This window comes from Variovorax sp. YR634, assembly GCF_900106655.1.
Classification (GTDB): domain Bacteria; phylum Pseudomonadota; class Gammaproteobacteria; order Burkholderiales; family Burkholderiaceae_C; genus Variovorax.
The window spans coordinates 1-112986 of record NZ_FNOL01000016.1; the positions used below are offsets into that span (position 1 = coordinate 1).

Genomic DNA, 112986 nt, shown 5'->3' on the forward strand with positions numbered 1-112986 from the left:
AAACGCCCGATGAGGTCCATCGGGCGTCTCTGGCCGGCTTGAACAGGCCGGCTCTGTGTCCCTCATAGGTGTCAACCTATGGCAGGACGGGTCAGTACGCAGCAGCTCAGCGCGAGGTAATCGCCGACACCGCCGAGTTGCCCGTGGCCGATGCCGTGATCTGGTTGCCCGTGGTGCGCAGCGTGCTATTGCCCACCGCGCCCGACACGCCGACCCCGAAGTTCACGCTCGTCACCGTGGCCGTCACTGCGCCGGTGTTGACCTGGTAGTTGCCGATGGCCGCGCTCGGCGCGCCGGTGTTCAGCGCCGTCTGCGTCAAGCGGTTGGTCGCGCTGTTGCCGACGGCCTGCGCCGCCAGTGCGTTGCCAGTGACGCCGACCGAGCCGCTCGACACGCCAGCCCCGGTGCTGTTGAGCGCCACCTGGTAGCTCGTGCCCACGCTGGTTGCCGACACCGCGCCCGAGTTGCTTTGGCTGTTGAGGATGGCCGCGCTCGCACCGACGTTGAGCGCCAGCGGCGTGCCGACCAGGCTCGACGAACCCACTGTCGCCGCACCGCCGTAGCTGCTGCCGCCGCTGGACTCGAGCACGTTGGTCGCCGCATTGCCGCGCGCCAGGGCAACGGTGGTGTTGCCGTCGAGCGAGACGCTGCTGCCGTTGAGCGGCACCGCGCCCGCCAGCGTCGCATTCGCCACCGTGCTGGCCGTCGCCGTCACTCCGGCCGTGCTGCCCTGCACATTGACGATGCCGACGCTGGCCCCCTGCGTCGCGCTGCTCGCCACCGTGGCGGTGTTGGCCGCGCGGTTGGCCGTGGCCTCGGCGAAGGTGCTGTTGCCCGAGATGGTGAGCGCGCCGTTGATCAGCCCCGGCGTGGGTGCGGCGTTGTCGTCGTTGTGGATCGACGTATTGGCCGTGCTGCTGACGGTCGATGCGGCCGACTGGCGGTTCGACAGCACGTGGTCGCCGGTGGCCACCACGTTATCGGCGCTGCCGGTCTCGTTCAGCGTGGCCGAACCTGTCGCGCCCGGCGGCAGGGTGTTGACCGCGCTCACGCTCAGCGTGTTGGTCGCATCGTTCATCACGCCCAGCGCCGTATTGCTGTTGCCCGAGAGGCGCACTGTCGAGGCGGTGGATGCGGCCGGTGCAAACAGCTCCTGCGTGGACGTTGCCGTCACCGCGGCGGTGCCCGACTGCGTCGACTGCAGCGCCGAGCGCGCGCCAACGTTGGAGCCTGCGAGCGTCACGCTGTTGAGCACCGTGTTGGCCACGGCCTTCGCGCTCTGGCCGTTGTTCGTCACGCCCAGCGTCGAGGTGCCGACGATGGATGCCGGTGCCGTGTCGATGCCCACGATGCCCGTCGCGGTGGCCGACACGGGCCCGGTGCCCATCTGCACGTTGGCCAGTGCGTGGTCTGCCGTCACTGTCACCAACAGCGCCGGGCCGGCTGCGGCCACGGCCGGCAGCGGCGTGCTGCCGGCGATGGTGCTGCTCTTCACGTCGATGCTGTTGGTGGCAGCGCTGCCGGTGGCGGCTGCGCTGGTGATGTTGCCGTCGAGCGTGGCGCTGCTGCCGGTGAGCGCGTTGGGGCCGGTCAACGTGAGCCTGGTCACGTTGTTGGCGTTGGCTGCCACGGTTGCGTTGCTGTCCTGCGCATTCAGCACCGCAGTCTTGGCCGACTGCGATGCGCCGCCGGTCAGCGAGGCCGCGTTGGTCGCGCGGTTGGCCGCTGCTTCCGAGTACGTCGAGTTGCCCGAGGCGGTGAAGCTGCCGTTGACCAGGCCTGCGTTGGCGGGCACCAGGCTGTCTTCGTTGTAGATCGCGGTGTCGGCGGTGCTGGTGGCCGAGGTTCCGGCCGACTGGCGGTTCACCAGCACCTGGTCGCCCAGCGCCGCGGTGTTGCCGGGCAGCGCCCCCTGAAGAATGATCGCGGGAACGAAGGATGCGACAGGCGAGCCGCCCGCAACGGCGACCTTGTTGTCCACGTCGTTGATCACGCTCAGCGCCGAGTTGCCGTTGTTCGAGAGCTTCACCGACGAGCCCGTCACCGAGGCCGGCGCAAAGGCCTGCATGAACGAGCGCGACTCCACCGCCGCCGTGCTGCCCTGTGCAGACAGCAGCGCGGAGCGGGCCGACACATCGGTGGCCGCGAGCGTGATGGCGTTGCTGCCCGTGTTGGCCACGGCCTTCGCGCTTTGCGTGTTGCCGGAGGCACTCAGCGTCGAGCCGGAGATCACCGCGCCGACCGCCGTGTCGACACCGAAGGCGGCTGCCACCTTGGAAGAGATCGTCGGGCTCGTCACCAGCTGGATGCTCGACAGCGCATGGTCGCCGACCGCACCTGCCAGGCCCGCGAGGCTGGTCGCACCGGCAAGCGGCAAGCCGTCGCCCACGGCGATGGTGTTGCCCTTCACGTCGATGCGATTGACGGCAGCGTTGCCCGTGGCCGAGCCGCCGGCGGCGTTGCCGTCGACAGCGACCTGCGAGTTCTGGATGCTCGCGCCGCCCAGCACCACCTGCACGCCGTCTTTGTTGTTGAGCAGCGCGCCTTCCTGCCCGGTCAGCGAGCTGACCGCCGCACTGGTGAGCTGCAGGTTCTGCACTGCGGTGGTGGTCGAGACGCCGACTGCATCCACGCTCACGCCGTTGACGGCGCTGTTGCTGGTCGCGCCGGCCAGCGTGGTGTTGCCGCTGGCGTCCACCTTCGAGTTGCTGATGGCACCGGTGACGGTGGTCTGCACTTCAGGCCCGCCGCTGCGTTGCGCCGACACCGTGCCCTGGCCCGACTGCGCGTTCTGCACGCTGAAGGCGGCGGTGGTGGCGAGCACGTTGCCCGTCAGCGTCGCACCCGCCAGCGAGAGGCCGGAGGTGTCGATGTTGTTGCCCGTCACCTTCACCGTGTTGCCGGTGGCGCGGCTGCCGTAGGCCAGTGCCTGCGCCGCGTTGTCCGAGCTGGACACCGAGCTGTTGCTCAGCGTGCCCGTGACCGTGGTGCGCGCCACGATGCCGCCGGCCGCGATGGCCGAGATGACGGTGTTGGTGCCCGCCACAGCCTGCGTGTTGGTGACGTTGGCGATCGAGGCATTCGAGCCGCTCACGTTGTTCAGGCCCAGCGTCACGCCGCTGGCGGCGTCGTTGCCGTAGGTGGCTGCGACGAAGGCGTTGTCGCTGTTCGCGACGCTGGCGCCCGAGACATTGCCGTTGACGTTCGCCGCAAAGGTGTTGGAGCCGGTCGCCGAGCTGCCGATGTTCCCCTGCACCGACTGGTCGTTCAGGATGCCGTAGGCCGCAGTCACCGTCGGCAGGGCGCCGGCCGCGTTGCTGAACGGCAGTCCGCTGAGCACATCGACCGTGACGGTCGAGGCCGGTGCGCCCAGGAACGGGCCTGGCGCCGCGGCCAGGTTGCCCGCGCTCACGCCCAGCGTGTTCGTCGCCGAGTTGCCGTAGGCAATGGCGCGCTGCAGGTTGTCGGTGAGCGCGACCGAGCCGCCCGTGAGGTTGCCGTTCACCGTGATGCGCGCTTCAGGAGCGAACAGCGCCGCGCCGGCACCGGAGGTTGCATCCGACATCTGCACGCTCGCGATGCCCGCGCCCGTGCCGACCGAGTTGCCGCTGAGCGTGAGCGTGTTGGTGGCCCCGCTGCCGAGCGCCACGGCTTCCTGCCGGTTGTCGGTCAGCGCCAGCGTGTTGTTCGCGACCGGTGCGCCGCCGCCGCTGGCGGTCAGCAGGATCTGCGAGCCGAAGTTGAGCGCCGCGGGGCCGCTGCCGTTGTAGTTGCCCTGCAGGTTGGTGAGCGTCGCCGCGCCGCTGGCGGACACGCGCCCGTCGGAGTTGGTGCCGCCCGTGAGCACGGCGTTGCCGTTGCCCAGCGCTACCGTGGCTGCCTGGATCGCCAGGCTCTGCGTGATCTGGTTGCCCTGCGCGGTGGCCGCCGATGTGTTGCCGGACACGGTGACCGAACTGCCGCTGGTCTGCCCCGTGCCGGGCGACTCGCCCGTCTGCGCCGAGATGACCGACGGGAGCAGGAACGCCGTCAGCGGTGCCGCCGAGTTGGCCTGCTGGTTCGACACCGCCGCCGTGCCGGTGAACGAAGCCGCGTTCTTGCCGCTGGCGATCGCGCTCGACGCCGTGTTGCCGGTGGCGTCCGCCGTGATGCTGTTGTCCGCGAGCGTGACCTGGCTGTTCTTGCTCGACTGCACGCCGGCCAGGATTTGTGCGCCCGCGGTCTGGGCGAAGGTGGTCACGCCGATGTTGCCCTGGCTGTTGACGATGGCCAGGTCGCTGTTGACGTTGCTGGTCACGCCCACGCCGTTGTGGATGCTGTTGTTGGCCGCGGTGGCTGCCGTGCCGGTGCCCGCGATGGTCACGTCGTCGATCAGGATGCGGTTGCCCGCCGTGCCGGCGGTGGTGCCCAGCGCCTCGTTGCCCGTGGCCGCGCTGGAGATCGCATTGCCCTGCACCGACAGCGAGCCCTGCAGCACGTTGGAGCCGCCGGCAGGCACGCCGCTCACGAGACCCGTGATCACCGAGCCCGTATTGGTTGCGCTGTGCGTGGCGGCGAGGATGCCGTTGCCGTTCGCCTGCAGGTTCGCGACCACCGCCGAGCCCGCGAAGGCCGGCGCGCCGCCCGACTGGATTTCGGCCGTGCTGGTGGCGCTGTTGGCCTTGAGCACCGCGGAGATCGAATTGCGTTCGAGCACGGCTGCCGTCGTCAGCGTGATGCCCGGGCTCGCCGTCAGCATCAGGTCGACCGTGTTGCCCAGCACCTGCGCACTGGAGCTCGCGCCCGTGGCCGACTGCAGCGAGGTCACCACGATGTTGCCCTTGGCATCGAACAGCGGTGCGCCCGCCGGATAGGTCAGCACCGAGGTGCCGGCCTGCGGCGAGGCGCCGACCGCGGCGGCGCCCGAGACCGCCGAGCTGCCGCTGTTGAGCGTGGTGGTGGCCGAGATGGTGTTGTCCGCGTTGACCACGCTGCCGGTCTGCAGCGTGCTCGATTCCACTGCCAGCTTGCTGCTGCTCACTGCGCTGTTGATCACGCCGGTGTTGGTCGCCACGCCCAGCGTCGCGGCGTTGTTCACCGGCGTGCCGGGCGCCGGCTGGATGCTGTTGGCAAAGCTGTTGCCGGTGGCGCTCGCACCGACCAGGTTGCCGCTGGTGCTCATCGCCACCGGGTTGGGATTCAGCGGCGTGCCGGTGGAGGTCGTGCCTACGGTGGCGCTGGTGATGGTGGCGTTGACGGCCCCGGTGTTGTTGATGTCCGAGTTCACCGTCGGCGTGCCGGTGGCGGTGCCGTTGTAGGCAGCGTCGACCGAGGTCTCCGCGGCTTGTGCGCCGGAGGCTGCTGCAATCAGCGCCATCGCGACGGCCGTGCCGATGCTGCTGCGGCTGAACATGGGCGCGCGTACGGCCCGGCTCTGGATCTTGCGTGCTTTCATGGCGTGACTCCTCGGATGTTGTGGAAGCGGTCTGGGTCGGAAAGTGGATGCGCGATGCGCGCGGAACGGCAGGTCAGTCGCCCTTGACTGCGCCGTCGGAAGAAGAGGTTGGCGCGGCGCCGCCGACCACCGCGCTGCCGATGCGCAGCTTGGCGATCTCCTGCAGGCCCGGGCCGTCGCGGTGGATCGACGTGTCGGCGGCATCGGGCCGCCATGTGAGGCTGATGGCGCCCGGTGCCACGCCGCGGTTGGCAAGGGCCGAGGTGACGGCAGCGATGCGCTGGTCGGTGAGCTCGTCGCGCTTGCGGGCGTCCCAGTTCTCGGTGTCGCGCGCCACCAGCACGATGTCGGTCGAGCCCTTCTTGGCCAGGCCCGCGATCTGGTCAATCAGCGCAAGCGAGCTGCCGCCGAGCGTGGTCGCGCCGAAGTCGAAGGACACCTGCGTCGCCGTGCCCGTGAGGCGCGCGCCGCCCTGCCCCGCGGCATTGACGGCCACGCCGCTCTGCACCACGGGCGAAGTCACGGCTGCGCCGCCCACGGTGGCATCGCCCGGGTTGTCGACCTTGCGCAGGTCGGCCGCGGGCACGACCGGAATCTGCTCGCCGGCGCCCGGGCGCATCGTCATGCAAGGCCGGTGGTCGACCTGCGTGACGGCCGCCATGAGCCGCACCACTCCCTCTTCCAGCGCCGCGCGCACGCCCATCTGCACAGGCTCCTGGCCCTTGGCGCCGATGTCCACGTCGTACAGCTTGCTTCCGAAAAAGCGGAACACGTTCAGGCCCACTTCGTAGCCATTGAACTGCTTGGTGAGGCTCACCGTGCGCACCACCATCAGCGACTTGGTGTCGACGATGCGCAGGTCCACGCTCACCGACTGGCTGAAGGTGCGCGCCTTCACGCCCACCTGGTTCACCGCGAACTCCGCGCCGCCCGAGTTGATGTTGTAGTTGAGCTCGGTGATGCCGCCGACGATGAAGTAGTCGGACTTGTTGATCGTGCCGCCGAAGTACGGCAACCACGGCACCGCCTGCCCGCCGTTGGGTCCGCCGACCTGGTGCGTGCGGCCGTCACCGAGCTGGCGGCGGTCGGCGTACGCGAGCTCACGCTCGGCGATCACCGGGTCGAAGCGCTCGGCGATGCTCACCGCGCCGCCGAGCTTGCCGAGTGCCGAATACACCATCAGCGCGCCGCCCTGCGTGATCGCGTTGCCTTCGTTGATGCTGTACTTGCCGGTGTAGTCCTTCACGTCGCCCACGCCGATGACGATGGGCGGACGCCGCGTGGCCGCGATATGGTCGGCGTAGCAGGCGAGCACCGCCTCCATCGGCGTGATGTTGTCGCGCACCGAGGGGCCGAGCACCACGGGTGCCTCGTTGGGCGCAAAGCGTTGCTGCGGAGCGGAGACGCAACCGGCGAGCGCCACCGTGGCGATGGCTGCGAGCGCGAAGGTGCGGGTGATGGGGTATTGCATGTCGCGTGCCCCGTTCAATTGAGCACGCCGAACGCGCATGCCGAGCTGCCGCCGACGCTCGCGGTCTGCGCACCCGAGTTGCTCTGATTCGAGTTCAGAGCCTGGTTGGCCGCGCCCTGCACCTGCGTGCTGGTGCCGCCCACGATGGCCGAGCCGACCGCGCCGGAGTTGGCTTGCGTGGTGCCTACCGTCGCGCCGCCGAGGGTGCCTACCGCGGTGCGGCTGTCATTGCCCGAGGCATTCGAAGTCGCGCCCGAAGTGGACGGCGAATTCGCGACCGTGCTGTTGTTGCCGTCGTTGCCCGTGGAGGTCGCGGAGACGTTGCAGTTGTACTGGCGACCGATGTTGTTGGTCGTGTTGTAGACCGGCGCCGAGTAGTAGCCGCTCTTCTGCTTGCGGATCATGTCCTGGATCGCGGCCTGGTTCACCTTGTCGGTGCTGGTCTGGAACTGCCATGCGGCGTTCTCGCCGACGTTGTTGGCGAGCGCAGCCAAAGGCGCACACACCAGTGCCATAAGAAATACGCGTTGCATGACGGTCCCTCTCTGGAAGACGCACTTGATGAACTCATAAGTGCTACGTTTCGGGAGGGGATGCTAGGGATCGACGGCCACGGCCGGTATCCCGGGAACCGGTAGGAGGTATCCCGGGAACCGGTAGAAATGAGGAGGGCAACCCAAGGGCTCGCGCAAGCGCGCAGGGGTCGCAGCCGCGCACGCAGGTGTGCGCGTCAGCAGGTCAGGCTAGTCGCCGAACCAGAACAACAACCAGGCGGTGACAGAGCCGAGCGTCACCATCACGAGAGCGACCTGGCGACCCGCAGGAAGCGGCCGGCTCATCCATCGCTCGATGTTTTTCGACATCTTCGTCCCCCGTTCTTCTAGTGAGGACCGAAGCGTGAAGCGCTCGCCGAGTTCTGTCAAAGCAGAAGAAATGCTTCACCGACTTTCCCGACCGCAGCCGGCAGCGCGCCTTCGTGCTGCAGCAAGTGCCGCTTGCGGAAGACACCGCCGGCGTAGCCCTTGAGGTCTGCGTTCTTGCCGATCACACGGTGGCACGGCACGACGATGCTGATCGGATTCGACCCGTTGGCGGCACCGACATCGATGGCCGCGCGCGGATCGTCGAAGCCGAGCTGCCTCGCCAGTTCACCATAGCTGGTCGTGCGGCCTGCAGGAATGCGGCGAAGCGCCTCCCAGACCTGCTGCTGCAACGCGTTGCCCAGCCTTGCGACGGGCAGCGTTTCGATGGCCGTGAGATCGCCGTTGAAGTAGCGATCGAGGGCATCGGCCACCGTTTGCGGCGCGGCGCCTTCGGTCAGCTCCACCTTGTCGTGAAGTTCCCGCAGGAGGCGATGCAGGCGGGCGCGATGGTCCGCGAAATCCAGCGCATGAATGGCACCGGCAGCGTCGGTGACCAGCAGAAGTTCGCCCATCGGCGAAGCCAGATGGCTCAGTTGCAGCTTCATGATCGTGTCCTCACAAAAGAGAAGGCGGCAGGGCCGCGAACATTCACATGTTGCGCGTTCCCTGCCGCCTTCACTCGCCGTATCCGGACATCGATCTCCGGCTCACGCCGGCGCTGCCTTCCCGCTCAGGCGTGTGCCTTGATCGAATCCGCCAGCGTGTTCACCAGCGTGTCGATGTGCGACTTCTCCACGATGTACGGCGGCGCAATCACCAGCACGTCGCCCGCTGGCCGCACCAGCGCGCCCTTGTGGAAGCAGTCGAGAAAGATTTCATAAGCGCGCTTGCCCGGCGTGCCCGCGATGGGCGCGAGCTCCACCGCCGCGGCAAGGCCGAGGCTGCGGATGCTGATGACGTTGGGCAGGCCCTTGAAGGTGCTGTGGAAGGCATCGCCCAGCACCTTGCCCATTTCACCGGCACGTGCGAACAGGTTTTCTTCCTTGAAGAGATCGAGCGTGGCAATGGCCGCTGCGCAGGCCACCGGGTGGCCCGAGTAGGTGTAGCCGTGGAAGAACTCGACCACGTGCTCGGGCGCGTCGGTCTTCATCATCGCGTCGTAGAGCTTGTCACGGCAGATCACGCCGCCCAGCGGAATGACGCCGTTGGTCACGCACTTGGCGAAGTTCAGCATGTCGGGCACCACGCCGAAGTAGTCGGACGCGAAGTTGGTGCCCATGCGGCCGAAGCCCGTGATGACCTCGTCGAAGATCAGCAGGATGCCGTGCTTGTCGCAGATCTCGCGCAGTCGCTTCAGGTAGCCCTTGGGCGGCAGGTACCAGCCGGCCGAACCGGCCACGGGCTCCACGATGATCGCGGCGATGTTGCTCGGGTCGTGCAGCGGCAGGATGCGGGTTTCGAGCTCGACCAGCGGGTCTTCGGCCCACACCGGCTCCTCGTTGTGGATGTAGGCGTGGTTCACCGGGTCATGGATGAAGCGCATGTGGTCCACGCGCGGCAAAAAGGCCGAGCCGAACACCTTGCGGTTGCCCGGAATGCCGCCCACCGACATGCCGCCGAAGCCCACGCCGTGGTAGCCCTTCTCGCGGCCGATGAACACGTTGCGGTGGCCTTCGCCGCGCGCGCGGTGATAGGCCAGAGCCACCTTCATCGAAGTGTCGGCAGCCTCGGAGCCCGAGTTGCAGAACAGCACCTTGTTGAGGTCACCGGGCGCAAGCGAGGCGATCATCTCGGCCGCCTTGAAGGCCTTGTCGTTGCTGACCTGGAAGGCGGTGGCGTAGTCGAGCGTGTCGAGCTGCTTCTTGATCGCCTCGTTGATGGGCTTGCGGTTATGGCCCGCACCCACGCACCACAGCGACGAGATGCCGTCGATCACCTTCTTGCCGTCGTGCGTGGTGAACTCCATGCCGTCGGCCGCGACGAACACCCGCGGGTCTTTCTTGAAGTGACGGTTGGGGGTGAAGGGCAACCACTGGTTGTCCATGTTGAAGTCCTGGAAGGCCATGCGTGTCTCCTGCGGTTATGTGGTCGAGGAAAATCGCGATTCTGGCACCCCTGCGACAATCACGCCCTGATGACGACCTCTACGCCTACCTCGCCCGCCTACATCCTGAACCTCTCCTGCCCCGACCGGACAGGCATCGTGCACGCCGTGTCGGGCTTCCTGCTCGAGCGCGGCGCCAACATCGAAGAGGCCGCCCAGTACAACGACCACGACACGGGTCTTTTCTTCATGCGGGTGCGCTTCGCCTGCGGTGACCACAGCGAAGCCACGCTGCGCGAAGAGCTGAAGACCTTCGCCGCCGGCTTCGGCATGACGCTGCAACTGCACGCCGCCGCCGAGCCGATGAAGACGGTCATCCTGGTCAGCAAGGAAGGCCACTGCCTCAACGACCTGCTGTTCCGCTGGAAGAGCGGCCTGCTCGCCATCGACGTGCGCGCCATCATCTCGAACCACCGCGACTTCTACCAGCTGGCCGCCAGCTATAACGTGCCCTTCCACCACATCCCGATGACGGCCGCGACCAAGGCACAGGCCGAGGCGAAGGAGCTTGAAATCATCGAGGCCGAAGGCGCCGAACTCGTGGTGCTCGCGCGCTACATGCAGATCCTGAGCGACAACCTGTGCCGCAACCTGGCCGGCCGCGCGATCAACATCCACCACTCGTTCCTGCCCAGCTTCAAGGGCGCCAAGCCCTACTACCAGGCACACGACCGCGGCGTGAAGCTGATCGGTGCCACCGCCCACTACGTGACGGCCGACCTCGACGAAGGCCCGATCATCGAGCAGGACGTGGCCCGCGCCGACCACACCGACACCGTGGAAGACCTCACGGCCCGCGGCCGCGACACCGAGAGCCAGGTGCTGGCGCGCGCGGTGAAGTGGCACAGCGAGCACCGGGTGCTTTTGAACGGGCACCGCACGGTGGTGTTCCGCTAGGCCTCCGAAAAAAGCATGCCTCCACTTCGGAGGCATGCATCCCGCTCAGCGTCAGTTGCGATTAGGGTTGTTCGGCCGACGGTCGTAGCGATTCGGCACGCCATCGCCGTCACGGTCCCAGCGGCCTGCGTTGTACTGCCAGCGTCCGCCTTCCTCGCGCCACTCCGGCGCACGGTAGGCATAGCCCGGACGGGCACGCACCCAGACGCCGCGGGTCCATACATGGCGCCCACCGCGCCACTCATAGTGCCCCGGCGCCCACACATAGCCGCGGCGCGGCGGGGGCACGCGTTCGGAGCGCGGAGGGGGCGGCGCCACCTGTATGACCACGGGTTGCGCCTGCGCGGCCGTGGGAACAGTCAATGCGCCCACCGACAGAAGCGATGCAGCGCCGACGGAAAGAGCCAATGCGAGTTTTTTCATGAAGGACTCCTCATGAGTTGTTGGAGGAGCCTTCATGCTGCCCAGTCCATGTGAACCGCCTGTAAGCAATGCACGAAGTCTTGTGTAAAGCTGTGACTCGCCTTTGAGCGCCTTCGAGCGCCCCGGCGAGCGCTCACTCCTGCAATTCGCGCAGATCGATGGCCGTGGCCATCGCCGCATGGCCGGCCTTGTTGGGGTGCAGGTGGTCGCCCGAATCGAACAGCGGATTCAGCGCCTTCGGGTCCGCAGGGTCGCGCAATGCCGCATCGAAATCGACGACGCCGTCGATGTCCTGCTGGCCGCGGATCCAGCGGTTGACGGCTTCGCGCATGGCCTCGTTGCCCTCGCTCCAGTAAGGCGTGTTCCTGAATGGCGGCACGGTGCCGAGCAGCACCTTCACGCCCTTGGCGCGGGCCTGCTTGACCAGTTGCTCCAACCCCTCGGTGATGCGCTCGGCCGTCGGCATGTCGCGCGGCTTCAGCTCGGCGCCCGGCACCTTGGCGAACAGGGTGCGGCCGATGTCATTGGTGCCCATAAGGATGATCGCGTGCGTCACGCTGCTCTGCCGCAGCGCATCGAGCTCGAACCGGGAGAGGCCGCTGGGCCCCAGTCCGTTGGCCAGCAGGCGATTGCCGCCAATGCCGGCATTGAGCACCGCAACGTCTTGCCCTTCGCGCTGCGTATCACGCAAGCGAGTGGCCAACATGTCGGGGTAGGCTCCGAAGTTGCCCTCCGAGGTGCCCATCGTGATCGAGTCGCCGAAGGCCACGACGGTGCGCACGGACTTGGTGGTGAGCACGTCGAGCCCGGTCACGATCTGGTTCAGCACCAGTGGCGAGGGGTTCTTCAGCTTCGGTGCCATCACTGCGTTGCCGGGCGCTACCCATGTCGCGCCCGGCTCCAGCATGGAGACAGTGGCAAACGGCGTGGTGCGGTCGAAGAAGGCGCTCACGACCACCGTTTGGCCCGCCTGCACCGGCAGGTCGATGCCATCGCTCCAGGCGTCCGCGCCGGGCGCAACGGTCATGGTGGTGCGGCCGCCGAAGCGCAGCACGCGCAGCGTGGTCGGCGAGAACGCATCGGCGCCGGTGCCGCGTGCCGCGCTTGCGGCGGCAATGCGCAGCGGTGTCTTGCCGAAGCGGTTCGAGAAGCGGATGCGGATGCGCTCGCCATCCAGCGACAGTTCAACCTTCTGGCGCAGTGTCTGCCCGCGCAGGTCATTGCCGGCAGGCGACGAATAGTTCGCACCACCGGGGGCTGCGGCCATCTCCGTGAAATCGACCGGCGCCACGGCCCAGCTCGCAACCCAATGCGCCTCGGCGGGCTGCCGTGGATGGTCGTCGGGCGTCACAGCCTGCACGCCGACGGCCAGCACTGCGAGGCAAAGGGCTGCCACCCAGTGCGCGACGGTCACGTCGCGCAGGCGCTCTGCCCAAATGGAAACCAGTTTCATGCGCGCAAAGCGTCGCAGTGTACGGAGCCACTGTTCCCCCGCGCGTGACGAGGTCTAAGGCCGGGTTACCAAGTGTCTACGTAGGGAGCAGCAACACTCGAGCCCTTCGTGGCAGAAGACAAGCCACGCACCAACCAGGTGCGCGTCTCGGCCGGATCGATCACCGCGTCGATTTCCAGCGTCTGCGCCATGTGGATCGCTTCGCCGTTCGCATACTGCTGCGCGACGAGTTTCTTGAACAGCGCATCGCGCTCCGCACCCTCGGGTGCAGCGGCCAGTTCCTTGCGAAAACCCAACCGCACAGCACCCTCCAGCCCCATCGCGCCGAATTCGCCGGTGGGCCAGGCCACGGTGAAAACCGGTGCGTCGAAGCCGCCCGCAGTCATCGCCTGCGCGCCCAGTCCGTAGCCCTTGCGAAGCACCACGGCGAAGAACGGCACGCGCAGATGCGAAGCCACCATGAACATGCGGCACACATGACGCACCTGTGCCTGCGCCTCGATTTCGGGCCCGACCATGAAGCCGGGCGTGTCGCACAACGAAACAATTGGAAGGCCGTGCGCATTGCAAAGCTGCATGAATCGCGCGGATTTGTCGGCCGCTTCCACATCGATCGCGCCGCCGAGGTGGTGCGGGTTGTTGGCCATCAGTCCGACCGGCCTGCCCTCGATGCGCGCAAGCGCAGTGACGATGCCCGCGCCGAAACCCGCGCGCAGTTCGAGCAGCGAGCCGGTGTCGGCCACGCCGCGCATCGCGGCGCGCACGTCGTACACGCGCAGGCGGTTCTCGGGCACCACATGGCGCAGCGTACGCGGGTCGGCGCATTGCCAGTCGGCGGTCGCGCCCTGGAAGTACGACAGGTATTGCTTCGCAGCAGCGACAGCAGCAGCTTCGTCTTCCACCAGGATGTCGATCACGCCGTTGCGCGACTGCACGCTGCTGGGCCCGATCTGCTCGGGCGCGAAGGTGCCGAGCCCGCCGCCCTCGATCATCGCGGGGCCGCTCATGCCGATGTTGCTGCCCTTGGTGGCGATGATCACGTCGGCACACCCCAGCAGCGCCGCATTGCCCGCGAAGCAGCGCCCATGCACGATGCCCACCACGGGCACCTTGCCCGACAGCGCCGCGAACTGGCTGAAGGTGTGGTTGTTCAAGCCCGCGACGATCGGCATGTCCGTATCGCCGGGACGACCACCGCCGCCCTCGGCGAACAGCACTACAGGCAGCTTGAGCTGATGCGCCACCGCCAGCAGGCGGTCGGTCTTGTGGTGATTGCGCATGCCCTGCGTGCCGGCCAGCACGGTGTAGTCGTAGGCCAGCACGGCGCAGCGCGACACCTCAGGGCCGAACTGCTTCGCGTTGATGCTGCCCAGGCCCGTGACCATGCCGTCCGCGGGCGTGTTGGCGATCAGGTCTTCGAGCGTGCGTCGCCGCGTCTGCGCAGCGATGGCGAGCGCGCCGTATTCGATGAAGTTGCCGGGGTCGGACTCGGTGTCGCACAGGTCGGCGATGTTCTCGCGCGCGGTGCGGCCGCCTTGTGCGTGCCGCTTGTCGACGGCAGCCTTGCGGTTGGCATCGAGCGTGGGCGCGTGGCGGTCGATGACCTTCTGCAGATCAGGGCGGATCGCGTCGAGGTCGTGCTCGGCGCGCGCCTCGACCTCGACGGCCTGCGCATCGACGGCTTCCAGCTGCAGCAGCGACTGGCCTTCGACCAGGTAGTCGCCGGGCTCGGCCAGCAGCGCGACCACGCGGCCGGCCACCGGTGCGTGCAGCAGGTGTTCCATCTTCATGGCCTCGAGCACGCCGAGTTGCGCGCCGGCGGGCAGCACGTCGCCGACGGCAACTTCGAACTGCACGAGACGGGCTGGCATCGGGGCCTTGACGGTCAGCTCGTCGGAGTCGTCCTCGGTGACGACCGCTTGCGCTACGGGTGCCACCGCCGTCTTCTTCGCATGCTTTTCAAGCGCTGCCGCAACCGCCAGCAGATCGCCCAGATGCGCCTCCACGAAACGCGTATGCACCGCCTGCGTCGCAAACTCGGGCCGCGCCGCGATGGCGCGCAGCAGCGATAGGTTCGTGGCGATGCCGTCGATATGGCATTCGTCCAGCGCGCGCAGCGATCGGCGCAGCGCGTCTTCGAAACGCGGCGACGGCGAATGCACGATGAGCTTGGCGAGCAGCGTGTCGTAGTGCGGCGAAGGCGCAAGGCCCGCGTAGCCGTGCGTGTCAACGCGCACGCCGGGGCCTGCCGGCAGATCGAAGCGCGCGAGCGTGCCGCCCGAAGGCCGCGCGTTGCCTTGCGCATCCAGCGTCTCCGCGTTGATGCGCCACTGCACAGCAAAGCCGCGCTGCGGTGCGGTGCGATCGGGTTCAACACCAAGTTCGCCCAGCGACTGCCCCGCTGCCACGGCGATCTGCAACTGCACGAGATCCAGCCCCGTCACTGCTTCCGTCACCGTGTGCTCGACCTGCAGGCGTGGGTTCGCCTCGATGAAGACGAAGGGCAGCGTCGTCGATGCCGCATCGACCAGAAATTCGAAGGTGCCGAGGCCGCGATAGCCCACCGTCTTCGCCATGCGCAGCGCAGCCTGCGTGACCTGCGCGCGCAAGGCCTCAGGCAGCGAAGGACTCGGCGCGATCTCCACCAGTTTCTGAAAGCGCCGCTGCAGCGTGCACTCGCGCTCGCCGAGGCTAGCCACGGCGTGGCCGTCGCCCAGCACCTGCACTTCGATGTGCCGCGCATTGCGCATCAGCCGCTCGACATACACGCCTTCGATGCCGAATGCGGCCTTGGCTTCGGACATGCAGCGCGCATGCGCCTCGGGCAGTTCTTCAGCGTTCAGCACCGCGCGCATGCCGCGCCCGCCACCGCCGCCGATGGCCTTGACCATCACGCCCGCGCCCTGCGCATGCTGCTCGGCGAAGAAGGCCTGCGCCTGTGCGAGTGTCACTGCGCCGGCGCTGCCAGGCATCACGGGCACGTCGCATTGCGTGGCCAGTGCGCGTGCGCGGGCCTTGTCGCCGAACAGGCCGAGCTGCTCCGGCGTGGGGCCGATGAAGACAAGGCCGGCGTCCGCGCAGGCCTGTGCGAAATCGGCACGCTCACTGAGAAAACCATAGCCGGGGTGCACCGCATCGCAGCCCTGCGCCTTGGCCACCGCGATGAGCGCCGCGACATCGAGATACGCCGAAGGCCCGGTCGCATCGAGCGCGACTGCTGTGTCGGCCAGCTGCACATGCAGCGCTGCCGTGTCGTCGCGCGCATGCACCGCCACGCTGGCAATGCCCAGGTCGCGCAGCGCGCGCACCAGGCGCACGGCGATCTCGCCGCGGTTGGCAATCAGAACTTTGGAGAACAGCAAACGGAACCTCTCAGCTTTTGTCTTTGAGCAAGCGGCGCAGCACCTTGCCCGCGCCGGTCGTCGGCAATGCGTCGATGAAACTCACGGCGCGCGGCGCCTTGTAGCTCGCCATGTTGTCGCGCGCCCAGGCGATCAGCGCTTCGGCATCGAGCCCGGCACCTGGCTTGCGCACGATGAATGCCTTCACGACCTCGCCCTTCTCTGCATCGGGCTGCGCGATGACGGCCGCCTGCGCCACCGCCGGGTGCTTGATGAGGATGGTTTCGACCTCTTCGGGGAACACGCTGTAGCCCGAGACCTTGATCATTTCCTTGAAGCGGCCGATGAAGGTGAGATAGCCATCGGCATCGAGCTTGCCCATGTCGCCGGTGTGCACCCAGCCGTTGCGCAGCGTGGCAGCGGTGGCTTCGGGCTTGTTCCAGTAGCCCTTGAAGGTGCCTGGGCTGGTGAGCACGATCTCGCCGACTTCGCCCACCGGCATGTCGGCCTGCGTGTCCGTGTCGATGATGCGGATGGTCACGCCCGGCACCGCGATGCCCTGCGTGCCCCAGCGCGGCGCATGGTGCGGCGTGTAGGTGTCGCAGGTGTGGGTTTCGCTCAGTCCGTAGGCCGCCTCGAACGAAGTGCAGTTCTGTGCGTGCGTGCGCCATTGCTGCGCCAGCGGCTCGGTGAAGGTGATGCCGAAGCTCGTGACAGGATTCATCTTCAGGCTGCGCAGGTCGAAGCTATTGATGTCGCTTACCTGCATGCAGGCCACGTTCATCGGCGCGATGCTGTACCACCAGCTCACCTTGTAGGTGGCAATGGCCTGCAGCACGGCACGAGGGTCGAAGCGATGCAGCAGCACCGATGCCGCACCGGTCAGCACCGGCACGTTGACACCCATCAGCATGCCCGCGATGTGATACAGCGGCGCGATGGACAGCAGCACGTCGCCCGGCCCCACGCCGTTGCAGTCGGCCGCGGCGCGCGTCTTGAAGAGCGCGTTGCCGTAGCTCAGCATCGCGCCCTTGGGCAGGCCCGTGGTGCCCGATGTGTAGGTCATGAGCGCCACGTCGTCCATGTCGATGACCACGGGCTGCGGCTTGGCGTTGCCGCGCATCGCGGCCAGGAAGTCTTCGCAGTCTTCGGGCACGCTGCGTTCGGCCTTGCGCTCTGCGGCCAGTTCGGCCGGCAGGTCGAGCGACGACGGATCGGGCAGCAGGTCGGCGTAGTGCACCACGAACACGTGTTCGAGCGCACTCTCCGGCTGCACCTTGCGCACCACCGGCAGCAGCGGCGCGGCCGCGACGATCACCCGCGCCTTCAGGTCGTTGACCTGGTAGGCCAACTCGTGCTCCTTGTTGAGCGGGCCGCTCGGGCAGACGATGGCACCGATCTTCTGGATGCCGAAGTGCGCGACCAGGTACTGCGGACAGTTGTTGAGAAAGAGCACCACGGGCTCGCCCTTCTTCACGCCCAGCGCCTGCAGGCGCGCCGCGAAGGCGTCGCTGGCGCGGTCGAGTTCGGCCCAGCTCATCGCATGGCCGTACCAGAGGCAGGCGGTGCTGCCGCCACGCTCGCGTGCGTGGGTGCGCAGGTACTCGTGCAGCGGCTGCTGCGGGCGGTCGGGCAATGTCTCCATGGCGTCACTTTCTCAGGGTTATCGATAGCCGCCTGCACCGGGCAGGCGCTTGCCAATGGTGCATGGTGCACGAACAATCCTACCCATGGGTATAACTTCCGCGACACGGCACAAACCCTCTGGAGACCAGAGCGACACGACGGCGCAGCCGCACATGCCCCAGGGCACTGGCCGCCAACGCGCGGCCACGCAGGGCACCGACCTGCAGCGCGAGCGCATCCTGCAGGCGGCCGCGCAGCTCTTCGCCGCGCAGGGCTACGCCAACACGACCATGGCGCAGATCGTGCGCGCGCTGGGCGTGACCAAGCCCTTCGTGTACTACTACTTCCGCGACAAGCAGGAGATCTTCGAGACGCTGTCGTGGCGCCCGGCGGTCGACTGCTTCACCGCGCTCGACTTCGCGGCCACCGACCCGCGCCGCGCGAGCGAGAAGGTGCTCGAAGGCATCGAGCGGCTGATTCGCGCGACCATCACGCACCACCCCGTCGCCTTCTTCCCGTATCGCGAGCCGCAGGTGTACCGGCCGGAGTACATCGCCGCGCAGAAGAAGCTCGCGCACCACTTCTACGACCTGCTGTGCCCGCTGCTCGAAGAAGCGCGGCGCGACGGCGACCTCGACTTTGCGGAAACCAAGATCACCGCGCTTGCGGCCTGCAGCCTGCCCGGCTTCCTGTACAGCTGGTACCGCCCGGGTGGACGCCTGTCGCCCGACGAGGTGGTTGCCGAGCTCACGAAGCTCGCGAGCCGCGTGATCGGTCTGCAAGCGAAGAACTGACAAGACAACCACCCGGAGACAAACCATGAAGTTCAAGAAGGCGCCATTGGCGCGGATCGCCCTTGCCTGCCTGCTGGCCGCTGCCGGCGCCGCGCACGCGCAAGCACAGCAGACCTACAAGATCGCCTACATCGATCCGCTCTCCGGCCCCTTTGCCAACGTCGGCGAACTGATGCTGATGCACACGCAGTACGCCATCGAGGACATCAACGCCAAGGGCGGCGTGCTCGGCGGCACGAAACTGCAGCTGCTGCAGTTCGACAGCAAGCTCTCGGCGCAGGAGAGCCAGAGCGCGCTGCAGGCGGCCATCGACCAGGGCGCGAAGGCGATCGTCACGGGCGGTTCGGGCTCGTCGGTGGTCACGGCGCTGGTGCAATCGGTGGCGCGCTGGAACCAGCGCAACCCGGGCAAGGAGCTGATCGTTCTGAATCACTCTTCCATCGACCCCGAGATGACGGGCAAGGGCTGCAGCTTCTGGCACTTCCAGACCGAGGCCAACACGGCGATGAAGATGAAGGCGCTGGCCAACTACATCAAGAAGACGCCCGATGTGAAGAAGGTCTACCTGCTGAACCAGGACTACGCGCACGGCAAGCAGTGGGCCAGCTACGGCCGCCAGCTGGTGGGCCTGGCGCGGCCCGACATCCAGTTCGTGGGCGAGGCGCTGCACCCCATCGGCCGCGTGAAAGACTTTGCGCCGTACATCGCCAACGTGAAGCAGAGCGGCGCCGACTCGGTCATCACCGGCAACTGGGGCCAGGACATGACGCTGCTGCTGAAGGCCGCGGGCGACGCAGGCTACAACCTGCGCTACTTCAATCACAGCGCGGGCTCGGTGCCGGGCACGGTCACTGCCGTGTCGCAGGCGAAGCTGGGGCAGTTGACCTGGGTGGCCGAATGGCACCCTGGCGAGGCCGACACGCCGAAGGTCGACGCTCTGGCCAAGGCCTACAAGGCCAAGACGGGCAAGGACTTTCTCGCGCCGCGCATCGACATGACGCCTCGCCTGCTGGCCGCGGCCATCAACAAGGCCGGCAGCGCCGACACCGTCAAGGTGGCGCGGGCGCTCGAAGACCTGACGTTCGACTCTGTGGTGGGGCCGGTGCGCATGCGTGCCGAAGACCACCAGTTGTTGCTGCCGCAGGTGGTCAACACCATCGTGCCGGTGGACGGCAAGACCGTGAAGGCGGGTTGGGAAGGTACTAACTACGGCTTTCGTACTGACGCGGTCTATACCGGGAACGAGCTGGCGCAGGGGACTGAGTGCAAGATGGTTCGGCCCTGACTCTCTGAGTCCTGAGTTCCGGGGGCGTGCGAATGACACCGGGTACTCCCCTTCGCGAATGTCCCCCGTCGGCGTGATCGCGCCCTGAATGAACTCCCCTGCCTAAGGGAAACCCCGTCCTGCCTGCCCCCCATGCCGTCGGGATACTCCGGTTGTTACATCCCGGATATCCGAAGCGGGTCCATTCCAAAGGCACAACAACCCATGGCAGGCAAAAACTCGCTCTACCCGATCCCGCATCCGGCGAAGAAACCCTTCGTCGGGAACCTGCTGTCGATCGGGTCCGACTCTCCCGTGCTCGACATGTGGAAGATCGCGCAAGACCTCGGTGGTATCTATTGGCTGGACATGCCGGGCATGCCGGTGATCGTGGTGTCGTCGCCCGCGCTGGTCGACGAGCTCTGCGAGGAGCCGCGCTTCGACAAAAGTACGCGTGGCGCATTGCGTAGGCTGCGCGCCGCGTCGCACGGGCTCTTCACCTCCGACACGCACGAGGAGACCTGGTCGAAGCCGCACAACATCCTGTTGGCCAACTTCAGCCAGCGCGCGATGCAGGCCTATCACCCGATGATGCTGGACATCGCGGGGCAGCTTGTCACCAAGTGGGAGCGCCTGAACTTCGACGAAGAGGTGGACGTGGTGCGCGACATGACAGCGCTCACGCTCGACACCATCGGCCTGTGCGGCTTCGGCTATCGCTTCAACTCGTTCTACCGCGAGGGCTTTCATCCCTTCGTCGATGCGATGGTGCGCACGCTGGAGACGGTGCAGAACCGCCGCGGCCTGCCGCTCGAAGAGCTGATGCTGAAGAAGGAGCTGGCCCAGCAGCGCAAGGACATCCGCTACATGCACAAGATGGTGGAAGACATCATCGAGGAGCGGCGCACGAGCGGAGCCGACATCGCCACCAAGCCCGACCTGCTGAGCTACATGATCGCGGGCGTGGACAAGAAAAGCGGCGAGCAGCTCACCGACAAGATGATCCGCGACGAGTGCATCGAATTTCTCATCGCGGGGCATGAAACCACCAGCGGCCTGCTGTCCTTTGCCATCTACTTCCTGCTGAACAACCCCGAGGCCATGGCCAAGGCGCAGGCAGAGGTCGACAACGTGTTCGGCCCCGACACCACGCAGAAGCCCACTTACGCGCAGGTCAACCGCCTGCAGTACGTGATGCAGGTGCTGAAAGAGTCGCTGCGCCTGTACCCGACCGCGCCCGCGATCTCGATGCGCGCCAAGGAAGACACGAAGATCGGCGGCCAGTACACGATCAAGAAGAACAACATGATCATCATGCATGCGCTGGCGCTGCATCGTGACAAGGGCATCTGGGGCGAGGATGCCGACCAGTTCAACCCGGACAACTTCACGCGCGAAGCCGAGCGCGAGCGGCCAGTGAACGCATTCAAGCCCTTCGGCAACGGGCAGCGCGCCTGCATCGGGCGGCAGTTCGCCCTGCAGGAGGCGGTGCTCACGCTGGGCATGATCCTGCAGCGCTTCAACCTCGTGGACCACACGGGCTACAAGCTGAAGATCAAGGAAGCGCTGACGATCAAGCCGGAGAACTTCAAGATCAAGGCGCTGCTGCGCGACCCGGCCACGCGTCCGCGCGGCAACATGACCGACGCAGCCGCAGCCCCCGTGCAGCCCGTGCAAGCTGCCGCGCGCAAACCCCAGGCTGCACGCCACGGCACCTCGCTGCTGGTGCTGCAGGGCTCCAACCTCGGCACGGCCGAAGACCTTGCGCGCCAACTAGCCGAGGCCGGCGAAATGCGTGGCTTCTCCACGCAGCTGGCCTCGCTCGACGACTATGCCGAGCGGCTGCCGGCCAACGGCGCGGTGGCCATCGTCTGCGCCTCGTACAACGGCGTGGCTCCCGACAACGCGGCCGAGTTCCATCGCTGGCTCGACAAGGCCGACGATTCGCTCAACGGCGTGCGCTTCAGCGTGTTCGGCTGCGGCAACACCGACTGGGCCGCCACCTACCAGGCCGTGCCGCGCCGCATCGACGAACGGCTCGAGGCGCTCGGTGCCACGCGCGTGCATTCGCGCGGCGAAGGCGATGCGCGCGAGGACATGGACGGCGCCTTCCAGGACTGGAGCGACGCGCTCTGGCCCGAGCTGGTGAAGGCCTTCGACATCAAGACCGGCGCCGACACGCCCGTGCAGAGCGAACCGCTCTACACGCTCGAAGAGCTGCCGCCGCCGCAGAAGAACGCGATCGTCGATGCGCTGGGCGCAGTGGCGCTGCGGGTGATCGAGAACCGCGAGCTGCAAAGCGGAGGCAACGGAGAAGCCGGCCGCTCCACCCGCCATGTCGAACTGATGCTGCCCGAGGGCCTGATCTACCGCGCCGGCGACCACCTGAGCGTGGTGCCGCGCAACAGCCCGGCGCAGGTCGAACGCGCAATGGCACGCTTCGGCTTCGACCGCACGGCCCATGTGCGCCTGCATGCAGGCGCGGGCCGCAAGGCAGCGCTGCCGGTGGAGCAGGTGATCGCGGTCGACCGCCTGCTGGGCGACTACGTCGAGCTGCAGGACGTGGCCACGCGCAAGCAGATCGCCACGCTCGCGGCATATACCGAGTGCCCGTTCACCAAGCCCAGGCTCGCGGCGCTGTCGGGCAGCGACGAGGCTTCGCAGGCGGCATACAAGGCCGACGTGCTCCACAAGCGCAAATCGCTGCTCGACCTGCTGGAAGAGCACCGCGCCTGCCAGGTGCCGTTCGCGGTGTTTCTCGAAATGCTGTCGCCGCTGTCGCCGCGCTACTACTCGATCTCTTCGTCGCCGACGATGACGCCGGGCAAGTGCAGCGTGACGGTGGGTGTGGTGAGCGGCCCGGCCAAGTCGGGCATCGGCACCTTCGAGGGCGTGTGCTCCAACTTCCTGGCGCGCGCGGAGGCCGGCGACACGGTGCACGGCGTGGTGCGCGAGACCACGGCCGAGGGCTTCCGGCTGCCGGACGATGCGAGCCGGCCGATCATCATGGTCGGCCCCGGCACTGGCCTCGCGCCGTTCCGTGGCTTCCTGCAGGAGCGCGCGGCACAGGTCGAGGCGGGCAATGCGCTCGGCGAGGCGCTGCTGTTCTTCGGCTGCCGCCATCCCGAGCAGGACTTCATCTATGCCGACGAACTCCAGGCCTGGGCGCACCGCGGCGTGATGAAGCTGCACACCGCGTTCTCGCGCGCGGGCGAGCGCAAGGTCTATGTGCAGGACCTGATCCGCGAGCAGGCGGCCGAAGTGTGGAAACTGCTGGAGGCCGGCGCGGTGGTCTACGTGTGCGGCGACGGCTCGCGCATGGAGCCCGACGTGCGACGCACGCTGAGCGACCTTGCGCGCGAGCACGGGCACGACAGCACGGCGTGGATGGACAAGATGATTGCCGACCAGCGCTACGTGCTGGACGTGTGGGCCGGCAGCTGAAAGGAAGACTACGCAGGCCTCGTCAGGCCTCCAGTGCCGACGCGTGGTCCTCGAAGGTGCCACGAACGTGCCAGCCGTCCGGGGTCAGCGCCATCACCTTGTCCGAGAGGCCGTGCGGCCCCGCCTCGGCCTTGACCTCGGCGGCAGCCGAGCACATGAGGCCCAGCATGGTCTCGGCCGTGATCGACTTCCCCCGGGCCTCGAAGCTCGCCCCGCTGTCCATGAAGTAGATGACGCTGCGGCTCGGCACCACCGCGATCAGCTCGCCCTTGAACCCCAGCGACAACTGCTCCCAGAGGTCCGGCAGCAGCAGCATGCAGGCCTCGAAGCCGTCGCCCGTCACCAGCGCCTTGTACATGACGAGGTCCTGCGTATCGAGGTTGTGCGCCACCTGCCGGAGCATGTTGTCGATCGCGAGTTCGTACAGCGACTGCGGGTCGAGCCCCGTTTCCTCCATGCCCTCCTGGGTCAGCGTGATGAACTGCGTGGGCGTGTCGAGCGCGAACGTCATCAGCAGATCGGAATCGCCGGCGAAGGGGTAGGCCACGGGCGTCTGCGCCTCGCGGTTGCCGCCCCGCGCCTCGATCTGGTCGAGCATCGGCTGCACGGCCTCGAGGAAGTCGACGTGCTTGATGCGGGGGTAGACGGGCGGCAGGTCGGGGTACATGACGCCGCTATTGTTTTGGGCGGCCCGGCCGCGCCACAAGTGACGGAAGTCATGGGCCGGCAGCAAAAAGCCGGCAATTGCCGGCTTTTTGCTTCGAAACCCGCAACTCAGGCGTCGCGGTCAGGGTCCGGATAAACCAGCGGCCCCAGCACCCCGCGATTGAAGGGCTTCCACTCGCCTTCGGGCTGCGCCAGCCGGTCGGCCACCGCATAGAGCACAGCCGGGTGCGCACCCAGCCCCAGGTGGCTGGCGATGACTTCGATGTTCTCCGACTGCGGGCCGGTCTTCTCGATGCTGCAGCGCCATGCGACGACACCGTCGGTGCGACTGAAGATCGAGGTGGTCGGCACTGGTGGCGTGGGCTGCACGAACTTCATGCGGCGCGGGTCGTGCGAGCTCTGGCCGCTCACGCCTTCGTACACTCGCCATGCGTTGGTGGCGCGCGGGCTGCCGGAGAACGGGCTGCCCAGCGTGATGACGTTGCGGATCATGGGCGCATAGGAAGACGCCAGCAGCCGCGCATACACGCCGCCCAGGCTCCAGCCGATCACGCTGACCTTCTGGCCGCTGTTGTCGTGCAGGGTCTTCAGCAGCTCGACCATGCCGTCTTCCACGCCTTCGCGCGGACCGAAGTTGCGGCCCAGGCCCCAGCCGTGCGCGTCATAGCCTCGGCTGCACAGGTAGCGGCGCAACAGCAGCGTGGAGCCGTCGCCAGCCACCAGGCCCGGCAGCACGAGCACCGGGTGTCCGTCGCCGCGCGGCGTGAGCTGCAGCAGCGGCCACATGGCGATGCCGGCGCCGGTTTCCCAGAGTGCGCGGGCTTCGGCCAGCAGCAGCAGGCGCGACGGCGGCGCGACAGGTTCCTTGGCGTGGGTGGCGGTGGTCATGATGATGGATGGATCCTTTTTGGTTTTTATCTTCTTCAAGACGAACATGAGGCCGAAAGAATCAATGCCCCGTCGGACAACAACGTCATTTATCCGAGGTATTTGCCCCTCAGGTAATCAAGGTAAGCCCTCGATTCGCTGGAAACATACGGGGAAACCAGCGTGAGCGTGTAGAAAGCCGCCAGACCGGGGTCGGCCTGCGCCAGCGCGTCGCGCCCCGGCACAAGCCGTTCGAACGACAGCCAGCAGGTGGTGGTGAAGACCATCTGCAGCGCAAGGATGCGCGCCTGCTCCGCGCTGGTTTCGATCACGCCCGAAGCCACCAGGCCTTCGCACAGCGTCTGCGCGGCCAGCAGGTTCTGCGCGGTGAGGGCCTGCGCACGCTGGCCCAGCGCCGGGTATTCGCTGGCCAGGAAGGCCATGTCGCGGTAGATGAAGCGGTATTCGTCGATGGCCTCGAAGCGCAGGTGCAGCGCGAGCCAGAGGTCGTCGATGGCCGCGATCGATGCCGACGAGCCGTTCAGGGCCTCGAGCCGCTGCTCGAAGCGCCGGAACAGCCATTCGACGATCAGCTGCTTGGCCTTGAAGTGGTAGTGCAGGTTGCCCGGGCTGATGCCGAGCTCGGCTGCGATCTTGTGGGTCGACACGGCCGCGAGGCCTTGCGCGTTGAACAGCGCGAGGCTGGCCTGCAGGATGCGGTCGCGTGTGGTGTTGGAACTGGCCACAACCGGCTTGTCGGGTTGTCGCTCAGCGTTTGGCGCTGCGGCCACGGGAGGTGGCGGCGCCGGTGCCTTCGCCTTCGAGTTGCGCCACGCGTTCTCGCAGTTGCGCGACCTCGTCGCGCAGGGCCTGCACTTCGGCGGGGCCGGGCATGCCCAGGCGTTGCATGGCAGTGGCGACGCGCTGGTCGAACACGTCCTCGAACTTGCGGATGCCGAAGCTGTCGAGGCTGGGGACCTTGCCCTGCCCGATGCCAAGCAGGCCTTCGATCACGTTGGCCTGGCGCTTGGCGACGTCGTTGCGCACGTTGTCCAGCGCCTTGAGGCCGGCGCGCAGCAGGACTTCGGCCTTGCCGGGCTCCGCGGGCTTCCTGGTTGCCGCGGGCGCCTTCTTCGCGGCCGGCGTCTTCTTCTTCGCAGGCGCCGCCCTCTTCTTCAACTTTGCAGTTTCGTCAGGACGGGTCGCCATGCAGTGCTCCAGATACCGGAAAAAAGAAAAGGGGCGCAAAGCGCCCCGGGGGTCAGGCCGCCTTGCGGGCAGCAGCGCGGCGAACCGGCTTCTTGGCGGCGGCGGCCTTGGCCTTCACCGTGCGAACCGGCTTGGCTTCTTCGGCGCCGCTAACGCGGGCTTCGATCTGCTTGGTGCCGGCGACGATCTTGTCGGCGATCTGCACCGAGACGGTGGCGATCGGCTGGTTCAGCGCGCCCAGGGCGTTGATCACCGAGGTGGCGACCGGCGATTCGACGCGAGCCACGCGGCTGGCGACCGATTCGATGCCGCTGGTGGTGCCGGCGGCAACGCGGTCCATCACGTTCACGATGCGGCTGGTGTCGATGTCCAGGCGGTTGGCCAGGAAGCCGTTGATCTTTTCTTGCGCGCCGATCAGGTTGGCCTTGACCTGCTCGCTCACCAGCGGAATCTGGCGGCTGCCGAGGAAGTTGCTGTAGCGCGAAGCGGCGCCGCCCAGGAGGCGATGCACACCGGTGCGGTAAGCGCCGACCAGGGTCTTGCCAGCGTCGTTGTATTGACCGACGACGTGAACAGCTGCGGAAGCGATGGTGGTTTGCGTGGACATGGTGATTTCCTTGAAGTTGAAAGGTTCGCGAAGGAAACGGTATGTCTTTCGCGATGGGCCTATCTTCTTCTGCAGGGCCTAGGCCTGAAAAACTAGAACGGTCGGAAAACTAGTCCAACTGCCCCAATTTTCTTTCTGCGGGCCGGGCCCCGTGCGCCGATCATGCCGCAGCGGCCCTGGGGCTGCCGGAGCGCTTGGCCGGCGCGGCCTTGCGGGCTGGCGGCTTGGGCGTGGCTTTCTTTGCCGCGGTCCTGACCGGTGCCTTTGCAGCTGCTTTCACGGGTGCCTTCTTCGCTGCGACCTTGACTGGAGCCTTCTTGCGCGCGGCAGGTTTCTTCTTTGCAGCGGCGACGGGCGCGTGCCCGGCCTCGTCCGACGGCTCCTCGATCGTCTTCGCAGGCACCGGCGCAGGCGCCGCACCGGCGGCGGCCGGGTGCTTCTGCGTCAGCTCCATCAACAGCTTGTGCTCGGCCAACAGGTAGTCGCCGATCTCGGTGATGTCGGGCACGGCGCGGCGGCAGGCGATCAGGCCGTAGTCCATGCGGCCGTTGTAGCTCTGCACCGTGACGTTGAGCGCCGTGCCGTGGCTGGCGATCGACACCGGGTAGTAGCAGGTGACGAGCGCGCCCGCGAAGTACATCGGGAACGGCGCGCCGGCCACGTTCGAGATAGCCACGTTGGCCGCAGGCGGCAGCAGGTTGACGATGCCAGAGCGCCCCACCATCGACGCGATGCCCGACACCAGCCAGGGCGCGGCGAAGGTCGGGAAGTCGTCGAGGATCACGGCCTTGAAGCGGTTCATGGTCGACTTCGACGAGGTCGACGACGCGTTGATCGCCTTCAGCCGCTGCACCGGGTCGGTGATGTCGGTGGCCAGGCTCACGAGGATCATGCTGGCCTGGTTGTTGGCTGTCTGGTCGCCCGCTTCGCGCAGGCTCACCGGTACGCCGGCCACCAGCGGCTTGGCCGGCAGCTCGTTGTTGTCGGCCAGGTAGTGGCGCAGCGCGCCGGCCACCGTGGCCATGACCACGTCATTGAGCGACACGCCGAAGTGCTTGGCGATGTACTTGGTCTCGGCCAGCGAGATGGTGCGGCCGGCAAAGGTGCGCTGGTTGGTGATCGACACGTTGAGCGAGGTGCGCGGCGCGAAGAGGTTGAACTTCTTCGGTGCGGCGGCCGTGTCCTTCTCGGCCGCCTTCTCGTCGGGCTTGGCGAGGCCGCCGATGGCGCGCGCGATGGCGGGCGCCATCTTGAAGAGCTTCACGTACTGCTGCGCGGTGTTGCGCAGCGCAGCGGTGGCGAGTTCGGCCATGCCCAGCTGGTAGCCGCTGCTGCGCGGACGCGAACGCGGCGGCTTCACCACGCGGCCGGTGGCCTCGAGATCGAAGATGGCCTTGCCCACTTCCACGCCGGCCTGTCCGTCGATGCCCGCATGGTGCACCTTGGTGTAGAGCGCCGCCTGGCCGCTCTTGAGGCCATCGATGATGTAGAACTCCCACATCGGCCGGCTGCGGTCGATCAGCGAGGAATGCAGCCGGGCCACGTATTGCTGCAACTGCCGGTTGGTTCCGGGCTTGGGCAGCGTGATGTGGCGCACGTGATAGTCGAGGTCGATGTCGTCGTCCTCGACCCACACCGGGTTGGTCATGTCGAAGGGCATCAGCGCGAGCTTGCGCGTGAACACGTCGGCCAGGTGGATGCGGCTGGCCATGAAGTTCTTGGCGTCTTCGTAGAAGTCGCCCTTGTAGCCCTTGGGCAGGTCGAGCACGTTCAGGGAGCCCACGTGCATCGGCATTTCCGGCGTTTCCAGGTGCAGGAAGGTGGCATCAAGACCGCTCAGGTGTTTCATGTGTTGTGTCTCCTTGGTGGGGCATGCGCCGCTAGGCAGGATAGCGCGGGCATCGCGTTCGTGGGCCTCTGGTTCTTCAGTGTTTCCACCGGGGGAAGGCACCAGCGCGACAGGGGTTTGCCCGAAGTAGCGAAAAAGTGCCAGGTGCCCGGCGGGCAGGGCGACAACTGCTCACATCGCCCGTTTCACACAGGCTCCGTACACTGCGGCCATGACATCCAGCCCCTCCCCGCAGCAGCATCAGGACGACAACCTCTGGCTCGAGGACATCGACGGCGAGAAGCAGCTCGACTGGGCGCGCGCGCAGAACGCGCTCACCGTGCAGGCCTATGCGCAGTCGCCCGCGTTCGAGGCGCTCCAGCAGGGCATCCTCGAGGTGCTCGACTCGGACGACCGCATTCCGATGGTCCGCAAGATCGGCCCGCGCTTCTATTACAACTTCTGGCGCGACAAGGATCACACCAAGGGCCTGTGGCGCCGCACCACGCTGGATGAATACCGCAAGCCGCAGCCCATGTGGGAGACGGTGATCGACCTCGACGCGCTGGCCGCGGCTGACAAGGAGAACTGGGTCTGGCACGGCGCCGACTGCCTGGAGCCCGACTACAGGCGCTGCCTGATCTCGCTGTCGCGCGGCGGCGCCGATGCCGACGTGGTGCGCGAGTTCGACCTCGAAACCAAGCAGTTCGTCGAAGGCGGCTTCTCGCTGCCCGAGGCCAAGAACCACGTGGGCTGGAAAGACATCGATCACCTCTATGTGGCCACCGACTTCGGCCCCGGCTCGATGACCAGCTCCAGCTACCCGCGCATCGTGAAGGAATGGAAGCGCGGCACGCCGCTGGCCAGCGCGGTGACGGTGTACGAAGGCGCGCACGAGGACATGTCCGTCAGCGCCTACCGCGACAACACGCCCGGCTTCGAACGCGACTTCGTCTCGCGCCAGATCGACTTCTACGAGAGCGAAACCTGGCTGCGCGGCGCCGACGGCAAGCTCGCCAAGATCGACGTGCCCGACGATTCGCTGGCCGAGATCACGCGCGAGTGGATGCTGATCGAGCCGCGCACCGACTGGGCCGTGGGCGGCACCACCTTCAAGTCGGGCTCGCTGCTGGCCGCGAAGTTCGACGACTACATGGCGGGCCGGCGCGAGCTCACCGTGCTGTTCGAGCCCGACGACACGACCGCACTCGACAGCCACTCGTGGACGCGCCACCACCTGATCGTCAACGTGATGCACGACGTGGTGAACCGGCTCGAAGTGCTCACGCCGCCATCGAACGGCAAAGGTGCGTGGACGCGCGAAAGCCTCGGCGGCGCGCCCGCGCTCTCCACCATCGCGGCGGGCGGCATCGACGAGGACGAGAACGACGACTACTTCCTCACCGTGAGCGGCTTCCTGCAGCCGACCACGCTCTACATCGGCACCATCGGCCAGGGCGAACCCAAGGTGCTGAAGGACAGCCCCGCCTTCTTCGACGCCTCGCGCTATCGCGTGAGCCAGCATTTCACGACCTCGAAAGACGGCACACGCGTGCCCTACTTCGAGATCGCCGCCAAAGACCTGCAGGCCAACGGCAAGAACCCCACGCTGCAGTACGCGTATGGCGGCTTCGAGATTTCATTGCAGCCGAGCTACAGCGGCAGCATCGGCCGTGCGTGGCTCGACAAGGGCGGCGTGTACGTCATCGCCAACATCCGCGGCGGCGGCGAGTACGGCCCGCGCTGGCACCAGGCCGCACTGCAGGAGAACCGGCTGCGTACCTGCGAAGACTTCGCGGCCGTGTCCGAAGACCTGTTCGCCCGAAAGATCACTTCGCCCGGGCACCTGGGCGCGATGGGCGGCAGCAACGGCGGCCTGCTGATGGGCAACATGCTCACGCTGTACCCGAAGCTCTACGGCGCCGTCGTGAGCGAGGTGGCGCTGCTCGACATGCGGCGCTACACGCACCTGTCGGCGGGCGCCTCGTGGATCGCGGAATACGGCGACCCCGACCAGCCCGACGAGTGGGAATTCATCCAGACCTTCTCGCCCTACGAGAACGCGAAGCCGGGCCAGGCTTACCCGCCCGCCCTCTTCACCACCTCCACGCGCGACGACCGCGTGGGCCCGGTGCATGCGCGCAAGATGCACGCAAAGATGGTGGCGCTGGGGTACGACAGCAGCTTCTACGAGAACCTGGAAGGCGGCCACAGCGCTGCAACGGACAACAAGGAATCCGCGTTCATGGACGCACTGGGCTACGCGTACCTGTGGCAACACCTGGAGAAGCCGTGATGAGCAATGCCAGCAGCACCCCCGTCACCCTCGAACTGATCGGCGCGCCGACCGACATCGGCGCCAGCGTGCGCGGCGCCGGCATGGGGCCCGACGCGCTGCGCGTTGCGGGCCTGCCCGAGGCACTGGCGCGGCAGGGCTACACAGTCATCGACCGCGGCAACCTCGCGGGCCCGGCCACGCCCTGGGCGCCGCCGACCAACGGGTTGCGCCACCTCGACGAAGTGATCGCCTGGAACCGCTCGGTGTACGCGGCCGTCGACACCGCGCTGGGTGCCAGCAACGTGCCGGTGATGCTGGGCGGTGACCACTGCCTGGCCATCGGCTCGATCAGCGCGGTCGCGTGGCATGCGCGCAAGCGCGGCAAGAAGCTGCGCGTGCTGTGGCTGGACGCGCACTCCGACGTCAACACCGAGACCACGAGCCCCAGCGGCAACCTGCACGGCATGCCGGTGTCATGCCTGCTGGGCCACGGGCCGGCCGTGCTCACGGGCTGGAGCGGCGAGCGCGCGGCGCTGCAGCACGACGCCATCCGCTTCATCGGCATCCGCAGCGTGGACGGCGACGAGAAGGAAGCCATTCGCACGCTGGGCCTGAGCGTGTTCGACATGCGCCACATCGACGAGCACGGCATGCGCACGACCATGACGGAGGCGCTGCAGGACGTGGACGAGGACACGCACCTGCACGTGAGCTTCGACCTCGACTGCCTCGACCCGGCGGACGCGCCCGGCGTGGGCACCGGCGTGCGCGGGGGGCCGACCTACCGCGAGATGCAGCTGTGCATGGAAATGATCGCGGACACCGGGCGGCTGGGCTCGCTCGACGTGGTGGAGCTGAACCCGGCGCTCGATGTGCGCAACCAGACGGCGGAAGTGGCTGTCGAGCTCATCGAGAGCCTCTTCGGCAAGTCGACGCTGGTGCGCTAGGAGTTCTTCAGGTCAGGGACGCTCGACCTGCGCGGCCTTGGCCCGCGTCACGTAGCCCTGGTAGGCCGGCAGCGCGATGGCCGCGACGATGCCGAGCCCCACGATGACGGGCAGCAGCCAGGCACCGATCAGCACGCCAGTGGTGTTGGGCGGCGGCGGCGCGCCGAAGCGGTTGCTGCCCTTGGTGCCCGACTTGAAGATCCAGATCAGCGCGACCAGCGGGATCAGCGCCAGGAACAGCATCCAGCCCGACCAGTCCATGTCGTGCGAGCGCTGGATGCCCGTGAGCACGTAGAAGACGAAGTACGGAATCGCGAGCAGGAAGGTCAGCGCCACGATCAGCCCCTCGGAACGCCCGAGGCCGGCGATGCCGAGAATGAAACCCAGCAAGGTGGCCGCGACGATGAAGATGATGTACGAAAACATCGTGTACGCCAGGAAGCGCGCCCGCCCGATGCGGCCCTTGGCGGACCACAGCTTCACGGGCTGGACGCCCGCATCGCCTTCGTACACATCGGCTACCGTGGCGCGGGGCGCGGCATAGGGATTGGTCATCTCGGTCATGTGCTTTTCTCTCTCCTCTGTTGTGAAGTTCACATTTTGGGCAAAGACCTTTACAAAAGACCAGCCCTTTTGACGGCGTGATAGCGATTCACCAACGCCACCGCGAGGTCGGCCGGCTCCACGTCTACCGAGAGCGGATCGTTGCCGACCACCCGCGCAAAAGCATCGCGGCGCGACTGCTCGAACAGATGCGCCGCCGCAACATCGACGGCGTCGCGCGCATGCACCAGCGGCTGGCTGGCGATGCGCCCGAGCACGCGCTCGCGCAGGCTCGCGACCAGCACGAGGTGCTTGCGGCGCAGCAGCTTGATCGCGGGGCGCAACTCGGCCGCGTCTTCGTCGCGGAAGTTGGTCAGCACGATGACCAGTGCGCGCCGTTTCTGCACGCGCAGCATTTCCTGCGCGGCCAGGAGGTAGTCCGAATGGGTGGCGCCGGGCTGGATGTCGTGCAGCCGGTTCATCAGCGCGTTGAGGGTGGCGGTGCCCTTGCGCGGGGCGAAGTCGCGCCGCTCTTCGGCAGGGCAGCCGAAAGTCATGGCGCCGACCTCGTCGCCTTCCTTCAGCGCCACGTAGCTCAACAGCATCAGCGCATTGAGCGCCTCGTCGAAGTGGCTGTTGGCCTTCAGCGCCAGCGCGCCCTCGTCAGCGCGCATGCGGCGGCCGCAGTCGAGCAGGAACAGCACGCACTGGTCGCGGTCGTCCTGGAACTCGCGCACGATGGGCCGGCGCTGGCGCTGCGTGGCTTTCCAGTCGATGTGGCGCAGCGAGTCGCCGGTCTTGTAGTCAGAAAGTTGACGAAAGTCGGTGCCGAGCCCGCGCTGCGCATAGGTCTTGATGCCGATCTGCGCCAGCCGCCGGTCGCCCGACAGCCACGCGTAGCGCGCCAGCGCGGCGAAGTTGGGATACACGCGCAGCCGGCGCGGTTCGCCCAGCGTCTGCCGCATGTCGAAGCAGCCGAAGCGGGTGCGCCAGCGCAGCTGGGTGGCGCCGAATTGCGCCACGCCGCGCTGCGTTGCGGTAGCGGTGTAGCGCAGCGCGACCTGCGAGAGCGCCGGCACGGCGACGGTCTGCGGCAGCCCCTCGAAGGTGAAGTGGGCATCGAGTTCGTCGAACACCGACACCTGCCAGGCCTGCGCGCCTTCGTTCACCAGCGTGAGCGTGAGCACCGTGGGCACGCCGAGCGAAAACGCGCCGGGCAGGTTGCGCTCGATGCGCAGCGGCGCGGCGCGCCACAAGCGCAGGCTCTGCCAGAGATCGACCGCCGCCAGCACAAGACCCAGCGCCAGCAGCACGGCAGCCGCGATGGCGACGTAGCCCACCGGCACGCCCAGCAGCAGCGCCACGGACGCGGCCACGGTCAGGCCGGCCAGCGCCAGCACGGCCGCACGCGCGGGGATCGGAACAGCAGCGCGCATCCGCGGGCCTAGAGCCTTGGTGCCTCTACGCTGTCGCGGGCGGCGCGCAGCAGGGTGTCGACGCCCAGGCCTTCGAGCTGCGCGTCGGGCGAGATCATCACGCGGTGCCGCAGCGCGGGCAGCGCCTGGCGCGCCACGTCGTCGGGCGTGATGAAGTCGCGCCCGACCATCAGCGCGGCGGCGCGGGCGGCGCGCACCAGGGCCATGGTGCCGCGCGGCCCGGCGCCGGACGAGAGGCCCGGCCAGTCGCGCGTGGCGCGCGCGATGCGCACCGCGTAGTCGATCACGCGCTCGTCGGCCTGCACCAGGCAGGCCAGCCGCTGCAGTTCGAGCACCTGCGCCTCGTCGAGGCAGGGGCGCACGGCCTCGAGCGGAAACTGGTTGCCGGCACGCTGGCGCGTGGTCAGCTGCACGATGGCGTTCTCTTCGCTGTGGCTCGGAAAGCCGATGTCGATCTTCAGCAGGAAGCGGTCGAGCTGTGCCTCCGGAAGCGGGTAGGTGCCTTCGGTGTCTATCGGGTTCTGCGTGGCCATCACCATGAATGGGCGCGGCAGCGGCATGGCCGTGCCTTCGAGCGTGACCTGGTACTCCTGCATGACTTCGAGCAGCGCGCTCTGGGTCTTGGCCGGCGCGCGGTTGATTTCGTCGGCCAACAGCAGGTTGGTGAACACCGGGCCCTGGTGCACGCGCAGCGTGCCGAGGCTGCTCTCGCCGCGCGCGGCGAGGTCGAGCACCGCGTGGCCCGTGATGTCCGAGGGCATCAGGTCGGGGGTGAACTGCACGCGCGCATAGCGCAGCGTCATGGCCTGCGCCAGCGCCCGGGCAAGCAGGGTCTTGCCGAGCCCCGGCACGCCTTCGATCAGCACGTGGCCCGAAGCGACCAGCGCAATCAGCGTCTGGTCGACCGCCTCGAGCTGGCCGACCACGGCCTGGCCGACCTCGGCGCGCAGCGTCTGCAGCCACTGGGCCGCACGCGTCAGTTCTTCGGGTTGGATGGCTTGCATGAGCGTCTCTCGGTTCAGGATGTGGATGAAGAAGAAGGTGAAGGCATGAACGGCCCGTGGGCGTCGAGCCGCCGGCGCGCGGTTTCCAGCACCTCCAGGTCGACCGACATGGCGCCGGCATGGCGGGCCCGCTCGCCCATCGCCCGAACGAGCATGGCCGCCTCCAGCCCGGTGGCCTGCGCGATGGCGGCGGCGCGCGCGGCGGCATCCCGGCGCGCATAGCCGCGCAGCTGGCGGCCGGCGGATTCGTTCAGCGCCCGCAGCTGCGCGGCGTGCAGCGCGTCGGCGCCGTGCATGTGCAGAAAGCCGGCGGTGCCGCGCACCTGCTCGGCCATGGAACGCCGATGCGTGCCGGCCGAGGGCGCCAGCGGCCCGAAGCGCACGGCCGCTCGCCAAAGCGCAACAGCCAGCGCCAGCAGGCCCACGAGCAGGGCCGCCCAGCCCTTGTTCCAGATCCAGCGCAGGAAGGGTTCGCGCGTTTCCTCGGCAACGAACCAGACTTCGGCGCCGCTGCGCGCCTGCACCGCGGCAACGGCGAACAGCGCGTTGTCGCCGCGCGTCAGGCTCGCGTTGTGCCACAGGCCCCAGGGCATCACGGTGACGGTACCGCGCCCGACCTGCACGCGGATCGCTTCGGTGCCTTTCGCGCCGAGCACGGTCCACAGGGGCGGCGGCTGCTTGTCGGCAGGCCGGTAGCGCGCTGGCGACCACCAGGTGCAGATGCGGAAGCTGCGGCCACCGGCGAAGCTCGCTGGCACGGTTTCGGGCTCGGTCACCGCATGGCAATCCGCGTCCTTGGCGGGTTCGGCAAATTGCGACTTGGGCAGTCGCTTCCTGGGTGCGGGTGGCTCCTTCGACTCTTTCTTCTCGTCCCCGGCGGGCGACTTTTCGCGGACCAGCGGGATCCAGCCTTCCAGCAGGTCGCTGTTGACGAGGTGGCTGGGCATCACGAGGTGCCCGCCCTGCTCGACCCACTGGCGCAGGCGCTGTTCGCGCTCGGGGAACATGTCCCAGTGGCTGGAGGCGAGCACCAGCCGTGCCTGCGCGGGGGGCATGGTGTCGAGGCTGTCGTGCTTGACCACCTGGACGCCGAGCTCGCGCAGCATCACCTGCGCGCCGTAGAACGAATTCTTCTTGGCCTCGCCGCTCGCGGGCGTCGGTATTTCGGTGTCGGCCCATTCGGTGGCGGAGACCAGCCAGAAGCCGATTGCCGCCAGCACGAGCACCGAGCCGATGCGAACCAGCCAGGCGTTCATGCGACGGCACCCTTCAGATCGGCGACGGCCGGCACGGCGGCGGAAAGATGCCGATCGAACTCGCCGCAGACCGCCAGCACCTGCGCGGTGGAAGGCAGCCGACCGCCGTACGCCCCCAGTTGCCAGACCCCGACCAGCCGCACGAAGAAGGCCTGCGCATCGGGCGTCAGCCGGGTCGCGGAGAGCAGCATGCATTCGCCCTCGGTGCTCGCGGCTCGCACCGGCACCCCGTGCGCGTGCACGAGGCGCGACAGTGCACCGCGGTACAGCAGCGACAGTGCGGGCCGGTGCTGGCCGCGCTGCCAGAGTGCGGCCGCGGCATTGCCGATGTCGTCGGGCAGGCTTTCGGGCCGGATGTCGAGGCTGCCGACATGGCTGGGCAGCAGTTCCTTGCCGGGCCGGGCACCGCCGGCACGCACCTGCATCCAGCGGCGCAGGCGAACCACCAGCCAGGCCAGCGCCAGCGCGCCCAGCCCCCAGATGAGCCAGCGCGCGCCCTCGGCCACCGACCTGATGAAATCGCGCAGCCAGTCGAGGCTGTCGGTCTTCTTCTCGGGTTCGTCTTCCTCTTCGTCGTCGCGTTCCTTGAAGCGCAGCTTTCTTTCGGTCTTGGTGCCGGGCATGTTCGGATCGGCGCGGACCTTGTCGACTGCGGTCTTCACCTGTTCGCGGGTCGGGGCCTCGGCAGCGACTGCCGGCGGCGTCATCGCGACGATGACGCACACAGCCAACACAGCCGCCGCGATACGAAGTGCGCGAAGCCTGGAGGTGTCAGCGGAACCCACGGCGGAACTCCTGCTCGATGTCCCACGCTTCGAGCTCTACCCGGCGGTTGAGGTACATCGCAAAACCGGCCGCCACGTAGAACGGCTCCAGCACGCCGACAACGAGCGCATAGGCCCCCGCCGTCAGCAGGCTCTGCAGCGGAACGTCCGACTGCGTGAGCCAACCGAACAGATCCTTCGCGCTGCCCTCCGGCGCGAACCAGAACAGCAGCGACAGCAGGCAGATGTCGAGCGCCATCTCCACGTTGGCGAACACCATCTGCATGCCCGTGGCTGCGCCGCGCCGTCCGCGCAGCAACTGGGTGCGCCGCTTGCGCCGGGCGCTTCCGCGCTGGCCTTCGAGCTGGTCGATAGCCTGGGTGAACGAACGCCAGGGCGAAAACCGCCGCCACAGCAGCGTGCGCAGCAGTTGCCCGCCCCACACTGCGCGGCGGTTTTGCCAGAGGTCGGCCCAGCGCGTCTCCTGGCCGAACACCGCGCGCGAATGAACGAACAGCAGGCTGCGGTCGAACCAGGGCTTGAGCCAGAAGATCAGCAGGCTGGGCAGCCAGCCGGCGATCTCGACCGTGCAGAGCGCCAGCAGCACGGTCACGATGTACACCGGCAGGAAGGTGCGCCACACCGAGCGCGCATGGCTGCGCACCAGCTGGGCGCCCAGGTCCGCGGCCTCCGCCATGGGCCGTGGTCGCAGCGCGATGGCGAGGCCGTCAACCTGCACGGTCTTCAGCCTTTGCCGCAGCAGCGGCGCGCGGCCGGCCCTGCCAGCCCAGGTACGCCAGCACCAGCACCCAGCAGGCGCCGCCCACGCCGTACTTCACGGCCGGCGCGATCCAGCGCGCCGACGACCAGAAGGCCTCGATCGCGGCGGCGATCAGCAGCAGCCCGATGACGCCGTAGACGATCACCACGGCATGGCGCGCGGCCAGCCGCAGCGACTCGAGCCGCGTGTAGCGGCCGGGCGCGACCCACGCATAGCCGAGCCGCAGGCCGGCCGCGCCCGCCAGCACGATGGCCGTGAGCTCGAAGGCCGAGTGCGTGATGACGAAGGAGCAGAAGTTCTCGGCATGCCCCGCCGCGATCAGGTAGCCGCCGACCGCGCCGATCTGCACGCCGTTGAACACCACCACCGCGGCACTCCCCACGCCGGCGAAGATGCCGGCCGCGAAGCAGCGAAAGCCGATGCCGATGTTGTGCATGATGTAGAAGCCGAACATCTGCCAGTCGTCGCCCGCGCTGCGCGTGCGGCCCAGCGACTCGGCACTGTCGCTGTACATGGAATCGAACTGCTGCACGGCGCTGGCGTCGAGCAGGTGCAGGATGAAGCCCGGGTCGCGGTAGGCCGCCCAGCCCGCCGCCAGCAAGGGCAGCAAGAACATCAGCGCGGACACCAGCAGGTAGACGCGGTGCGCCCGCACCGCCTCGGGAAAATCGACCAGCGCGAGCCGGGCGAAGCGTGCCAAGCCGTAGTCGTGCTGCCGGTAGATCAACCGGTGCGCGCTCTGGGTCAGGCTTTCGAGCCGCTGGGTGAGGTGAATGGGGTAGGCGCGCGCCTGCGCCAGCGCCAGGTGCTCGCACACGCGGCGGTACAGCGTGGCGAGCCGCGCGCCGTCGAACTTGCGCTTGGTCTCGGCCACGCGGATGACGGCCTCGAGTTCGGTCCACAGCGGCGCGTAGGCCGCTTCGAAATCGAGTGGCGTCATCGCCCGCCTCCTCGCGCATCGGCGCCGGCGCGGCGGCCCAGCACCCACTGCGCCACGCCCAGCAGGCGTTGCGACGCGGAGGCGCCGGAAGTGTCGGGGCCCAGCACCGGTTCGGCGACGCGGGCGAGTTCGTCGAAGCGTTCGGGGGTCAGGCGCGTCGCGCGACCGGCCCACGAGACGATGGCCATCTGCTCGCGCGCCGACAGCGGCCGCGCGGGGGCCTGCGGTTCGGCCGCGGGCACCTCGCCGTGCAGGCTCACATGGTCGCTGAACACCACCAGCGTGCCGGCGGCCAGGTCACCCAGCCGCTTGCTGTCGCGCCGCCACAGCATCGACACGATGCCCGCGCCGTAGAAGGCCGGCACGAAGTCGGCCGCGCGCAGCAGGTTGCGGGTGAGCGCGGCGGCAGGCGTCACGGGCAGGCCCGAGTCCATCACCACGCGCAGCCCCATCACGCGCTTGCCGGGCGTGGCCGCCGCGCGCGTGAGTTCGAAGATCACGGGGTAGAGCCACTCGAGGCAGAAGTAGCTGATGAGCAGGATGCCGAAGCCCATCTTGCCCATCATGCCGACGGCGATGGAGATCACGGTGAAGATGCCGAGCCGGATCGCGAAGTCGATGAGATACGCCAGCCCGCGCGCGACCAGGCCGGCCGGGCGCAGCGAGAGCGCGATGCCTTCCGGGGTCTCGGCGGTGTAGAGCGTGTCGAGGCGCACTGGCGAAGCGCTCGCTCAGGCCTGCAACACGACGGTGTCGGCGATCTGGTCGTGCAGGCAGCGGCGCGACGCACGGAAGATAAAGAGGCTGTCGATCAGCACGTAGATTGGCCCGAGCAACGGCCAGATGGTCGTGAAGAACGCCGGGCCGTCGCGCAGGGCCAGGATGCGTCCGATCTGCGCCCGCGAGCCGTCGGGCCGGGCAATGCGGATCTTGAACAGCGCCTTGCCGATGGTCTGGCCGCGAGTGGCCAGCAGGTAGCCGTGCAGAACGAGGTAGAGAACGATGCCGGAGGCCGCGCTGGAGATGCGGGGTTCCCAGAGTCCGAGGCCGTCGTCCTCCCAGAGGTTGATGGGCGTGAACTTCGCCAGGAGCCATATCACGGCGATGGAGATGCCGGCATCGAGCATCGCGGCCAGAAACCGCGTGCCGCGCGTTGCGAGTTCGCCGGGCTGCGTCTGGCCCGGCTGGAGCACGTCCTCCACATGGGATTGCGGAGGCGCGTAGCGCGCGTCCTGCGACTGATCTTCCATGCCCGTCCCTCTCCGAAACGATTGATTTTCGGAAGATTCTAGTGGGTGGGCTGCTCCGGCAGTGGGCGAACAAGGGCACTCTGCAGGTTGCGCAGGTCGTCCAGCAGCAGGCTCAGGGGTGCGGCCAGGAGTGCATTCGACGGGGAGCCTTGCGACGCCTGCGCGCAGCGGTCGAGCCCATCGAGGTCCGGTGGCGCGCCCTTGCCCGCGAGCGCATCGGCCATGCCGGCGACTGCGGCACCGGCAGCCTGCGCCGCTTCGCGCCATGCGGCGTCGGCCTGCGCGCCCTGCATCTGCCGGAACACGCGATCCAGCACCACGGCGTCCTGGAAGATGCGCGCCGCCAGCCGGGCCTTGTCGCGATAGGCGCTGTGCCCCCCGGCGGTGCCGCGGCGCCACCACCGCGCCTCCAGGTCAGCGCCGCCGGCCAGCACGGCCAGCCGGTCCAGCGACGCGCGCGTGCCCGCGTGAATGCGCTCCGCCTCGGCACCGGCAGGCCTTCGCGCAGCGGCCATGCGTTTCGCGATGCCGTGCAGCAACGCGGCGCAGCCCTCGTCGAAACGCGCGCCCGCGTGGTACTCGGACACGAGCGTCGAAACCGCCAGCGCCACTCCCACGCCGATGCCGATCTGCGCCATGCGCAGCAGCGCAACCTGCAGCGCCGAATGGCCGGGAATACCGCCGGCCGACAGGATGATCAACGCGGCCACCGGTGCGCTGCGCAAGCCCGGCGCGACCGCGCTGGCAAACGCCAGCAACATGACGACGGCAAGCGTGGTCGCCAGCATCGGCGCGCCGTGGTGCTGCAGATAGACACCGGCCAGGCCGCACAGCGCGCCGGCGGCCGTGCCGCTCACGCGGTTCCATCCGGCATCGAGCGTGGAGCCGGCGCTCGGGCGCATGACGATCAGCACGCTCATCACCGCCCAGAAACTTTCGGGCAGGTGCAACGCGGTGGCGACGCCCCAGGCGATGGCCACCGCCGCTGCCAGTTGTACGCCGGGACGCCAGCGGCCGTGGCGCCAAGGGCCAGTCAGGCGTTGCAGTGCCGGGGCGCCGTTCATGCTCCTGGCGCCGGTGGATCGCTGCTTTCCAGCGCGGCGGCGATGCCGTCGATCAGCCCGCAGGCCTGCAGCAGCAAGGCGCGCTGATCGGCATCGAGCGTGGCGCCGATCACCTCGGCCAGTGCCGCCTCGCGCGAACGCATGAGCGCCTTCAGACGGCGTATGCCCTCGGCCGTGAGGGACAGCAGCCATTGGCGCCCATCGGTCGGGTGCGGCGTGCGGCCGATCCAGCCTTCGGCTTCCAGCTCGGCCAGTAGCCTCGTCAGCGACTGGAGCTTGACGCGTTCGAGCCCTGCCAGCGTGGTGGGCGTGCACGGCCCATGCCGATGCAACTGGCCGAGCACGCTGAGCTTGGCCACGCTGGGGCCGTCGGGCGCGGCGCTGCCGCTGCGCAACTGGCGCGTCAGCTGCGACACCGAGGTGCGAAGGCGCGAGGCGCATTGCGCCGGATCCGGGATGGTGGAAGCCATGCCCAGATTGTAAGACGTATCTTGGTACTTTGGAGCCCGGCGTCAGCCCCGGTTCGGCGACGAGTTCACCGGATAGGTGACGGCGGGCTGGGCAGCGGCGGGAGCAGGCGGCGAGGCGACCGGCGTTGTTTCCGTGGGCGTCCCGGCTTCTTCCTCCCCTTCAGGGCCTTCGAGGAAACGGTCGAGCAGCGCGAAGAAGCGGTCGTAGAAGCGCTCGTCGGTCAGCGTCTCGCTCGCGACCTTCACCATCGCGTCGTCGCTGCCCGAGAACGGCAGCGAGAGCGAGCCGATCGCGCCCACGCCCAGGCTGGCCGAGTTGTTCACCTTCTTGATGCCGTAGCGGTCCTGCAGCGCGGTCGCGAAAGCCACGGTGCTCTTGCTGGCCTTGCCGCTTCTTGTGCTCTCGCGAGCGCAAACCACCCGGAACTCGACCTCGACATGCACCTCGGCCGCCGGCTGGAAGCTCTTGCGCCCGGTCACGAGATCGGCGTTGGCCGCCGTGATCATGTAGCCCTGACTCAGCAGCGCGCGGCGCGCGGCCTCGCAGGTCTGGGCCTCGGTGGCCTCGTAATCTCGGGTGTGGGTGGTGGTCGAGCCGAAGGCTTCGGGCTCGTAATTCACGCGGCGCGATGTGCTGCCGCAGCCGGCAAGTACAAGGGCGGACAGCAGGCCGAGTACGAGAACCCGGGCGCGAACAACTGGGAAAGAAGTGAGGTGCATGGACGGCATGGAGCGGCGAATGCTAACCGGCGCCTTGCCGGCAAGGCTTCGAGCGCGCCCGCGCGCCAGCGTTCCCTGCCGCGCGAGATTTTCAGGACCAGGGCAGCACGTGATGCGCGCGCACCCGCGTCGCCGCGATCAGCCGTGCATTGGGCGCATCGGTGCTCGCCACCCAGGCGCGCGCCTCCTCGGCGCTGCGGCCGAACTGCTGGTGGCGCCGCACCAGGCGCTCCTCACGCACCGCATCGTCGATGTCCACGTACCAGACCTCGTCGAACATCGCCGCCGCGCCAGCCCACGGGCCGACGTCGTGCAGCAGGTAGTTGCCTTCGCTGATGACAAGCTGCGTCGTCGGCAGCACCGCAATGGCGCCGGCAATCGGCTCCTCGATCTCGCGGCGGAATTCGGGGGCGTAGACGATGTGGCCATCGGGCCGCTGCTCGCGCAGGCGCTGCAGCAGCGCGACATAGCCGGCGCTGTCGAAGGTGTCGGGCGCGCCCTTGCGGCCGGAGCGGCCGAGCCGTTGCAGCTCGACGTTGGCGAGGTGAAAGCCGTCCATGGGGACGACCTGGGCGCGATCTGCACCCACCGACTGGAGCAGCGCCGCCGCGAGCGTGGACTTGCCCGCACCGGGTGCGCCGACCAGCCCCAGCAGCTTGCGCTGCCCGCCGGCCATCAGGGCCTGCAGGCGGGCGACGCTGTCCGCTGGGAGAGGAGGAAGTTTCTGCGCGGGGATGGTGCTCATCCCCCGAGCGTACCGTCCCCGAGCGTCAAGAAATCATCAGGGGTACAGGCCGCGCTCTTGACGAGCCATCAGGATGCGCTCGCAAGCCACCGCATACGTCGCCGTGCGCAGCGTGATCTTGTGCTTGTCCGCTGTGTCCCAGATCTGGTTCAGCGCGTTCATCATGATGCGGTCGAGGCGCACGTTGATCTCGTCTTCGTCCCAGAAGAAGGACGAGAAGTCCTGCACCCATTCGAAGTAGCTCACCGTCACGCCGCCGGCGTTGCAGATCACGTCGGGCACGACCAGCACGCCGCGCTCGGCGAGGATGTCGTCGGCGGTCGGCACCGTGGGGCCGTTGGCGCCTTCGAGCACCAGCTTGGCGGTAGTCTTCTGTGCGCGCTCGGCGGTGATCTGGCCTTCGAGTGCGGCCGGGATCAGGATGTCGCAGGCGACGTTCCAGAAGTCTTCGTTCGGCACGATGTCGCCGCCGGCCTTGAAGGCGACCACGCCGTCCTTGTTGGCCACCGGGATCAGCTTGGCCAGGTCGAGGCCGTTGGTGTTGACGATGGTGCCGGTGTGGTCCTGCACCGCGACGATCTTGGCGCCGGCTTCCGCGAACAGTTCAGCCGCGACCGAGCCCACGTTGCCGAAGCCCTGCACGGCGATGCGCGCACCGCGCAGGTCCATGCCCAGGCGGCGAGCGGCTTCACGGCCGGTGACGAACACGCCGCGGCCCGTGGCCTTGACGCGGCCCAGCGAGCCGCCCAGGTGCAGCGGCTTGCCGGTAACGACGCCGGTGGCGGTGCCGCCGACGTTCATCGAGTAGGTGTCCATCATCCACGCCATGATCTGGCCGTTGGTGTTGACGTCGGGCGCGGGGATGTCGGTGTGCGGGCCGATGATGATGCCGATCTCGCTGGTGTAGCGGCGGGTGATCTTTTCCAGCTCCTGCAGCGACAGCTTCTTCGGGTCGACGCGGATGCCGCCCTTGGCGCCGCCGTACGGCAGGTTGACGGCCGCGGTCTTGATGGTCATCCAGGCCGACAGCGCCATCACTTCTTCGAGCGTGACGTCGGGGTGGAAGCGCACGCCGCCCTTGCCCGGGCCGCGGCTCATGTTGTGCTGCACGCGGTAGCCCTCGAAGTGGGCGATGGTGCCGTCGTCCATCTCGATCGGCACGTCGACGATCAGCGCGCGCTTGGGGCGCTTCAAGGTTTCGACCCAGCGGGCCAGCGGGCCGAGGTACGGCACGACGCGGTCGACCTGCGAGAGATAGGTGCCCCACGGGCTGTTCGCGGTCGGATTGACGAAGGAGAGTTTTTCGCTCATGAGAGATCCCTTGGTTTAAACGGGTGGCCGCAACGATAGACCTCTCCCGCGCGTCGCGCCATGGCTTATGCGCGCCGCGCTGGCGGTTATGCAAGAGAGGTTTGGTTTCGCAGCCCCGGGCGGCACATCGCATCGATGTACCTGACAGAAACGTCATCTACGGGTTATCGACCCCGCGGATGCGCTTCGTAGAGTTGGCTTCACCAACCAAGGCAACCCAACCACCCTCAAGGAGTCCCGAATGAACAAGCAAGCTTCCGCCACCCGACTGCTCGGCACCGGCACCCTCGCCGCCCTGCTGGGCGCGATCGCAGCGCCGAGCTTCGCCGGCAACTACGCCGAGGGCGATCCGCGTCCCGTGCCGCTGACCTCGTCGACGACGCGCTCAGCGGTGACCGCCGACGCAGTGCAGTGGCTGAAGACCGCGCCCACGCAGGGCTACACCAGCGGCTATCAGCAAGAGGCGGTCGTGGTCTCGGCCAACACCCGCGCCGCGGTGGCGGCCGACACGCGGCTGTGGATCCAGTCGGGCCTGGCGGCCCAGCAGAGCGGCGAAGCCGGTGCCGATATGACGAAGCCCGGCTACCGCCAGGCGGCAGCCGAATACACCAAGCTGCGCGCGAGCCCCGCGTACGGCGCGCTGGTTGACCAACTCAAGGACCAGCAGGCGGCGGCGCAGTCGCAGACCCAGGTTCGCTGAGAGCGCGCGGCGGCGCCCTGGGTAGGCCAGGGTAGACCACCGCCAGCGCCTTGGTTCTATCTCCTATGGTCGGCGGTCATAGGCCGCATCTTCCGCCAGCAATCAGCGTTCGGGCCGGATAATCTTCTGATGCTCGACCTGGACCGCATCGATCTCCGGCTGCTGAAGATCCTTCAGGAGGACGGCCGCATCACCAACCTCAAGCTGGCCGAGGCAGTGGCGCTCTCACCCACTGCGGTGCTGGCGCGGGTGCAGCGGCTCACGCGCGACGGCTTCATCCTGGGCTACGAGGCTCGCCTCGATCCGCACAAGCTGGGCCGCGGTTTCACCGTCTTCGTCGAGGTGCTGCTCGACCGCACCACGCCCAATGTGTTCGACCAGTTCAAGGCCGCCGTGCAGGTGCGCGACGAGATCATGGAATGCCACATGGTCGCGGGCGGCTTCGACTATTTGCTCAAGACCCGCATGGCCGACATGGCCGCCTACCGCGAGTTCGCGGGCACCGTGCTGTGGCAATTGCCCGGCGTGCGCGAAACGCGGACTTATGCGGTGATGGAAGAAGTGAAGAGCAGCGCGCGCCTCCCGCTGGGGGTGTGAGCGCGCCAGCTGACCTCAGGCGGGCTTGCGTGCCCGCCCACCGAAGATCGCCGTGCCGACACGCACCATCGTGCTGCCTGCGCTGATCGCCGCTTCAAGATCAGCGCTCATGCCGAGCGACAGCGTGTCGAGTTCGATGCCCACGTCGCGAATCGACTGGTACGCCGCATGCGCGCGCAGGCACAACGCGCGCTGCGCCTCGAAGTCCGCCGCCGGTTCGGGGATCGCCATGAGCCCGCGCAGCCGCAACTGTGGCAAAGCCGCCACAGTGCGTGCCAGCGCCAGTGCCTCTTCAGGCGGCACGCCGGACTTGTTGGCGCCGCCGTCCACATTAACCTGAAGGCATACATTGAGCGGCGGCAGGTGAGTCGGCCGCTGGGCCGACAGACGCTCGGCAATCTTCAGCCGGTCGATGCTGTGGACCCAGTCGAAGTGCTCGGCCACGGGCCGCGTCTTGTTGCTTTGCAGAGGGCCGATGCAGTGCCATTCGAGGGTGGCGCGCAGATCGGCGAGGGCTTCGATCTTGTCCAGACCCTCCTGCACGTAGTTCTCGCCGAAGGCCGACTGGCCCGCCGCATGCGCCTCGCGCACCGCCTCCGGCCCGAAGGTCTTTGACACCGCCAGCAGCCGCACCTCACCCGGGTCGCGGCCGGCCGTTACACATGCCTTTGCGATCCGGCTGTTTACTTGCTGGAGGTCGTCGCCAATCATCGTCATAATCGTCCAAAATCGTATCAAAACGTCACCGAACTCGAGCCGAGGAGCCCCGTGGACATCACCCAATTGCTGGCGTTCAGCGTCAAGAACAAAGCCTCCGACCTGCACCTTTCCGCAGGCCTGCCGCCCATGATCCGCGTGAACGGCGACGTGCGCCGCATCAACGTCGACGCGCTCGATCACAAGGGCGTGCACGCCATGGTGTACGACATCATGAGCGACACGCACCGCAAGCACTATGAAGAGTTCCTGGAGGTCGACTTCTCGTTCGAGATCGACGGCCTTGCGCGCTTCCGTGTGAATGCCTTCAACCAGGCGCGCGGCGCGGCCGCGGTGTTCCGGACCATTCCCTCGAAGATCCTGACGCTGGAGCAGCTGAACGCGCCAAAGATTTTCGGCGAACTCGCGCTCAAGCCGCGCGGACTGGTGCTGGTGACGGGCCCCACGGGCTCGGGCAAGTCGACCACGCTGGCGGCAATGGTCAACTACCTCAACGAAAACGAGTACGGCCACATCCTCACGGTGGAAGACCCGATCGAGTTCGTGCACGAGTCGAAGAAGTGCCTGATCAACCAGCGCGAAGTGGGCCCGATGACGCTGTCGTTCTCGAACGCGCTGCGCTCCGCCCTGCGCGAAGACCCGGACGCCATCCTGGTGGGCGAGTTGCGCGACCTCGAAACCATCCGCCTCGCAATGACCGCGGCCGAAACGGGCCACTTGGTGTTCGGCACGCTGCACACGTCGTCGGCCGCCAAGACCATCGACCGGATCATCGACGTGTTCCCGGGCGAGGAAAAGGAAATGATCCGCGCGATGCTGTCGGAGTCGCTGCAGGCAGTGATCTCGCAGACGCTGTGCAAGACCAAGGACGGCCAGGGCCGCGTGGCGGCGCACGAGATCATGCTGGGCACGCCAGCCATCCGCAACCTGATCCGCGAGGCCAAGGTTGCGCAGATGTACTCCACCATCCAGACCGGCCAGGGCTCGGGCATGCAGACGCTCGACCAGAACCTGACAGAGCTGGTGCGCCGCAATACCATCTCGGCTGCAGAAGCCCGCGGCAAGGCGAAGATTCCCGAGAATTTCCCCGGCTGATCCACAGCCCTTCGGAGCACAGACATCATGGAACGCGATCAAGCCAGCCAGTTCATCAACGACCTGCTCAAGCTCATGGTGAGCCGCAACGGCAGCGACTTGTTCATCACCGCCGACTTTCCGCCGGCCATCAAGGTCGACGGCAAGGTCACCAAGGTGTCGCAGCAGGCACTGGGCGCGTCGCACACGCTGGCGCTCACGCGCTCGATCATGAACGACCGCCAGACGGCGGAGTTCGAGCGCACCAAGGAATGCAACTTCGCGATCTCGCCGACCGGCATCGGCCGCTTCCGCGTGAACGCCTTCGTGCAGCAGGGCAAGGTCGGCATGGTGCTGCGGACCATTCCCGCCAAGCTGCCGACCATCGACGGCCTGGGCATGCCGCAGATTCTGAAAGACGTGTCAATGACCAAGCGCGGCCTCACCATCATGGTGGGCGCCACGGGCTCGGGCAAGTCGACCACGCTGGCCGCGATGATCGACTGGCGCAACGAAAATTCGTACGGCCACATCGTGACGGTGGAAGACCCGGTCGAATTCGTGCACCCGCACAAGAACTGCGTGGTGACGCAGCGCGAAGTGGGAATCGACACCGACAGCTGGGAAGCCGCGCTCAAGAACACGCTGCGCCAGGCCCCAGACGTGATCCTGATGGGCGAAATCCGCGACCGCGAGACCATGGAGCATGCGGTGGCCTTCGCCGAAACCGGCCACCTGTGCATGGCCACGCTGCACGCCAACAGCGCCAACCAGGCGCTGGACCGGATCATCAACTTCTTCCCCGAAGAGCGCCGCGCACAGCTGCTGATGGACCTGTCGCTGAACCTGCGCTCGCTGGTCTCGCAGCGGCTGGTGCCAACCGAAGACGGCCAGGGCCGGGTGGCCGCGGTTGAAGTGCTGCTGAACACGCCGCTGATTTCCGACCTGATCTTCAAGGGCGAGGTCGGCGAGATCAAGGAGATCATGCGCAAGAGCCGCAACCTGGGCATGCAGACTTTCGACCAGGCGCTGTTCGACCTGTTCGAAAGCCACTCGATCACCTTCGAAGATGCCATCCGCAACGCGGACTCGGCAAACGACCTGCGGCTGCAGATCAAGCTGAACAGCCAGCGTGCGCGCAGCACCGACCTGGCTGCAGGCACGGAGCACTTCGCGATCGTTTGAGCGGCAGTCAATCGATCGTTCGCTGCCACGCAGCGAAGATTCCTGCCGCCAGCGCAACCACCGCCATCGCGGTGAACCCGTCCAGCGAGGCCATGAACGTGGCCTGCTGTTCGAGCGTGCGGTACAGCGTGCCCAGCGCCATCGCATGCGCCTCGCCAGCAGCATGGCCCGCCGCCGCGAACCCACGGGTCAACGAATCCAGCGCCTGCATGAAGCTCGCGTTCGCGGCATTGGCCGATTCGCTCAGCCGCACCTCATGCAGCGCCAGCCGGTGCTGCTGCAGCGCGATCACGCTCGAGGTCGCGAATGAAATCGCCAACTGGCGCACAAGGTTCTTCAGCCGGTAGCCGTGCGCGAACTCTTCCGCCGCGAATGGCTTGAAGGTGAGGTTCGCCACCGGCAGCACGACGAACAGCATCAGCAGCCCGCGCAACAGCAGCGGCACCAGCAAGGCCTCGCGCCCCGCCTGCGGCGTGACCCGCGACAGCCACCACGCCGCCAGCGCCGCAATGCCAAAGCCCGTGACGATGAGCCACTTCTTGCGGGCCAGCCGCGCCGAGTATTTCAGGTAGACGAACACCAGCAACCCGGTCGCGAGCGAGGCCGCGCCCGTGAAATAGCCGGTGTTGCCCACGGTGAAGCCGAGCCCGCCTTCCATCATCCGCGGCAGCAGGTAGCTGAAGCCCGTCGAGAGGTAGTAGTAGACGACGTACAGCGCCAGCCCCACGCGAAACGACGCGTTGCGCAGCGCATGCAGCCGCACCAGCGGCGCGGGGTGTTGCCATTGCTGCCAGCCGAACCACGCGAGCCCCGCCACGCCGGCGATGGTGAGGCCGATCAGCGCTGGCGAGCCAGTGAACAGCTCGAAGTGCGAGCGCGTCAGCACCACCTGCAGCGCAGCCTGCGCGAGTGCGAACACCACGTAGGCGACGTAGTGCGGCTCGGTGCGCTCGTGCGGCTCGACGTCGCCGATGTCGGGCAGCGTCCAGAGCACGAGCAGCCCGATCAGCGCCGCAACCGGCGCGGTGCTCGCGAACAGCCAGCGCCAATCGAAGTTGGTCACGAGAAAGGCGCCCGCGATGGGCGCCAGAGCGCCGCCGAAGACGATCAGCACCATGAACGCCTTCAGCGCCTTGGCGCGGCGTGCGGGCGGAATGCCGATCTGGATCAGGATGCGGCAGGCGCCGAGCATCGGGCCGACGAAGTAGCCCTGCACGGCGCGCGCGAGCGTGAGCTGCATCGAGCTGTCGCACAGCGCCGCGCCCACGCCGCCCAGGGCAAAGGCGAACATGCAGACGGCCAGGTAGCGCCGGTAACCCAACCGCTCGATCCACGCATGCTGATGCAGGATGCCGAGCACCGCGCCCAGCGCATAGGCGCTCGAAGCCCACACCAGTTCGTCGGGCGAGGCGTTGACGCCGCCGGCGATGTAGCTGGCGAAGAAGGCGAACAGCGCGTTGTCGAAATAGTCGATGGCCGTGACGAGGCCGATGGCCCAGGGCAGCAGCGCGGCCGCGGCATTGCCGCGCGAAGGCCACGCCAGAGCCGAAGTGTTCATGACGCCGGCCGTTCCTTGCGGCGCTGTTCGAGCGCCTCTTCCACCGGCTCGCCGGCCAGGCGACGCTCCACATAGTCGAGGTCGCGCCGCAATTGAACCTGTAGCGAAGCCGCCTCCTTGAGCTCCCTGCGGACCTGCGCCACGCGCGCATCGAGCGTGCCCAACTGCTCGGTGAGCGTTTCGCGCAGCGTCTTGAGCGAGGCGTTCGACAGCCGCGGGCGCCCGCCTTCGGCCGGCGCCTCCATCGGCTGCTGCAGCATCGTGGTGATGGCTGTCAGCGAAAAACCCAGCGAGCGCATGCGCAGCACGCGCGCCAGCTTGTCGAGGTCAGCCTGCTCGTAGAGGCGGTAGCCGCCCTCGCTGCGCACCGGCACCACGATGCCCAGCTCCTCGTAGTACTTGAGCGTGCGCGGCGTCACGTCGAGCCGGGCCGCGGCATCGCGCACGGTGATGGTCTTGGCGGGGCTCGGGTCGGTCATGGTGGAGGCATTCTACTCAAACCTGTACGTTCACGTACAGGTTGAGGCCATCGCACCTGTCGCGGAATGGCTTTAAGCTGTCGCCCCATGAGCAGCATCAACACCCGCACCTACGAATCCGTCCCCGCGCAGACAGTGGCTTTCCTCGGCCTCGGCGTCATGGGCGGCCCCATGGCAGGCCACCTGGCCAAGGCCGGCCACAGCGTCACGGTCTACAACCGCACACCCGCCAAAGCACAGGCCTGGGCCGCCGAGTTCGGCCCGCCCGGGCGCCATGCCGCCACCCCGCGCGAAGCAGCCGCCGGCGCCGACATCGTGTTCTGCTGCGTCGGCAACGACGACGACCTGCGCTCAGTGGTACTGGGCGGCGACGGCGCTTTCGCCGGCATGAAGAAAGGCGCCGTGCTGGTCGACCACACGACCGCCTCGGCCGACGTGGCGCGCGAACTCTCCAAGGCCGCGCAGGCGCTGGGCCTGCACTTCATTGACGCGCCGGTCTCGGGCGGCCAGGCCGGCGCGCAGAACGGTGCGCTCACCGTGATGTGCGGCGGCGACGCGGCGGCATTCGAACGCATCAAGCCCGTGGCCATGGCGTTCTCGCGCGCAGTCACGCTGCTGGGCGAAAGCGGTGCCGGCCAGCTCGCGAAGATGGTGAACCAGATCGCCATCGCGGGCCTGGTGCAGGGCCTGTCTGAAGCCATCGCCTTCGGCCAGCGCGCCGGGCTCGACATGGAGGCTGTGCTGGGCGTCATCAGCAAGGGCGCGGCCCAGAGCTGGCAGATGGAAAACCGCGGCAAGACCATGATCGAAGGCAAGTTCGACTACGGCTTCGCGGTCGACTGGATGCGCAAGGACCTGGGCCTGGTGCTCGACGAGGCCAAGCGCAACGGCGCGCGCGTGCCGGTGACGGCGCTGGTCGACCAGTTCTATGCCGACGTTCAGCAGGCCGGCGGGCGACGCTGGGACACGTCGAGCCTCATCATTCGACTCAAATAAAAAAAGCCCGCTGATGCGGGCTCTTTTCATTGCGACGCTGCTGCCTGTTTGTCAGCGCACCGGCGAGGTCGTCGCGTTGCCCGAAGGCTGCGTGGACGTAGAGCCCGACCCAGGCAGCGGCTCCATCGGCGGCAGCGGCACGCGCGAGGTGGAAGAAGAAGACGACGACGAAGGCGTGGACGGCGAGGCCGACGTCACCGGCGCCGGGCCCGTACCGCCGCGCTGCGCCGCAGCCTGGTTCGCCGCCTGGCTGGCTGCCAGGTCTGCCTCGCTCACGATCTCGACCACCCGCACCACCTTCACCACGCCCGAGATGCCGCGCGTGATTTCGGTGGCACGGTCGGTTTCGCGCCGCGTGGCGATGCCCATCAGGTAGACCGTGCCGCGCTCGGTCACCACCTTGAAGGAATTGGCGAAGATGTCCTTGGCATCGAGCAGCGAGGCCTTCACCTTGCCGGTGATGTAGAGGTCGTTCGAGCGGTCCTGGAAAGTGCTCGAGGCGCCGATGGTCAGTTCGTTCACCACCGAGCGCACGTTCACGATGCGGCTCACCTCGTCCTCGACGCGGCGGCGGTCGGCATCGCTGCCCACGGCGCCGGTCAGCAGCACCTGGCGGTTGAAGCTGGTGACGCTCACGTACATCTGGTCGTTGGCAATGTCGCGCACGCGGGCCGCGGCGCGCAGTTCGATGCCCTGGTCGTCCAGTTGCGCACCCGAGCTGCGGCGATCGGTGGCCACCATGCCCACGCCCACCACGGCCGCGCCGCCCACGACGAGCGGCACGCAGGCGGACAGGCCTGCAACCAGTGCGGCGCCCAAGGTGAGGGCAAGGGCGAAACGCTGGGTCGATGTCGTCTTCATGGTCGTCATGGTCATGAGGAAGCTTCCTGTTCTCCGAGTAACTGGGCATCCACGCCGTCGCACAGGCAATGCAGCGCGATCTGGTGGATTTCGTGGATGCGCGCCGCACGCTCGTGCGGCACGCTGATCTGGACGTCGGTTTCGCGCAGCGCGCGGCCAATGGCGCCGCCCGAGCCGCTGCTGCCCGCGCCCGGGGCCGAAGGCACGCCCGAAACGGCGTTGCCCAGCAACGCGACCACGGTCATGTCGCGCTCGTGCGCGGCCGCCACCGCAGCCAGCACCGACGCAGACTGCCCGCTGGCGCTCAGTGCGAGCAGCACGTCGCCGGCCTGGCCGAGCGCACGCACCTGTCGGGCAAAGCGGTCGGAATCCGCAGCACTGGCGCTGTCGGCCTCGGGGTCGGTGGTGTCGCCGGGCAGCGCGATGGCACCGAGCTCGGGCCGCTCGCGTTCGAAGCGGCCCACGAACTGCGCGGCGAACTGGGCCGCCAGCAGACCAGACACGCCGGCGCCGCAAGCCAGCACCTTGCCGCCGCTGGTCACGCAGGCCAGGATGGCCTGCATCGCTTGAGAGATGGGTTTGCTGAGGACCGGTCCGGTCTGGTATTTGAGGTCGGCACTATCGATGAAGTGCTGCTGAATACGTTGCTCAAGCATGAGGCGGGATGATAACTGGGGGTTGTGAAACAAGACGTGTGAGTTGTGGAGCCCTCGGCAGGGCTTCAGTTCCCCATGCGGGGCACTTCAGCCGGCATCGAAGGCGCCTTGAAGCCAGGTGATTTTCTCCTCGACCAGCACCACGTCGAAACGGCATGGCGGCACCACGCGCAGCCGGCTCAGGTAGTGCTGCGCGGCGAACACGATGCGCCGCTGCTTCAGCCCTGTGATGCTGCCGCCCGCGCCGCCGTGCGTGCCGGCGCTGCGCTGACGGACCTCGACGAACACCAGCGTGCCGCCTGAGGAGCCGCGCGGATCGCGCATGATCAGGTCGATCTCGCCGCCGCCGCGCCCGGGCGTCCGATAATTGCGCGCGAGCAGCAACAGGCCGGCGTCCCGCAGGTAGTCGAGCGCGGCGTCTTCCGCCGCATCGCCCCGATGCTTCGTTGTGGTGGTCTTCATGGCTCCCTGCCTGCAATCTTTTTTTGTTCGTTCGTTCCGACGGAGAAACCTCTTGGCTTCACTCGCCCCTGCTTCTTTCGGCGCCGCCCTCGCGGCCGCGCACGACGCCGCGGGTGCGCAGCATTATCCGCAGGGCACGCTCTACGTGGTCGCCACGCCCATCGGCAACCTGGCCGACATCACGCTGCGCGCGCTGCACGTGCTCCAGCTGGTGGACGCCATCGCCTGCGAGGACACGCGCCACACCCAGAGCATGCTGCGCGCCTACGGCATCGACCGCCCCGGCGCGCGGCTGCTGGCGGTGCACCAGCACAACGAAGCCGAGGCCGCGCAGACCGTGGTCGCGCGGCTCGCGCAGGGCGAGCGCATCGCCTATGTCAGCGACGCCGGCACACCCGGCGTAAGCGACCCCGGCGCGCGACTGGCCGCAGCCGTGCGCGCGGCCGGGCAGCGCGTGCTGCCGCTGCCGGGCGCCAGCAGCGTGACCACGCTGATCGGCGCGGCGGGCCTCGTGGCCGATGGCGGCAGCGACGGCAATGCCAGCAGCAGCGCCTTCGTCTTCGCCGGCTTCCTGCCGAGCAAGGCTGGCGAGCGCGACACCGCCGTGCAGGCGCTGTCGCAAGAGCCGCGCGCCGTGGTGCTGCTCGAAGCGCCCCACCGTATCGAGAGCCTGGCGCGTGCACTGGCCACGCTGGGCGAGCGCCGCATCACCGTCGGCCGCGAGCTCACCAAGCAGTTCGAGGAAATCGCCACCGTCGCGGCCAGCGCCCTGCCCGAGTGGTTCAGCGCCGACCGCGACCGCACGCGCGGCGAGTTCGCGCTGGTGCTGCACCCCGTGGCGGTGAGCGGCGACGGCGGCGCGGAAGGTGAACGCGTGTTGCGCCTGTTGCTGGCCGAGCTGCCCGTGAAGACCGCGGTGAAGCTGGCTGCCGAAATCAGCGGCGCGGCGCGCAATACGCTGTACGAGACCGCGCTGCGCATTCGCAATGGCGCGGAAGAAGCCTAGGCGTCCAGCTCGGCGTAGCGCCTGAAGATGCCGTCTTCGTTGAACGCAATGCGGCGCGGGCTCTGCAGGTAGTCATGCACGCGCTGGCGGCGCCTGACGTTGGCATGCAGCTTCTCGACCGCGGGCGTTGCGGCCAGCGCCCTCGCCGTGGCCTTCGGAAATGCGTAGTGCAGGCCGTCCACCAGTTGGAACAGCGACAGGTCCGCATAGGTCAGCACATCACTCACCAGGTGCAGGCTGCCCGCGGGGTTGCGCTGGAGCACCCGCTCGAACCAGTTCAGGAACTTCGGGATGCGCTCGTCACGAAAGGCCCGTGCACGCTGTACGGCTGCGTCGCGCTGGTCTTCGTAGTAAGCGCCAACCGAGATCGGATGGTGCGTGTCGTGCGCCTCGGCCACCACGTCGGCGATGGTGAGCTGCAGCTGGTGCGTCCACAGCCCGTCGGACTCGCCCACGCCAGACAGGCCGAGCCGAGGCCCCAGGTACAGCAGGATCGCGGCGGTCTGCCCAACCACGATGTCGCCATCGACGAGAAAAGGCGGCGCGAACGCGGGGCGCGCACTGTTGGGGTCGTCCAGCCGCTCGCCGAGGGCTGACTCGCCTCCGCCCTTGGCTTCAGGTAGCCGCGCCACGTCGACATAGTCAGCGCCAGCCGCCTCGAGCGCGAGCCGCACGAATTCGCCGCGGCCCTGAATGGTGGGCCAGTAATGGAGTTGGTAGGGCATGCGGCCATGGTGTCACGAGTGCGGGGACCATGGCAACCGTGCGTGCGCTGCGCAGCATCATGCGAAGAACGCCCCGTCACACCGCGCTGTTGAGGATCGTGTCCTCGAACTGCAAGTGCTCGAAGTTGCTGCCCGTGAAGTCGATGCCCTCGCCTCGCAATCCAAGGGCCTTGACCTGCGTGCCGGTGCATTCGAGCAGCTTGACTTCGGACCACCGGCCCTGATCGAAGTTGACTCCGTTCAACCGGCACTGCATCAAGCAACTACCGCTGAGTGTGCTTCGCCCGAATTCGGCGTGATCGAAGACACAGTTGACGAAAGTGCAGCCGGTGATGGAGATGCCGCTGAAATCGCAGGCATCGAAGACACAGTCGGTGAACCGGCAGGCCGTCCATTGCGCTTGGCGAAAAGTCGTGGCTGCGAACCTGCTGCCAACAAACACGGAATCGGTGAACCGGGCCAGATCGAGGTCGAGACCGACATAGGCAGAGGCGTCCGTTTGCCCAGCCAAGCCGGCCGGAGCGCCACCCGCGCCTTTGCGCCAGAGGTCGTGGTTGAGGATGATTTCTTGCGAACTCATTACGGTCTGTTCATTCGTGGCTTTGCTGGCGAGGAGGCCACTCGATGCGCGAGAGCTGAACTGTGGGAGAGCGAGCATTCCAGGCTTCCAGGCAAGCCTCGCTGCAGCACGGCCACCAGCCGAGCGGTCCGTCCGCAATCAACTCGCCACAGCCTGCCCGACACCATCGGGATTTTTGGAGCACCGAGCGTGCCCGCAGGTGGGCGGATTTGGCGTGGTGCGACTTTTGAGTAGGCGGATCTAGCTCCGTCTTGGATTGCTGTGGTTCCTCCGGATATTTCATGTTTTCTTTGCCAAACAACAACTGACCAAGGTTGCCCCACTCACTCCGATCAAATTGCACTCCGTTTTTTAGTGAATTGGCCCAACTTGTAAAAGCCGGGCATTTCATTGACATATCTACGGCGCGCGCGTAACGGGAGGCAAAAGTATGCAAAATGCCTCTTCAACATCCTGAGCCGTCAAAGACGCATTATTAGACGTTAATGGATAGCTTTTTATCTTCTTTTTGCCCGCAACTAAATTCATCATGTGTGGTCCATTTTTATTGGAGTAGATGACTATTCCATCCAGCCCTTCGTCGACTCCGTTCTCAGCATCTCTGAAAGATTTCAAGAGATAATTCAAATGCCGAAGCGCTATCTTGTCTTTTTTTAAGAAAACCTTCCAAGCCAGATCATTGGTGATCCCAACGGGTCTTTTTTTCATGTACAACATTGATCCCCCGTCTTTCCAATCAACGCCACACTCCAAATCAATTCGCCCAGATCTTATGGAATTTACGATCACTCCATCGACATTAAAAGCATCATGATCCTTTTCCAAGTTAACCCAAACCACCAACCGATCACTTCTGTACTCTGCAAACGAACTCGCAGGACACCAAAAAAAAGAAAAAATCACAACAAAAATAATGAATACTTTTTTTAAATCCATATAAATCATCCACCATTCCTCACAAGATATCATTATTTAATTGAGTTCCGCGTTTTCCGGGCTTATCTGGAGGTATTCCCAACATCAAATTCAGCGATGTAACGTCCATTTCCTCCAGCCCTGGAGAGATCAGATCTCTTTTTGCCTGCTCACAATAAGAAACAGGAACGAAGTATTTCAAATAATTTGAGCTGCCCTCGCTTTTAACCTCCATCTTTCCATCTTTTCCCCTGACTCTTACTGGAGCCTTGATTTGCATCGGAAAAGGAGTAAATCTTATTCGACTACTCTGATTTCCTCCAAGAAGGATCAAATCCTCACACCCCTTCTTGGCGTAGACAAATCCAACATGATGCCCGTGACCGGATTTAGACGTAACCATTCCAATGGCCCCATATATCGGCTCATTCAGCTCAACAAATAAAGGATTTCGGACTACAGGCGCCAGTTTTTCAGATTTCTCTTTCGGCCCGTCCACTTCATAAAAACCGTGCGCGCGAGCTTTAGGTATTTTTCGATTTGGAAAGCCTATGTTTTCTATCGGATACTTTGCCTGCAACAGGCACCAATTCACAAAAGCCGCACACCAGGCATTATTCCTTCCAGCCATCGATTTAACGCCATCATCAATTTCAATGTGATAGTTGATCTTGTCCTGCAGCGTGAGCTCAGTTTCTCCACGTCTAAGCTTTGCTTCGGCAATAGCAATGGGCATCCAGGGAGCACGCCCTGGCGCCGAGTTGATCAATGCCAAGACCTTCCCCGTTCCTTCCTTGGATCGCTCTGAATTCGATGGCTCTATGCCAGATGGAATTGGAGGTGCTGGTTGTGGAGGAAGACGTGGGCGCTTTGTTGGAGTTACCGAGGCTATTGGCGTCTCCGCCGTTGTTACTAGTGGAGTCGCCAACTTATCGCTTGGTTTTACCTTGCCACTTCCATTGATCAGCAATACCTCGCCCGGATAAATCCTGTCGCTGCTCAAGCCATTACCATCCTTGATTGCATCAACGCTGGTGCGATATAGCTTCGCAATTTTCCAGAGGCTGTCTCCAGGCTGAACCACATAGCTCATCGGCTTCTTCTTCTCTGACGTGGAACTGTTGATCTTCTCCGAACCCGCAACACCTTTCCATTTTCTGAATTTCGCCAAAAGGTTGAAATCCTTGCCGGCGCTTCCTTGAATCGATCCAACTATCACCGGCTCCTTGGTCTTCGGGTCCATGACCTTGACATGCACGGCTGAGTTGTCTGCAGGATGAATCACGGGCGGGAAGCGCCCTGTTTCATCAGATTTAGCCTTTTCTTCCTTGCCTCCTTTTTGCAAAATGATTTCCGTACCGGGCAGAGATTGACTGCCATTGGTAGCGTTGATTCTGCTTACGACAACCCAGGTTTCTTTTCGAGTCTCGATATTGGCGTGATATCCCTCGATCTCCGAAATGCCGTTCATTATTTTTTCTAGCTCTGCATCGGTGCATTCGCCTATTTTTCTGCGGGCTGGAATGCCGCTCGTCTTGAGTAAATCGCTCGTATATTTTTCTGTATTGTTTTCATTTTTTGGGGCATAGATGGGGATAGCCTCTGAGATGGTCCGCTCGCCGTGCAGCCGCTTCAGGTTTGCTTTCAACTCCTCTCGCCCTGAGTCTTCGTCGGGGAAGATCAGAAATGTTCTGTTCGATCGGGTTGTGGCAAACCCGATGTAGCCCTTTGCCTTCTTTGGGGCTGGCACACCATTTACCATTCGGGCTGTCAAATCTCCAGGATTGTTGATTCGCCATGGCAAGGTTCCGCCAGAGCGCAGCAAATGGCGGCCGTCTTCACAGATGAATTCGGCGACTTCGATATTGGGGTGGTAAGTTGCAGATATCAGCTTTGGCATGATCAGATTTAGCGCTTACGCCTGCCCTTTCAAATGGGCCTCCACCGCAGACTCAGAAAGAAAATGATTGAGGCCGAAATTGCCCGTCGATTTGGCGAATCTTGAGTTTTCGATATCTGACGAGCTATCGCTTTCGCCTTCGTCGTTTTCAGGCTCGAAAGCATCTGCATTGCTCCGTGCCGTACGAATCGTCGGAATAGGGCTCCAGCCCCAGACTTCTTCACCCACGATCAGCGTTGCCTCGTCTGGCGTCTCGAAACTGATTCGCGGTAGCCGCCCATCGTCGGGAATGACTCCCTCAGCCTTGATCTGCTTTCGCTCGTCCAGAATCTTGTAGGGCAGCCCCGCCATTTCCATGTGCTTGAAGACTTCGTCGCTGCCAAGAGGTGCGAAGCGAACGCTGTACTTATCGTCGTGGCCGACACCCTCCATTCGCAGGAGCTTTTCCATGTCCATCGGCCCCGCGTAGCTATGGGTGCTCGCGTGCTCACGCCAAAGGCCTTTCGTCCCATGCACGATCCCCGAGGCGCTCCACTTGGTGAAGCTGCTGCCTCCATTGATCAGGATCTCTTCCTTAGCGGTGATGCTGATCTTGTTGGCCTCCAGCTTGATGTCGAGCTTGGCCAGCAGGTTGATGCTGTTCTGCAGGGCGACGATGTCTATGCCGGCAGTAGCGGCTGTCAGGCGGATGGCCTTGTAGGCGAAGAGGCGTGCGGCCTCCTTCACGCTGACCAGGAAGCCCTTGCCTGCGCTGATGCTGGTATGGCCACCGCTGCTCAATGCGTTGTGGCTGATGCTGGCGATGTGGGTGGCGCCTGCCGCGGTGCTCTGGATGCCGGCCGCGCTGGCGAGCACGAGGTGAGGTTCGCTGAGTTCCGGAAACGCGCCTTGCTGCGAGCCACCATCGCCGCCCTTGCCCTTGATGGCGTCGTTCTGCTCCTTGAGAACCGTCGTGACCGCATCCTGGTCGCCCGCTTCGTGCGCCTTGGCTTCTTGGGCAGTTTGGCTCTGGAGTTCGTGCAGATCGCGTGCGGCCGTCAGGCGCGCCACGGTCTCCCCCAGGTCTGTGATGTGCGCCTGCGCATCGGGTCGTGTCTCGGTGGTGAGCAACAGGCCCCTGGCGGCGCGCACTGCGGCATGGCCATCGGTACGCAGTTCAGCGCCCTCGCCCCGGTCGTCCTTGCGGCCTGCCGTGTCATCGATGCGACCGATGTGGCCAAGGCTCAGGCTGCTGCTGAGGTGGTCGCTCTTGAGTTGCGCCTGGATCTTTCCGGGGTGGTCGTCCAGCGCCAGATGATTGCCGCGTGCTCCGCCCGCACTGCCCGAACCATCGTTTGCACTCAGCTCGCGGCTGCGAATGCCTGAGAGATTCGTCTGTTCGGGCAAACGCCACGCCGGCATGTTCTCTGCATTGAACACGCGTCCGGTGATGATGGGGTAGTCCGGATCGCCACTCAGAAAATCGACGATGACTTCATGGCCGATGCGTGGCAAGGCCGCTGTGCCGAAGGTGTCGCCGGCCCAGGACGTGGACACGCGCACCCAGCAGCTGGAGTTCTCGTTGCGCTGGCCGAGGCGATCCCAGTAGAACTGAACTTTGACGCGGCCGTACTGGTCGGCCCATATTTCTTCATTCTTCGGGCCGACCACGATGGCCGTCTGCGGGCCGCGCGTGCGAGGCTTTGGCGTGGTGCGCATCGGTCGCCATGCGTAGCTGACTGGCTGCGCCTCGAACGCAAAGCGCTGGACGGAGCCCTCGCCGGCATTGGCACCTTCGCTGGCCTGGAGGTTTTCTTGCAGCTCGTATTCGACGCTGGTCAGAAGGTACTTCTGGTTTTGGTCGTCCCTTGGGTGGCTGGCGAGCTCGAATGTGTAGCCTGGCGCGAGCTCGCGCCGGTTGGAGCGCCCACCCGCAACACAGTGCGCACTCAACTGCTCTTCGGTTCGAATGCGCGTATAGGTCTCTCCGTCGTCGTGCTGCTTGTAGCCGCCGGGCCATGCGTACAACTCGAAGTCGTCGAATGCATGACCCGAGTGCGTTTGCAGCTGACTCGAGAGGTCCGCCCTGGGTTTGAGGGGGTCGTATTCATTGGTGAAGTGAAAGCCGGAGCGGACTTCTTCGCCGGTCTTCCATTCGTAGATGCGCTCGTTCGGCCTCGGGCCTCCGCCGGTCATGCCCGCCTTCTCCAGGGGATGGAAGCGCACCGTCTCGCCACCGGGCAGCGGATCGTGCGATGTGGCGATGTCGTCCGCGAACACGAGCACCTGTTGCGAGGCCTCGTGCCTGAAGTAGTAATAGATACCTTCGTGTTCGCACAGGCGCGAGATGAAAGCGAAATCGGTCTCGTCGTATTGAGTGCAGTAATCCCACGTGCGGTAGCTGCGGCTGAGCTTCTGTTCGGAGGGAAAGCCGTAGCGCTCCAGCACTTCCATCACGATTTCGGGAACGCTCCTTGATTGGAATACGCGGAAATCGCTGCGCCTCGTCGCGAGCCACAGCCAAGGCCGCAGCTGAAGGCGATAGAAGGAATGCCGGGCGTCTTCCTGCTGGAACCCGAATGCCGCGGCGATGCCGCCCAGGTAGCGCGTGCCGCCGCTTTCCGTTTGCACCGCCACGGTGGCGGGCTTTCCGAGCAGCAGTTTCGGATCGATGCCGTTGCTGCTGCCCAGCAGGTCGATTTCGAAATCGTAGAGCCGGCTCAGCGCCTCACGACCGGCAAGCCGATGGAATTGCAGCGCCGCTCCCAGCGGCGTTTGAATGGTGACGCGGCGGGTCATTGCACCGCCGAAGACGCAAAGACGCACGCCGGGCGAACATGCCAGCGCGTGCCATCGAAGATGGACATGGATCCTCCCTGAAATCGCTCCGCTCTAACGGCGGTAAGCTTTGTCAGAGTATGTAAGTGCCTGGAGCTTTCCAGCAGGCAGCAATGAGAAGTGCCTGCGAATCCGTGAACGAATACACGCGCCCAAAGTGGCTTGCGCGCCTCGGCAAGAACGTTGGTTCCGAGTGTTTACTAGTCGGTAGTCGGATCGCCCTCGGGCGCATCCGAAAAAAGAGCGTCTCTCAACAAACCCCAAGAGCTCTGATCAGGCGCGCAGATCAACCCGCCAGTGAGATGGTCCGGCTTGTACGGCGACCCGTCGAAATGTGCGCTGTAGCCGCCCGCCTCTTTATGAATGAGCCAGCCCGCGGCGTGGTCCCAAGGCATCAGCTTGTAATAGAGCAGCGCGTGGCAATGGCCCGCGGCCGCCATCCTGTATTCATGTGCAGCACAACGCATCCAGAAGTTCATGGCGACCTTCGGCAAATTCCGGATCACCGTCGAGCGCATAGGCTGCGGAAGGAAGTTGGTGCCAGCCACCACGTGCATCTGGTTGACCGGCACAGGGAGAGCGACCTTTATCTCCTTGTCGATCAGATCGGCCCCTTGCCGCCAGGCACCGCCCCCGCGCACTGCGAATGACGTGTCGTCGCAGACAGGGTCATGGATGACGCCCATGACAACCTCGCCTCGCACCGTGGCCGCGAGCATGACGCCAAAGAGAGGAACACCGGAAGAGAAGTTCTTCGTTCCGTCGATGGGGTCGATGATGAACGCGAGGTCGGCCGTTGCGATCCGCGACAGCACGCCGGGGTCGCGACCAGCCGCCTCCTCGCCAATGACGAGCGCGCCTGGATAGAGCTGAAGCAGCCGCTGCGCAATCTCGCGTTCCGCAGCCTCGTCTGCATCCGTGACCACGTCGAAGGTAGAGGATTTTTCTCTCGTGCTGCTGGCCAGCGAGCCATTGAAGCGCGGCATGATCTCGGCGCGCGCGACTTCGGCCAGGATCTTCCCCGCGATCACCGCGTCATGGCGAGTGAATGTTTTCATGCAGAGGCATTTCTCCGAGGAAAAATGAAAAAGGCCGGAAGCTTCTGAAAGCTTCCGGCCTTGTATCTGGTCCCGCCGCCAGGAATCGAACCTGGATCTCAGCCTTCGGAGGGCCGAATTCTATCCGTTGAAATACAGCGAGGAATTGGGGTCCGGCATGCACCGGAGCCACGCATTATCGCCTATCAGGCGGCGACCGTTTCGGCTTCAGCCGCAACAGCGGTGCCCGGCAGCGGCCGGGCGAACCCGAGCCCCGCCAGATAGACCCGGAAAGTGCGCCTTCCAGTCTGCACCAGGTCAAAGGCCTCGGGGTCGAGCAGCCAGTTCTGGATGAGCCCGCTGATGAGTGCGTGCAACCCCTGCGCCGCCGCGTTGCCCGGCAGCGGCAGCTTGATATGGCCGCGGCGCGCGGCCAGGCGCAGGGCCTTCTCGAAGTCGCCCACGCAGGCGTTGCGGGCGTCGAGGTGGCGCTGCTGCACCGAGGCCATGTCGTGGGTGTATTCGACCTTGTGGGTCGCCACATCGAATACGCGGCGCACCTGGGGGTCGGTGGCCATGAGGGTGAGCGCGTGGATCATGCCTTCCTCGATCTCGGCCAGGGGGTCGTCGGTGACGCCTGCGGTGGCGGGCTTCGGCGCGGCTTCCAGCGGCAGGATGACCCGCTCCATCATCGCGTTGAAGAGGTCGGCCTTGTCCTTGAAATGCCAATAGATGGCGCCGCGCGTCGCGCCGGCCTGCTGCGCGATCTGCTGCAGCGTGGTCTGCGAAACGCCCTGCGCCTGAAACAGCAGCTCCGCGGCATCGAGCAACCGATGCCGCGTGGCCAATGCTTCTTCTTTCGTCCGACGTGCCACCAAGTCTCCTGATTTGTAAAGACAACGCCCTCTATGTATCGTGGGGCCATTCGCGGTTGTCACTATACATCCATGAATGTATGTAAACTCGCCGGTTTCCTCGATGGCCCACCTGGCTACACAGGTTTCCGGTTTGTTCCGCGAACGCGCCATCTCCCGTCTTCGCTTCAAAGGAATCGCATGCCTCTCCTGCATGTTTCGCGTCATTCGTCCTTTTCGCCGCGTCTCGCGACCGTGGCCGCCGTCGTCCTGCTGGTCCTTGCGGGCTGTGGCAAGAGCGATGCGCCCGCCGGTCCGGGCGGCGCCGGCGGTGGTGGCCATCCCCCTGCACCCGAGGTGGGCGTGGTGGTGGCTGCGCCGACCGATGTCGGCCTCGTCACCGAACTGCCCGGCCGCCTCGAGGCCTCCCGCGTCGCCCAGGTCCGCGCCCGTGCCTCGGGCATCCTGCTGAAGCGCGAATTCCGCGAAGGCAGCGACGTGAAGGCCGGCCAGCTGCTGTTCCGCATCGACCCCGCCCCGCTGGTGGCCGCCACGCAGAACGCCCAGGCCACGCTGGCCCGCGCCGAAGCCAATGCCGTGCAGGCCAAGGCCCTCGCCGACCGCTACAAGCCGCTGGTCGAAGCCAATGCGGTCAGCAAGCAGGAATACGCGACCGCCGTGGCTTCTGCCAAGCAGGCCGAAGCCGATGTGGCCTCGGGCCGCGCGGCGCTGCAGACCGCCAAGATCAACCAGGGCTACGCCGACGTGACCTCGCCCATCGCGGGCCGCATCGGCCGCGCCCTCGTCACCGAAGGCGCACTGGTGGGCCAGGGCGACGCCACCGAGCTCGCCGTGGTGCAGCAGATCAACCCGCTGTACGTGAACTTCACGCAGTCGGCCTCCGACGCGATGAAGCTGCGCCGCGCAGTGGCCGCCGGCCAATACAAGCGCGCGAGCGGCGAGGAAGCCGCAACCATCCGCGTGGTGCTGGAGGACGGCACCGACTACCCGCTGGAAGGCAAGCTGCTGTTCTCCGACCTCACGGTCGACTCCACCACCGGCCAGGTCACGCTGCGCGCCGAAGTGCCCAACCCCAAGGGCGAGCTGCTGCCCGGCCTGTACGTTCGCGTGAAGCTCGAACAGGCACAGGCCACCAACGCGATCACGCTGCCGCAGCAGGCCGTCACGCGCACCCAGCAGGGCGACACCGTGTCGGTGGTCGACAAGGACGGCAAGATCAGCAAGCGCACCGTGAAGATCAGCGCCGCCAAGGACAACCAGTGGGTGGTGCTCGATGGCCTGAAGGCCGGCGAGCAGGTGATGGTCGACGGCTTCCAGAAGCTGCAGATGATGCCGCCCGGCACGCCGGTGAAGGCGGTCCCCTGGACCAAGCCGAACCCGAACGCCGCGGCCACGCCGGCCGCAGCGGGGTCCGCACCGGCGGCGCCTGCCGCCCCGGCCGACAAGGCCGCGGCCGAGAAGAAGTAATCAGGAGCGCGCCCGCAAATGGCCAAATTTTTTATCGACCGACCGATCTTCGCCTGGGTGATCGCACTGTTCATCCTGGTGGTGGGCGGCGTGTCAATCACCCAGCTGCCGATCTCGCAGTACCCGCCGGTGGCGCCCCCCGCCATCGTCATCAACGTCGCCTACCCCGGCGCCTCGGCCCAGACGCTCGAGGACAGCGTGCTGTCCGTCATCGAGCGTGAAATGAATGGCTCGCCAGGCCTGATCTACATGGAATCGGTGGCCCAGGCCGACGGCACCGGCTCCATCACGATCAGCTTCGAGGCCGGCACCAACGACGACCTCGCACAGGTGGACGTGCAGAACCGGTTGTCGCGCGCAACGCCGCGCCTGCCGGCTGCCGTGACGCAGCAGGGCGTGCGCGTGGACAAGTCGCGCAACAACTTCCTGATGTTCGTGATGCTGTCCTCGGACAACCCGAACATCGACCCGGTGGCGCTCGGCGACTACACCGCGCGCAACGTCGTGCCCGAGTTGCAGCGCGTGGTCGGCGTGGGCCAGGCCCAGCTGTTCGGCTCCGAGAACGCGATGCGCGTGTGGATCGATCCGGCCAAGCTGCAGGGCTTCAACCTGTCGGCGACCGACGTCAACAACGCCATCCGTGCACAGAACGCCCAGGTGTCCTCGGGCACGCTCGGCGACCTGCCCAACATCCCCGGCCAGGCCATCGCGGCCACAGTGACCGTGAACGGCCAGCTCGTCAACGTTGAGCAGTTCAAGAACATCGTGCTGCGCGCCAACACCGATGGCTCGACCGTGCGGCTGAAGGACGTGGCACGCGTCGAACTCGGCGGCCAGTCGTATGCCACCTCGGCCCGCCTGAACGGCGTGCCCGCGGTCGGTATCGGCGTCCAGCCCACGCCCAACGGCAACGCGCTGCAATCGGCCAAGGCGGTCCGCGCCAAGATGGCCGAACTCGAGCGCTACTTCCCGCAGGGCGTGAAGTGGAACATTCCGTACGACAGCTCGCGCTTCGTGCAGATCTCGATCACCGAAGTGGTCAAGACGCTGCTGGAAGCCGTGGCGCTGGTGTTCGTGGTGATGTTCCTGTTCCTGCAGAACTGGCGCTACACGATCATCCCGACCATCGTGGTGCCGATCGCGCTGCTGGGCACCTTTGCCTCGCTGCTGGCGCTCGGCTTCTCGATCAACGTGCTGACCATGTTCGGCATGGTGCTGGTGATCGGTATCGTGGTGGACGACGCCATCGTGGTGGTGGAGAACGTCGAGCGCATCATGAGCGAGGAGGGGCTGCCGCCTCTCGAAGCCACGCGCAAGGCCATGAAGCAGATCTCCGGCGCCATCATCGGCGTGACGGTGGTGCTGATCTCGGTGTTCGTTCCGCTCGCGTTCTTCGCGGGTTCGACCGGCAACATCTACCGCCAGTTCTCGGCGGTGATGGTGGCCTCGATCGCCTTCTCGGCATTCATGGCTCTGTCGCTCACGCCGGCGCTGTGCGCCACGCTGCTCAAGCCGGTGGAGGCCGGCCACCATCACGAGAAGACCGGCTTCTTCGGCTGGTTCAATCGCGGCTTCGCGCGCACGGCCAAGGGCTATGAGAGCGTGGTCGCTCGCATCCTGCGCCGCGCTGCCCGCTACCTCGTGATCTACCTCGCCATCATCGGCGCGGTGGTGTTCACCTACACCCGGCTGCCGAGCTCGTTCCTGCCGCAGGAAGACCAGGGCAACATCATCGTGAACGTGCAGTTGCCGCCTGGTGCGACACAGGAGCGCGCGCTGTCGGTCATGCAGCAGGTCGAGGGCTTCATCCTGAAGCAGCCCGAAGTGCAGAGCATGGTGGGCGTGATGGGCTTCAGCTTCTCGGGCCAGGGCCAGAACGCGGGCCTCGCCTTCGTGACGCTGAAGGACTGGGACGAGCGCAAGGACCCGGCCCACTCGGCCAGCGCGCTGGCCGGCCGTGCCTTCGGTGCGCTGTCGGGCATCCGCGACGCCTTCATCTACCCGCTGAGCCCGCCGCCCATTCCTGAACTGGGCAATGCCAGCGGCTTCAGCTTCCGTCTGCAGGACCGCTCGGGCGCGGGCCACGAGGCGCTGATCAACGCACGCAACCAGCTGCTGGGCATGGCCTCGCAGAGCAAGGTCCTGGCGCAGGTTCGCCCCGACGGCCTGGAAGACGCGCCGCAGCTGCAGATCGACATCGACCGCGACAAGGCGAATGCGCTTGGCGTGAGCTTCGACGCGATCAACGCAACGCTGTCGACCGGCCTGGGTTCGAGCTACATCAACGACTTCCCGAACCGCGGCCGCCTGCAGCGCGTGGTGGTGCAAGCCGACGCTCCGGCGCGGATGCAGCCCGACGACCTGCTCAAGCTGAACGCCAGCAACACGCAGGGCCAGCCGGTGCCGCTGTCGGCCTTCGCGACCACCAAGTGGGTCACGGGCGCCACGCAGACGGTGCGCTACAACGGCTACCCGGCGATCCGCATCAGCGGCGACGCCGCCGCCGGCTATAGCACGGGCGCCGCAATGGCCGAGATGGAAAAGCTCGCCACGCAGCTGCCGCAAGGCTTCGGCTTCGAGTGGACCGGCCAGTCGCGCGAAGAAAAGCTCGCGGGCTCGCAGGCCATCGTGCTGTACGGCTTCGCGATCCTGGCGGTGTTCCTCTGCCTGGCCGCGCTGTACGAAAGCTGGTCGATCCCGCTGTCGGTGATTCTGGTGGTGCCGCTGGGCGTGCTGGGCGTGCTGGTGGCGACGATGCTGCGCGCCTATTCGAACGACGTGTACTTCCAGGTGGGGCTGATCACCATCATCGGCCTATCCGCGAAGAACGCGATTCTGATCATCGAGTTCGCCAAGGACCTGCAGGCGCAGGGCAAGGGCGTCATCGAATCGGCGCTGGCCGCCGCCCACCTGCGGTTCCGACCGATCATCATGACCTCGCTGGCCTTCGGCCTCGGGGTGGTGCCGCTCGCAATCGCCTCGGGCGCCGGCTCTGCCAGCCAGCGCGCCATCGGCACCGGCGTGCTCGGCGGCATGGTGACGGGCACTGCACTGGCCGTGATCTTCGTGCCGGTGTTCTTCGTGGTGGTGCGCACCCTGTTCAAGGGCAGCGCGCGCCAGCATGAAGCCGACAAGCGACACGCCGAAGCCGCCGGCATCGCGGAGGAAAAACATGACTAAGAAACTGATTCCCACAGCCCTGGCCGCCGCGATGCTGCTGGCCGGCTGCTCGCTGATTCCGACCTACGAGCGCCCGGCGGCGCCGGTGCCCACCACCTACCCGGGCGACCCGGCGCAGCCGCCCGGCCAGGCCGCAGCCAACCTGCCCTGGCAGGACTTCTTCACCGACGCGCGGCTCGCGGGCCTGATCCAGACCGCGCTCGTGAACAACCGCGACCTGCGGGTGTCGGTGCTCAACATCGAGCAGGCGCGCGCGCAGTTCCAGATCCAGCGCTCGGCGCTGTTCCCGGCTGTGGGCCTCACTGGTTCTGGCTCGCGCTCGAGCCCGAACCCCTATCAGGCCTTCGACTCCAGCGTGGGCAGCGTGTCGTCGTCGTACAGCGTCAACCTGGGCTTCAACGCCTGGGAGCTGGACTTCTTCGGCCGCATCCGCGCGCTGAAGGACCAGGCGCTGGCGCAGTACCTCGCCACGGACGAGACGCGCAAGGCAGTGCAGATCAGCCTGATCGCGTCGGTCGCCAACGGCTGGCTCACGCTGCTGGCCGACGATGAGCTGCTCGAGATCACGCGCCAGACGATGGTCACGCGCGAAGAGTCGGTGCGCCTCACGAAGATGCGCTTCGACAACGGCGTGTCGTCGGAGCTCGACTTCCAGGCCGCCAACTCGCTGCTGGAAACGGCGCGCGCATCCTATGCGGAGCAGCAGCGCGCGCGCATGCAGGACGAGAACGCCCTCGCCCTGTTGCTGGGCGCGCCGGTACCGCCCGACGCCACGGCGGGCGGCATCAAGGGCCTGGACGGCATCAAGCCGATGCCCGACGTGCCGGCCGGCCTGCCTTCCGACCTGCTGGCCGAACGGCCCGACATCCGCTCGGCCGAGCAGCAGCTGATTGCGGCCAACGCCAATATCGGCGCGGCGCGCGCGAACTTCTTCCCGCGCGTGTCGCTGACGAGTTCCATCGGCACCGCGAGCAGCGAGTTCTCGGGCCTGTTCGATCGCGGTTCGAAGGCCTGGTCCTTCGCGCCGACGGTGACGCTGCCGATCTTCGACGCCGGCAGCAACATCGCCACGCTCGACTCAGCCAAGGCCGGGCGCGAAATCGCGGTGGCGCAGTACGAGAAGTCGATCCAGACCGCGTTCCGCGAAGTGGCCGATGCCCTCGCGGGCCGCGCCACGCTGGGCGAGCAGGTGCGCGCACAACGTGCGCAGGCCGATGCGGAGGCGGTGCGCTTCAAGCTCTCCGACCTGCGCTATCGCAACGGCATCGCCAGCGCGCTCGACCTGCTCGACGCACAACGCTCGCTGTTCACGGCGCAGCAATCGGCCGTGACCACGCGCCTGCTGCAGCTGCAGAACCAGGTCACGCTGTACCGGACGCTGGGTGGCGGCTGGGCCACACGCGACAAGGGCTGAGACGCCAAGGTGTCCGATAAGGGTGGTCCCTTGTCCGTTCGGGCAAGGGGCCTCTCTATAATCGCCGGTTGGTTAGGACAAGCCCCCCGACGAGCCCCCGATAATTGAGGACGCCAATGAGCGCAGACCCGCATTACCAGGCCACAGAAGAAGCCCACACCGGGCCGATCAAGAACCCGAAGCAACTGCTGCTCGCGGTATTTTTCTCCTTCATAGCCCCGATCCTGATCATCGTGGGTCTTGTCTCCTACGTGGTCTCGGGCACCAAGCCCGCAGGCATCGCGGAGGGCGACAGCATGTCGCTCTATGGCGTGACCAAGGAAGCGCGCGACCGCGAAGTGGCCGAACGCCTCAAGAAGGTCGGCGCCATCGAGATCCGCGACGCCAACCGCCCGCTCGCTGCAGGCGAGGTCGTGTTCAAGGCCCAGTGCGTCGCCTGCCACGGAGCGCCCGGCATTCCCGGCGCCCCGCACTTCCAGGACGCAGCCGCTTGGGGTCCCCGCATCGGCCAAGGCTATGCAACGCTCCTCGAGCATGCCCTGAAGGGCAAGGGCGCCATGCCCCCGCAGGGCGGCGGCGACTTCGAAGACCTCGAAGTGGGTCGTGCAGTGGTCTACATGGCCAACGCCGGCGGCGCCAAGTTCCCGGTGCCGGACCGTCCGGCCGCTGCTGCACCCGCTGAAGGTGCCTCGGGTGCGGCCCCTGCGGCCAGCGCTCCTGCGAAGTAAGCGTTTTCCCTAGTCACGCAAGAAAGCCGGCTCAGCGCCGGCTTTTTTCATGGCTGTGCGACAGGGGCTGGTGTGGCCGAGTCGGCGTGGCGCTCAGCCGGGCTCAGCACGTGTCCGAAGCGGCCGGGCAGCTCGCTGGCCTGCACCGCCTCCGGTATCCACAGCCCGCGTTCGACGGCCTCGGCAGCGATGCCCACGTCCTGCGTGTGCACCAGCCCGAGCCCGAAAGGCGAAACCAGATAGAGCCGGCCGTCCTCATCGAGCAGGCAGTCCGATACCTCGGTCGCCTTGCCCGTATGGGCCGTGACGGTGAAGCCGCCGCCCTCATCTTCGGCGACCCGCCATACCAGCGGCGAAGCCTCCAGCTCCACATACACGCGCTGCGGCCCGTTCTGGAAGAACCACTGGCCCTCGTCGTCGTGCTCGTAGTTGCGATGGATGAAGTCGATCAGCTTGTCGTGCCGCAGCATCGAGCCCTTGGCCGCGCGGAACGGGCCCATGGCCTGTGTGCGGTCATCGCGCATGTACCAGTTGCCGCGCGCGTCGAGGCCGAGCCAGCCGTAGCAGTGCGGCACGTTGGGCCACTTGGCCAATGCTTGTTTGACGATGTCGTCCATCGCGTCATTCTCGTCCTGGCGACAAGCCCCTACCGTCAGCCGAAGCGCCGCCATGCAGCTGCAGCCAGCCGCCCACCTGCTCCGGCATGCCGTGCACATGCCCCGGCGGCAGCCCCATCGGAAAGCCGACATGCCCACCGTGCGCGGGCTGCCACAGCGTGACGTGCGCCCCCACCTCGCCGGGCTTCGGCAGGCTGCGCGCCGGAATGAACGGATCGTTGCGCGCATTCACCACCAGCGCAGGCACGCGGATCGAAGCCAGGTGCGGCTTGGCCGAGCCCCGCGACCAGTAGTCATCGACATCGCGAAAGCCGTGCAGCGGCGCGGTGAAGACGTTGTCGAAGTCGTAGAGGTTGCGCGACGACATCAGCTGCTCGCGGTCGAACAGGCCCGGAAACTGCGCCAGCTTGGCCAGCGCCTTGGGCTTCATGGTCGCGAGGAACATGCGCGTGTAGACCAGCTTGTTGAAGCCCTGGCCAATGGCTTCGCCGCCCGCCGCGAGGTCGAGCGGCGCGCAGACCGAGGCCACCGCGCCCACCACGCCCGAAGCGGTCTCGCCCGCCTCCGAGGCCCATCGCATCAGCGCATTACCGCCAAGCGACACGCCCGCCGCCAGCACCGGCCCGCCGCCCTTTTGCGCATGCTGGTCGCGCATGCGCGCCAGGATCCAGCCGATCTCCTCGAAGTCGCCCGAGTGGTACGCGCGCGGCGCCAGGTTCAGCTCGCCGCTGCAGCCGCGGAAATGCGGCACCGCGAAGGCCATGCCGCGAGACGCTGCATAGGCAGCAAAGGCTTCGGCGTAATGACTGCGCGACGAGCCTTCGAGCCCATGGAACAGCACCAGCAGCGGCCTCGGGCCTGGCGCTGGCGCATCCACGAAGTCGACGTCGATGAAGTCGCCATCTGGCGTAGGCCAGCGTTCGCGCCGGTAGACCGGAGCCGGTCCGTCGAAGCGCCGGGCGTAGAGCGCAGCCCAGATGGTCTGCAGGTTGCCGCCGGGCAGCCAGCGCGGCGCCGCGTAGTCCATCGACTGGAGAACAGTGGGAGAAGCAGCGGAAGAAGAAGCAGCGAAGGAAGGCATCAATGCAGGGTCTGGGGCGGATCGTTCGCGTCGTCCGGCTCGCGCGCGCTACCCGGGCTCGCATGGTGCGCCACCATGCGCCAGCCCTGGGCGGTCTTGTGATAGACGTTGGTGGCCAGCACGAAGGCATGGCGCGGGCCTTCGGCCGTGAGCACCTCGATGCGCTCGAGCACGTTGTGCACGGCGCTGCCGAGCGACTCGATCTTGCGCACCCGCGCCGGCATGGCGTGGATCGCGCCGTTGCCGAACATCTGCTCGAAGGCCGCGCGGATCGCCACGGTCCCCACCAGCCGGGGGCCGCCGGGGTGCACGCAGAACACTTCGTCCTCGTCGGCCCAGCAGGCCATCAGCGCATCGATGTCGCCGCGTTGCAGCGCTTCATAGAAGGCCGCTTCGACGTCGTCGGCAGTACCGCCGATGGCCGCGGCGGCGCGGAGTGGGGTCTTGGGCATTGCGCGATTTTGCCGCGCTGTCCGTGACGGCGGCACTGCACCGCTTTGGTCCGGGTTGCACCGTGCTGCCGCAATCCGGCTGGAACGCCTGCTCCACTTTGGACCAAATGGTCAAAACGCAGATGCCAATTCTCCATAAGTCATTGATTTAAAACAACTTATCCAACTGGCACGGCGCATGCAAGGAGCTTCGCGACCTCGCAACAGGAGCCCCTCCATGAACGTCGGCATCTTCATTCCCATCGGCAACAACGGCTGGCTGCTTTCCGAAAACGCACCGCAGTACAAGCCCAGCTTCGAACTCAACAAGCAGATCACGCTGAAGGCCGAGCGCTACGGCGTCGACTTCGCGCTGTCCATGATCAAGCTGCGCGGCTTCGGCGGCAAGACGGAGTTCTGGGACCACAACCTCGAGTCCTTCACGCTCATGGCCGGGCTCGCTGCCGTCACCAGCAAGATCAAGCTCTTTGCCACCGCTGCCTCGCTGGTCATGCCGCCGGCCATCGTGGCGCGCATGACGTCCACCATCGATTCGATCTCCAACGGCCGCTTCGGCCTGAACCTCGTCACCGGCTGGCAGCGGCCCGAGTATTCGCAGATGGGCATGTGGCCCGGCGACCAGTTCTTCGGCACGCGCTACCAGTACCTGAGCGAATACATCCAGGTGCTGCGCGACCTCTGGGGCACCGGCCAGTCAGACTTCAAGGGCGACCATTTCAAGATGGACGACTGCCGCCTGAGCCCGCAGCCGCAGGCCGACATGAAGGTGATCTGCGCCGGCCAGAGCGACGCGGGCATGGAGTTCTCCGCGAAGTACGCCGACTACAACTTCTGCTTCGGCAAGGGCGTGAACACGCCCAAGGCCTTCGCGCCCGCGGCCGAGAAGCTCATCGAAGCCACCACGAAGACCGGCCGCCACGTCACCACCTACGTGCTGATGATGGTGATCGCCGACGAGACCGACGAGGCCGCGCGCGCCAAGTGGGAGCACTACAAGGCCGGCGCCGACCACGAAGCCATCGCATGGCTGGGCCAGCAGGGCGCGGCCGACACGAAGTCGGGCGCCGACACCAACGTGCGCCAGATGGCCGACCCGACATCGGCCGTGAACATCAACATGGGCACGCTCGTGGGCTCGTATGAAAACGTCGCGCGCATGCTCGACGAAATGGCCGAGGTGCCCGGCACCGAAGGCGTGCTGCTGACCTTCGACGATTTCCTGCAGGGCGTCGAGGCCTTCGGCGAACGCATCCAGCCGCACATGAAGAGCCGCGCGCACGTGCAGAGCCCCGTGCCGTCGCGGGTCGAACCCGAACGCCTCGCGGCCTGAGCAGGAGCGTCACGTGAGCACTCCCGCACGCAACACCACCCTCACATCGAACACCCCCGTTGGCGCACCGCGCCTGCCGGGCGCCCCGGCACCGCTGGTGCTGCCCGCGCGCCCCGAGCCGCTGGCACTGCACGCGAGCGACTCCGCTCTGATCGTCGTCGACATGCAGAACGCCTATGCATCCATCGGCGGATACGTCGACTCGGCCGGCTTCGACATCTCCGGCGCGCAAGGCACCATCGCCAACATCGCGCGCACCATAGCGGCTGCACGCGCGGCCGGCATGCTGGTCGTGTTCCTGCAGAACGGCTGGGACGCGGCATACGTGGAGGCCGGCGGCCCCGGCTCGCCGAACTGGCACAAGTCGAACGCGCTCAAGACCATGCGTGCAAAGCCCGAGCTGCAGGGCAAGTTCCTCGCCAAGGGCGGATGGGACTACGAACTCATCGAAGAGATGAAGCCGCAGCCCGGCGACATCGTCGTGCCGAAGACGCGCTACAGCGGCTTCTTCAACAGCACGCTCGACAGCACGCTGCGCGCGCGCGGCATCCGCCACCTGGTGTTCACCGGCATCGCCACCAACGTGTGCGTCGAATCGACGCTGCGCGACGCCTTCCACCTCGAATACTTCGCCGTGATGCTCGAAGACGCGACGCACGAACTCGGCGGGCCCGCAATCCAGAAGGCATCTGTCTACAACGTCGAGACCTTCTTCGGATGGGTCTCCACGGTGGAGCACTTCTGCAGCACCTTCGCGCCCGCATCCATCACCCAACCCGCACCGGCCGAAGCGGCCACTGTCTGATTCTTTTCAAGGAGCTCTCTTCATGCCCAAGCAAGCCATCATCCCGCCCGGCACCGGCGTGCCACTCGCCCCCTATGTTCCCGGCACGCTCGCCGACGGCGTGCTCTATGTGTCGGGCACGCTGCCCTTCGACAAGGACAACAACGTGGTCCACGTGGGCGACGCGGCCGCGCAGGCTCGTCACGTGCTCACCATCATCCAGGGCGTGGTCGAGGCAGCGGGCGGCACCATGGACGACGTGACCTTCAACCAGATCATGATCAAGGACTGGGCCGACTACGGGAAGATCAACACGGTGTATGCCGAGTTCTTTCCCGGCACCAAGCCCGCGCGCTACTGCATCCAGTGCGGCCTGGTGAAGCCCGATGCCCTGGTCGAGATCGCCTCGATCGCGCACGTCGGCAAGAAGGGCTGAAGCACATGCCGTCGCTGCACTACGAAGTGCACGGGCCGTCCGATGCCGCAGCCACCGTGCTGCTGTCGTCGGGCCTCGGTGGCTCGGCCGGGTTCTGGCAGCCGCAGCTCGGCGCGCTGGTTGCCGCCGGGCACCGCGTCATTGCGTACGACCAGCGCGGCACCGGCCGCAGCCCTGCCGCATTGCCAGCGGCGTATGCCATCGAAGACATGGCGAAGGACGTGCTCGAAATCCTCGACGCCACGAACACTTCGCAGTGCCACTTCGCGGGCCATGCACTCGGCGGCCTCGTGGGTCTGCAGCTAGCGCTCGACGCGCCTTCGCGCATTGCGAGCCTCGTGCTCATCAACGCGTGGTCGAAGCCCAACCCGCATTCGGCGCGCTGCTTCGATGCGCGACTTGCGTTGCTCGGCGCCTGCGGCCCGCGCGCGTACGTGGAAGCGCAGCCGATCTTCCTGTACCCCGCAGCCTGGGCCGCCGAACACGCACAGCGCGTGACCGACGAAGTCGACCACGCCTTCGCGCACTTTCCGGGCGAGGCCAACATGCGTGCGCGCATCGCTGCCCTGCGCGCCTTCGACATCGACGCTCGCCTTGCCGACATCACCGCACCCACACTCATCGCCGCGGCGAAAGACGACACGCTCGTGCCCTGGACCTGCTCGCAGCGCCTGGCCGATGGCCTGAGCGACGTCACGCTCGACTTCATGCCGCACGGCGGCCATGCCCACAGCGTGACCGAGGCCGAAGCCTTCAACCGCAGCCTGCTCGACTTTCTCTCGCGGGTCAGCGCATCCGCCGTTCCAGCATGACCACAACTCTTGCATCCACACTCGACGACGCCGCGCTGTCGCTGCTCTTCACCGGCGCGCGCACCCACAACGGCTGGACCGACGAACCCGTCACCGACGCACAGCTGCAGCAGATCTACGCGCTGGCGAGCCTCGGCCCCACATCGGCCAACTGCACGCCCGCGCGCTTCGTCTTCGTGCGCACGCCCGAAGGCAAGCAGCGCCTCGCACCCTCGCTCTCCAAGGGCAACCTCGACAAGACCATGGCCGCACCGGTCACGGTCATCGCCGCGTGGGACCGCAAGTTCTACGACAAGCTGCCCACGCTGTTCCCGCATGCCGATGCGCGCAGCTGGTTCACCGGCAGCCCCGAGGCCGCGCACGAGACCGCCTTTCGCAATGCCAGCCTGCAGGCGGGCTACCTGCTGCTCGCAGCGCGCGCGGTCGGCCTCGATGCAGGCCCGATGTCGGGCTTCGACAAGGCGAAGGTCGACGCTGCCTTCTTCGAAGGCACCGACTGGACCGTCAACTTCCTCATCAACCTGGGCCACGGCGATGCGTCGAAGGTGTTCGGCCGCCTGCCGCGGCTGCCCTTCGACGAGGCCTGCGTGCTGGCCTGAAGGACTCACCACATGCTGCTGAATGCCATGGCCTCCCACGCTGCTTCATCGTCATCGAACCCCGCCGGCCTGCTGCCGAGCCTGGAGAAGGCCGACTACCGCAACGCGATGGCGCGGCTGGGCGCGGCGGTGAACATCATCACCACCGACGGCCCCGCGGGCCGCGCCGGCTTTACGGCATCGGCCGTGTGCAGCGTGACAGACGAGCCCCCGACGCTGCTGGTGTGCCTGAACCGTTCGGCCTCGGTGTACCCGGCGTTCAAGACCAATGGCGTGCTGTGCGTGAACGTGCTGGCCGCGGGGCACCAGTCGCTGTCCGCATTGTTCGGCGGCAAGACGCCGATGGACGAGCGCTTCGCCGCCGGCAACTGGAGCCGCAAGACCACCGGCTCGCCGATGCTCGACGACGCAGCCGTGTCCTTCGACTGCCGCGTGGTGCATGCGACGAGCGCGGGCACGCACGACGTGCTGTTCTGCGAAGCGGTGGCCATTGTCATCGGTGGTGCGACGCAGGGCTTGATCTACTTCGACCGGCGCTATCACGAGATCGCGGCGCCGCCGCACTGACCTCCTCCCGAATCAGCGCGGCGTGATGCCTTGAAGAAAGATGCGCTGCACGTTCTCGACGGTCTTCTCGAAGAACGCCTCATCGTCCAGCGTATGCCCCGACAGCGCCTGCACCTGCACGCCGAAGTCCGCGTAGTGCTGCGTCACCGCCCACAGCGCGAAGATCAGGTGATGCGGATCGACGGGCGCCAGCTTTCCCGCTTCGACCCACGCGCGAATCACCTCCGACTTTTTCTCCACCAGCGTACGCAGTTCGCGGTCGAGCTCGTCGCGCAGCAGCGGCGCGCCCTGGATCATTTCCAGGCAGAAGAGCCGTGATGCATCGGGCCGGTCGCGCGAGACCACGAGCTTGCGGCGGATGTAGTCGCCGATGGCCTCGCCAGGGTCCTGCTCGGCACTGAAGCCGCGCAGTGGCTCGAGCCACAGCGCGAGCAGATCGCGCAGCACGTTGACGTAGAGCTCTTCCTTGTTCGCGAAGTAATAGAGCAGGTTGCTCTTCGATACATCGGCGCGTGCCGCCACCTGGTCAATCGACGTGCCGTGCAGGCCGAAGCGGGAGAACAGCCCCAGCGCCGCACCGAGGATCGCGCTGCGCTTGTCCTCGATCTGGCGCAGCCGGCGGCTCACCGCGGACGCGCTGCGCACCGCGGGTTTTGCGCGCTTGCGCGCCGGGCTCTTCTCTTTGCTGGCACTGGCGGCCAGCGCTTTGGTCTTCGGCATCTTCCCTCGCTCTTGTTCGTTCGTTGATGAATCGGCAGGCAACACAGCGCACCACTGTAAGGCCGTGGTGCATCGCCTTGCGCCGCAGCCGCCTTCGCAGCGCGTCGTTGCGCACCATGCTGACGCGACGGATGCGTTTTGTCCATTTGGTCCAACTGGCACAGACGTTGCATGGCGAAAGGCATGCCAAGCATGAGGAACCTGCCATGACCCTGCTGTCCGTCCCCATCATCGATCTAGCGCCCTACTTCGCGGGCACCGCCGAAGGCAAGGCCGAGGTCGCGAAGAAGGTCGACGAGGCCTGCCGCAGCATCGGCTTTCTCGTCATCACGAACCACGGCATTGCGCCCGAGCTGATCTCGCGCGTGTCGTCGCTCTCGCGCAAGTTCTTCGACATGCCATTGGGCGAAAAGCGCAAGGTCGACCGCCCGCGCGAAGACGCGGTGCGCGGCTACAGCGCGGTGGGCGAGGAAGGGCTCTCGTACAGCCTCGAAGAAGCAGCCCCCGGCGACCTGAAGGAATCTTTCTCTATCGGCCCGTCGAACGTGCCGCAAGACGACTACCACCGCGGCCCCGCCGCCGGCCCGCACTTCGAGCCCAACAGCTGGCCGCCCATCGAAGGCTTCCGCGAAGCCTACGAAGGCTACTTCGAGGCGATGAGCGATCTCTCGCGCTCGCTGATGCGTGTCTTTGCGCTCGGCCTGTCGCTGCCCGAGACCTTCTTCGACGACAAGATCGACAAGCACATCAGCATGTTCCGCGTGCTGAGCTATCCGCCGCAGCGCGAGCAACCGCTGCCCGGCCAGCTGCGTGCGGGCGCGCACAGCGACTACGGCAGCCTCACCATCGTGCTGCCCGACGACAAGGGCCTGCAGGTGTTCAACAAAGCCGGCCAGTGGGTGGACGTGCCGCAGGTCGAGGGTGGCCTGGTGGTCAACATCGCCGACCTCATGATGCAGTGGACCAACGACCAGTGGGTGTCCACGCTGCACCGCGTGATCAATCCGCCTTTCGAGATCGCGAGCACCAATCGCCGGCAATCGCTGGTGTTCTTCCATCAGCCGAACTACGACGCGATGGTCGAGTGCCTGCCTAGCTGCCTCGCGCCCGGGGAGTCGGCGAAGTACGCGCCGATTTCTTCTGGGGACCACCTAACCTCGAAGTTCGTCAAGCAGACGACCTTTGGTGGCACGAAGGCGATGGCTTGAGATGACTGCCTGCTGTTCTTCGGGGTGCGATCACGCCGACGGGGTACCTTGCTCCGCGAATGTCCCCCGGCCTTCGGCCTCCTCCTTTATTTCGCTGCGCAAGGTACCCCATCGACGTGATCGTCAGGCGCTGCGGTCGAACCGCCAGCATGAGAGCCGCGTCCATGTGCGAATGGCACCGGGTGCTCCCCGCAGCGAAATAAAGGAGGAGCCGAAGGCGGGGGACATTCGCGGAGGGGAGTACCCGGTGTCATTCGCACACGCCCCGAACAAGAACAACAGCAAACGCCCAATGAGCAACTGACATGGCCCGCCTCTCCTACGTCAACGTCTTCGCAAAAGACGTAGTCGCACTCAGCGGCTTCTACCAGCGAGTATTCGGTTTCAAAGAGATCGAAGCGATCCGCTCACCCATCTTCCGAGGCCTGGACACCGGCAAGTCGAGCCTTGGCTTCAACGCACTCGATGCCTACGAACTGCTGCACCTGAGCGAGTTTTCAGACACACGCGGCGTCAAGTTCCTGCTGAACATCGACGTCGACAGCCAGGCCGACGTCGACCGCATGGTGCCGGTCGCGCTCGAAGCCGGCGCCACGCTCGTCAAGCCGCCGTACGTCACCTACTACAACTGGTACCAGTCGGTGCTGCTCGATCCCGAGGGCAATGTGTTCCGCATCAACTTCATGATGTGACGCGCGCTGCGCTCGTTCTCTTTTTTCCGTCCTCCCTTTCTTCAAAGCCTCTCACCAAAGGTAGTCCCATGCAGTTGCGCACACTCACTCCCGGCCTGGGTCTCGCGATGACCATCGCAGCCAGCGGCGCCTTCTTCACCACACTGCCCGCCGCAGCCGCCGACGGCTTCACGCTGAAGGACAAGCCGAAGATCGCGATGCTCTACTTCGGCCCGAAGAACGACGGAGGCTGGACGCAGGCCTTCGACGAGGCCCGCGTGAAGATCGAAAAGGAAATCGGCCAGAAGATCCAGTTCGTCGAGAACGTGCCCGAAGACGCATCGGCCATCAAGCCCGCTGCGGAGAAGTTCATCCAGCGCGGCGCCAACATCGTGATTGGCACGGCCTTCGGTTATTCCGACAGCTTCAAGGACCTGGCCGCCAAGTACCCCGATGTCGCCTTCCTCAACGGCTCGGGCACCACCAACGGCAGCAACCTCGAATCGTTCTACGGCCGCACCTACGAAAGCCAGTACCTCTGCGGCATGGCCGCCGGCGCTGCATCGAAGACCGGCAAGCTCGGCTTCGTCGCGGCCAACCCCTTCGGCGTGGTGAACTGGACCATCAACGCCTTCGCGCTCGGCGCGCAGAAGATGAACCCGAACGCCACGGTCAACGTGATCTACACCGGCGCCTGGAACGACCCGGTGAAGGAACGCGCCGCCGCCGCCGCACTCATCGACCAGGGCGCCGACGTGATCGGCCAGCACGTCGACAGCCCCACGCCGCAGATCGTCGCGCAGGAGCGCGGCGTGTACGGCACCGGCCACCACCGCGACCTGCGCCAGTTCGCGCCCAAGGCCACGCTGTGCTCGTCGGTGTGGGTGTGGGACCGCTTCCTGACGCCTGAGCTGAAGAAGGTGATGGCCGGCAACTGGAAGCCCGCGCAGTACGGCGCCTTCATCGAGATGAAGGACGGCGGCACCGACATCGCAGGCTTCGGCCCCGCCGTGCCCAAGGACAAGGCCGCGGTCATCACCGCCGAGCGCGACGCAATCATGAAGGGCAAGCAGGTCTACGCCGGCCCGCTCGCCGACCGCGACGGCAAGGAGCGCGTTGCCAAGGGCGCGGTGCTGTCCGATGCGGACCTGTGGAAGATGGACTGGTTCGTCAAGGGCGTGGTCACGCAGAAGTAATTTCATGCCCAACAACGCGCTCGAACTCACCGGCATCCGCAAGTCCTTCGACGGCTTCGCGGCGCTGACCGACGCTCACTTTGCCGCGCGCTGGGGCGAGGTGCATGCGCTGCTGGGCGAGAACGGCGCGGGCAAGTCTTCGCTGATGAACATCGCGGCCGGGCTCTATGCGCCCGAGGCCGGGCAGTTGCTGGTGGACGACAACGCGGTGCGCTTCGCCGGTCCGCGTGACGCGGCGAAGCACCGCATCGGCATGGTCCATCAGCATTTCAAGCTGGTGCGACCGTTCACGGTGGCGCAGAACATCTTGCTCACCGCGCCGCCGCCGGCCGAGTTCCAAAGCCATGGCGAGCGGCTGCGCGAGATCGAGCGCGACATTCGCAACAAGGCCTCGGAGCTGGGCTTCGACATCGATCCGTCGAAACGCATCGATGCGCTGTCGATTGCCGAACAGCAGCGCGTCGAGATCCTCAAGGTGCTGCTCGCGGGTGCGCGCATCCTGATCCTCGACGAGCCCACGGCCGTGCTGACCGACCAGGAGGCCGCACGCCTGCTGCAGACGGTGCAGGGCCTGGCGCGCGCCGGTTCCGCCGTGGTGCTGGTCACGCACAAGATGGCCGATGTGAAGACCTATGCCGACCGCGTGACGGTGATGCGCGGCGGGCGCACGGTTGCCACGCTGAAGCCGGGCGAAGCATCGGTCGCCGAGCTGGTGAAGCTCACGGTGGGTGAATCGATTGCCACGCAAGGATTCCAGGCTTCGACCGCATCGCGCGGCCCCGTGCGCCTTTCGGTGCGCGGGTTGCGCACACCCGCCTCGCCCGAAGGCCGGCGCGTGCTCGACGGCGTGGATCTCGAACTGCACGCGGGCGAAATCTACGGCCTGGCCGGTGTAGGCGGCAACGGCCAGGGCGAACTGGCGGGCGCGATCATGGGCCTGCCGGGCGAAGCCACCGAAGGCGAGATACGACTCGAAGGCCACGGCGACCTGAAGACCATGGCCGCATCGGCACGCCGCGGCATCGGCATTGCAGCCATTCCGGCCGACCGATACGGGCTCGCGCTCGCGGGTGGCCTCTCGGTGGCCGAGAACTACGCCATCGGCCGCGTGCACACCGGCCGCTACGGCCCCGTGTGGCGCCTGCGCCGTGGCCGCATCCAGAGCGACACGCAGGAGGCGGTGCGCGCCTTCGACGTGCAGGGCGTGCGCTCGGTCGCGCAGAAGGCCGCGCTGCTCTCGGGCGGCAATGCACAGAAGCTGGTGCTCGCGCGCGAATTCGGCAAGTCGCCCACGCTGGTGCTCGCGCACAGCCCGAGCCGCGGGCTCGACGTGCGCGCCAGCGCCGAGGTGCATGCGCGGCTGCGCGCCGCGCGCGACAGCGGCGCGGCAGTACTGCTGATCAGCGAAGACCTCGACGAAGTGCTGCAGCTGGCCGACCGCGTGGGCGTGATGACGCGCGGGCGCATCGCCGGCGAGTTCGCTCAACCCGCCGACCGGCAGGCCATCGGACAGGCGATGGTGGACCATGGCTGATGCCTCGCTCTCCGTCGACATGGCACAAGCGCCCAGGACCCAGGTGAACTCGCAGCAGCACACACAACCGCTCGCGCGCCGCCGCTACGCGCTCGAAATCCGCCAGCACATGGCCTGGCGCTGGCAGGCGCTGATCCTCGCGGCCGCACTGCTGGTGGGCTTCGCCATCTCCGCCGCGATCCTCGTGGCCGCGGGCGTGCCCGCCGACGAACTCGCCAACGAGTTCGTGATGCAGACCTTCTTCGACGGCCAGAACTTCCGCGCCGTGCTGTTCCAGGCCGCGCCGATGATCCTCGTCGGCCTCGCGGGCTCCATCGCATTCCGCGCGCGCTTCTGGAATCTCGGCCTCGAGGGCCAGATGATCTGGGGCGCCATCGGCGCGACCACCATCTCGATGTGGCAGATCGGCCCCGAGAACCTGCGCCTGCCGCTGATGTTTGCGGCAGCCATCGGCTGCGGCCTGCTGTGGGTGCTGGGCCCCGCGTGGCTCAAGCTGAAGCTCGGCGTGAACGAGATCATCTCGACGCTGATGCTCAACTACATGGCGGCCAACTTCCTGCTGCACCTGGTCTACGGCAGCTGGAAGGACCCGAAGGACAACTTTCCGTACTCGCCGCAGTTCCGCGTGTTCGAGCGGCTGCCCGAGCTGGGTGCGGGCATCGGCAGTTCGATCCTGCTTGCGGGCATCGTCGCGCTGCTGGCGTGGTGGCTGGTGAGCGTGAGCCGCGTGGGGCTCTACCTGCGCTTCGTCGATGCGAACCCGCGCGTCGCGCATGCCAACGGCGTGCCGGTGCGGCGCACCATCTACGGCGCGGTGCTGCTGTCGGGCGCGATGGCCGGACTCGCGGGCTTCGCGGTGGTCGCGGGGCAGGAGGGCCGGCTCACTCAGGCCTTCTATCAGGGCTATGGCTTCTCGGGCATCCTCATCGCCTTTCTCGCGCGCAACAACCCGCTCGCGGCCACGGTGGTGGCGCTGCTGGTGGCGGCGCTGTTCGTCACCGGACGCAGCCTGCAGGTGTTCTACCAGGTGCCGTTCTCGATGGTGCAGCTCATCCAGGCGGTGATCGTGGTGTGCGTGGCGTCGAGCGACTTCTTCATTCGCCACCGGCTGCGCCGCGTGGGCGGGGAGGCTGCGCAATGAGCGGCAGCATCATGCTCAACTGGCTCGCGAGCACGCCTGACTTCGCGGTGCCGTATGCGCTCGCGGCACTCGGCCTCATCATCTGCGAGCGCGCGGGCGTGCTCGCGCTCGGCGCCGAAGGGCTAATGCTGGTCGGCGCACTCGCCGGCATCGGCGCGCAGATCGCCATCGGGCAGCCGGCCGTGTCGCTGATGCTCGCGATGCTCGCGGCCAGCGTGGTGTCGGTGCTGTTCGCGGTAATGGTGATCTGGCTGCGCGTGAACCAGGTAATTGCCGGGCTCGCGCTGGTGTTCTTCTGCCAGGGGCTCACGGCGCTGGTCGGCTCGATGGCCGACTGGACCAACCATGCCACCGAAGGCATCGGCGCGATGGCGCTGTGGCCGTTGTCGCTGCTGCCGGTCGTGGGCAGGCTCTTCGAGCAGAACGCGATGGTGTGGCTCACGCTGCCGATCTTCGGCGCGGTGGCGTGGTTCTTCGCACGCACCTCCACCGGCCTGCGGCTGCGCGCGGTGGGCGAGAACCCGCAGGCGGCCGATGCGGCCGGCATCCGCGTGACGGCATGGCGCTTCGCGGCGGTGCTCGCGGGCTCGGCGCTGGTGGGGCTGGCGGGCGCCTACATCTCGGTTGTCAGCACCAAGCTGTGGATCGCGGGCATGACCGGCGGACGCGGCTGGATCGCGGTGGGCCTGGTGATCTTCGCGCGCTGGTCGCCGTGGAAGGCGCTGGTCGGCGCGCTGCTGTTCGGCTGCATCGAGGCGCTGATTCCGCAGCTGGCCGCAGCCGGCGTGCAGCTGCCGCAGTACTTCGTGATGATGACGCCGTATGCGGTGACGCTCGGCGTGATGGTGTGGGTCGCGCTCTCGCGGCGCGGCGCCGATGAAGAGCCCGGCGCGCTGGGCCAACCCTACGTGAGAGAAGAACGCCGATGAAGGCCTGGGTCTACAACGAAGAGCGCGAGCTCGACGCAGCGCAATTCGCCGACTACCTGAACCCCGCCACCACCGCGGTCGTCTCCATCGACATGCACCGCGGCCACCTCGACGACAGCCCCGACTGCCCCTGCCCCGCGCCGCGCGCACGCGACGTGGTGGCGCCCATCGACAGCTTCCATGACGAAGTGCGCGCGCTGGGCGTGCGCATCGTGCACATCAAGTCGGTGCTCCGGCCCGATGGCGTGGACGACATTCGCGGCATTCCTTCTGCATGGCGGCGCACCTTTCCTTTGCATGTCGGCGAAATTCCGAATGCCGACGCGCACGCCATCGAAGGCTCGAAGTGGACCGAGTGGGTCACGCGCGTCGAGCCCGGTGACATGCGCGTGGACAGCAAGCGCCGGCTGTCGGCCTTCTACCCGACCGACCTCGACTTTCTGCTGCGCAACCAGCGCATCGAGACGGTGGTGCTCAACGGCGGTTTTACCGACTGCTGCGTGCTCAACACGGCCTTCGACGCCAACAATCACAACTACCGCGTGATCGTGCTGCGCGACCTGGTGCGCGGCACCGACCCGCACCTGGAGGGCGCGGCGCTCGCGATGGTGTCGCTGCACCTCGGGCTGGTGGTCGATTCGGCGGAACTGCTGCGCCAGTGGCGCGGATGAATTAACCCGATACGCCAAGCCAGCGTGCGGCCACGCCGGGCATGTCGCCCTGGGCGGCCTGCCACACCATTTCGGGTGCGGCCACATGCACGCCCGGCGGCGCGATGCGCAGCGCCACGTCGACCAGCTCCGCCACCTTCGATGCGCGCACCGGCTGCTCGCTGCTCGGCACCATGAAGCGCACGACGGACAGCATCCACGCGGCCAGCCGCTCGAGCGGGTTGGCGAACTTCGCATTCACCGGCTTGCGCGCCGAGCGCACCAGGATCACGCGCTCGAAGCCGCAGGCCACCACCGCCTGCTCGTCGAGGCTCGCGAGCCCCCGCTTGAGCGCCTCGGGCAGCCGGCCCTGGTCGTGCGGCTGCACGATGGCCAGCGTCTGCACGCCGCAGGCGCGCAGCCATCGGGCCAGTTCGGGCAAATCTGAAGGCTCGGGCACCCACAGCGCGCGTTCGCGGTCGTGGTACAGCCGCGGCGGGTCGAAGGCGACGATGGCCGTGTGGGCCGAAGTCAGCGGCCATTGCGCGATCGGCGGGGCCGGGCTCAGGTAGGTTTCCACGCCGCGCAACCCGTCGCGAATGGGCTCGCGCGCCAGCACGCGGGTATGGGCATGCCGGTGGCTGCCGGCCAGCCGCCGCAGCAGCTCCGCTCCCAGCGCACCGGTCGCGCCCGCGATCAGCAGCGTGCCAAAAGCGTCGGAAGCAACGGGCAGTACCGCACGGTTGGCGGCCTGCAGGGCTTGTAGAGGGTCGAGGGACATGGAGCCATCTATGCTACCTTCCGGCAATTCTGCGGAGGTAATGCAAATGATGATGAAGCGCTGGCTCTTGATTCTCGCGGCGGTCTTGTCCCTGAGCGGATGCGGCTACAACCAGTTCCAGTCCCTCGACGAGGCCAGTAAATCGGCCTGGAGCGAGGTGCTCAACCAGTACCAGCGGCGCGCCGACCTCGTGCCCAACATCGTGGCCACCGTGAAGGGCGAGGCCAGCTTCGAGCAGGACACGCTCACCAAGGTGATCGAGGCGCGCGCCAAGGCCACCTCGATCCAGGTGACGCCCGAGACACTGAACAACCCCGAGGCCTTCAACAAGTTCCAGCAGGCGCAGGGCGAACTTTCTTCGGCGCTGTCGCGGCTGATGGTGGTGTCGGAACGCTACCCCGAGCTCAAGGCCAACCAGGCCTTCCGCGACCTGCGCGTGACGCTGGAAGGCACCGAGAACCGCATCACCGTGGCGCGCAACCGCTACATCGAAAGCGTGCAGGAGTACAACGTGCTCGCTCGCAGCTTCCCGACCAACATCACGGCCAAGATCTTCAGCTACGCGCCGAAGCCCAACTTCTCGGTGCAGAACGAGGCGCAGATTTCCACGCCGCCTACTGTCGACTTCAGCGCTCCGAAGAAGTAAGCCAGCACCAATGGCCATTGCCGCACTGCTCCGTCGCGCACTGGCCGCGCTCGTTCTCGCGACCCTGGCCGGGGTCGCGCTGGCCCAGGGCCTGCTGCCGGTGCCCGCGCTCACCGCGCGGGTGATCGACCAGACCGGCACGCTGGACAGCGCGCAGCGCAACGGCCTGGACGCCAAGCTCGCAGCCTTCGAGCAGCGCAAGGGCTCGCAGATCGTGGTGCTGATGGTGCCGACCACCGCGCCCGAGGACATCGCCAGCTACACGCAGCGCGTGGGCGACGCCTGGAAGATCGGCCGCAAGGATGTCGGCGACGGCCTGCTGGTGGTCGTGGCCAAGGACGATCGCAAGATGCGCATCGCCACCGCCAAGGCGCTCGAAGGCGCGGTGCCCGACCTCGCGGCCGTGCGCATCATCGACGAGGAGATGAAGCCGCGCTTTCGCAACAACGACTTCGCGGGCGGGCTGAACGCGGCGGTGGATCGGCTCATCGGGCTGGTCGACGGCGAGCCGCTGCCGGAGCCTTCGCGCGACACGGGCAGCGGAGGCGGCGGCGGTGGTGGCTTCGACTGGGAGAACCTCGCGATCTTCCTGTTCGTCGGCGTCTTCATCGGTGCGCCGGTCGCGCGCGCCGTCCTCGGCAAGAAGCTGGGCACGATGGTCGTGGGCGGCGGTGTGGGCGTGGTCGTTTTCTTCATCACCACCAGCATCGCCATCGCGGTGATCGCGGCGCTTGTCGCACTCATCGTCTCGCTGGTCGCGGGCGCCGGGCGGACTGGCGGCGGCGGGGGTGGCGGCTGGAGCTCCGGTGGAGGCGGAGGCTGGAGCGGCGGTGGTGGGGGCGGCGGAGGAGGAGGTTTCAGCTCCGGCGGCGGTGGCAATTTCGGCGGCGGCGGCGCGTCGGGGGACTGGTGAACACGATGACGACGACCAATCCAACCGACGCCAGCTTCTTCTCGAAGCTCGGCCGCATCTGGCGCCATCGCTGGATCGACGAGTCCGAGGTTCGCCGTGCACTGCCACCGGCCGCGCTGGAGCGCCTTGCAGGCCGCGTGGCCGCGAGCGAGCGACGCCACAGCGGCGAGATCCGCATCTGCGTCGAGGCCGGCCTGCCGATGTCGTACCTGTGGCGCCATGCGCCGCCGCGCGAACGTGCTGTCACGCTGTTCGGCAAGCTGCGCGTGTGGGACACCGCGCACAACAACGGCGTGCTCATCTACCTGCTGCTGGCCGAACACGCCATCGAGATCGTGGCGGACCGCGGCATCAATGCTCGCGTAGACGATGCCGAATGGGCCGCAATGGCGCAGCGCATGGGCGCGGCCTTTCGCGAAGGCCGTTTCGAGGATGGGCTCACGCAGGCGCTGGAAGAAATCTCGGCCCTGCTGGTGGAACACTTTCCGCTGGGCGAGGGCGAAGTGGACGTGAACGAGCTGCCGGACGAGCCGGTGGTGCTCTAGCCTTCCTGCGGCGGCAAGGCCCACACGGCATCGCCACCCACCGCGTGAAAGCGCCGCCCCGGCGCCGATTCCATCAACCACCCGCCCGTGAACTCGCCAAAAGCCGGCAGCACGGCCTGCTGCGCATCACTCACGAAACACGGCAGTCGCACGCTGTCGCGCCCCGGCCCATGGAGCCTGCAAACGGGATGCAGGTGCCCCGCGAGCACGAAGTGCGTCGCATGCGACTGCGGATGGTGGCAGCAGGCGAACGGCCCGAGCAGAAATGGCTCGTCGACCACCTCGATGCCGAACGTGTCCGGCGGATCGCCCGCGCGGCTGTCGTGGTTGCCGCGCACCAGCGTCATCGGGACGCCCGCATGGCGCGTGCGCCAAGCCTCCACCGTGGCGAGCACGGTGCGCGCCTGCGCCGCGTGCAGGAAGTCGCCGAGAAACACGATGCGCTGCGGTGCATGCCGTTCGATCAGCACATCGAGCCGCGCCAGGTTTTCCCGCGTGGTGCCGCCCGGCACCGGCTGGCCGAGCGCGCGGTAGGTCGCGGCCTTACCCAGATGCAGGTCGGCCACGAACAGCACGCGCGCATCGGGCCACCACAACGCCCGCTCGGGCAGCAGGTGCAGCAGTTCGCCCGCCCAATGGACCGGGAGCGGCGATGCGGAGGAGTCTGGAAAGGTCACGGGCTGCCAGTGTCGCAAAAGACGCTCTGGCAGGCGACCGTCTTGCAATGGGCTCCAGCAGCCCCCAGTTTCTGCAAATGACCGAATCGCCCCCGCTGCACATCGTCTGCCCGCATTGCCACACGACCAACCGCGTGCGCGCGGCGCAGCTGGGCAGTGCGCCCGACTGCGGCAGCTGCCACCGCCCGCTGTTCGCCGGCCATTCGACCGCGCTGCCGGACGAAGCCACCTTCGACCGCCACATCTCGCGCAACGAGATCCCGGTGCTGGTCGACTTCTGGGCGCCCTGGTGCGGCCCGTGCCGCCAGATGGCGCCGGGCTACGAGCAGGCCGCGGCCCAGCTCGAACCGCAAGTGCGGCTGGCCAAGGTCGACACCGAGGCCGTGCCTGCCCTGGGCACGCGCTTCAACATCCGCAGCATCCCGACGCTGGCATTGTTCCGCGGTGGCCGCGAAGTGGCGCGACAGGCCGGTGCGATGAGTGCGGCGGACATCGTGCGATGGGTGAAGGCGCACGGCGCCGGCTGATCTGTTCACAGGGGCGGCAACGGACGCGAAGGCCGCCTGCGCTCGCGCCGAGCGCCTGATGACGACTTCGCCGGCTTGCCCGGCCCCTCCTGACCGAAGGCCAGCGTGCCTTTCACGCGCTCCACGCCACCAGCCGTGACAGCGCCACCTGCAGCCTTCTCCAGCTGCTCGACCATGCGCGCAATGCGGTCGGCCACGTTCTCGTTCGACAGCTTCTCGCGGAACAGCTCGACCATCAGCGGAAACGAGAACGGCGTCGGCCGCGCCAGCGGCTTCAGCACGAGCTGCTGCGTGGCCATGCGCTCGAGGCTGGCGCGCAGGCGGCCGATTTCGAGCTCCTGCGAGAGGAGTTCCTGCTCGGCCTGCTGCAGCAGCCTGTTGCCGGGGTCGTACTTGCGGAACACCTCCCAGAACAACGAGGACGATGCCTGCAACTGCTTGCTGCTGCGCTTCTCACCCGGATAGCCTTGGTAGATGAGCCCCGACACGCGCGCGATCTCGCGAAAGCGCCGCTGCGCGAGTTCGCTCGCATTGAGCGACGCCAGCACTTCGTGCAGCAACGCCGCATGCGCGTCATCGCCCTCCGGCAGCTTCAGCACCTGCGGCAACAGCGCGGCCCAATCGACCTCGGTCGCGCTCAGCAGCTCGAAGCCGTAGTCGTTGACTGCGATCGAGAAGGTACGCGCCTCGTGCTGCGCGACGCGCCAGGCCAGCAGGCTCGCGAGCCCAAGGTGCACATGCCGGCCCGCAAACGGATAGAGGAACAGGTGCGAGCCTTCGCGCGTGCTCAAGGTCTCGGCCAACAGCGTCTGCGGCGTCGGCAGTGCCGACCACTGCTGCTGTATTTCGAGCAACGGGCGCACGCATTGCAGCTCGGGCGAGTCGTAGTGCCCCTCGCCGGCCAGCGCCAGCTGCTGCACCACCGCATCGGCCAGCGTGTTCGACAGCGGCATGCGCCCGCCGCTCCAGCGCGGCACCGCAGGGCGCTTGCCACTGGCGCGCCGCACCCAGGCCGTCATGTCGTGGATGCGCACGAGTTCGAGCAACCGGCCGCCGAACAGGAAGCAGTCACCGGCCTTCATGCGCGCGACGAAGCTCTCTTCGACGTTGCCGATCTTCGAGCCGCCGAGGTACTGCACCGACATGCTCGCGTCGCTCACGATGGTGCCGATGTTCATGCGATGCCGCCGCGCGAGCCGCGCATCTGGCACGCGCCAGACGCCTTCTGCATCGGGCACGGCGCGCTTGTAGTCCGGATAGGCCGCGAGCGAGGGGCCGCCTTGCGAGACGAAGTCGAGGCACCACTGCCAGCTCTCGCGCGAAAGGCCTTCATATGCGGCCGTGCCTCGCACCTCTTCGTACAGGTCGCCGGGCACGAAGCCACCGCCCAGCGCCACCGTCACCAGGTGCTGCACCAGCACGTCGAGCGGCTGGTCGGGCGAATGCCGCGCCTCGATGTGGCCCGCCGCAATGGCCGTGCGCACTGCCGAGCCTTCCACCATCTCGACGCTGTGCGTGGGCACGAGCGTGATGCGCGACGGCCGCCCCGGCGCATGGCCCGAACGGCCCGCGCGCTGCAGCAGCCGCGCCACGCCCTTGGGCGAGCCGATCTGCAGCACGCGCTCGACCGGCAAAAAGTCCACACCCAGGTCGAGGCTCGATGTGCAGACCACTGCCTTCAGCTCGCCGCTTTTCAGGCCCAGCTCGACCCACTCGCGCACTTCGCGGTCGAGCGAACCGTGATGCAGCGCGATGAGGCCGGCCCATTCGGGCTTGGCTTCGAGCATCGCCTGGTACCAGATCTCGGCCTGCGAGCGCGTGTTGGTGAAGACCAGCGCGGTCTTGCTCGCGGCAATCTCGCTGATCACCTGCGGCAGCATCGTGAGGCCCAGGTGTCCGCCCCATGGAAAGCGCTCGGCGGTGCCGGGCAGCAGCGAATCGATGACGAGCTTCTTCGGCACCTGACCCTGCACGAGCACGCCTTCTTCATGCCCCAGCAGCGCATGCATCGCCTCATGCAGATTGCCCAGCGTGGCCGACATGCCCCAGATCGCGAGACCGGGGTTCCGGCGCTTGAGCCGCGCGAGCGCAAGCTGCACCTGCACACCGCGCTTGTTGCCGAGCAGCTCGTGCCATTCGTCGACCACCGCCATCTGCACGTGGCCGAGCACCTCGCGGGCATCGGCACGCGCGAGCAGCAGCGAAAGGCTTTCGGGCGTGGTGACGAGCACCGTGGGCAGGCGCTGGTTCTGCGCGCTGCGTTCGGCAGACGTGGTGTCGCCGCTGCGCGCGCCCGCGCTCCACGGATGCACCTCGGCGCCGAGGGCTTCGAGTGGTTGCTGCAGGGCGCGCAGCGTGTCGGCCGCAAGCGCACGCATCGGAGTAAGCCATAGCACGGTGAGCGGCGGCGCCGCAGGCCGCGCGCTTTCCTTGCGGGCCTGCGAGAAGGCTTGCAGTGCGCCGAGCCACACCGCGTAGGTCTTGCCTGCACCGGTAGTGGCATGCAGCAGGCCGGACTTGCCTTCGCCGATGGCCTTCCAGACCTCGCGCTGGAACTTGAAGGGCTTCCAGCCGCGCGCAGCGAACCACACGTCGAGCGCCTGCTTGACGGCCCTTTTCATAGGGGCAACAACGCCGCCAGCGTCTGCAGGGTGTCCGCTTCTTCCACCGGCTTGTCTTCCCGCCACCGCAGCATCCGCGGAAACCGCACCGCGATGCCGCTCTTGTGCCGCGTACTGCGCGCGATGCCCTAGAAGCCCAACTCGAACACCAGTGTCGGCTTCACGCTCTTCACCGGCCCGAAGCTTTCCACCGTGGTCTTGCGGATGATTGCGTCCACGCGCGCCATCTCTGCGTCTGTGAGGCCCGAGTAGGCCTTGGCGAAGGGCACGAGCTTGCGGTCTTCCTGCCCGGGCGGACCGTCCCACACGGCGAAGGTGTAGTCGCTGAAGAGGCTCGCGCGCCGACCGTGGCCGCGCTGTGCGTAGATCAGCACCGCATCGATGCTGAGCGGGTCGATCTTCCACTTCCACCACACACCGACGTCCTTGGTGCGACCCACACCGTACTGCGCGTCGCGACGCTTGAGCATCATGCCTTCGACGCCCATGGTGCGTGCCGCTTCGCGCTGGCGTGCGAGATCGGGCCAGTCTGAGCCCGTGAGCATCGGGCTCGGCAGCAGCGAGGGATGCTGCATGCGCGTGACCAGGTCGTCGAGCAGCGTGCGGCGCTGCGACTGCGGCAGCACGCGCAGGTCGCGGCCTTCCCATTCGAGGATGTCGTAGGCCAGCAGCACCACGGGAATGTCACGCAGCAGCTTCGCACCCAACGTCTTGCGGCCGATGCGCTTCTGCAGCTCGGCGAAGGGCTGCGCGCGGTCGTCGCGCCACACGGCGATCTCGCCGTCCAGCACGGTGCCGTCGGGCAGGGCTTCACCGAGAGCGGCGAGCTCGGGGAAGCGCTCCGTCACCAGCTCTTCGCCACGCGACCACAGCCACACGACGCCCGCGCGCTTGATGAGCTGCGCACGGATGCCGTCCCATTTCCATTCCACGATCCAGTCGGACGGCGGGCCCAGCGCGGCGTCGAACTGCTCGAGCGGCAGGTTGAACGGATGCGCGAGGAAGAAGGGGTACGGCTGGCCGCTGGTCTTCTGCACCTGCTCGGCGCTCGACTCGGGGGCGATGAGCGTGCGGTAGTCGTCGGCCCTTGGCCGCGCGCCGATGTGCGTGTAGCCCATGAGCCGCTGCGCGACGCGCTTGGCATCGATGCCGCCGACCGCGGCGAGCGCCTGCGTGACCTGCAGCTTCGACACGCCGACACGGAACGCGCCGGTGATGAGCTTGAAGTACACCAGCCGCTCTTCGGCAGCGAGCTGCCGCCATTGCGCGCGCAGGCGGTCGGCAAGCTGCTCGGGCGAGGCCTTTGCGGCTTCGCGCAGCGGCAGCAGATGCTGCTCGACCCAGCCGGCGAGACCGAGGTCGTGTGCCTCGCTCGGTGGCGGCAACAGCAACGCGATGGTTTCGGCGAGGTCGCCCACGGCGTCGTAGCTTTCGTCGAACAGCCATTCGGGCAGGCCCGCCGCGTCCTGTGCAAGCAGGCGCAGCAGCTTGGTGGGCACGAGCTGGCGCGGCTTGCCACCGGCGAGGAAGTAGACGGCCCATGCGGCATCGGCAGCATCTGCGTCGCGCAGGTAGCGCTGCAGTGCCGCCTGCTTGGCGAGGCTCGACGTGCTGGCGTCGAGGTCGCGGTAGAGGGCGGCGAAGGCTTTCATGCCTCTGCCTCCTGATCGTCCTCGTCGCCGTACTCGGTCTTGAAGCCCTTCGCGTCGAGGCCGATCTCGGTGAGCCATCGCACCATCACCTGCACGCTGCCATGCGTGACGAACACGCGCTCCGCGCCGGTGCCTGCAATTGCCTGCTGCAGTCCGGGCCAGTCGGCGTGGTCGGACATCACGAAGCCGCGGTCCACGCCGCGCCGCCGCCGGGTGCCGCGCAGCTGCATCCACCCGCTCGCAAAGGCATCGGCGTAGTTGCCGAAGCGCTTCATCCACGGCGAGCCTTGTGCCGATGGCGGCGCGAGCACCAGCGCGCGCTTCAGCAATGCAGCATCGACGCCTTCATCGCTCACGCGCAAGGTAGGCGGCAATGCCACGCCTGCCGCCCGGTACACGGCGTTGAGCGGCTCCACCGCCCCGTGCACGACGATCGGCCCGATGCTCGCGTCCACCCCATGCAGGATGCGCTGCGCCTTGCCGAAGGCGTAGCAGAACAGCACCGATGCGCGCCCTGCTTCCGCATTGGCGCGCCACCATGCATCGATCTCCGCGAACAGCACGGCCTGCGTGGGCCAGCGGTAGATCGGCAGGCCGAAGGTCGACTCGGTGATGAAAGTGTCGCAAGGCACGGGCTCGAAGGGCGTGCAGGTGCCGTCGGGCTCGGTCTTGTAGTCGCCCGAGGCCACCCACACGCGCCCGCCGTGTTCGAGCCGCACCTGCGCCGAGCCCAGCACATGGCCGGCCGGATGCAGCGAGACGCGCACGCCGTGGTGCTCGATGGCCTCGCCGTAGGCCAGCGTCTGCAGGTCGATGTCAGGGCCGAGCCGCGTGCGCAGCGTGCCGGCGCTGTCGGTGTGGGCCAGGTAGTGCGCATGCCCGGGGCGCGCGTGGTCAGAGTGCGCGTGCGTGATGACGGCGCGCGCCACCGGCCGCCACGGGTCGATGTAGAAATCGCCGGGCGGGCAGTACAGGCCCTCGGGCCGGGCGACAACGAGAAGGTCTTCTTCCTGCTTTGCGGGCATGGCACGCCATGGTAGGCGCAGCCGGGCTTGCGCGACAGGCTACGGCTTCTTGGGCCGGTTGTTCATCATGTCGAGCACGTTCATCTTCATGCCGTTGGACATGACCATGTCGCCCGGCTTCTGGTCGGCCTTGCAGGGGCCGATCCACTTCGCCTCCATGACGCTCGCGCCTTCGGCGCGGCCCATCAGCGGCGGGTTGTAGGTCGACTTGCTTTCCATGCGATAGGCGGTGCTGAAGTCGCCGCTCATCACTGCATGCGAGGTGGCGACGGTGTTGCCGATCTTGCAGACCGAGTCCATCACCAGCTTGCCGCCGTCGGCGCGTAGCTCCTGCTTGGAGCACATGTCCTTGCCCATGCCCTGGCCCATGTCGCGCAAGGCCTTGTCGCTGGCCGCGTCGATGCACTGCTGCATGGTGTGGCCGGCGCCCTTGCCCGTGGGGTCTCCGGACTGGATTTCCCACAGGCCGGGCTTGCGCGAAGGGAAATCGAGCGCGAACGCGGGACACGCGATGGCGCTGGCCGCCATGCAGGCAGCGGCGGCGGACAAACGGATCTTCATGACGGGCTCCCGCATCGGTGGACGACGATCCCCGGGTTGTACCGCGTGCACCGCGGCGGCGGAATAGCGCAATCGGCCTAAGCCGGACGCGCCTGCTGCGCCGGCGCGAGCACCGGGCCGCGCTGCCGCGTGACGACACCGAGCGCCACGCCCAGCGCGAGGCCACCCAGCACGTCGATCAGCACATGCTGGCGCACCGCCATCGTCGAATAGACGATGCCCGCGGCCCAGGCCACGTTCACGACGCGAAGCCAAACCGGCGCACCCACATCGCGCAGTTGCCGCGCCAGCATGACGCAGGCGAACACCGAGAACGAGACGTGCAGCGAGGGAAAGGCGTTGCCGGCCGAATCGACCATCTTGAGGAATTGCAGCGAGGTGCCCGGGGCCGCCTCGACCGCGAAGTTGGGAATCGCCGTGGGCATGAACCAGAACACCAGCAGCGCCAGCGCCGTCATGGCCGCGCAGCCGAAGGAGAAGCCCAGCAGCTCGCGCTTGTCCTTGGCCAGCAGCACCGGCAGCGCGATGTAGCCCCAGAGCGAGAGGTACACCGGCAGCAGCGCCGGCCAGAAGGCGATCAGCCGGTCGATGGGTGTGAGCGGCAGCACCCAGGCCTGGCCGGCGTTCTTCATGATCCAGAAGTACAGCGGGAAGAAGCCGAGGGTGGCGACCGTGTTGCCGACCAGCTTCAGGGGGAACAGCGTGATGCAGCGGCGCCAGAGGGCGGCGAGCCAGGGCTGCGTTGCCGATGAAGTGGAAGAAGCTTCGGATGCGGAAGGTGTCATGGAGGCCTGTGCAGCGCGTCGCGCGCTACCAGGGCGTCCACTTTAATTCGCTTTTCGACGAAGCCACCGTGCGTTCGATGAAGCGCACCCCACGCGCGCCGTCTTCCACGCGCGGGTAGTCGGCATCCAGCGGATCGGCCGGCTGGCCCGCAAGCCGGGCGCGGATGTCCGCAGCAACGCCTGCGTACACGTTGGCGAAGGCCTCGATGAAGCCTTCGGGATGCCCCGCCGGCAGCCGGCTTGCGCGCTGCGCTGATTCGCACAGCCACGGCGCGCCACGCGTCAACACGCGCAGGGGTCCGTCATGCGGCAGGTGCACCAGCCGGCTCGGCTGCTCCTGGCGCCATTCGAGCGTGCCCAGCGTGCCCGACACGCGCAGGCGCAGGTCGTTCTCCAGGCCGGTGTTGATCTGCGAGGCCACGAGCACGCCACGCGCGCCACCCTCGAAGCGCAACAACAGGCTGCCGTCGTCGTCGAGCATGCGGCCCGGCACCAGCGCGCCGAGGTCGGCGCAAAGGCTTTCGATCTGCAGGCCGGTGACGGTAGCCACGAGGTTCTCGGCATGCGAGCCGATGTCGCCGATGGCGCCGGCCGCGCCGCTGCGTGCGGGGTCGGTGCGCCAGTCAGCCTGCTTGTTGGTGCCGCCTTCGACATGGCTCGCGAGCCAGCCCTGGTTGTATTCGACGACGACCTTGCGGACCTCGCCGATCTGGCCCGAGCGCACCATCTCGCGCGCCTGCCGCACCATCGGATAGCCGGTGTAGTTGTAGGTGACGCCGAACACCGTGTCCTGCTTCGCCACGGTCGCGACCAGCGCATCGGCCTGCTCGCGCGTGTGTACCAGCGGCTTGTCGCAGACCACGTGGAAGCCCGCTTCGGCAAAGGCCTGCGCCACCGGAAAGTGCACGTGGTTGGGCGTGACGATCGACACGAAGTCGATGCGCTCGCCCTCCGGGCGCTTCAGCTCGTCGGCCAGCAGCGCCTGCCAGTCGCCGTGGTTGCGGTCGTCGGCCAGGCCGAGGTCGCGGCCCGAGGCGCGCGCCTTGTCCGGGCTCGACGACAGCGCGCCGGCCACGAGCTCGATCTGGCCGTCGAGCGCCATGGCCTTGCGGTGCACGCCGCCGATGAAGGCGTCGCGGCCGCCGCCGACCATGGCGTAGCGGAGCTTGCGTGAAGCGATCTCGGTCACCTTAGAACGGCGAGTTGGGGTGGTAGAAGTCCTTGGCGTTCTCTTTGGTGATCAGCACCGAAGGAATGATCGTGGTGGCCGGCAGCTTCTCGCCCTTCAGGCGCGCCTCGGCCGTCAGCTTGATCGCGTCGTAGATGAACTTCGGCGAGTAGCTCACATCGGCGGTGATGCGCTTGTCCTTGCCGTCCATGATGGTCTTGACCATGCCCTTGGCGCCCGCGCCGCCGAAGATGATCTTGATGTCGTCGCGCTTGGCCTGCTCGATGGCCTTGAGCACGCCCACGGCCATGTCGTCGTCGGCTGCCCAGATGGCGTCGATGCTCTTGAAGCGTGTCAGGTAGTCCTGCGTGACCTTGAAGGCGTCGTCGCGGTTCCAGTTGGCGTACTTGGCGTCGAGCAGCTTGATGTCGGGGCTGCCCTTGAGCACTGCGTTGAAGGCGTCCATGCGTTCGTTGTCGAGCGTGGTCGCAATGCCGCGCAGCGCCACCACGTTGCCCTTGCCGCCCAGCTGCTTCACGATGTACTCGGCCGGGATCTTGCCGAAGGCCGTGTTGTCGCCGGCCACATAGGCATCTTGTGCACTGGTGTCGGTGAGGCCGCGGTCGACCACGGTGACGTAGGCGCCCTTGGCCTTGACCTGCGCAACCGGCTTGGTCAGCGCGGCGGATTCGAAGGGGAACACGACCAGCGCGTTGATCTTGGTGACGGTCGACAGGTCTTGCAGCTGGTTGGCCTGCTCGGGCGCGTTGGCCGCTGTCTTGATCGTGATCTTCAGGTCCTTGTGTTCCTTCTCCAGGTCTTTCTTCGCCTGGTTGGCCCAGTAGTTGATGCCGCCCATGAAGCTGTGCGTGGCCGCGGGAATCGAAACGCCGAGGTTGACCTTTTCCGCGGCAAGCGCGGGCAGGCTGGCGAACGCTGCGGCGGCAACCGCCGTGAGTGCGAGGCGTCGGGTGAAAGTCGTCATGCTGGGTGTCTCCTTGTGGTTGATGGAACGAACGGGAAAGGGATTAGCGGCGGCCTCGCTGGAGGAACGCGACGATGATGATCACGAAGCCCTGCACCGCAGCGTTCAGGTACACGCTGATGATGCTGGTGAGGTTCAGGATGTTGCTGATGACCGAGAGCAGGATCGCGCCCACCACGGTGCCGGTGATGCTGCCCGCGCCGCCCTTGAGCGCGGTGCCGCCGACGATCACCGCGGCAATGGCTTCGAGCTCCCACAGCAGGCCGGTGGTCGGAGAGGCCGAGCCCAGGCGCGGCACGTACAGCAGCGTGGCAATGCCTACGCACACGCCGAGCAGCACGTAGGTGAGGATCTTCACGCGGTCGACGTCGACTGCCGCGTAACGCGCCACCTGTTCGTTCGAGCCGATGGCCTGTACGTAGCGCCCATACGCTGTGCGATTGAGGATGATGCCGCCGATGACCGCGACGATCACGAAAACCCACACCGGCACCGGAATGCCCGCGAGGCTCGCGTAGTACACCGGCGCGTAGAGGTCCGACAGGTCGTTGTCGAGCGTGAGCGCGCCGCCGTCGGCAAAGTACGTGAGGTATGCGCGGAAGATGCCGAGCGTGCCCAGCGTCACGATGAAGGGCTCGATGCGCCCCTTGGTGATGAGCAGGCCATGCGCGAGCCCGAACACCGCACCGAGCACCACCGCCAGTACAGCGCCCATCACCACCGCGAGCAGCGGCGAGCCCGAGGCCGGGCCGGCCCAGTTGATGAACATGATCACGCTGCCCGCGATGAGTGCGGCCATCGAGCCCACCGACAGGTCGATGCCGCCGGAGATGATCACGAAGCACATGCCCACCGCGATGATGCCGATGAAGGCCGTGCGCGTGAGCACGTTCATCGCGTTGTCGAGGGTCGCGAAGTCGCCGTTCAGCAGCGTGCCGGCAATGCACAGCAGCACGAGGCCGATGACCGGGCCGAGCCCGTGCAGGCGCTGCACCCAGCCCGGCTTGGCCTCGCTGCGGTGCTGCTGCTGCGCGGCTTCAAGCGTCTGCGGTGGTGTTGGCTGTTCCGGTGGCATGAGCGATGAGCTCCTCTTCAGTCAGATGGTCCGCGTCGAGCGTGGCAACGAGACGGCCCGCGCGCATCACCGCGACGCGGTGGCACAGGCCGATCAGCTCCATCAGCTCCGACGAGACGACGATCACCGCGAGCCCTTCGCGGGCGAGTCGCTGGATCAGGAAATAGATGTCGCGCTTGGCGCCCACGTCGACGCCGCGCGTGGGCTCGTCAAGCACCACTACCTTGGGCTGCGGCTGAAGCACCTTGGCGAGCGCGAGCTTCTGCTGGTTGCCGCCCGAGAGCGACGATGCCTTGACGTCGAGCGAGCCGGTGCGAATGCCGTAGTCTTTCACCGCCCCGGCCAAGGCGCCGCGTTCGGCCTCGGGCTTGAGCCAGGGCTGGGCATAGCGTTCGAGCGCCATCAGCGTGAGGTTCTGGCGCAGGCCGAAGTTGACGTGCAGGCCCTTGCCCTTGCGGTCTTCGCTGAGGTAGGTGAGGCCGTGCTTGGCGGCATCGCGCGGGTTGCGCCAGCCCTTGTCGTGGGGCACGGGCTTGCCGAGCATCTCTACGCTGCCGCTCGCGGGGCGCAGGCCGAGCAGGCCTTCGAAGAGTTCGGTGCGGCCCGCGCCGACGAGGCCCGCGAAGCCGAGGATCTCGCCGGGGCGCACTTCGAAGCTCGCGTCCTGCGCCCAGCCGGGCACGCAGAAGTTGCGCACGCGCATGGCGGGCGCGTCGGCGGCGACGACCACGTCGCGCGGCGGGTAGAGGTCGGCCAGTTCGCGGCCCACCATGAGGTTGGCCATCTGCTGGCGCGTGACCTCGGACGTCGGCGCACGCGCGACGAAGCGGCCGTCGCGCATGACGATGACTTCGTCCGTCACCTGCTCCACTTCGTCGAGCTTGTGCGAGATATAGACGATGGTGACGCCATCGGCGCGCAGCTGGGCGATGAGCTTGAACAGGCGCTCGGTCTCGCCCGGCGTCAGAGTGGCCGTGGGCTCGTCCATGATGAGCAGGCGTGCGCGGCGAGCGATGGCTTTCGCGATCTCGACGAGCTGCTTCTCGGCGACGATGAGCTTTCGCACCTTGGTGCGGGGATCGATGTTCAGGCCCACTGCTGTAAGTGCGGTGGCGGCGTCGCGTTCCATCGAGGCGTCGTCGAGCAGCCAGCCCTTTTTCTTCTCGTGGCCGAGGAAGATGTTCTGCGCCACGCTCAGGTCTTCGGCGAGATTGAACTCCTGGTGGATCAGCACGATGCCCAGTGCTTCGGCATCGCGCGAGCTCGCGAACTGCTGCGCCTGTCCGTTGACGCGCAGCGCACCACCGCTCAGCGGCTCGTAGCCGGCCAGGATCTTCATCAGCGTGGACTTGCCCGCGCCGTTCTCGCCGAGCAGTCCGTAGACGTGGCCGGGCGCGAGCGCAAAGCTCACGCCGTGCAGCACCTGCACGGGGCCGAATGCCTTGACCACGCCATCGAACTCGACAGCGACGCTGCCCTTGATGTTCTCGGCCGCGTTCATGGCGCCACTCCGCGGGCCTTCAGGGTCTCTTGCATCGCGAGCACGCCGGCGCCGATCAAGCCGCCCTGCATGCCCAGCGGCGTGTACTGGATTTCCAGATGCCGCGTGGAGAGCGCCAGTGAGCGCTGGTACACGCTCTGCCGCACGGCCGCAAGAAACAGCGGGCCGATGCGCGTGATGCCGCCGCCGATGAACACATGCGACGGATTGAAGAAGTTGACGACCGACGCGAGCATCTGCCCGATCAGGCTGCCCGCACGCTGGATGATGGCGTTGGCGGCCGTGTCGCCGCCGCGGCTGGCCTGGCCCACGTCGATGGCGTCGATGCGCCCGTGCACGCGCAGGCACTCGGCCAGCGTCGCGCTCTCGCCGGCTTCCGCAGCCTGCATCGCCATGCGCGTGATCGCGGGGCCGGCGGCCATGGCCTCGACACAGCCGAGGTTGCCACAGTGGCAGCGGGGGCCTTCCTGGTCGACGCAGATGTGGCCCACGTCACCGGCCGAGCCTGCGGCGCCGCGGTATACCTCGCCGTGGCAGACGATGCCGCAGCCGATTCCGGTGCCGATCTTGATAACGAGGAAGTTGGTCAGCGAGCGCTTGAGGCGCCAGAGTTCGCCGAGCGCCATGAGGTTCACGTCGTTGTCGACGAAAACGGGCGCCGCGTAGTCCTCGCGCAGGTAGTCGCGGATGGAGAAGCTGTCCCACGCGGGCATCAGCGGCGGGTTCACGAGCTGGCCGATCTCGAAGTTGACGGGGCCGGGCACGCCGATGCCGATGCCGAGCACGTCCTTGGCGCTCGCGTTGCAGCGGCCCAGCAGTTCGCGCATGAGCGTGCGCACGCGGGCCAGCACCACGGCCGGGCCTTCGCGCACGTCGGCCGGTTCGTCGTGCTGCGCGAGCACGGTGAGATCGGGCCGAAGCACGGCCACGTCGAGGCTGGTGGCGCCGATGTCGATGCCGACGAGCACGCCAAGGCCGGCATGCAGTTGGAGGTTTTCCGCGCGGCGACCGCCTGAGGAACGTTGCAGGCCGGCTTCGGCGAGCAGGCCCTGGTCGACGAGGCCGGCGATCAGCCCGTTGGCTTTGCTCTTGGAAAAGCCGAGTTGCTCGGCCATGGCGTGGCGCGAGCCGCCGGCCGACCAGAAAGTCGTTTCCAGCAGCCGCATCTCGTCCGCAGTGATGCCACTCCAGGGTGCCACGCGCTTTGTCTCCGGTGTTCTTTTGCTTTGCGCCCGCAGCCCGGCTGCTGGACGAAGGCGAATACTAGGCGGCGCTCTTCAGCCAGACAAGGCCGAACTTCGACCATGTTTCAGCCAAAGATGATCGAGCGAAAGCGTACGGACGCAAAAAAGCCGCCCGAAGGCGGCTTCTTGTCGGAGCAATCGGGAAGACCGATTACTTCTTCTGGCGGTACTTGCGCAGGGCCGCGATCTGGGCGGCCATCACGGCCAGCTCGGACTGCGCCATCGCGATGTCGATGTCGCTCTTCGCGTTCTTCAGCGCTTCCTCGGCGGCGGCCTTGGCCTGGTTGGCCTTCTCGTCATCGAGGTCCTTGCCGCGGATCGCGGTGTCGGACAGCACGGTGACGGCGTTGGGCTGCACTTCGAGAATGCCGCCGGCCACGAAGACGAACTCTTCCTTGCCGTCGGCCGTTTCGATACGCACGGCGCCGGGGCGGATGCGCGTGATCAGCGGAGTGTGGCGCGGATAGATGCCGAGCTCACCGGCTTCACCGGGCAGCGCGACGAACCTGGCTTCGCCCGAGAAGATCGACTCTTCCGCGCTGACCACGTCGACGTGAATGGTGTTTGCCATCTGAGTTCCTATGCCGCCTTAAGCGACCTTCTTGGCTTTTTCGAACGCTTCGTCGATGGTGCCCACCATGTAGAACGCTTGTTCCGGCAGGTGGTCGGCTTCGCCGTTCACGATCATCTTGAAACCACGGATGGTTTCGGCCAGCGGCACGTACTTGCCGGGCGAACCCGTGAACACTTCGGCCACGTGGAACGGCTGCGACAGGAAACGCTGGATCTTCCGGGCACGGGCCACGGCCAGCTTGTCGTCGGGAGCCAGTTCGTCCATGCCCAGAATGGCGATGATGTCGCGCAGTTCCTTGTAGCGCTGCAGCGTGCCTTGCACGGCGCGGGCCACGTTGTAGTGCTCTTCGCCGACCACGTTCGGGTCGAGCTGGCGCGAGGTCGAGTCCAGCGGGTCCACGGCGGGGTAGATACCGAGCGAGGCGATGTCGCGCGACAGCACCACGGTCGAGTCCAAGTGAGCGAAGGTCGTGGCGGGCGACGGGTCGGTCAAGTCGTCGGCGGGGACGTACACGGCCTGGATCGAGGTGATCGAGCCGACCTTGGTCGACGTGATCCGCTCTTGCAGGCGGCCCATTTCTTCAGCCAGCGTCGGCTGGTAGCCCACGGCGGAAGGCATGCGGCCCAGCAGAGCCGACACTTCGGTACCGGCCAGCGTGTAGCGGTAGATGTTGTCCACGAAGAAGAGAACGTCACGGCCTTCGTCGCGGAACGACTCGGCGATGGTCAGGCCGGTCAGCGCCACGCGCAGACGGTTGCCCGGGGGTTCGTTCATCTGGCCGTAGACCATGGCCACCTTCGAGTCCTCGAGCTTCTCGAGGTTCACGACGCCGGAGTCGGCCATCTCGTGATAGAAGTCGTTGCCTTCGCGGGTACGTTCACCCACACCGGCGAACACCGACAGACCCGAGTGAGCCTTGGCGATGTTGTTGATGAGTTCCATCATGTTCACGGTCTTGCCCACGCCGGCGCCGCCGAACAGGCCCACCTTGCCGCCCTTGGCGAACGGGCACACCAGGTCGATCACCTTGATGCCGGTTTCCAGCAGGTCTTGCGAGGGCGACAGTTCGTCGTACGCGGGAGCCTTGCGGTGGATGGAAGCGGTGAGCTCCTGGCCCACTTCGCCGCGCTCGTCGATTGGACGGCCGAGCACGTCCATGATGCGGCCGAGCGTGGCCTTGCCGACCGGCACGGTGATGGGTGCACCGGTGTTGGTCACGATCAGGCCGCGGCGCAGGCCGTCGGACGAGCCCAGTGCAATGGTGCGCACCACGCCGTCGCCGAGCAGCTGCTGAACTTCGAGGGTCAGCCCGCCGCCTTCGAATTTCAAGGCGTCGTACACCTTGGGCATCTGGTCACGCGGGAACTCCACGTCGACCACGGCGCCGATACATTGGACAATTTTTCCTTCAGCCATGGCGTTTCCTTCTGGATGGATCTCAATAAATTTGCGACAGGTTCTTGCAGAAGCGTCCTGGTGCCAAAACGGGCCGCTTTTGCAAGAATGCCGGACGGGCCGGCACCCTTGAATCTCTACTTCTTCTCGTCAGTTCATCAGCACTTCATGGCCGTCGCTTGCGCAGCGAAAGCGTCCGAAGCAGCCTTGCAGGCCTGACCCAACGCGGCCTTGTCGGCGCCCATCGAAGCCCAGGTGGCCTTCGTCTGGTCGAGACTGGCCTTCATCGCGTCAGCAGCGGCGCCGCTTTGCGAACCCACGCAGGTCTGCACCTTGGCCAGGTAGTCGTTGCACTCCTGCGGCAGGTCGGCGGCCGATGCCGTCGGGGCTGCAGCGGGAGCAGCCGGCGCTGCTGCGGGAGCGGGGGCAGGAGCCGGAGCGGCGGGTGCAGCAGCGGGAGCCGGTGCAGGCGCGGGCGCCTCTTCCTTCTTGGAGCAAGCAGTCAGAGCGGCAGCAATAGCCACCAGAGCAAGAATCTTCTTCATTTTGCGCAGAGTCCCCTTAAATAAAGGCCTTGGGTTACCGGGCGCGCAGAGCGCATCCGATCAGCAACGCGGCCTGTTGCATTGCTTCAATCAAACGCCTGCGGCCGCGGCCGCGCCGGACACGATTTCGGACAGCTCTTTGGTGATGCCTGCCTGACGGGTCTTGTTGTAGACCAGCTTCAGTTCGCTGATCACGTTACCCGCGTTGTCGGTCGCAGCCTTCATGGCCACCATGCGCGCCGAGTGCTCGGACGCCATGTTTTCGGCCACGGCCTGGTACACCAGCGATTCCACGTAGCGCACCAGCAGCTCGTCGATCACGCTTTGCGCGTCGGGTTCGTAGATGTAGTCCCACGAATGATGGCCCGACTCGGTTTGCAGCGTCTCGGCCTTCAGCGGCAGCAGTTGCTCCACCATCGGCTCTTGCTTGATGGTGTTGATAAACTTCGTGTAGCACAGGTACACCGCCGACAGCTTGCCTTCGGCATAGGCGTCCAGCAGCGTCTTGACCGGCCCGATGAGCTTGTCCAGATGCGGCGTGTCGCCCAGTTGCGTCACATGGGCCACCACGCGGGCGCCGATGCGGTTCAGGAAACCCAGACCCTTGTTGCCGATGGCGACCGACTCGACCACGTTGCCCGCTGCCTGCGCTTCGCGCAGCTTGCCGGTGACGGCACGCAGCAGGTTGGTGTTCAAGCCGCCGCACAGGCCCTTGTCGCTGGTCACGATGATGAAGCCGACGCCCTTGGCATCGGTCGTCTTCATGAACGCGTGGGTGTACTCCGGGTTCGCCTTGCCGAGGTTGGCTGCGATGTTGCGGATCTTTTCGCTGTAGGGGCGAGCGGCGCGCATGCGTTCCTGCGCCTTGCGCATCTTGGAAACCGAGACCATTTCCATGGCCTTGGTGATCTTCTTGGTGTTTTCCACCGATTTGATCTTGCCGCGGATTTCCTTACCAGCTGCCATGAGAGCTCCTTCTTGCGTCGATCAAGGGGTCGATCAGGCGAACGACTTCTTGAACGCGGTGACGGCTGCCAGCAATTCGGCTTCCGCTTCCTTGTCGAGCGCCTTGGCCTTCTCGATCTTGTCGAGCAGCGGGGCGTGGCTGGACTTCAGGAACTGGTGCAGGCCATGTTCGAACGGCAGCACCTTCTTGATTTCGAGGTCGTCCATGAAGCCCTTGTTCACGGCGAACAGCGACGCGCCCATCAGCGAGATCGGCAGCGGGCTGTACTGTGCCTGCTTCAGCAGTTCGGTCACGCGGGCACCGCGGTCGAGCTGCTTGCGGGTGGCTTCGTCCAGGTCGGAAGCGAACTGCGCGAACGCAGCCAGTTCACGGTACTGCGCCAGGTCGGTACGGATACCGCCGGACAGGCCCTTGATGATCTTCGTCTGAGCCGACGAACCCACGCGCGACACCGAGATACCGGCGTTGATGGCGGGGCGGATACCTGCGTTGAACAGGTTGGTTTCCAGGAAGATCTGGCCGTCGGTGATCGAGATCACGTTGGTCGGCACGAAAGCGGACACGTCGCCGGCTTGCGTTTCGATGATCGGCAGTGCGGTCAGCGAACCGGTCTTGCCCTTGACTTCACCCTTGGTGAAGGCTTCGACGTAGTCGGCGTTCACGCGGGCTGCACGCTCGAGCAGACGGCTGTGGAGATAGAACACGTCGCCGGGGTAGGCTTCGCGGCCCGGCGGGCGGCGCAGCAGCAGCGAGACCTGGCGGTAGGCAACGGCCTGCTTGGACAGGTCGTCATAGACGATCAGGGCGTCTTCGCCGCGGTCGCGGAAGTATTCGCCCATCGTGCAGCCCGAGTAGGCCGACACGTACTGCATGGCAGCCGATTCCGAAGCGGAAGCCGCAACCACGATGGTGTAGTCCATGGCACCGGCTTGTTCCAGTGCGCGCACCACGTTCTTGATCGACGAAGCCTTCTGGCCGATCGCAACGTAGACGCAGGTCATGTTCTGACCCTTCTGGTTGATGATCGCGTCGATGGCCACTGCCGTCTTGCCGGTCTGGCGGTCGCCGATGATCAGCTCGCGCTGGCCACGGCCGACGGGCACCATCGAGTCGATGGACTTCAGGCCGGTCTGCATCGGCTGGTCGACCGACTTGCGGGCGATCACGCCCGGTGCGACCTTTTCGATCACGTCGGTCATCTTGGCGTTGATCGGACCCTTGCCGTCGATCGGCTGGCCCAGTGCGTTCACCACGCGGCCGATGAGCTCGGGGCCCACGGGCACTTCCAGGATGCGGCCCGTGCACTTGACGGTGTCGCCTTCTGAGATGTGCTCGTACTCGCCCAGAATCACGGCGCCGACCGAGTCGCGCTCGAGGTTCAGCGCCAGGCCGAACGACGGCGTGCCGTCTGCCGTGGGCGGGAATTCGAGCATTTCGCCCTGCATCGCGTCGGACAGGCCGTGCACGCGCACGATGCCGTCCGTCACCGACACCACGGTGCCTTCGTTACGGATGTTGGCGCTGACCCCGAGGCCCTCGATGCGGCTCTTGATCAGTTCGGAAATTTCTGCGGGATTGAGTTGCATGACTCTTTCCTTCTTTCTTTGAGGCTACAAGTAGAGGGCTGGAAACCGTCAGGCTGCCAGCGCAACTTTCATTTGTTCAAGGCGCGCTTTGACGGAGGTGTCGAGCACCTCGTCGCCGACCACCACACGAATGCCGCCGATCAGTTCCGGCTCTTGCTGGACCGTGACCTGGAGCTTGCGACCGAAACGCTTTTCGAGCGCGGCCGACACATTGGCCAGCGCAGCGCCGTCGATCGGGAAGGCGCTGTAGACCACGGCGTCGGACGAACCGCTCTTCGCGTTGGCCAGTGCCCGGAACTGCTTCGCAATTTCCGGCAGCACCGAAAAGCGCCCGTTCTCGAGGAGCGCACCCAGGAAGTTCTGGGCATGAGCGGCCAACGGTGCACCGAATGCACCTGCGACCACGCCGATCACCTGTTCGGCCGTGGCCTTCGGGTTGTCGGCGAACTGCTGGAGCTCCGGATCGGCCGCGATGGCGGCAATCTTTTCGAGCCAGGCGCTGGTTCCGGCGACGTCGGACGACGACGCCTTGAAGAGCGCCTCGGCGTAGGGGCGTGCAATGGTGGCGAGTTCTGCCATGGCTTCTATCAGAGTTCGGTCTGCAGACGGGCGAGCAAATCGGCGTGAACGCCTGCATTCACTTCCTTGCGCAGAATCTGCTCTGCGCCCTTGACGGCCAGTGCGGCAACCTGCTCGCGCAGTGCTTCACGGGCCTTCAGTGCCTGCTGGTCGGCTTCGACGCGTGCGGCTGCAACGATCTTGTTGCCTTCCTCGGTCGCGCGGGCCTTGGCCTCTTCAACGATGGCCTGGGCGCGACGTTCGGCGTCGGCAAGACGTTGTGCGGACTCGTTGCGTGCCTGACCCAGCTCGGCTTCCACGCGCTTGTTGGCGGCGGACAGCTCGGACTTGGCCTTGTCGGCGGCAGCGAGGCCTTCGGCGATCTTCGCAGCGCGGTCGTCCAGCGCTTTCGCGATCGGCGGCCACACGTACTTCATCGTGAACCCGACCAGGATCAGGAACACGATCATCTGAACGATCAGGGTACCGGTAATGCTCACTTTTCACCCTCTCTTTGGGATTGAATCGAAGCCATTCGCTAGACGCCAGAGGACTAGGGAACGACGACGCAGGTCCGACGAGAAAGACTTACTTCGGCAGGTTGGCGATCTGAGCCAGGAACGGGTTGGCCGTTGCGAACCACAGAGCGATACCGGTGCCGATAATGAAAGCGGCGTCGATCAGACCAGCCAGCAGGAACATCTTGGTTTGAAGTTCACCCATGAGCTCAGGCTGACGTGCGGCCGACTCGAGGTACTTGCTGCCCATGATGCCGATGCCGATACATGCGCCCACAGCGCCCAGACCGATGATCAGGCCGGCGGCCAGTGCAACAAAGCTAATAACTTCCATGATGACTCCTAGAGGACTTTGGTTGAAGAGAAAACAAAAAACAGAAACGAAAACTGATGATCAGTGGTGATCGTGGGCCTGGCCGATGTAGACCAGCGTCAGCATCATGAACACGAAGGCTTGCAGCGTGATGATCAGGATGTGGAAGATGGCCCAGGCCGTGCCCGCGATGATGTGGCCGATGGCCAGGCCGATGCCGGTGGCCGACATGGACCAGGCACCGCCCATCAGGGCGATCAGCAGGAAGATCAGTTCACCGGCGTACATGTTGCCGAACAACCGCATGCCGTGCGAGACCGTCTTGGCGACGAACTCGATCATCTGCATGGCGAAGTTGAAGGGGTACAGCGCCCAGTGGTTGCCGAAGGGTGCGGTGAACAGCTCGTGGATCCAGCCGCCGGCGCCCTTGATCTTGATGTTGTAGTAGATGCAGATCAGCAGCACTGCCACCGACATGCCCATGGTCACCGAGAGGTCGGCGGTGGGCACGACGCGCAGGTAGGCGTGGTGCGGGTCTTCGCCGGCGATGTGGAAGATCTTGGCCCAGATTGCCGGGAACAAATCGACCGGGAACAGGTCCATTGCGTTCAGCAGGAAGATCCACACGAAGATCGTGAGGGCCAGCGGTGCGACGAACTTGCGGCTCGTGGCGTTATGGACGATGCCCTTGGCCTGCTGGTCGACCATTTCGACGAGCAGTTCGACAGCCGCTTGAAAACGGCCGGGAACACCCGAAGTGGCCTTGCGGGCAGCCAGCCAGAGCAGCCAGCAACCCAGGATGCCGAGCGTGATCGAGAAGAAGAGCGAGTCGAAATTGAAAACCGAGAAGTCAGCAACACCTCCGGGCTTGGAGCTTTGCAGGTGCGTCAAGTGGTGAACGATGTATTCACCCGCGGTCTGACCATGTTCCGCAGCGTTTTCAGCAGCCATTCCGTTACTCGTCTCTCTGTTGCCGGCGCCGGGGCGAGAACATCACCGCCAACCAGGCCGCCTTCATTGTCACCACCAGGCCGATCAGCATTGCTGGCCAGCTCAGCGCCGTTATCAGCCTTGGCGCGGCGATCAGCATCGCCACGGACAAGGCCATCTTGACCATTTCCCACAGGAAGAACCCGAACACCGCAGTGCCCGGATTCAAGGAAGAAAACCGACCGGTCAGCCCGCGTGCGAAAACCGCCGATGGAACAACCACCGCGATCGCACCGTAAGCGGCGGACCAACCCAGATTTTGCCTCCCCGTCAGTCCCCAGGCGGCCAGAGCCACCACCAGACCGACAACCAACTGACCCGCGATCACCCGCCATGGGGAGACCGAAGGGTTCTTTGCTCGCAGTTCACGCGCCTCATCGGCGGTCAACGGCTTGAATTCTGCGTCGAGGTCTTCAGCGACCTCCGAGTCTTGACGGGCGATTGTTTTCATTTCGAATGAAGCCCGGATGACGACCCAGAATTTCTACAAAGCCATTGATTATAAGTAAAAACCCAGCCGGTCCCGCCACCCCGCGCTGTCGCGCATGCAAATCGACGCTTCATTCCCTGACGCGAACCCGACGCGGCGCGCACAACCATAATTCCTTCATGCACCCTATCACCGACGCCCTGCCTGCCACGCTTTGTTACCTCGACGGCGAGTACACCACCCTGCGCGACGCGAAGATCAGCGTCCTCGACCGTGGCTTCATTTTCGGCGACGGCATCTACGAATACGTCCCCGTCTACTTCGGCCAGCCCTTCTGCTTCGAGGAGCACATGGCCCGCCTCGACCGCTCGCTCGCCGAGCTGCAAATAGAGAACCCGCTTTCGCTCGAGCAATGGCGCGAGATCGTGATGCGGCTGGTCGAGCCCGGCGGCGACGAACCCCAGTCAGTGTACTTTCAGGTGACGCGCGGCGTTGCTCTGCGCGACCACGCAATGGTGCGCGGCTTGCGCCCGACGGTGTTCGTGATGGTGAACCCGCTGCCGCCGATCTCCGACGCCATCCGCGCCAAGGGCGTGGCCTGCGTCACCGCGGCCGACTTCCGCTGGCAGAAGGCCCACATCAAGAGCACCAGCCTGCTGGGCGCCGTACTCGCGCGACAGATCAGCGTGGAAGCCGGTGCGGCCGAGACCATCATGTTCCGCGACGAATGGCTCAGCGAAGCCTCGTCGAGCAACGTGTGGATCGTGAAGGACGGCAAGCTGATGGGCCCGCCCAAGAACAACCTCGTGCTGACCGGCATCCGCTACAGCCTGTTCGAACGCCTGTGCAAGGCGCATGGCATTCCCTTTGCGCTGCGCCCCATCTCGCGCGAAGAGGTGTTCGCCGCCGACGAGCTGCTGATCTCCTCGGCCAGCAAGGAGTTGCTGCCCGTCGTCACGCTCGACGGACAACCTATTGGCAACGGCCGCCCCGGCCCCATCTACAGGAGCCTGTACGCGGCCTACCAGCAGGCCAAGCAACACAACGCACAGAAGCACGGAGCCCTGGCATGACCGACAACACGAGCCCCCCCACCGACACCAACGCGATCCCCGACCCGCGCAAGGAGTCGCTGATCGAGTACCCCTCGCAGTTTCCGATCAAGGTGATGGGCGCCAAGGTCGACGGCTTCGTGCATGCCGTCACGCAGATCGCCGAGCAATTCGACCCGACCTTCGACGCCACCACCGTCGAGCTGCGCGACAGCAAGGCCGGCAACTACCTCGGCGTGACCATCACCGTCACGGCCACCAGCCGCGAACAGCTCGACGACCTGTATCGCGCGCTGTCCGCGCACCCGATGGTCAAGGTCGTGCTTTGACCCACAAGCGGCCCGCGCGGCGGACCATGCCATGACAGACACCGCCACCGTCCCCGCCATCGAGCTGCACCCTCTGGGCCGCGTCGACTACGCCGATACCTTCGCAGCAATGAAGCAGTTCACGCTGGAACGCACGCCCGACACACCCGATGCGCTATGGATTTGCGAGCACGCTCCGGTGTTCACGCAAGGCATCGCGGGCAAGCAGGACCACATCCTGAACCCTGGCGCGATCCCCATCGTGCAGACCGACCGCGGTGGACAGGTCACCTTCCATGGCCCCGGCCAGGTCGTGGCCTACCCGTTGATCGACCTGCGCCGGGCGGGCTACTTCGTCAAGGAATACGTCTACCGCATCGAGGAATCGGTGCTGCGCACGCTCGCCCACTTCGGCGTCACCGGCCACCGCGTGCCCGGCGCGCCGGGCATCTACGTGCGCCTGGACGACCCGTTCTCGCACGCCGCGCTGACCGGCCCGATGCCCGCCGCCGACCCGTTCCGCGGCCTCGGAAAGATCGCCGCGCTGGGCATCAAGGTGAGCCGCCACGCCACCTACCACGGCGTGGCGCTCAACGTACAGATGGACCTCGAACCCTTCTCCCGCATCAACCCTTGCGGCTATGCAGGGCTGCAAACGGTCGACCTTTCTACAATCGGCATCCAAACCACATGGGAAGAAGCCGCCACGGTGCTGAGCCAGAAGCTCTCCACTTTCCTGGCGCCTTGACACACCAATGAGCACCACAGAAGTCGTCCGCGACGCCCAGAGCGCCGAAAACTACAACCCCCTGGCCAAGCAGAAAGCGGCGGCCAAGCTCTCGCGCATTCCCGTCAAGGTGGTGCAGGCCGGCGAAGTGCTCAAGAAGCCCGAGTGGATCCGCGTCAAGGCCGGCAGCCCCACCACGCGCTTCTACGAAATCAAGCAGATCCTGCGCGAGAGCAACCTGCACACCGTCTGCGAAGAGGCTTCGTGCCCGAACATCGGCGAATGCTTCGGCAACGGCACCGCCACCTTCATGATCATGGGCGACAAGTGCACGCGCCGCTGCCCGTTCTGCGACGTGGGCCACGGCCGCCCCGACCCGCTCGACAAGGACGAGCCGCTCAACCTCGCCAAGACCATCGCCAAGCTGCGCCTGAAGTACGTGGTGATCACCAGTGTCGACCGCGACGACCTGCGCGACGGCGGCAGCCAGCACTTCGTCGACTGCATCAAGAACATCCGCGAGCTCTCGCCGATGACGCAGATCGAGATCCTGGTGCCCGACTTCCGCGGCCGCGACGACCGCGCCCTCGAGATCCTCAAGGCCGCCCCGCCGGACGTGATGAACCACAACCTCGAAACCGCGCCGCGCCTCTACAAGGAAGCGCGCCCCGGCAGCGACTACCAGTTCAGCCTGAACCTGCTGAAGAAGTTCAAGGCGCTGCACCCCAACGTGCCGACCAAGAGCGGCATCATGGTCGGCCTGGGCGAGACCGACGAGGAAATCCTGCAGGTCATGCGCGACATGCGCGCCCACGACATCGACATGCTGACCATCGGCCAGTACCTGTCGCCGTCGGGCTCGCACCTGCCGGTGCGCCGCTACGTGCACCCCGACACCTTCAAGATGTTCGAGGAAGAGGCCTACAAGATGGGCTTCAGCCATGCGGCGGTGGGTGCGATGGTGCGGTCCAGCTATCACGCAGACCAGCAGGCAGGACACGTTCTGGCCGGCGCGCCGTCGCTCGATTGAACAACGACACGGCGACGGCCCCCACAACGGACGCGCCGCAGTCCGGCAAACCCCTGCACATCCTGCTGGCGATGTGCTACCTGCTGCATCGCACAGGCGCCGAAATGTTCACCCGCGACCTGGCGATGTGGCTGCGCCGTCGCGGACACGCCGTCACCATCTTCGCGACGGCCTTCGGCGACATGGCGAACGAATTGCGCTTCGCCTCCATCGCCTGTGTCACCGACCTGGCCGACATGGCTGCGCGGCCAGACGTGATCGTCGGCAACACGCACCACGAGACGGTTCGCGCGCTGCTGCATTTCCACGACGTGCCGGTCCTCACGATATGCCATGACCGCAGCGACGATCACGGGCGCCCGGCGCAGTTCGCACAGGTCGTGTGCCATGTGGCCGTCGACGAGAACTGCGCGCAGCGCCTGGTGCACGAGTTCGGCATCGCGCGCGAGCGCATCGAGCTGATCCAGAACGGTGTCGACCTTTCGCGCTTTCCCCGGCGCGGCGACCTGCCGGCGCAGCCCCGCACGGCGCTGGTCTTCAGCAACTACGCCTCGCACAACGCGCAGCTGGAGGAAATCCGCGCCGCCTGCGTGCAGCGCGGACTGTCGCTGGACGTGATCGGCAGCGGCACCGGCAACCACCTGCCCGACCCGGCGGAGGCGCTCGGCCGCTACGACATCGTCTTCGGCAAGGGCCGCTGCGCCACCGAGGCGCTGTGCACCGGCAACGCGGTGGTGGTGCTCGACCCGGTGTGGGGCATGGCCGAGATGGTGACGGCTGCAACCGTGGCCCATGCACGGCACTGGAATTTCGGCCGGGCGCTGCTGATCC

General features: G+C 66.5%; 105 protein-coding genes, 1 tRNA gene and 1 pseudogene (1 of these 107 only partly in view). 38 read left to right on the forward strand and 69 right to left on the reverse strand.

Features of this window, described 5'->3' with window-relative positions; all coding sequences use genetic code 11:
- Positions 1-106: 106 nt before the first annotated feature.
- From BLV60_RS23205 to BLV60_RS23230, 5 genes are all read right to left on the reverse strand, one after another.
- A complete protein-coding gene (locus BLV60_RS23205) occupies positions 107-5434 on the reverse strand; it encodes a beta strand repeat-containing protein (protein WP_093057650.1) in 5328 nt (1775 codons plus the stop codon).
- Between the two features lie 73 nt (positions 5435-5507).
- Positions 5508-6905 (reverse strand): CsgG/HfaB family protein, encoded by a 1398-nt coding sequence (locus tag BLV60_RS23210; protein WP_093057651.1) that lies wholly within the window; start codon positions 6903-6905, stop codon positions 5508-5510.
- Positions 6906-6919: 14 nt separating this feature from the next.
- On the reverse strand, positions 6920-7438 hold the full coding sequence (locus tag BLV60_RS23215; RefSeq protein ID WP_256216883.1) for a hypothetical protein: 519 nt from the start codon (positions 7436-7438) through the stop codon (positions 6920-6922).
- A 386-nt stretch (positions 7439-7824) separates the two neighbouring features.
- Entirely contained in the window at positions 7825-8373 is a 549-nt protein-coding gene (locus BLV60_RS23225; RefSeq protein WP_093057654.1) for a methylated-DNA--[protein]-cysteine S-methyltransferase, read from the reverse strand.
- Positions 8374-8498: 125 nt separating this feature from the next.
- On the reverse strand, positions 8499-9833 hold the full coding sequence (locus tag BLV60_RS23230; RefSeq protein WP_093057655.1) for an omega-aminotransferase AptA: 1335 nt from the start codon (positions 9831-9833) through the stop codon (positions 8499-8501).
- A gap of 69 nt (positions 9834-9902) precedes the next feature.
- Between BLV60_RS23230 and purU the strand changes: the two genes are divergently transcribed.
- On the forward strand, positions 9903-10769 hold the full coding sequence (gene purU, locus BLV60_RS23235) for a formyltetrahydrofolate deformylase (protein WP_093057656.1): 867 nt from the start codon (positions 9903-9905) through the stop codon (positions 10767-10769).
- Between the two features lie 51 nt (positions 10770-10820).
- Here the strand turns inward: purU and BLV60_RS23240 are convergent, their stop codons facing one another.
- The 4 genes from BLV60_RS23240 to BLV60_RS23255 all read right to left on the reverse strand — a co-directional run bounded on the left by BLV60_RS23240 (position 10821) and on the right by BLV60_RS23255 (position 17631).
- A complete protein-coding gene (locus BLV60_RS23240; RefSeq protein ID WP_093057657.1) occupies positions 10821-11192 on the reverse strand; it encodes a YXWGXW repeat-containing protein in 372 nt (123 codons plus the stop codon).
- Between the two features lie 133 nt (positions 11193-11325).
- On the reverse strand, positions 11326-12645 hold the full coding sequence (locus tag BLV60_RS23245; RefSeq protein WP_093057658.1) for an SGNH/GDSL hydrolase family protein: 1320 nt from the start codon (positions 12643-12645) through the stop codon (positions 11326-11328).
- 65 nt (positions 12646-12710) lie between these two features.
- Positions 12711-16004, reverse strand: coding sequence for a carboxyl transferase domain-containing protein (locus tag BLV60_RS23250; RefSeq protein WP_093057778.1), 3294 nt, complete (start codon positions 16002-16004; stop codon positions 12711-12713).
- 13 nt (positions 16005-16017) lie between these two features.
- A complete protein-coding gene (locus tag BLV60_RS23255) occupies positions 16018-17631 on the reverse strand; it encodes an AMP-binding protein (protein WP_093057659.1) in 1614 nt (537 codons plus the stop codon).
- An 85-nt stretch (positions 17632-17716) separates the two neighbouring features.
- On the opposite strand from BLV60_RS23255, the gene BLV60_RS23260 reads away from it, so the two are divergent.
- From BLV60_RS23260 to BLV60_RS23270, 3 genes are all read left to right on the forward strand, one after another.
- On the forward strand, positions 17717-18406 hold the full coding sequence (locus tag BLV60_RS23260) for a TetR/AcrR family transcriptional regulator (protein ID WP_093057660.1): 690 nt from the start codon (positions 17717-17719) through the stop codon (positions 18404-18406).
- 25 nt (positions 18407-18431) lie between these two features.
- On the forward strand, positions 18432-19691 hold the full coding sequence (locus BLV60_RS23265; protein WP_093057661.1) for a branched-chain amino acid ABC transporter substrate-binding protein: 1260 nt from the start codon (positions 18432-18434) through the stop codon (positions 19689-19691).
- Between the two features lie 204 nt (positions 19692-19895).
- Complete coding sequence (locus tag BLV60_RS23270) at positions 19896-23114, forward strand: bifunctional cytochrome P450/NADPH--P450 reductase (protein WP_093057662.1); 3219 nt, start codon at positions 19896-19898, stop codon at positions 23112-23114.
- Positions 23115-23136: 22 nt separating this feature from the next.
- Here BLV60_RS23270 and BLV60_RS23275 read toward each other — a convergent pair whose 3' ends face one another.
- The 6 genes from BLV60_RS23275 to BLV60_RS23300 all read right to left on the reverse strand — a co-directional run bounded on the left by BLV60_RS23275 (position 23137) and on the right by BLV60_RS23300 (position 28312).
- The gene (locus BLV60_RS23275; protein ID WP_143042631.1) at positions 23137-23781 is read right to left on the reverse strand and encodes a DUF1444 domain-containing protein; all 645 of its coding nucleotides are present in this window, start codon (positions 23779-23781) and stop codon (positions 23137-23139) included.
- A 107-nt stretch (positions 23782-23888) separates the two neighbouring features.
- Complete coding sequence (locus BLV60_RS23280; RefSeq protein ID WP_093057779.1) at positions 23889-24668, reverse strand: esterase/lipase family protein; 780 nt, start codon at positions 24666-24668, stop codon at positions 23889-23891.
- 89 nt (positions 24669-24757) lie between these two features.
- On the reverse strand, positions 24758-25393 hold the full coding sequence (locus BLV60_RS23285) for a TetR/AcrR family transcriptional regulator (RefSeq protein WP_093057664.1): 636 nt from the start codon (positions 25391-25393) through the stop codon (positions 24758-24760).
- 22 nt (positions 25394-25415) lie between these two features.
- Complete coding sequence (locus BLV60_RS23290) at positions 25416-25856, reverse strand: phasin family protein (RefSeq protein ID WP_093057665.1); 441 nt, start codon at positions 25854-25856, stop codon at positions 25416-25418.
- 52 nt (positions 25857-25908) lie between these two features.
- Positions 25909-26463: a hypothetical protein gene (locus BLV60_RS23295; RefSeq protein WP_093057666.1), complete on the reverse strand. Its 555-nt coding sequence runs from the start codon at positions 26461-26463 to the stop codon at positions 25909-25911.
- 160 nt (positions 26464-26623) lie between these two features.
- Complete coding sequence (locus BLV60_RS23300; RefSeq protein WP_093057667.1) at positions 26624-28312, reverse strand: WS/DGAT/MGAT family O-acyltransferase; 1689 nt, start codon at positions 28310-28312, stop codon at positions 26624-26626.
- A gap of 211 nt (positions 28313-28523) precedes the next feature.
- On the opposite strand from BLV60_RS23300, the gene BLV60_RS23305 reads away from it, so the two are divergent.
- Complete coding sequence (locus BLV60_RS23305; RefSeq protein WP_093057668.1) at positions 28524-30587, forward strand: prolyl oligopeptidase family serine peptidase; 2064 nt, start codon at positions 28524-28526, stop codon at positions 30585-30587.
- On the forward strand, positions 30587-31516 hold the full coding sequence (rocF, locus tag BLV60_RS23310) for an arginase (protein WP_093057669.1): 930 nt from the start codon (positions 30587-30589) through the stop codon (positions 31514-31516). The genes BLV60_RS23305 and rocF overlap by 1 nt, the downstream gene beginning before the upstream one ends.
- A 12-nt stretch (positions 31517-31528) precedes the next feature.
- Here the strand turns inward: rocF and BLV60_RS23315 are convergent, their stop codons facing one another.
- From BLV60_RS23315 to BLV60_RS23380, 14 genes are all read right to left on the reverse strand, one after another.
- The gene (locus BLV60_RS23315; protein WP_093057670.1) at positions 31529-32080 is read right to left on the reverse strand and encodes a DUF805 domain-containing protein; all 552 of its coding nucleotides are present in this window, start codon (positions 32078-32080) and stop codon (positions 31529-31531) included.
- A gap of 50 nt (positions 32081-32130) precedes the next feature.
- Positions 32131-33495 carry a DUF58 domain-containing protein gene (locus BLV60_RS23320; protein ID WP_093057671.1) on the reverse strand — a complete coding sequence of 455 codons (1365 nt, stop codon included), beginning with the start codon at positions 33493-33495 and terminating at the stop codon, positions 32131-32133.
- Between the two features lie 8 nt (positions 33496-33503).
- Entirely contained in the window at positions 33504-34499 is a 996-nt protein-coding gene (locus tag BLV60_RS23325; protein ID WP_093057672.1) for an AAA family ATPase, read from the reverse strand.
- 14 nt (positions 34500-34513) lie between these two features.
- Positions 34514-35755: a DUF4350 domain-containing protein gene (locus BLV60_RS23330; protein WP_093057673.1), complete on the reverse strand. Its 1242-nt coding sequence runs from the start codon at positions 35753-35755 to the stop codon at positions 34514-34516.
- Positions 35752-36540, reverse strand: a complete 789-nt coding sequence (locus BLV60_RS23335; RefSeq protein WP_256329520.1) for a DUF4129 domain-containing protein — start codon at positions 36538-36540, stop codon at positions 35752-35754. Before BLV60_RS23335 ends, BLV60_RS23330 begins: the two co-directional genes overlap by 4 nt.
- Entirely contained in the window at positions 36527-37258 is a 732-nt protein-coding gene (locus BLV60_RS23340; protein ID WP_093057674.1) for a hypothetical protein, read from the reverse strand. Before BLV60_RS23340 ends, BLV60_RS23335 begins: the two co-directional genes overlap by 14 nt.
- Positions 37248-38240 carry a stage II sporulation protein M gene (locus BLV60_RS23345; protein ID WP_093057675.1) on the reverse strand — a complete coding sequence of 331 codons (993 nt, stop codon included), beginning with the start codon at positions 38238-38240 and terminating at the stop codon, positions 37248-37250. The genes BLV60_RS23340 and BLV60_RS23345 overlap by 11 nt, the downstream gene beginning before the upstream one ends.
- Positions 38237-38956 (reverse strand): RDD family protein, encoded by a 720-nt coding sequence (locus BLV60_RS23350; protein ID WP_093057676.1) that lies wholly within the window; start codon positions 38954-38956, stop codon positions 38237-38239. The genes BLV60_RS23345 and BLV60_RS23350 overlap by 4 nt, the downstream gene beginning before the upstream one ends.
- A 15-nt stretch (positions 38957-38971) precedes the next feature.
- Positions 38972-39490, reverse strand: coding sequence for an RDD family protein (locus BLV60_RS23355; protein WP_093057677.1), 519 nt, complete (start codon positions 39488-39490; stop codon positions 38972-38974).
- 38 nt (positions 39491-39528) lie between these two features.
- Positions 39529-40554: an FUSC family protein gene (locus tag BLV60_RS23360; RefSeq protein ID WP_093057678.1), complete on the reverse strand. Its 1026-nt coding sequence runs from the start codon at positions 40552-40554 to the stop codon at positions 39529-39531.
- Entirely contained in the window at positions 40551-41024 is a 474-nt protein-coding gene (locus BLV60_RS23365; RefSeq protein WP_093057679.1) for a MarR family winged helix-turn-helix transcriptional regulator, read from the reverse strand. Before BLV60_RS23365 ends, BLV60_RS23360 begins: the two co-directional genes overlap by 4 nt.
- Positions 41025-41066: 42 nt before the next feature.
- Entirely contained in the window at positions 41067-41645 is a 579-nt protein-coding gene (locus BLV60_RS23370; RefSeq protein WP_371127397.1) for a DUF2242 domain-containing protein, read from the reverse strand.
- Between the two features lie 190 nt (positions 41646-41835).
- Positions 41836-42489, reverse strand: a complete 654-nt coding sequence (locus tag BLV60_RS23375; RefSeq protein WP_093057681.1) for a nucleoside/nucleotide kinase family protein — start codon at positions 42487-42489, stop codon at positions 41836-41838.
- Positions 42490-42525: 36 nt separating this feature from the next.
- Entirely contained in the window at positions 42526-43800 is a 1275-nt protein-coding gene (locus BLV60_RS23380; protein WP_093057682.1) for a Glu/Leu/Phe/Val family dehydrogenase, read from the reverse strand.
- A gap of 241 nt (positions 43801-44041) precedes the next feature.
- Between BLV60_RS23380 and BLV60_RS23385 the strand changes: the two genes are divergently transcribed.
- Together BLV60_RS23385 and BLV60_RS23390 are read left to right on the forward strand one after the other, a co-directional pair.
- Positions 44042-44500 (forward strand): hypothetical protein, encoded by a 459-nt coding sequence (locus BLV60_RS23385; protein ID WP_093057683.1) that lies wholly within the window; start codon positions 44042-44044, stop codon positions 44498-44500.
- Positions 44501-44629: 129 nt separating this feature from the next.
- Positions 44630-45097, forward strand: coding sequence for an Lrp/AsnC ligand binding domain-containing protein (locus BLV60_RS23390; RefSeq protein ID WP_093057684.1), 468 nt, complete (start codon positions 44630-44632; stop codon positions 45095-45097).
- Between the two features lie 15 nt (positions 45098-45112).
- On the opposite strand, the gene BLV60_RS23395 is transcribed toward BLV60_RS23390, so the two are convergent.
- Positions 45113-45814, reverse strand: coding sequence for a YggS family pyridoxal phosphate-dependent enzyme (locus BLV60_RS23395; RefSeq protein ID WP_093057685.1), 702 nt, complete (start codon positions 45812-45814; stop codon positions 45113-45115).
- 51 nt (positions 45815-45865) lie between these two features.
- Here BLV60_RS23395 and BLV60_RS23400 point away from each other — a divergent pair, with 51 nt between their 5' ends.
- Together BLV60_RS23400 and BLV60_RS23405 are read left to right on the forward strand one after the other, a co-directional pair.
- The gene (locus BLV60_RS23400; RefSeq protein WP_007833310.1) at positions 45866-46909 is read left to right on the forward strand and encodes a type IV pilus twitching motility protein PilT; all 1044 of its coding nucleotides are present in this window, start codon (positions 45866-45868) and stop codon (positions 46907-46909) included.
- 27 nt (positions 46910-46936) lie between these two features.
- Positions 46937-48073 carry a PilT/PilU family type 4a pilus ATPase gene (locus BLV60_RS23405; RefSeq protein WP_093057686.1) on the forward strand — a complete coding sequence of 379 codons (1137 nt, stop codon included), beginning with the start codon at positions 46937-46939 and terminating at the stop codon, positions 48071-48073.
- Positions 48074-48080: 7 nt separating this feature from the next.
- Here the strand turns inward: BLV60_RS23405 and BLV60_RS23410 are convergent, their stop codons facing one another.
- Both BLV60_RS23410 and BLV60_RS23415 read right to left on the reverse strand, forming a co-directional pair.
- Positions 48081-49631 carry an MFS transporter gene (locus BLV60_RS23410; RefSeq protein WP_093057687.1) on the reverse strand — a complete coding sequence of 517 codons (1551 nt, stop codon included), beginning with the start codon at positions 49629-49631 and terminating at the stop codon, positions 48081-48083.
- Complete coding sequence (locus tag BLV60_RS23415) at positions 49628-50110, reverse strand: MerR family transcriptional regulator (protein ID WP_093057688.1); 483 nt, start codon at positions 50108-50110, stop codon at positions 49628-49630. Before BLV60_RS23415 ends, BLV60_RS23410 begins: the two co-directional genes overlap by 4 nt.
- Positions 50111-50197: 87 nt before the next feature.
- On the opposite strand from BLV60_RS23415, the gene BLV60_RS23420 reads away from it, so the two are divergent.
- Entirely contained in the window at positions 50198-51106 is a 909-nt protein-coding gene (locus tag BLV60_RS23420; protein WP_093057689.1) for an NAD(P)-dependent oxidoreductase, read from the forward strand.
- A 51-nt stretch (positions 51107-51157) separates the two neighbouring features.
- On the opposite strand, the gene BLV60_RS23425 is transcribed toward BLV60_RS23420, so the two are convergent.
- The 3 genes from BLV60_RS23425 to BLV60_RS23435 form a co-directional block, all read right to left on the reverse strand.
- Complete coding sequence (locus BLV60_RS23425; RefSeq protein WP_176928897.1) at positions 51158-51982, reverse strand: BON domain-containing protein; 825 nt, start codon at positions 51980-51982, stop codon at positions 51158-51160.
- The gene (locus BLV60_RS23430) at positions 51979-52623 is read right to left on the reverse strand and encodes an SIS domain-containing protein (RefSeq protein WP_093057690.1); all 645 of its coding nucleotides are present in this window, start codon (positions 52621-52623) and stop codon (positions 51979-51981) included. The genes BLV60_RS23425 and BLV60_RS23430 overlap by 4 nt, the downstream gene beginning before the upstream one ends.
- Before the next feature lie 87 nt (positions 52624-52710).
- Complete coding sequence (locus tag BLV60_RS23435; protein WP_093057691.1) at positions 52711-53085, reverse strand: YraN family protein; 375 nt, start codon at positions 53083-53085, stop codon at positions 52711-52713.
- A gap of 52 nt (positions 53086-53137) precedes the next feature.
- On the opposite strand from BLV60_RS23435, the gene rsmI reads away from it, so the two are divergent.
- Positions 53138-54091, forward strand: coding sequence for a 16S rRNA (cytidine(1402)-2'-O)-methyltransferase (gene rsmI, locus BLV60_RS23440; RefSeq protein WP_093057692.1), 954 nt, complete (start codon positions 53138-53140; stop codon positions 54089-54091).
- Here the strand turns inward: rsmI and BLV60_RS23445 are convergent.
- From BLV60_RS23445 to BLV60_RS23475, 8 genes are all read right to left on the reverse strand, one after another.
- Positions 54088-54816 (reverse strand): glutathione S-transferase, encoded by a 729-nt coding sequence (locus tag BLV60_RS23445; protein WP_093057693.1) that lies wholly within the window; start codon positions 54814-54816, stop codon positions 54088-54090. The two genes, rsmI and BLV60_RS23445, sit on opposite strands and share 4 nt — an antisense overlap.
- Before the next feature lie 76 nt (positions 54817-54892).
- Positions 54893-55396: a pentapeptide repeat-containing protein gene (locus BLV60_RS23450; RefSeq protein WP_093057782.1), complete on the reverse strand. Its 504-nt coding sequence runs from the start codon at positions 55394-55396 to the stop codon at positions 54893-54895.
- Between the two features lie 399 nt (positions 55397-55795).
- Entirely contained in the window at positions 55796-56341 is a 546-nt protein-coding gene (locus BLV60_RS34170; RefSeq protein WP_143042632.1) for a hypothetical protein, read from the reverse strand.
- A gap of 10 nt (positions 56342-56351) precedes the next feature.
- Positions 56352-58211, reverse strand: coding sequence for a LysM peptidoglycan-binding domain-containing protein (locus BLV60_RS23455; RefSeq protein ID WP_093057694.1), 1860 nt, complete (start codon positions 58209-58211; stop codon positions 56352-56354).
- Positions 58212-58226: 15 nt separating this feature from the next.
- On the reverse strand, positions 58227-60989 hold the full coding sequence (locus BLV60_RS23460; protein ID WP_093057695.1) for a type VI secretion system Vgr family protein: 2763 nt from the start codon (positions 60987-60989) through the stop codon (positions 58227-58229).
- A 239-nt stretch (positions 60990-61228) separates the two neighbouring features.
- On the reverse strand, positions 61229-62086 hold the full coding sequence (locus BLV60_RS23465; protein ID WP_093057696.1) for an inositol monophosphatase family protein: 858 nt from the start codon (positions 62084-62086) through the stop codon (positions 61229-61231).
- 67 nt (positions 62087-62153) lie between these two features.
- Positions 62154-62228: transfer RNA gene (locus BLV60_RS23470), tRNA-Arg, on the reverse strand.
- A gap of 43 nt (positions 62229-62271) precedes the next feature.
- Entirely contained in the window at positions 62272-62943 is a 672-nt protein-coding gene (locus tag BLV60_RS23475; RefSeq protein WP_093057697.1) for a TetR family transcriptional regulator, read from the reverse strand.
- Positions 62944-63120: 177 nt separating this feature from the next.
- Here BLV60_RS23475 and BLV60_RS23480 point away from each other — a divergent pair, with 177 nt between their 5' ends.
- From BLV60_RS23480 to BLV60_RS23495, 4 genes are all read left to right on the forward strand, one after another.
- On the forward strand, positions 63121-64407 hold the full coding sequence (locus BLV60_RS23480) for an efflux RND transporter periplasmic adaptor subunit (RefSeq protein WP_093057698.1): 1287 nt from the start codon (positions 63121-63123) through the stop codon (positions 64405-64407).
- Positions 64408-64425: 18 nt separating this feature from the next.
- Positions 64426-67587 carry an efflux RND transporter permease subunit gene (locus BLV60_RS23485; RefSeq protein ID WP_093057699.1) on the forward strand — a complete coding sequence of 1054 codons (3162 nt, stop codon included), beginning with the start codon at positions 64426-64428 and terminating at the stop codon, positions 67585-67587.
- The gene (locus BLV60_RS23490; RefSeq protein WP_093057700.1) at positions 67580-69001 is read left to right on the forward strand and encodes an efflux transporter outer membrane subunit; all 1422 of its coding nucleotides are present in this window, start codon (positions 67580-67582) and stop codon (positions 68999-69001) included. The genes BLV60_RS23485 and BLV60_RS23490 overlap by 8 nt, the downstream gene beginning before the upstream one ends.
- A gap of 116 nt (positions 69002-69117) precedes the next feature.
- Positions 69118-69729, forward strand: a complete 612-nt coding sequence (locus BLV60_RS23495) for a c-type cytochrome (RefSeq protein ID WP_093057701.1) — start codon at positions 69118-69120, stop codon at positions 69727-69729.
- 47 nt (positions 69730-69776) lie between these two features.
- Here the strand turns inward: BLV60_RS23495 and BLV60_RS23500 are convergent, their stop codons facing one another.
- The 3 genes from BLV60_RS23500 to BLV60_RS23510 are packed head-to-tail and all read right to left on the reverse strand — an operon-like array spanning position 69777 to position 71879.
- On the reverse strand, positions 69777-70346 hold the full coding sequence (locus BLV60_RS23500; RefSeq protein ID WP_093057702.1) for a DUF2946 family protein: 570 nt from the start codon (positions 70344-70346) through the stop codon (positions 69777-69779).
- A 4-nt stretch (positions 70347-70350) separates the two neighbouring features.
- On the reverse strand, positions 70351-71373 hold the full coding sequence (locus tag BLV60_RS23505) for a YheT family hydrolase (RefSeq protein ID WP_093057703.1): 1023 nt from the start codon (positions 71371-71373) through the stop codon (positions 70351-70353).
- Between the two features lie 53 nt (positions 71374-71426).
- Positions 71427-71879, reverse strand: a complete 453-nt coding sequence (locus tag BLV60_RS23510; protein ID WP_093057704.1) for a YybH family protein — start codon at positions 71877-71879, stop codon at positions 71427-71429.
- 217 nt (positions 71880-72096) lie between these two features.
- Between BLV60_RS23510 and rutA the strand changes: the two genes are divergently transcribed.
- The 6 genes from rutA to rutF are packed head-to-tail and all read left to right on the forward strand — an operon-like array spanning position 72097 to position 76407.
- Positions 72097-73209, forward strand: coding sequence for a pyrimidine utilization protein A (gene rutA, locus BLV60_RS23515; protein WP_093057705.1), 1113 nt, complete (start codon positions 72097-72099; stop codon positions 73207-73209).
- A gap of 13 nt (positions 73210-73222) precedes the next feature.
- Entirely contained in the window at positions 73223-74014 is a 792-nt protein-coding gene (rutB, locus tag BLV60_RS23520; protein ID WP_256329524.1) for a pyrimidine utilization protein B, read from the forward strand.
- Positions 74015-74036: 22 nt separating this feature from the next.
- Complete coding sequence (rutC, locus tag BLV60_RS23525) at positions 74037-74429, forward strand: pyrimidine utilization protein C (protein WP_093057706.1); 393 nt, start codon at positions 74037-74039, stop codon at positions 74427-74429.
- 5 nt (positions 74430-74434) lie between these two features.
- A complete protein-coding gene (gene rutD / locus BLV60_RS23530; RefSeq protein WP_093057707.1) occupies positions 74435-75241 on the forward strand; it encodes a pyrimidine utilization protein D in 807 nt (268 codons plus the stop codon).
- Positions 75238-75840 carry a malonic semialdehyde reductase gene (locus tag BLV60_RS23535; RefSeq protein ID WP_093057708.1) on the forward strand — a complete coding sequence of 201 codons (603 nt, stop codon included), beginning with the start codon at positions 75238-75240 and terminating at the stop codon, positions 75838-75840. The genes rutD and BLV60_RS23535 overlap by 4 nt, the downstream gene beginning before the upstream one ends.
- A 12-nt stretch (positions 75841-75852) precedes the next feature.
- Complete coding sequence (rutF, locus tag BLV60_RS23540) at positions 75853-76407, forward strand: NADH-dependent FMN reductase RutF (RefSeq protein WP_093057709.1); 555 nt, start codon at positions 75853-75855, stop codon at positions 76405-76407.
- Between the two features lie 12 nt (positions 76408-76419).
- On the opposite strand, the gene rutR is transcribed toward rutF, so the two are convergent.
- A complete protein-coding gene (rutR, locus tag BLV60_RS23545; RefSeq protein ID WP_093057710.1) occupies positions 76420-77127 on the reverse strand; it encodes an HTH-type transcriptional regulator RutR in 708 nt (235 codons plus the stop codon).
- 206 nt (positions 77128-77333) lie between these two features.
- Here rutR and BLV60_RS23550 point away from each other — a divergent pair, with 206 nt between their 5' ends.
- The 7 genes from BLV60_RS23550 to BLV60_RS23580 all read left to right on the forward strand — a co-directional run bounded on the left by BLV60_RS23550 (position 77334) and on the right by BLV60_RS23580 (position 84477).
- A complete protein-coding gene (locus tag BLV60_RS23550) occupies positions 77334-78335 on the forward strand; it encodes an isopenicillin N synthase family dioxygenase (protein WP_093057784.1) in 1002 nt (333 codons plus the stop codon).
- A 305-nt stretch (positions 78336-78640) separates the two neighbouring features.
- Positions 78641-79027 (forward strand): VOC family protein, encoded by a 387-nt coding sequence (locus tag BLV60_RS23555; RefSeq protein WP_093057711.1) that lies wholly within the window; start codon positions 78641-78643, stop codon positions 79025-79027.
- A 68-nt stretch (positions 79028-79095) separates the two neighbouring features.
- Positions 79096-80202: a BMP family ABC transporter substrate-binding protein gene (locus tag BLV60_RS23560; RefSeq protein ID WP_093057712.1), complete on the forward strand. Its 1107-nt coding sequence runs from the start codon at positions 79096-79098 to the stop codon at positions 80200-80202.
- A gap of 4 nt (positions 80203-80206) precedes the next feature.
- Positions 80207-81736 (forward strand): ABC transporter ATP-binding protein, encoded by a 1530-nt coding sequence (locus BLV60_RS23565; protein ID WP_093057713.1) that lies wholly within the window; start codon positions 80207-80209, stop codon positions 81734-81736.
- A 19-nt stretch (positions 81737-81755) separates the two neighbouring features.
- Entirely contained in the window at positions 81756-82877 is a 1122-nt protein-coding gene (locus tag BLV60_RS23570) for an ABC transporter permease (protein WP_371127399.1), read from the forward strand.
- Positions 82874-83806, forward strand: a complete 933-nt coding sequence (locus BLV60_RS23575; RefSeq protein ID WP_093057715.1) for an ABC transporter permease — start codon at positions 82874-82876, stop codon at positions 83804-83806. The genes BLV60_RS23570 and BLV60_RS23575 overlap by 4 nt, the downstream gene beginning before the upstream one ends.
- Positions 83803-84477 (forward strand): cysteine hydrolase family protein, encoded by a 675-nt coding sequence (locus BLV60_RS23580; RefSeq protein WP_093057716.1) that lies wholly within the window; start codon positions 83803-83805, stop codon positions 84475-84477. The genes BLV60_RS23575 and BLV60_RS23580 overlap by 4 nt, the downstream gene beginning before the upstream one ends.
- Before the next feature lies 1 nt (position 84478).
- Here the strand turns inward: BLV60_RS23580 and BLV60_RS23585 are convergent, their stop codons facing one another.
- Positions 84479-85237 (reverse strand): hypothetical protein, encoded by a 759-nt coding sequence (locus BLV60_RS23585; protein ID WP_093057717.1) that lies wholly within the window; start codon positions 85235-85237, stop codon positions 84479-84481.
- Positions 85238-85283: 46 nt separating this feature from the next.
- Here BLV60_RS23585 and BLV60_RS23590 point away from each other — a divergent pair, with 46 nt between their 5' ends.
- The 3 genes from BLV60_RS23590 to BLV60_RS23600 are packed head-to-tail and all read left to right on the forward strand — an operon-like array spanning position 85284 to position 87341.
- Entirely contained in the window at positions 85284-85883 is a 600-nt protein-coding gene (locus BLV60_RS23590) for a LemA family protein (protein ID WP_371127398.1), read from the forward strand.
- A 10-nt stretch (positions 85884-85893) separates the two neighbouring features.
- Positions 85894-86796: a TPM domain-containing protein gene (locus BLV60_RS23595; protein ID WP_093057718.1), complete on the forward strand. Its 903-nt coding sequence runs from the start codon at positions 85894-85896 to the stop codon at positions 86794-86796.
- Between the two features lie 5 nt (positions 86797-86801).
- Positions 86802-87341, forward strand: coding sequence for a TPM domain-containing protein (locus tag BLV60_RS23600; RefSeq protein ID WP_093057785.1), 540 nt, complete (start codon positions 86802-86804; stop codon positions 87339-87341).
- On the opposite strand, the gene pdeM is transcribed toward BLV60_RS23600, so the two are convergent.
- Positions 87338-88018 (reverse strand): ligase-associated DNA damage response endonuclease PdeM, encoded by a 681-nt coding sequence (pdeM, locus tag BLV60_RS23605; protein ID WP_093057719.1) that lies wholly within the window; start codon positions 88016-88018, stop codon positions 87338-87340. The genes BLV60_RS23600 and pdeM overlap by 4 nt on opposite strands.
- Before the next feature lie 77 nt (positions 88019-88095).
- On the opposite strand from pdeM, the gene trxC reads away from it, so the two are divergent.
- Positions 88096-88545 carry a thioredoxin TrxC gene (gene trxC / locus BLV60_RS23610; protein WP_093057720.1) on the forward strand — a complete coding sequence of 150 codons (450 nt, stop codon included), beginning with the start codon at positions 88096-88098 and terminating at the stop codon, positions 88543-88545.
- A 5-nt stretch (positions 88546-88550) separates the two neighbouring features.
- Here the strand turns inward: trxC and BLV60_RS23615 are convergent, their stop codons facing one another.
- The 20 genes and pseudogenes from BLV60_RS23615 to BLV60_RS23710 form a co-directional block, all read right to left on the reverse strand.
- On the reverse strand, positions 88551-91166 hold the full coding sequence (locus BLV60_RS23615) for a ligase-associated DNA damage response DEXH box helicase (protein ID WP_093057721.1): 2616 nt from the start codon (positions 91164-91166) through the stop codon (positions 88551-88553).
- A pseudogene (locus BLV60_RS23620) lies at positions 91163-92818 on the reverse strand (ATP-dependent DNA ligase). The gene BLV60_RS23615 and the pseudogene BLV60_RS23620 overlap by 4 nt, the downstream one beginning before the upstream one ends.
- Positions 92815-93843, reverse strand: coding sequence for a ligase-associated DNA damage response exonuclease (locus BLV60_RS23625; RefSeq protein WP_093057722.1), 1029 nt, complete (start codon positions 93841-93843; stop codon positions 92815-92817). The pseudogene BLV60_RS23620 and the gene BLV60_RS23625 overlap by 4 nt, the downstream one beginning before the upstream one ends.
- Before the next feature lie 39 nt (positions 93844-93882).
- On the reverse strand, positions 93883-94404 hold the full coding sequence (locus tag BLV60_RS23630) for a DUF3617 domain-containing protein (RefSeq protein ID WP_093057723.1): 522 nt from the start codon (positions 94402-94404) through the stop codon (positions 93883-93885).
- Positions 94405-94481: 77 nt separating this feature from the next.
- A complete protein-coding gene (locus BLV60_RS23635) occupies positions 94482-95189 on the reverse strand; it encodes a phosphatase PAP2 family protein (protein WP_093057724.1) in 708 nt (235 codons plus the stop codon).
- Between the two features lie 25 nt (positions 95190-95214).
- Entirely contained in the window at positions 95215-96342 is a 1128-nt protein-coding gene (locus BLV60_RS23640) for a Gfo/Idh/MocA family protein (protein ID WP_176928903.1), read from the reverse strand.
- A 37-nt stretch (positions 96343-96379) separates the two neighbouring features.
- Complete coding sequence (locus tag BLV60_RS23645) at positions 96380-97342, reverse strand: substrate-binding domain-containing protein (RefSeq protein WP_093057726.1); 963 nt, start codon at positions 97340-97342, stop codon at positions 96380-96382.
- A gap of 43 nt (positions 97343-97385) precedes the next feature.
- Positions 97386-98417 (reverse strand): ABC transporter permease, encoded by a 1032-nt coding sequence (locus tag BLV60_RS23650; RefSeq protein WP_093057727.1) that lies wholly within the window; start codon positions 98415-98417, stop codon positions 97386-97388.
- Positions 98380-99918 (reverse strand): sugar ABC transporter ATP-binding protein, encoded by a 1539-nt coding sequence (locus BLV60_RS23655; protein ID WP_093057728.1) that lies wholly within the window; start codon positions 99916-99918, stop codon positions 98380-98382. The genes BLV60_RS23650 and BLV60_RS23655 overlap by 38 nt, the downstream gene beginning before the upstream one ends.
- Positions 99915-101084 carry an ROK family protein gene (locus BLV60_RS23660; RefSeq protein WP_093057729.1) on the reverse strand — a complete coding sequence of 390 codons (1170 nt, stop codon included), beginning with the start codon at positions 101082-101084 and terminating at the stop codon, positions 99915-99917. The genes BLV60_RS23655 and BLV60_RS23660 overlap by 4 nt, the downstream gene beginning before the upstream one ends.
- Before the next feature lie 229 nt (positions 101085-101313).
- Entirely contained in the window at positions 101314-101733 is a 420-nt protein-coding gene (locus tag BLV60_RS23665; RefSeq protein ID WP_093057730.1) for a F0F1 ATP synthase subunit epsilon, read from the reverse strand.
- An 18-nt stretch (positions 101734-101751) separates the two neighbouring features.
- The gene (atpD, locus tag BLV60_RS23670; RefSeq protein WP_093057731.1) at positions 101752-103152 is read right to left on the reverse strand and encodes a F0F1 ATP synthase subunit beta; all 1401 of its coding nucleotides are present in this window, start codon (positions 103150-103152) and stop codon (positions 101752-101754) included.
- Between the two features lie 137 nt (positions 103153-103289).
- Positions 103290-103676, reverse strand: a complete 387-nt coding sequence (locus BLV60_RS23675) for a hypothetical protein (RefSeq protein ID WP_093057732.1) — start codon at positions 103674-103676, stop codon at positions 103290-103292.
- Positions 103677-103766: 90 nt separating this feature from the next.
- Positions 103767-104642 carry a F0F1 ATP synthase subunit gamma gene (gene atpG, locus BLV60_RS23680; protein ID WP_093057733.1) on the reverse strand — a complete coding sequence of 292 codons (876 nt, stop codon included), beginning with the start codon at positions 104640-104642 and terminating at the stop codon, positions 103767-103769.
- 33 nt (positions 104643-104675) lie between these two features.
- Positions 104676-106229, reverse strand: coding sequence for a F0F1 ATP synthase subunit alpha (gene atpA / locus BLV60_RS23685; protein ID WP_093057734.1), 1554 nt, complete (start codon positions 106227-106229; stop codon positions 104676-104678).
- Between the two features lie 48 nt (positions 106230-106277).
- Complete coding sequence (locus BLV60_RS23690) at positions 106278-106808, reverse strand: F0F1 ATP synthase subunit delta (RefSeq protein ID WP_093057735.1); 531 nt, start codon at positions 106806-106808, stop codon at positions 106278-106280.
- 8 nt (positions 106809-106816) lie between these two features.
- Entirely contained in the window at positions 106817-107287 is a 471-nt protein-coding gene (locus BLV60_RS23695; protein WP_093057736.1) for a F0F1 ATP synthase subunit B, read from the reverse strand.
- A gap of 88 nt (positions 107288-107375) precedes the next feature.
- A complete protein-coding gene (gene atpE / locus BLV60_RS23700) occupies positions 107376-107639 on the reverse strand; it encodes a F0F1 ATP synthase subunit C (protein ID WP_007830191.1) in 264 nt (87 codons plus the stop codon).
- Positions 107640-107699: 60 nt separating this feature from the next.
- A complete protein-coding gene (gene atpB, locus BLV60_RS23705) occupies positions 107700-108569 on the reverse strand; it encodes a F0F1 ATP synthase subunit A (RefSeq protein ID WP_093057737.1) in 870 nt (289 codons plus the stop codon).
- 4 nt (positions 108570-108573) lie between these two features.
- The gene (locus BLV60_RS23710) at positions 108574-109059 is read right to left on the reverse strand and encodes an ATP synthase subunit I (RefSeq protein ID WP_093057738.1); all 486 of its coding nucleotides are present in this window, start codon (positions 109057-109059) and stop codon (positions 108574-108576) included.
- 158 nt (positions 109060-109217) lie between these two features.
- Here BLV60_RS23710 and BLV60_RS23715 point away from each other — a divergent pair, with 158 nt between their 5' ends.
- The 5 genes in view from BLV60_RS23715 to BLV60_RS23735 are tightly spaced (at most 31 nt apart) and all read left to right on the forward strand, a layout consistent with a single transcriptional unit that may run on beyond the window.
- Entirely contained in the window at positions 109218-110111 is an 894-nt protein-coding gene (locus BLV60_RS23715; protein ID WP_093057739.1) for a D-amino acid aminotransferase, read from the forward strand.
- Positions 110108-110419, forward strand: coding sequence for a YbeD family protein (locus tag BLV60_RS23720; protein ID WP_093057740.1), 312 nt, complete (start codon positions 110108-110110; stop codon positions 110417-110419). The genes BLV60_RS23715 and BLV60_RS23720 overlap by 4 nt, the downstream gene beginning before the upstream one ends.
- A gap of 31 nt (positions 110420-110450) precedes the next feature.
- Entirely contained in the window at positions 110451-111146 is a 696-nt protein-coding gene (gene lipB, locus BLV60_RS23725) for a lipoyl(octanoyl) transferase LipB (RefSeq protein WP_093057741.1), read from the forward strand.
- 7 nt (positions 111147-111153) lie between these two features.
- The gene (lipA, locus tag BLV60_RS23730) at positions 111154-112155 is read left to right on the forward strand and encodes a lipoyl synthase (RefSeq protein ID WP_093057742.1); all 1002 of its coding nucleotides are present in this window, start codon (positions 111154-111156) and stop codon (positions 112153-112155) included.
- A protein-coding gene (locus BLV60_RS23735; RefSeq protein WP_256329532.1) for a glycosyltransferase family 4 protein crosses the window boundary here: on the forward strand, positions 112152-112986 show its 5' portion. Its footprint extends 557 nt past the window's final position; 835 of the gene's 1392 nt are visible here — the first part of the coding sequence; it begins with the start codon at positions 112152-112154; its stop codon lies off the right edge, out of view. The genes lipA and BLV60_RS23735 overlap by 4 nt, the downstream gene beginning before the upstream one ends.

Excerpts from the sequence above, each read along its gene's own strand:
- BLV60_RS23555 (WP_093057711.1), top strand. The coding sequence starts at position 78,641 with ATGGCCCGCCTCTCCTACGTCAACGTCTTCGCAAAAGACGTAGTCGCA.
- BLV60_RS23280 (WP_093057779.1), bottom strand. The coding sequence starts at position 24,668 with ATGACCACCGCCACCCACGCCAAGGAACCTGTCGCGCCGCCGTCGCGC.
- BLV60_RS23640 (WP_176928903.1), bottom strand. The coding sequence starts at position 96,342 with ATGGTCGGCGGCGGCCGCGACGCCTTCATCGGCGGCGTGCACCGCAAG.
- BLV60_RS23510 (WP_093057704.1), bottom strand. The coding sequence starts at position 71,879 with ATGCCCAAGACCCCACTCCGCGCCGCCGCGGCCATCGGCGGTACTGCC.
- BLV60_RS23315 (WP_093057670.1), bottom strand. The coding sequence starts at position 32,080 with ATGACCGAGATGACCAATCCCTATGCCGCGCCCCGCGCCACGGTAGCC.
- BLV60_RS23480 (WP_093057698.1), top strand. The coding sequence starts at position 63,121 with ATGCCTCTCCTGCATGTTTCGCGTCATTCGTCCTTTTCGCCGCGTCTC.
- BLV60_RS23205 (WP_093057650.1), bottom strand. The coding sequence starts at position 5,434 with ATGAAAGCACGCAAGATCCAGAGCCGGGCCGTACGCGCGCCCATGTTC.
- BLV60_RS23210 (WP_093057651.1), bottom strand. The coding sequence starts at position 6,905 with ATGCAATACCCCATCACCCGCACCTTCGCGCTCGCAGCCATCGCCACG.
- BLV60_RS23565 (WP_093057713.1), top strand. The coding sequence starts at position 80,207 with ATGCCCAACAACGCGCTCGAACTCACCGGCATCCGCAAGTCCTTCGAC.
- BLV60_RS23595 (WP_093057718.1), top strand. The coding sequence starts at position 85,894 with ATGGCCATTGCCGCACTGCTCCGTCGCGCACTGGCCGCGCTCGTTCTC.
- rutR (WP_093057710.1), bottom strand. The coding sequence starts at position 77,127 with ATGCCGAAGACCAAAGCGCTGGCCGCCAGTGCCAGCAAAGAGAAGAGC.
- BLV60_RS23675 (WP_093057732.1), bottom strand. The coding sequence starts at position 103,676 with ATGAAGAAGATTCTTGCTCTGGTGGCTATTGCTGCCGCTCTGACTGCT.
- BLV60_RS23240 (WP_093057657.1), bottom strand. The coding sequence starts at position 11,192 with ATGAAAAAACTCGCATTGGCTCTTTCCGTCGGCGCTGCATCGCTTCTG.
- BLV60_RS23625 (WP_093057722.1), bottom strand. The coding sequence starts at position 93,843 with ATGCCCGCAAAGCAGGAAGAAGACCTTCTCGTTGTCGCCCGGCCCGAG.
- BLV60_RS23495 (WP_093057701.1), top strand. The coding sequence starts at position 69,118 with ATGAGCGCAGACCCGCATTACCAGGCCACAGAAGAAGCCCACACCGGG.
- BLV60_RS23720 (WP_093057740.1), top strand. The coding sequence starts at position 110,108 with ATGACCGACAACACGAGCCCCCCCACCGACACCAACGCGATCCCCGAC.
- BLV60_RS23485 (WP_093057699.1), top strand. The coding sequence starts at position 64,426 with ATGGCCAAATTTTTTATCGACCGACCGATCTTCGCCTGGGTGATCGCA.
- BLV60_RS23230 (WP_093057655.1), bottom strand. The coding sequence starts at position 9,833 with ATGGCCTTCCAGGACTTCAACATGGACAACCAGTGGTTGCCCTTCACC.
- lipA (WP_093057742.1), top strand. The coding sequence starts at position 111,154 with ATGAGCACCACAGAAGTCGTCCGCGACGCCCAGAGCGCCGAAAACTAC.
- BLV60_RS23360 (WP_093057678.1), bottom strand. The coding sequence starts at position 40,554 with ATGAACGGCGCCCCGGCACTGCAACGCCTGACTGGCCCTTGGCGCCAC.
- BLV60_RS34170 (WP_143042632.1), bottom strand. The coding sequence starts at position 56,341 with ATGATTTATATGGATTTAAAAAAAGTATTCATTATTTTTGTTGTGATT.
- BLV60_RS23460 (WP_093057695.1), bottom strand. The coding sequence starts at position 60,989 with ATGACCCGCCGCGTCACCATTCAAACGCCGCTGGGAGCGGCGCTGCAA.
- BLV60_RS23380 (WP_093057682.1), bottom strand. The coding sequence starts at position 43,800 with ATGAGCGAAAAACTCTCCTTCGTCAATCCGACCGCGAACAGCCCGTGG.
- atpE (WP_007830191.1), bottom strand. The coding sequence starts at position 107,639 with ATGGAAGTTATTAGCTTTGTTGCACTGGCCGCCGGCCTGATCATCGGT.
- BLV60_RS23660 (WP_093057729.1), bottom strand. The coding sequence starts at position 101,084 with ATGCGGCTGCTGGAAACGACTTTCTGGTCGGCCGGCGGCTCGCGCCAC.
- BLV60_RS23715 (WP_093057739.1), top strand. The coding sequence starts at position 109,218 with ATGCACCCTATCACCGACGCCCTGCCTGCCACGCTTTGTTACCTCGAC.
- BLV60_RS23600 (WP_093057785.1), top strand. The coding sequence starts at position 86,802 with ATGACGACGACCAATCCAACCGACGCCAGCTTCTTCTCGAAGCTCGGC.
- BLV60_RS23450 (WP_093057782.1), bottom strand. The coding sequence starts at position 55,396 with ATGAGTTCGCAAGAAATCATCCTCAACCACGACCTCTGGCGCAAAGGC.
- BLV60_RS23575 (WP_093057715.1), top strand. The coding sequence starts at position 82,874 with ATGAGCGGCAGCATCATGCTCAACTGGCTCGCGAGCACGCCTGACTTC.
- rutA (WP_093057705.1), top strand. The coding sequence starts at position 72,097 with ATGAACGTCGGCATCTTCATTCCCATCGGCAACAACGGCTGGCTGCTT.
- BLV60_RS23405 (WP_093057686.1), top strand. The coding sequence starts at position 46,937 with ATGGAACGCGATCAAGCCAGCCAGTTCATCAACGACCTGCTCAAGCTC.
- rocF (WP_093057669.1), top strand. The coding sequence starts at position 30,587 with ATGAGCAATGCCAGCAGCACCCCCGTCACCCTCGAACTGATCGGCGCG.
- BLV60_RS23385 (WP_093057683.1), top strand. The coding sequence starts at position 44,042 with ATGAACAAGCAAGCTTCCGCCACCCGACTGCTCGGCACCGGCACCCTC.
- BLV60_RS23275 (WP_143042631.1), bottom strand. The coding sequence starts at position 23,781 with ATGTACCCCGACCTGCCGCCCGTCTACCCCCGCATCAAGCACGTCGAC.
- purU (WP_093057656.1), top strand. The coding sequence starts at position 9,903 with ATGACGACCTCTACGCCTACCTCGCCCGCCTACATCCTGAACCTCTCC.
- BLV60_RS23425 (WP_176928897.1), bottom strand. The coding sequence starts at position 51,982 with ATGACCATGACGACCATGAAGACGACATCGACCCAGCGTTTCGCCCTT.
- BLV60_RS23505 (WP_093057703.1), bottom strand. The coding sequence starts at position 71,373 with ATGGACTACGCGGCGCCGCGCTGGCTGCCCGGCGGCAACCTGCAGACC.
- atpB (WP_093057737.1), bottom strand. The coding sequence starts at position 108,569 with ATGGCTGCTGAAAACGCTGCGGAACATGGTCAGACCGCGGGTGAATAC.
- BLV60_RS23635 (WP_093057724.1), bottom strand. The coding sequence starts at position 95,189 with ATGACACCTTCCGCATCCGAAGCTTCTTCCACTTCATCGGCAACGCAG.
- BLV60_RS23395 (WP_093057685.1), bottom strand. The coding sequence starts at position 45,814 with ATGACGATGATTGGCGACGACCTCCAGCAAGTAAACAGCCGGATCGCA.
- BLV60_RS23325 (WP_093057672.1), bottom strand. The coding sequence starts at position 34,499 with ATGCAAGCCATCCAACCCGAAGAACTGACGCGTGCGGCCCAGTGGCTG.
- BLV60_RS23580 (WP_093057716.1), top strand. The coding sequence starts at position 83,803 with ATGAAGGCCTGGGTCTACAACGAAGAGCGCGAGCTCGACGCAGCGCAA.
- BLV60_RS23420 (WP_093057689.1), top strand. The coding sequence starts at position 50,198 with ATGAGCAGCATCAACACCCGCACCTACGAATCCGTCCCCGCGCAGACA.
- BLV60_RS23645 (WP_093057726.1), bottom strand. The coding sequence starts at position 97,342 with ATGACGACTTTCACCCGACGCCTCGCACTCACGGCGGTTGCCGCCGCA.
- BLV60_RS23270 (WP_093057662.1), top strand. The coding sequence starts at position 19,896 with ATGGCAGGCAAAAACTCGCTCTACCCGATCCCGCATCCGGCGAAGAAA.
- atpA (WP_093057734.1), bottom strand. The coding sequence starts at position 106,229 with ATGCAACTCAATCCCGCAGAAATTTCCGAACTGATCAAGAGCCGCATC.
- BLV60_RS23410 (WP_093057687.1), bottom strand. The coding sequence starts at position 49,631 with ATGAACACTTCGGCTCTGGCGTGGCCTTCGCGCGGCAATGCCGCGGCC.
- BLV60_RS23225 (WP_093057654.1), bottom strand. The coding sequence starts at position 8,373 with ATGAAGCTGCAACTGAGCCATCTGGCTTCGCCGATGGGCGAACTTCTG.
- atpD (WP_093057731.1), bottom strand. The coding sequence starts at position 103,152 with ATGGCTGAAGGAAAAATTGTCCAATGTATCGGCGCCGTGGTCGACGTG.
- BLV60_RS23300 (WP_093057667.1), bottom strand. The coding sequence starts at position 28,312 with ATGAAACACCTGAGCGGTCTTGATGCCACCTTCCTGCACCTGGAAACG.
- rutF (WP_093057709.1), top strand. The coding sequence starts at position 75,853 with ATGCTGCTGAATGCCATGGCCTCCCACGCTGCTTCATCGTCATCGAAC.
- BLV60_RS23290 (WP_093057665.1), bottom strand. The coding sequence starts at position 25,856 with ATGGCGACCCGTCCTGACGAAACTGCAAAGTTGAAGAAGAGGGCGGCG.
- BLV60_RS23365 (WP_093057679.1), bottom strand. The coding sequence starts at position 41,024 with ATGGCTTCCACCATCCCGGATCCGGCGCAATGCGCCTCGCGCCTTCGC.
- BLV60_RS23455 (WP_093057694.1), bottom strand. The coding sequence starts at position 58,211 with ATGCCAAAGCTGATATCTGCAACTTACCACCCCAATATCGAAGTCGCC.
- rutC (WP_093057706.1), top strand. The coding sequence starts at position 74,037 with ATGCCCAAGCAAGCCATCATCCCGCCCGGCACCGGCGTGCCACTCGCC.
- BLV60_RS23665 (WP_093057730.1), bottom strand. The coding sequence starts at position 101,733 with ATGGCAAACACCATTCACGTCGACGTGGTCAGCGCGGAAGAGTCGATC.
- BLV60_RS23320 (WP_093057671.1), bottom strand. The coding sequence starts at position 33,495 with ATGCGCGCTGCTGTTCCGATCCCCGCGCGTGCGGCCGTGCTGGCGCTG.
- BLV60_RS23305 (WP_093057668.1), top strand. The coding sequence starts at position 28,524 with ATGACATCCAGCCCCTCCCCGCAGCAGCATCAGGACGACAACCTCTGG.
- BLV60_RS23255 (WP_093057659.1), bottom strand. The coding sequence starts at position 17,631 with ATGGAGACATTGCCCGACCGCCCGCAGCAGCCGCTGCACGAGTACCTG.
- BLV60_RS23445 (WP_093057693.1), bottom strand. The coding sequence starts at position 54,816 with ATGCCCTACCAACTCCATTACTGGCCCACCATTCAGGGCCGCGGCGAA.
- BLV60_RS23330 (WP_093057673.1), bottom strand. The coding sequence starts at position 35,755 with ATGAACGCCTGGCTGGTTCGCATCGGCTCGGTGCTCGTGCTGGCGGCA.
- rutD (WP_093057707.1), top strand. The coding sequence starts at position 74,435 with ATGCCGTCGCTGCACTACGAAGTGCACGGGCCGTCCGATGCCGCAGCC.
- BLV60_RS23560 (WP_093057712.1), top strand. The coding sequence starts at position 79,096 with ATGCAGTTGCGCACACTCACTCCCGGCCTGGGTCTCGCGATGACCATC.
- BLV60_RS23535 (WP_093057708.1), top strand. The coding sequence starts at position 75,238 with ATGACCACAACTCTTGCATCCACACTCGACGACGCCGCGCTGTCGCTG.
- BLV60_RS23630 (WP_093057723.1), bottom strand. The coding sequence starts at position 94,404 with ATGAAGATCCGTTTGTCCGCCGCCGCTGCCTGCATGGCGGCCAGCGCC.
- BLV60_RS23590 (WP_371127398.1), top strand. The coding sequence starts at position 85,284 with ATGATGATGAAGCGCTGGCTCTTGATTCTCGCGGCGGTCTTGTCCCTG.
- BLV60_RS23690 (WP_093057735.1), bottom strand. The coding sequence starts at position 106,808 with ATGGCAGAACTCGCCACCATTGCACGCCCCTACGCCGAGGCGCTCTTC.
- lipB (WP_093057741.1), top strand. The coding sequence starts at position 110,451 with ATGACAGACACCGCCACCGTCCCCGCCATCGAGCTGCACCCTCTGGGC.
- BLV60_RS23490 (WP_093057700.1), top strand. The coding sequence starts at position 67,580 with ATGACTAAGAAACTGATTCCCACAGCCCTGGCCGCCGCGATGCTGCTG.
- BLV60_RS23375 (WP_093057681.1), bottom strand. The coding sequence starts at position 42,489 with ATGAGCACCATCCCCGCGCAGAAACTTCCTCCTCTCCCAGCGGACAGC.
- BLV60_RS23710 (WP_093057738.1), bottom strand. The coding sequence starts at position 109,059 with ATGAAAACAATCGCCCGTCAAGACTCGGAGGTCGCTGAAGACCTCGAC.
- BLV60_RS23265 (WP_093057661.1), top strand. The coding sequence starts at position 18,432 with ATGAAGTTCAAGAAGGCGCCATTGGCGCGGATCGCCCTTGCCTGCCTG.
- BLV60_RS23355 (WP_093057677.1), bottom strand. The coding sequence starts at position 39,490 with ATGGAAGATCAGTCGCAGGACGCGCGCTACGCGCCTCCGCAATCCCAT.
- atpG (WP_093057733.1), bottom strand. The coding sequence starts at position 104,642 with ATGGCAGCTGGTAAGGAAATCCGCGGCAAGATCAAATCGGTGGAAAAC.
- BLV60_RS23615 (WP_093057721.1), bottom strand. The coding sequence starts at position 91,166 with ATGAAAAGGGCCGTCAAGCAGGCGCTCGACGTGTGGTTCGCTGCGCGC.
- BLV60_RS23245 (WP_093057658.1), bottom strand. The coding sequence starts at position 12,645 with ATGAAACTGGTTTCCATTTGGGCAGAGCGCCTGCGCGACGTGACCGTC.
- BLV60_RS23550 (WP_093057784.1), top strand. The coding sequence starts at position 77,334 with ATGACCCTGCTGTCCGTCCCCATCATCGATCTAGCGCCCTACTTCGCG.
- BLV60_RS23345 (WP_093057675.1), bottom strand. The coding sequence starts at position 38,240 with ATGACGCCACTCGATTTCGAAGCGGCCTACGCGCCGCTGTGGACCGAA.
- BLV60_RS23390 (WP_093057684.1), top strand. The coding sequence starts at position 44,630 with ATGCTCGACCTGGACCGCATCGATCTCCGGCTGCTGAAGATCCTTCAG.
- BLV60_RS23465 (WP_093057696.1), bottom strand. The coding sequence starts at position 62,086 with ATGAAAACATTCACTCGCCATGACGCGGTGATCGCGGGGAAGATCCTG.
- BLV60_RS23500 (WP_093057702.1), bottom strand. The coding sequence starts at position 70,346 with ATGGACGACATCGTCAAACAAGCATTGGCCAAGTGGCCCAACGTGCCG.
- BLV60_RS23260 (WP_093057660.1), top strand. The coding sequence starts at position 17,717 with ATGGGTATAACTTCCGCGACACGGCACAAACCCTCTGGAGACCAGAGC.
- BLV60_RS23655 (WP_093057728.1), bottom strand. The coding sequence starts at position 99,918 with ATGAACGCGGCCGAGAACATCAAGGGCAGCGTCGCTGTCGAGTTCGAT.
- trxC (WP_093057720.1), top strand. The coding sequence starts at position 88,096 with ATGACCGAATCGCCCCCGCTGCACATCGTCTGCCCGCATTGCCACACG.
- BLV60_RS23650 (WP_093057727.1), bottom strand. The coding sequence starts at position 98,417 with ATGCCACCGGAACAGCCAACACCACCGCAGACGCTTGAAGCCGCGCAG.
- BLV60_RS23215 (WP_256216883.1), bottom strand. The coding sequence starts at position 7,438 with ATGCAACGCGTATTTCTTATGGCACTGGTGTGTGCGCCTTTGGCTGCG.
- BLV60_RS23295 (WP_093057666.1), bottom strand. The coding sequence starts at position 26,463 with ATGTCCACGCAAACCACCATCGCTTCCGCAGCTGTTCACGTCGTCGGT.
- BLV60_RS23430 (WP_093057690.1), bottom strand. The coding sequence starts at position 52,623 with ATGCTTGAGCAACGTATTCAGCAGCACTTCATCGATAGTGCCGACCTC.
- BLV60_RS23585 (WP_093057717.1), bottom strand. The coding sequence starts at position 85,237 with ATGTCCCTCGACCCTCTACAAGCCCTGCAGGCCGCCAACCGTGCGGTA.
- BLV60_RS23435 (WP_093057691.1), bottom strand. The coding sequence starts at position 53,085 with ATGAAGACCACCACAACGAAGCATCGGGGCGATGCGGCGGAAGACGCC.
- BLV60_RS23570 (WP_371127399.1), top strand. The coding sequence starts at position 81,756 with ATGGCACAAGCGCCCAGGACCCAGGTGAACTCGCAGCAGCACACACAA.
- BLV60_RS23415 (WP_093057688.1), bottom strand. The coding sequence starts at position 50,110 with ATGACCGACCCGAGCCCCGCCAAGACCATCACCGTGCGCGATGCCGCG.